General features: G+C 61.1%; 84 protein-coding genes. 54 read left to right on the top strand and 30 right to left on the bottom strand.

Annotated features, from left to right (window positions below; genetic code table 11):
• Nucleotides 1-75: 75 nt before the first annotated feature.
• Entirely contained in the window at nt 76-1,788 is a 1,713-nt protein-coding gene (locus IAE77_RS15605; protein ID WP_294228124.1) for a DUF4407 domain-containing protein, read from the bottom strand.
• Nucleotides 1,789-1,869: 81 nt separating this feature from the next.
• Here IAE77_RS15605 and IAE77_RS15600 point away from each other — a divergent pair, with 81 nt between their 5' ends.
• Nucleotides 1,870-2,532, top strand: a complete 663-nt coding sequence (locus IAE77_RS15600) for a hypothetical protein (protein WP_294228122.1) — start codon at nt 1,870-1,872, stop codon at nt 2,530-2,532.
• Here the strand turns inward: IAE77_RS15600 and IAE77_RS15595 are convergent.
• Complete coding sequence (locus IAE77_RS15595) at nt 2,529-3,476, bottom strand: class I SAM-dependent methyltransferase (RefSeq protein WP_294228120.1); 948 nt, start codon at nt 3,474-3,476, stop codon at nt 2,529-2,531. The genes IAE77_RS15600 and IAE77_RS15595 overlap by 4 nt on opposite strands.
• A 196-nt stretch (nt 3,477-3,672) precedes the next feature.
• Here IAE77_RS15595 and IAE77_RS15590 point away from each other — a divergent pair, with 196 nt between their 5' ends.
• The 7 genes from IAE77_RS15590 (at nt 3,673) to IAE77_RS15560 (ending at nt 14,886) form a co-directional block, all read left to right on the top strand.
• Entirely contained in the window at nt 3,673-5,973 is a 2,301-nt protein-coding gene (locus IAE77_RS15590) for a PSD1 and planctomycete cytochrome C domain-containing protein (protein WP_294228118.1), read from the top strand.
• 67 nt (nt 5,974-6,040) lie between these two features.
• The gene (locus IAE77_RS15585) at nt 6,041-6,841 is read left to right on the top strand and encodes a GxxExxY protein (protein WP_294228116.1); all 801 of its coding nucleotides are present in this window, start codon (nt 6,041-6,043) and stop codon (nt 6,839-6,841) included.
• Nucleotides 6,842-6,913: 72 nt separating this feature from the next.
• A complete protein-coding gene (locus IAE77_RS15580; protein WP_294228113.1) occupies nt 6,914-8,398 on the top strand; it encodes a DUF1501 domain-containing protein in 1,485 nt (494 codons plus the stop codon).
• A gap of 38 nt (nt 8,399-8,436) precedes the next feature.
• Nucleotides 8,437-11,268: a PSD1 and planctomycete cytochrome C domain-containing protein gene (locus IAE77_RS15575; RefSeq protein ID WP_294228110.1), complete on the top strand. Its 2,832-nt coding sequence runs from the start codon at nt 8,437-8,439 to the stop codon at nt 11,266-11,268.
• 49 nt (nt 11,269-11,317) lie between these two features.
• Nucleotides 11,318-12,364, top strand: coding sequence for a tRNA pseudouridine(13) synthase TruD (locus IAE77_RS15570; protein WP_294228109.1), 1,047 nt, complete (start codon nt 11,318-11,320; stop codon nt 12,362-12,364).
• A 39-nt stretch (nt 12,365-12,403) separates the two neighbouring features.
• Nucleotides 12,404-13,855: a DUF1501 domain-containing protein gene (locus IAE77_RS15565; protein ID WP_294228107.1), complete on the top strand. Its 1,452-nt coding sequence runs from the start codon at nt 12,404-12,406 to the stop codon at nt 13,853-13,855.
• Nucleotides 13,856-13,866: 11 nt separating this feature from the next.
• Entirely contained in the window at nt 13,867-14,886 is a 1,020-nt protein-coding gene (locus IAE77_RS15560) for a hypothetical protein (protein WP_294228105.1), read from the top strand.
• A 24-nt stretch (nt 14,887-14,910) separates the two neighbouring features.
• Here the strand turns inward: IAE77_RS15560 and IAE77_RS15555 are convergent, their stop codons facing one another.
• Together IAE77_RS15555 and IAE77_RS15550 are read right to left on the bottom strand one after the other, a co-directional pair.
• Nucleotides 14,911-16,434 carry an alkaline phosphatase D family protein gene (locus tag IAE77_RS15555; RefSeq protein WP_294228103.1) on the bottom strand — a complete coding sequence of 508 codons (1,524 nt, stop codon included), beginning with the start codon at nt 16,432-16,434 and terminating at the stop codon, nt 14,911-14,913.
• Nucleotides 16,435-16,508: 74 nt separating this feature from the next.
• Nucleotides 16,509-17,366, bottom strand: coding sequence for a ribokinase (locus IAE77_RS15550; RefSeq protein ID WP_294228100.1), 858 nt, complete (start codon nt 17,364-17,366; stop codon nt 16,509-16,511).
• Nucleotides 17,367-17,412: 46 nt separating this feature from the next.
• Between IAE77_RS15550 and IAE77_RS15545 the strand changes: the two genes are divergently transcribed.
• Both IAE77_RS15545 and IAE77_RS15540 read left to right on the top strand, forming a co-directional pair.
• On the top strand, nt 17,413-17,607 hold the full coding sequence (locus IAE77_RS15545; protein WP_294228099.1) for a hypothetical protein: 195 nt from the start codon (nt 17,413-17,415) through the stop codon (nt 17,605-17,607).
• A gap of 3 nt (nt 17,608-17,610) precedes the next feature.
• On the top strand, nt 17,611-18,009 hold the full coding sequence (locus IAE77_RS15540; protein ID WP_294228097.1) for a hypothetical protein: 399 nt from the start codon (nt 17,611-17,613) through the stop codon (nt 18,007-18,009).
• A 4-nt stretch (nt 18,010-18,013) separates the two neighbouring features.
• Here IAE77_RS15540 and IAE77_RS15535 read toward each other — a convergent pair whose 3' ends face one another.
• From IAE77_RS15535 to IAE77_RS15525, 3 genes are all read right to left on the bottom strand, one after another.
• Nucleotides 18,014-18,988, bottom strand: a complete 975-nt coding sequence (locus IAE77_RS15535) for a nucleoside hydrolase (RefSeq protein ID WP_294228095.1) — start codon at nt 18,986-18,988, stop codon at nt 18,014-18,016.
• Nucleotides 18,989-19,080: 92 nt separating this feature from the next.
• Nucleotides 19,081-19,734, bottom strand: coding sequence for a response regulator transcription factor (locus tag IAE77_RS15530; protein WP_294228094.1), 654 nt, complete (start codon nt 19,732-19,734; stop codon nt 19,081-19,083).
• The gene (locus IAE77_RS15525) at nt 19,731-21,662 is read right to left on the bottom strand and encodes an ATP-binding protein (protein ID WP_294228091.1); all 1,932 of its coding nucleotides are present in this window, start codon (nt 21,660-21,662) and stop codon (nt 19,731-19,733) included. Before IAE77_RS15525 ends, IAE77_RS15530 begins: the two co-directional genes overlap by 4 nt.
• A gap of 147 nt (nt 21,663-21,809) precedes the next feature.
• Between IAE77_RS15525 and IAE77_RS15520 the strand changes: the two genes are divergently transcribed.
• Both IAE77_RS15520 and IAE77_RS15515 read left to right on the top strand, forming a co-directional pair.
• Entirely contained in the window at nt 21,810-28,499 is a 6,690-nt protein-coding gene (locus tag IAE77_RS15520; protein WP_294228089.1) for an autotransporter-associated beta strand repeat-containing protein, read from the top strand.
• A 41-nt stretch (nt 28,500-28,540) separates the two neighbouring features.
• Nucleotides 28,541-30,160 (top strand): sulfatase-like hydrolase/transferase, encoded by a 1,620-nt coding sequence (locus IAE77_RS15515; protein ID WP_294228088.1) that lies wholly within the window; start codon nt 28,541-28,543, stop codon nt 30,158-30,160.
• 85 nt (nt 30,161-30,245) lie between these two features.
• Here IAE77_RS15515 and IAE77_RS15510 read toward each other — a convergent pair whose 3' ends face one another.
• The 3 genes from IAE77_RS15510 to IAE77_RS15500 all read right to left on the bottom strand — a co-directional run bounded on the left by IAE77_RS15510 (nt 30,246) and on the right by IAE77_RS15500 (nt 33,500).
• The gene (locus IAE77_RS15510) at nt 30,246-31,241 is read right to left on the bottom strand and encodes a nucleoside hydrolase (protein ID WP_294228086.1); all 996 of its coding nucleotides are present in this window, start codon (nt 31,239-31,241) and stop codon (nt 30,246-30,248) included.
• Nucleotides 31,242-31,378: 137 nt separating this feature from the next.
• Nucleotides 31,379-32,302, bottom strand: a complete 924-nt coding sequence (locus IAE77_RS15505) for an ABC transporter permease (RefSeq protein WP_294228084.1) — start codon at nt 32,300-32,302, stop codon at nt 31,379-31,381.
• Between the two features lie 265 nt (nt 32,303-32,567).
• Nucleotides 32,568-33,500, bottom strand: a complete 933-nt coding sequence (locus IAE77_RS15500) for a sugar ABC transporter substrate-binding protein (RefSeq protein ID WP_294228082.1) — start codon at nt 33,498-33,500, stop codon at nt 32,568-32,570.
• Nucleotides 33,501-33,561: 61 nt separating this feature from the next.
• Here IAE77_RS15500 and IAE77_RS15495 point away from each other — a divergent pair, with 61 nt between their 5' ends.
• The 8 genes from IAE77_RS15495 to modA all read left to right on the top strand — a co-directional run bounded on the left by IAE77_RS15495 (nt 33,562) and on the right by modA (nt 44,172).
• The gene (locus IAE77_RS15495; RefSeq protein WP_294228080.1) at nt 33,562-34,824 is read left to right on the top strand and encodes a sulfatase; all 1,263 of its coding nucleotides are present in this window, start codon (nt 33,562-33,564) and stop codon (nt 34,822-34,824) included.
• Nucleotides 34,825-34,850: 26 nt separating this feature from the next.
• On the top strand, nt 34,851-35,750 hold the full coding sequence (locus tag IAE77_RS15490) for an alpha/beta hydrolase (protein ID WP_294228077.1): 900 nt from the start codon (nt 34,851-34,853) through the stop codon (nt 35,748-35,750).
• A 6-nt stretch (nt 35,751-35,756) separates the two neighbouring features.
• The gene (locus tag IAE77_RS15485; protein ID WP_294228075.1) at nt 35,757-36,122 is read left to right on the top strand and encodes an MGMT family protein; all 366 of its coding nucleotides are present in this window, start codon (nt 35,757-35,759) and stop codon (nt 36,120-36,122) included.
• Nucleotides 36,123-36,187: 65 nt separating this feature from the next.
• Nucleotides 36,188-36,718, top strand: coding sequence for a sigma-70 family RNA polymerase sigma factor (locus IAE77_RS15480; RefSeq protein WP_294228073.1), 531 nt, complete (start codon nt 36,188-36,190; stop codon nt 36,716-36,718).
• A gap of 79 nt (nt 36,719-36,797) precedes the next feature.
• Entirely contained in the window at nt 36,798-38,324 is a 1,527-nt protein-coding gene (locus tag IAE77_RS15475) for a LamG-like jellyroll fold domain-containing protein (RefSeq protein ID WP_294228070.1), read from the top strand.
• A gap of 70 nt (nt 38,325-38,394) precedes the next feature.
• Nucleotides 38,395-41,190: a PSD1 and planctomycete cytochrome C domain-containing protein gene (locus IAE77_RS15470; RefSeq protein WP_294228068.1), complete on the top strand. Its 2,796-nt coding sequence runs from the start codon at nt 38,395-38,397 to the stop codon at nt 41,188-41,190.
• A 3-nt stretch (nt 41,191-41,193) separates the two neighbouring features.
• Complete coding sequence (locus IAE77_RS15465) at nt 41,194-42,618, top strand: DUF1501 domain-containing protein (protein WP_294228066.1); 1,425 nt, start codon at nt 41,194-41,196, stop codon at nt 42,616-42,618.
• 33 nt (nt 42,619-42,651) lie between these two features.
• A complete protein-coding gene (gene modA, locus IAE77_RS15460; protein ID WP_294228064.1) occupies nt 42,652-44,172 on the top strand; it encodes a molybdate ABC transporter substrate-binding protein in 1,521 nt (506 codons plus the stop codon).
• Between the two features lie 19 nt (nt 44,173-44,191).
• On the opposite strand, the gene IAE77_RS15455 is transcribed toward modA, so the two are convergent.
• The 8 genes from IAE77_RS15455 to IAE77_RS15420 all read right to left on the bottom strand — a co-directional run bounded on the left by IAE77_RS15455 (nt 44,192) and on the right by IAE77_RS15420 (nt 54,614).
• Complete coding sequence (locus IAE77_RS15455) at nt 44,192-45,322, bottom strand: ribonuclease D (protein WP_294228060.1); 1,131 nt, start codon at nt 45,320-45,322, stop codon at nt 44,192-44,194.
• Complete coding sequence (gene rho / locus IAE77_RS15450; RefSeq protein ID WP_294228055.1) at nt 45,319-46,749, bottom strand: transcription termination factor Rho; 1,431 nt, start codon at nt 46,747-46,749, stop codon at nt 45,319-45,321. The genes IAE77_RS15455 and rho overlap by 4 nt, the downstream gene beginning before the upstream one ends.
• On the bottom strand, nt 46,746-47,348 hold the full coding sequence (gene coaE, locus IAE77_RS15445) for a dephospho-CoA kinase (RefSeq protein ID WP_294228049.1): 603 nt from the start codon (nt 47,346-47,348) through the stop codon (nt 46,746-46,748). The genes rho and coaE overlap by 4 nt, the downstream gene beginning before the upstream one ends.
• 99 nt (nt 47,349-47,447) lie before the next feature.
• Nucleotides 47,448-50,069 carry an Amuc_1098 family type IV pilus outer membrane protein gene (locus IAE77_RS15440; protein ID WP_294228028.1) on the bottom strand — a complete coding sequence of 874 codons (2,622 nt, stop codon included), beginning with the start codon at nt 50,067-50,069 and terminating at the stop codon, nt 47,448-47,450.
• Nucleotides 50,070-50,169: 100 nt separating this feature from the next.
• Nucleotides 50,170-51,171 carry an Amuc_1099 family pilus-like system protein gene (locus IAE77_RS15435; RefSeq protein WP_294228022.1) on the bottom strand — a complete coding sequence of 334 codons (1,002 nt, stop codon included), beginning with the start codon at nt 51,169-51,171 and terminating at the stop codon, nt 50,170-50,172.
• A 44-nt stretch (nt 51,172-51,215) separates the two neighbouring features.
• Nucleotides 51,216-52,187, bottom strand: coding sequence for an Amuc_1100 family pilus-like protein (locus IAE77_RS15430; RefSeq protein WP_294228014.1), 972 nt, complete (start codon nt 52,185-52,187; stop codon nt 51,216-51,218).
• Between the two features lie 6 nt (nt 52,188-52,193).
• Nucleotides 52,194-53,942, bottom strand: coding sequence for an Amuc_1101 family PilM-like pilus complex protein (locus tag IAE77_RS15425; RefSeq protein WP_294227997.1), 1,749 nt, complete (start codon nt 53,940-53,942; stop codon nt 52,194-52,196).
• 42 nt (nt 53,943-53,984) lie between these two features.
• Nucleotides 53,985-54,614, bottom strand: coding sequence for an Amuc_1102 family pilus-like protein (locus tag IAE77_RS15420; protein ID WP_294227994.1), 630 nt, complete (start codon nt 54,612-54,614; stop codon nt 53,985-53,987).
• A 354-nt stretch (nt 54,615-54,968) separates the two neighbouring features.
• On the opposite strand from IAE77_RS15420, the gene IAE77_RS15415 reads away from it, so the two are divergent.
• The 3 genes from IAE77_RS15415 (at nt 54,969) to IAE77_RS15405 (ending at nt 58,169) form a co-directional block, all read left to right on the top strand.
• Entirely contained in the window at nt 54,969-56,078 is a 1,110-nt protein-coding gene (locus IAE77_RS15415; protein WP_294227991.1) for a sugar ABC transporter substrate-binding protein, read from the top strand.
• A gap of 142 nt (nt 56,079-56,220) precedes the next feature.
• Nucleotides 56,221-56,958: a YdjY domain-containing protein gene (locus IAE77_RS15410; RefSeq protein WP_294227989.1), complete on the top strand. Its 738-nt coding sequence runs from the start codon at nt 56,221-56,223 to the stop codon at nt 56,956-56,958.
• A gap of 47 nt (nt 56,959-57,005) precedes the next feature.
• Nucleotides 57,006-58,169, top strand: coding sequence for a prenyltransferase/squalene oxidase repeat-containing protein (locus tag IAE77_RS15405; RefSeq protein WP_294227986.1), 1,164 nt, complete (start codon nt 57,006-57,008; stop codon nt 58,167-58,169).
• A 65-nt stretch (nt 58,170-58,234) separates the two neighbouring features.
• Here the strand turns inward: IAE77_RS15405 and IAE77_RS15400 are convergent, their stop codons facing one another.
• The 5 genes from IAE77_RS15400 to IAE77_RS15380 all read right to left on the bottom strand — a co-directional run bounded on the left by IAE77_RS15400 (nt 58,235) and on the right by IAE77_RS15380 (nt 63,253).
• Nucleotides 58,235-59,371 carry a 1-deoxy-D-xylulose-5-phosphate reductoisomerase gene (locus tag IAE77_RS15400; RefSeq protein WP_294227984.1) on the bottom strand — a complete coding sequence of 379 codons (1,137 nt, stop codon included), beginning with the start codon at nt 59,369-59,371 and terminating at the stop codon, nt 58,235-58,237.
• Between the two features lie 18 nt (nt 59,372-59,389).
• A complete protein-coding gene (locus IAE77_RS15395) occupies nt 59,390-60,292 on the bottom strand; it encodes a phosphatidate cytidylyltransferase (RefSeq protein WP_294227982.1) in 903 nt (300 codons plus the stop codon).
• A 115-nt stretch (nt 60,293-60,407) separates the two neighbouring features.
• Nucleotides 60,408-61,397 carry a phosphotransferase gene (locus IAE77_RS15390; protein ID WP_294227981.1) on the bottom strand — a complete coding sequence of 330 codons (990 nt, stop codon included), beginning with the start codon at nt 61,395-61,397 and terminating at the stop codon, nt 60,408-60,410.
• Between the two features lie 101 nt (nt 61,398-61,498).
• A complete protein-coding gene (locus IAE77_RS15385) occupies nt 61,499-62,419 on the bottom strand; it encodes a sugar phosphate nucleotidyltransferase (protein WP_294227979.1) in 921 nt (306 codons plus the stop codon).
• Between the two features lie 111 nt (nt 62,420-62,530).
• Nucleotides 62,531-63,253: a hypothetical protein gene (locus IAE77_RS15380; protein WP_294227977.1), complete on the bottom strand. Its 723-nt coding sequence runs from the start codon at nt 63,251-63,253 to the stop codon at nt 62,531-62,533.
• Between the two features lie 153 nt (nt 63,254-63,406).
• Between IAE77_RS15380 and IAE77_RS15375 the strand changes: the two genes are divergently transcribed.
• The 7 genes from IAE77_RS15375 to IAE77_RS15345 all read left to right on the top strand — a co-directional run bounded on the left by IAE77_RS15375 (nt 63,407) and on the right by IAE77_RS15345 (nt 69,119).
• Entirely contained in the window at nt 63,407-63,661 is a 255-nt protein-coding gene (locus tag IAE77_RS15375) for a hypothetical protein (RefSeq protein ID WP_294227975.1), read from the top strand.
• Between the two features lie 184 nt (nt 63,662-63,845).
• The gene (locus IAE77_RS15370; protein WP_294227974.1) at nt 63,846-64,010 is read left to right on the top strand and encodes a hypothetical protein; all 165 of its coding nucleotides are present in this window, start codon (nt 63,846-63,848) and stop codon (nt 64,008-64,010) included.
• A gap of 169 nt (nt 64,011-64,179) precedes the next feature.
• Nucleotides 64,180-64,620: an Rrf2 family transcriptional regulator gene (locus IAE77_RS15365; protein ID WP_294227972.1), complete on the top strand. Its 441-nt coding sequence runs from the start codon at nt 64,180-64,182 to the stop codon at nt 64,618-64,620.
• The gene (locus IAE77_RS15360) at nt 64,617-65,933 is read left to right on the top strand and encodes a hypothetical protein (protein ID WP_294227970.1); all 1,317 of its coding nucleotides are present in this window, start codon (nt 64,617-64,619) and stop codon (nt 65,931-65,933) included. The genes IAE77_RS15365 and IAE77_RS15360 overlap by 4 nt, the downstream gene beginning before the upstream one ends.
• Nucleotides 65,934-65,983: 50 nt before the next feature.
• A complete protein-coding gene (locus IAE77_RS15355) occupies nt 65,984-66,364 on the top strand; it encodes a hypothetical protein (RefSeq protein WP_294227968.1) in 381 nt (126 codons plus the stop codon).
• Between the two features lie 10 nt (nt 66,365-66,374).
• Nucleotides 66,375-67,091 (top strand): TrkA C-terminal domain-containing protein, encoded by a 717-nt coding sequence (locus tag IAE77_RS15350; protein WP_294227967.1) that lies wholly within the window; start codon nt 66,375-66,377, stop codon nt 67,089-67,091.
• A 105-nt stretch (nt 67,092-67,196) separates the two neighbouring features.
• Complete coding sequence (locus IAE77_RS15345; protein ID WP_294227966.1) at nt 67,197-69,119, top strand: universal stress protein; 1,923 nt, start codon at nt 67,197-67,199, stop codon at nt 69,117-69,119.
• A gap of 16 nt (nt 69,120-69,135) precedes the next feature.
• On the opposite strand, the gene IAE77_RS15340 is transcribed toward IAE77_RS15345, so the two are convergent.
• On the bottom strand, nt 69,136-70,563 hold the full coding sequence (locus IAE77_RS15340) for a DASS family sodium-coupled anion symporter (RefSeq protein WP_294227964.1): 1,428 nt from the start codon (nt 70,561-70,563) through the stop codon (nt 69,136-69,138).
• A gap of 223 nt (nt 70,564-70,786) precedes the next feature.
• On the opposite strand from IAE77_RS15340, the gene IAE77_RS15335 reads away from it, so the two are divergent.
• From IAE77_RS15335 to IAE77_RS15285, 11 genes are all read left to right on the top strand, one after another.
• A complete protein-coding gene (locus IAE77_RS15335; RefSeq protein WP_294227962.1) occupies nt 70,787-71,053 on the top strand; it encodes a DUF2934 domain-containing protein in 267 nt (88 codons plus the stop codon).
• A gap of 36 nt (nt 71,054-71,089) precedes the next feature.
• On the top strand, nt 71,090-72,010 hold the full coding sequence (locus IAE77_RS15330; RefSeq protein ID WP_294227960.1) for a universal stress protein: 921 nt from the start codon (nt 71,090-71,092) through the stop codon (nt 72,008-72,010).
• A 246-nt stretch (nt 72,011-72,256) separates the two neighbouring features.
• Nucleotides 72,257-73,423, top strand: coding sequence for a polyphosphate kinase 2 (gene ppk2, locus IAE77_RS15325; protein ID WP_294227958.1), 1,167 nt, complete (start codon nt 72,257-72,259; stop codon nt 73,421-73,423).
• A 174-nt stretch (nt 73,424-73,597) separates the two neighbouring features.
• Nucleotides 73,598-74,599, top strand: a complete 1,002-nt coding sequence (locus tag IAE77_RS15320) for a 2-hydroxyacid dehydrogenase (protein ID WP_294227956.1) — start codon at nt 73,598-73,600, stop codon at nt 74,597-74,599.
• A gap of 350 nt (nt 74,600-74,949) precedes the next feature.
• Entirely contained in the window at nt 74,950-75,183 is a 234-nt protein-coding gene (locus IAE77_RS15315) for a hypothetical protein (RefSeq protein WP_294227954.1), read from the top strand.
• A gap of 47 nt (nt 75,184-75,230) precedes the next feature.
• On the top strand, nt 75,231-75,548 hold the full coding sequence (locus tag IAE77_RS15310) for a hypothetical protein (RefSeq protein ID WP_294227952.1): 318 nt from the start codon (nt 75,231-75,233) through the stop codon (nt 75,546-75,548).
• Nucleotides 75,545-76,021 carry a hypothetical protein gene (locus IAE77_RS15305; protein WP_294227949.1) on the top strand — a complete coding sequence of 159 codons (477 nt, stop codon included), beginning with the start codon at nt 75,545-75,547 and terminating at the stop codon, nt 76,019-76,021. Before IAE77_RS15310 ends, IAE77_RS15305 begins: the two co-directional genes overlap by 4 nt.
• Nucleotides 76,018-76,587 carry an RNA polymerase sigma factor gene (locus IAE77_RS15300; protein WP_294227947.1) on the top strand — a complete coding sequence of 190 codons (570 nt, stop codon included), beginning with the start codon at nt 76,018-76,020 and terminating at the stop codon, nt 76,585-76,587. Before IAE77_RS15305 ends, IAE77_RS15300 begins: the two co-directional genes overlap by 4 nt.
• Nucleotides 76,588-76,833: 246 nt before the next feature.
• Nucleotides 76,834-77,748 (top strand): universal stress protein, encoded by a 915-nt coding sequence (locus IAE77_RS15295; RefSeq protein ID WP_294227945.1) that lies wholly within the window; start codon nt 76,834-76,836, stop codon nt 77,746-77,748.
• Between the two features lie 39 nt (nt 77,749-77,787).
• Nucleotides 77,788-80,520 carry a cation-transporting P-type ATPase gene (locus tag IAE77_RS15290; protein ID WP_294227943.1) on the top strand — a complete coding sequence of 911 codons (2,733 nt, stop codon included), beginning with the start codon at nt 77,788-77,790 and terminating at the stop codon, nt 80,518-80,520.
• 29 nt (nt 80,521-80,549) lie between these two features.
• Entirely contained in the window at nt 80,550-81,545 is a 996-nt protein-coding gene (locus IAE77_RS15285) for a 2-hydroxyacid dehydrogenase (RefSeq protein WP_294227941.1), read from the top strand.
• Between the two features lie 9 nt (nt 81,546-81,554).
• On the opposite strand, the gene IAE77_RS15280 is transcribed toward IAE77_RS15285, so the two are convergent.
• Nucleotides 81,555-82,673 (bottom strand): DEAD/DEAH box helicase, encoded by a 1,119-nt coding sequence (locus tag IAE77_RS15280; protein ID WP_294227939.1) that lies wholly within the window; start codon nt 82,671-82,673, stop codon nt 81,555-81,557.
• A gap of 84 nt (nt 82,674-82,757) precedes the next feature.
• On the opposite strand from IAE77_RS15280, the gene IAE77_RS15275 reads away from it, so the two are divergent.
• From IAE77_RS15275 to IAE77_RS15265, 3 genes are read left to right on the top strand one after another with little or no spacing between them, the layout of a single operon-like run.
• The gene (locus IAE77_RS15275; protein WP_294227937.1) at nt 82,758-84,848 is read left to right on the top strand and encodes an FAD-dependent oxidoreductase; all 2,091 of its coding nucleotides are present in this window, start codon (nt 82,758-82,760) and stop codon (nt 84,846-84,848) included.
• Between the two features lie 51 nt (nt 84,849-84,899).
• On the top strand, nt 84,900-86,195 hold the full coding sequence (locus tag IAE77_RS15270) for a hypothetical protein (RefSeq protein WP_294227936.1): 1,296 nt from the start codon (nt 84,900-84,902) through the stop codon (nt 86,193-86,195).
• A 49-nt stretch (nt 86,196-86,244) separates the two neighbouring features.
• A complete protein-coding gene (locus IAE77_RS15265; RefSeq protein ID WP_294227934.1) occupies nt 86,245-87,990 on the top strand; it encodes an N-6 DNA methylase in 1,746 nt (581 codons plus the stop codon).
• Here the strand turns inward: IAE77_RS15265 and IAE77_RS15260 are convergent.
• Nucleotides 87,890-88,795, bottom strand: coding sequence for an AccI family restriction endonuclease (locus tag IAE77_RS15260; protein WP_294227933.1), 906 nt, complete (start codon nt 88,793-88,795; stop codon nt 87,890-87,892). The two genes, IAE77_RS15265 and IAE77_RS15260, sit on opposite strands and share 101 nt — an antisense overlap.
• Nucleotides 88,792-89,013, bottom strand: coding sequence for a helix-turn-helix transcriptional regulator (locus IAE77_RS15255; RefSeq protein ID WP_294227931.1), 222 nt, complete (start codon nt 89,011-89,013; stop codon nt 88,792-88,794). Before IAE77_RS15255 ends, IAE77_RS15260 begins: the two co-directional genes overlap by 4 nt.
• Before the next feature lie 486 nt (nt 89,014-89,499).
• Here IAE77_RS15255 and IAE77_RS15250 point away from each other — a divergent pair, with 486 nt between their 5' ends.
• From IAE77_RS15250 to IAE77_RS15205, 10 genes are all read left to right on the top strand, one after another.
• Entirely contained in the window at nt 89,500-90,258 is a 759-nt protein-coding gene (locus tag IAE77_RS15250; RefSeq protein ID WP_294227929.1) for a sigma-70 family RNA polymerase sigma factor, read from the top strand.
• Nucleotides 90,259-90,302: 44 nt separating this feature from the next.
• Nucleotides 90,303-92,711: a serine/threonine-protein kinase gene (locus tag IAE77_RS15245; RefSeq protein ID WP_294227927.1), complete on the top strand. Its 2,409-nt coding sequence runs from the start codon at nt 90,303-90,305 to the stop codon at nt 92,709-92,711.
• A gap of 30 nt (nt 92,712-92,741) precedes the next feature.
• Entirely contained in the window at nt 92,742-93,434 is a 693-nt protein-coding gene (locus tag IAE77_RS15240; protein ID WP_294227925.1) for a hypothetical protein, read from the top strand.
• Between the two features lie 22 nt (nt 93,435-93,456).
• Nucleotides 93,457-94,326 (top strand): polysaccharide lyase, encoded by an 870-nt coding sequence (locus tag IAE77_RS15235; RefSeq protein ID WP_294227923.1) that lies wholly within the window; start codon nt 93,457-93,459, stop codon nt 94,324-94,326.
• A 21-nt stretch (nt 94,327-94,347) separates the two neighbouring features.
• Nucleotides 94,348-94,740 (top strand): VOC family protein, encoded by a 393-nt coding sequence (locus IAE77_RS15230; RefSeq protein ID WP_294227921.1) that lies wholly within the window; start codon nt 94,348-94,350, stop codon nt 94,738-94,740.
• Nucleotides 94,741-94,969: 229 nt separating this feature from the next.
• Nucleotides 94,970-95,983 carry a sialidase family protein gene (locus IAE77_RS15225; RefSeq protein ID WP_294227919.1) on the top strand — a complete coding sequence of 338 codons (1,014 nt, stop codon included), beginning with the start codon at nt 94,970-94,972 and terminating at the stop codon, nt 95,981-95,983.
• A gap of 17 nt (nt 95,984-96,000) precedes the next feature.
• Nucleotides 96,001-96,429, top strand: coding sequence for a hypothetical protein (locus IAE77_RS15220; RefSeq protein ID WP_294227917.1), 429 nt, complete (start codon nt 96,001-96,003; stop codon nt 96,427-96,429).
• Nucleotides 96,430-96,674: 245 nt separating this feature from the next.
• Nucleotides 96,675-98,141 carry a hypothetical protein gene (locus IAE77_RS15215; RefSeq protein ID WP_294227916.1) on the top strand — a complete coding sequence of 489 codons (1,467 nt, stop codon included), beginning with the start codon at nt 96,675-96,677 and terminating at the stop codon, nt 98,139-98,141.
• A 19-nt stretch (nt 98,142-98,160) separates the two neighbouring features.
• Nucleotides 98,161-101,121: a DUF4838 domain-containing protein gene (locus IAE77_RS15210; RefSeq protein ID WP_294227914.1), complete on the top strand. Its 2,961-nt coding sequence runs from the start codon at nt 98,161-98,163 to the stop codon at nt 101,119-101,121.
• 17 nt (nt 101,122-101,138) lie between these two features.
• A complete protein-coding gene (locus tag IAE77_RS15205; RefSeq protein ID WP_294227913.1) occupies nt 101,139-103,112 on the top strand; it encodes a DUF4838 domain-containing protein in 1,974 nt (657 codons plus the stop codon).
• A gap of 392 nt (nt 103,113-103,504) precedes the next feature.
• Here IAE77_RS15205 and IAE77_RS15200 read toward each other — a convergent pair whose 3' ends face one another.
• From IAE77_RS15200 to IAE77_RS15190, 3 genes are all read right to left on the bottom strand, one after another.
• Nucleotides 103,505-104,368 carry a DUF3037 domain-containing protein gene (locus IAE77_RS15200; protein WP_294227911.1) on the bottom strand — a complete coding sequence of 288 codons (864 nt, stop codon included), beginning with the start codon at nt 104,366-104,368 and terminating at the stop codon, nt 103,505-103,507.
• 152 nt (nt 104,369-104,520) lie between these two features.
• Nucleotides 104,521-105,123 carry a DUF4276 family protein gene (locus IAE77_RS15195; RefSeq protein WP_294227908.1) on the bottom strand — a complete coding sequence of 201 codons (603 nt, stop codon included), beginning with the start codon at nt 105,121-105,123 and terminating at the stop codon, nt 104,521-104,523.
• Complete coding sequence (locus IAE77_RS15190; protein WP_294227906.1) at nt 105,120-106,313, bottom strand: AAA family ATPase; 1,194 nt, start codon at nt 106,311-106,313, stop codon at nt 105,120-105,122. The genes IAE77_RS15195 and IAE77_RS15190 overlap by 4 nt, the downstream gene beginning before the upstream one ends.
• Nucleotides 106,314-106,905: the final 592 nt, after the last annotated feature.

Here is a 106,905-nt window from a genome sequence, read left to right as displayed (position 1 = left end):
TCGGGAGTCCATGGGGGTTGGAATGGCTGTCTGAGAGACTCCGCTACCCACCCAAAACAGCGAAGCGCCCCAACTTTACGCCCTCGCCGAGATCGGCGTGCGGCGGTCGTCGCGGAAGAAGTTCTCCATGCGCTGGCGCAGATCGCCGTAGAACTGCTGCGCCATCTCCTCCAGAAGGTCAGCCTTGTATTTGATGCCGCTGGTGGCCGCCAGTTCGCGTTCGACACGCATCTTCTCTTCAAAGGCACGCTCCAGCCCCATGAGATGCTCCAGGAACTCCTTCGCAGCACGGGATCGGTCCACACCTTCCACCAAGGCACGCTCCAGCGGCTTGTGCTGCGTCAGGTGCAGCATCTTGCTCTCGCCCAGCTCCTTCATGTAGCGGTTGAAGCCGGTCAGGAAGGCCTTGCGCTCACCGTCGAACTTCACTTCCTCGCGGTCCAGCAGCGTGTCATACGGCCCGGGCTTGGAGAAGAATTTCACCACCAGCGGAATCGTGTCCACCAGCATGAAGAGCATCGTGAGCACCAAGTAGGCGACGAGCGCGAAGGTGCCGCCCTGCTGGCCGTTCTCGAACAACTCGTGCAGCGCCAGCGTCTGCGTGAGGATGTCGCGACGGGGCTCCGCACGAATGCCCGCAATGCGTGTTTCCTCGTCCTTCACCAACTGGGCGATCTCGGTGTGAAGATTCTGCAACTGCAGCAGCAAGGCGTCGATCTGCGTCTTCAAAGTCTCGCGGATCGCGTTCTGCTGCCCCACAAAGGCATCCGCCTGCTCGGTCTGCACTTTCTGCTTCAGCGCCAGGATGCGATCCTGCTCGGCTTTGTTGCGCGCGGCGTCTTCGGCGGCCTTGGCGTCCAATGCGGCGTTCACACCATCCTCAGCCGCCTTGATCTCGGCCACGATGGCCACGCGATTCTTCGTCATGGTGTCCAACACACCGCTCAAACGGGCGGACTCGGCCCGACGCCACGTGAGCTGGTCCTCCTGGATGCTTTTCGCCCGTGGGCCCAGGCCGATGATCCCGCTGCGCTGTCCGTTCACCTCACGTTCGAATTCCGTCTGCCAGTGATTGAGTTCGGCGGCAATCTTCTGGTAATCGGCGCTCAGCTTGGCCATTTCCTTGTCGAGCGCCTCGAGTCGCGTTTTGCCAGGAGCCACAGCTTCACCGATTTTCGTCTCACGCTCGGCCTTGGCTTTCTTTTCATCGTCGGTCAGCGGCTTTTCGACCGGCTTGCCGTTTTCATCGAGGAACTTGGCGGTGAAGGTCGCGTTCCAATTCTCGCGCTGCTTCGCGATTTCCGCCTCCAGCGGCGCGATGCGTGCCTCCACGGCTGCTTTCTGCTGTTTCGCCGTCTCGCGTGCCCCCTCGATTTCAGTCTGGCGATGCTTTTCGATCACGGAAGTCACCGTGTCTTTGAAGAGCAGCAACGTGAGCGGATGCGAAATCGTGATCCCCATCAACGCCGCCACCACAATGCGCAGCCCGAACTGCGCCGCCTTGCGGAAGAAGCTCTGATACGCGCGATAGGTCGCCAGCAGGGCGCGGTCCACCGTCAGGATGATGAAGGACCACACCAGCGACACGGGCGCGATGATGAGCCAGTTGTCCGTGAGCGTGGAAAGCGCATACGCGCAGGCGATGATGGCAAAGGTGGACGGCACCAGCACCGTGGCACCGAAGGCCACATATTTTCGCCGTTCCCAGGCCGGGCAGGCGTCGAGGTTGTCTGAGGAGGCTGAGGACAGCCAGAAGAAGACCCGTTCGATACGGTCGAGGAGGTTCATGAGCGCGGAGGGTGGCTGGGCTGCGAGTGTGCGGGACGGCCGGAGATTGTCAAACTGTGCGGCCGGATTATTGAAGCCCCCATGACGCACCTGCTCGACGACGCCTTCATCTGTGACTCCGTGCCGGCGGAGTTCATGGACAGGCTGTGGGAGGCGGGCTGGAGGCATTTCGGGCGCTATTTCTTCCGCTACAACACCCAGCCGGACATGGAGGGCGGCACTCAAACCATAACGCCGCTGCGCATCGACCTTGCGTCCTGCACCTTCACCAAAAGCCAGGGCCGGATTCTCCGCAAAAATGCCGTCCTGCGCCATGAAATCGGCCCCGTCCGCCTCGACGACGCCGTCCGCGACATGTTCGAGCGACACAAGGAGCGCTTCACCGACAACGTCCCGGACGCGCTGGAAAACTTCCTCGGCCCCGACCCTGAACACGGCCCCTGCGAATGCCGTATGCTGCGGGTGTTTGAAGACCAGCGCCTTATCGCCACGAGCTTCTTCGACCTCGGCCAGCAGGCAGCGTCGAGCGTCTATGGCATGTTCGAGCCTGCCTGCTCCAAACGCAGCCTCGGCATCTACACGATGCTTCTGGAGATCGAATACTGCCGCGGGTCAGGCCTGCGCTGGCTTTACCCTGGCTATGCCACGCTGGAAAAGAGCGCCTACGACTACAAGAAGCAGTTCCGCGGACTCGAATGGCTCGACTTTGCCTGCGGACAATGGCGGAAGCACGATCCCGCTTAGCGCCGGATGTGCAGGAACAAATTCACTCCCTCCGGCTCCCACTGCACCTCGATCGAATCCGCTGCCGCGCCCGCCTGCAGGGCAAGCTCGCGCAGATGATCGCGTGTGCGGTGCTGCAGCACCCAGTCGCCGAGCAGTTCCATGTAATCACGACTGGGATTGAAGTCGGAGAAATTGCCCACCACCACCTCCCCGCCCAGGCGTGTCACGGCCATCAGGGCCTTCAGCAGGAAGACAAAGGAACGATCCGCCAGGTAATCGAACAGACCGGCCGACCACACGAGATCGTAGCCCTTTGCAGGCAGGAACCGCAGCACATTACGATGGTAAAACTCCACGCGATCCGCAAACGGCGCGCACATCTTCTTGGCGCACTCAATGGCGTGGATCTCCGCGTCCACGCAGTCGAAAAACACCTGTTGCTCCGGGTTGTCCAGCACCCACTCCCGCACATCACGCGCCGGCCCGCTGGCCACATTCAGCACCCGTAGCGCTGACTTCGGCCGTCCGGCCACGTGAGAATGCAGCAGGTGGTGAAAATACGCCTTCCGGTTCCTCACGGCATTCGGCGCTGCCTGCGCGTGAAAATACAGGTCCCACCGCTTCAGGTGCGGCTCGGGAGCTGTCCGCAGCGTGTAGATCGCGTCGATCATCTCGAAGTCGCCGCTGTAGCCGTACTTTTTCCCCAGCGCCCGGGCCTGCATGGTTCCTTCGAGGTGGCGGCTGGTCGTGTCGCTCGCATACGCCAGCACGTCTTCGCGAGAGATCACCCTGGCACGCACGGCATCACCGAGCTGGCGCAGAGTACGGTTCAGCAGCGCATACTCGGTCGGCATCGGCCCGCCAGCGGCGATCATCTCCTGCAGCAGCTCGTCCATCTGCACCAACGGTTCCGCCCCTCCGCGACGGTCGTAGAGTCGTTCTGGGAAAGCGATGGGCGGCATGCGTTTGCGAAGCGTGGGCTAGGAGAACCAAAAGGAACGTAACTCATTGATAATAAACACACATTAAGTGATCGGGAAGCAAAAAAATGGCTGCCTCCCGTTCCCCGCCGCCCCCGAAACTTTCCTGAAAAATGCCAACCGGAAGCCGGTGAATCCAGCCATTCGCCGCGTTCATCTCCGTTCCATGCCTCCCCACATGTCCCGTGCCCTCGTTTTGCTCCTCGCTGTCTCCGCCCGTGCGGAGCCGGTGGATTTTTCGCGTGATGTCCTCCCCATTCTGTCTGCGAACTGCTTCGCGTGCCACGGGCCGGATGAGAAGGAGCGGAAGGCGAAACTGCGGCTCGATGTCGAAGGCGACGCGAAACGCGCCCGCGATGGCGAAACGCCCGTGCTGGCCGGCAAACCGGAGCAGAGCAGCGTTTTCACGCGACTCGTCACCAAGGACGAGGACGAGCTAATGCCGCCGCCGGAGTCGCACAAGACGCTGAAGTCCGCTCAGATCGAATTGGTGCGTCGCTGGATCGCCGAGGGTGCGAAGTGGGGCCGTCACTGGTCTTTCGAGCCCGTGACGCGGCCGCAGGGCACAATCGACTCCCTCGTGAAGGAGAAGCTCACGGAGAAAAAACTCACGCTGCGGCCTCCCGCATCGTCCGCCACGCTCGCGCGGCGTTTGTCGCTCGATCTGACCGGTCTGCCTCCAACGGATTCATCTGACAAAGACTACGAAGCGCTCGTGGACTCGCTGCTCGCGTCGAAAGCCTTCGGAGAGCACTGGGCGCGCCTGTGGCTCGATCTCGCACGTTACGCGGACACGAAGGGCTACGAAAAAGATCTCGGCCGCACGATGTGGCCGTGGCGTGACTGGGTCGTGGATGGGTTGAACGCCGACATGCCGCTCGATCAGTTCACGCTGGAGCAGCTCGCCGGCGATTTGCTGCCGAATCCGACCGAGCAGCAGCTCATCGCCACCGCCTTCCATCGCAACACGATGTCGAACGACGAAGGCGGCACGGACAACGAGGAGTTCCGCGTCGCGGCGGTGAAGGACCGCGTCGATACGACGATCCAGGTGTGGATGGGCCTCACGATGGGTTGCGCGAAATGCCACAGCCACAAATACGATCCCATCAGCAACGAGGACTACTACCGCCTCTACTCCATCCTCAATCAGACACAGGACGCCGACCTGCCTGATGATTCGCCAAAGCTTTCCAAGCCGACGCCGGAGCAAACCAAGGCCGTCGAATCGGCCACCAAGAAGCTCAACGAGCTGCGGGAGCAGCTCGCGAAGGCCAGCGGCAAGGATTTGAAGGACAAGGACCTCGAACGCGAAGATCCCACCACCGACAAGCCGGAGATCGCCAAGCTTAAAGCCGAGGTCAAATCAGCCCGCAACGCCTTGAAGGCTGCCAACGAAGAAATCGTCGCCATTCCGATCTTCCGCGAGCTGCCCACCGCGAAGCAACGCGTCACCAAGATCCACAACCGCGGCAACTTCCTCGATCAAACCGCGCCCGTGACGCCCGCCGTGCTGCCCGCGTTCGGCAAACTGCCTGAAGGCGCGCCGTTGAACCGCATCGGCCTCGCGAAGTGGCTCGTGAACCGCGACAATCCGCTCACGCCGCGTGTGTGGGCGAATCGTGTGTGGGCGCGCCTGTTCGGCATCGGCCTTGTCGAGACGGAGGAGGATTTTGGCGCGCTCGGCACGCCGCCGAGCAATCCAAAGCTGCTCGACCTGCTGGCCGCCGAGTATCGCGATGGCGGCTGGTCGTTGAAGAAGCTGCTCAAGTTCATCGTGATGAGCGACACGTATCGCCAGGCCTCGGAAACGACGCCCGCACTGCGCGAAGCCGATCCGCGCAACGCGCTCGCCTCACGCGGCGCGCGCTATCGCCTCAGCGCCGAGGTCGTGCGCGATCAGGCGCTCGCCGTGTCCGGTTTGCTCTCGCGCAAGATGGGCGGGCCGCCCGTGATGCCCCCGCAGCCCGCAGGCCTGTGGCGCTCGACTTACAGCGGCAAGACGTGGATCGACGCCGAGGGCGAGGATCGTCACCGCCGCGGCCTTTACACGTATTTGAAGCGCACCACGCCGTATCCGTCGTTCATCACGTTCGATGGTGGCAGTGGCGAAGTCTGCCAGATCCGCCGCATCCGGACGAACACGCCGCTGCAGGCCCTCGTGACGCTGAACGATCCCGTTTATCTCGAAGCCGCCGCCGCGCTCGCCGCGAAGATGATCGCCTCCGGCAGCGAACCCGCCGCCGCAGGCCTGCGAATCGCGCTTTGTCGTCCCGCGAAGCCCGACGAGGCCAAACCGCTGATCACCTTGTTCGCCGATGCAAAAGCCGATTTCGCGAAGCATCCGCAGCAAGCCACCGATTTGATCGCCACCACGCGCTCCAAGCTGCCGCAAGGCATCGCAGCACCCGATTTCGCCGCTTGGATCGTCACCGCGAACGCGATCCTCAACCTCGACGAATTCCTCACCCGCAACTGAAGCTGACAAAAACAAGAGGACAGAAAAAGCTCATTTTTGTCCTCTTGTTTCTGTCAGCCGAAACCCAATGCCTGTCACCTGCCAACAATCGTTGACACCTCTGGACCGCGAGTCCTTTGGACGGTTGTCGTATGACGTGTATGCTCAGATCCTGGTGATCCGGAAGGAATTGGGACGATTCTTTGATGAGAAGCACTACAAGAGGGCGCTGTCTCTCAGACGAGACGATGTGGCCATCGAAGTGCCGGTCATTGTCAGCCACAAGACTTTTCAGAAGCCGTATTATCTGGATCTGCTGCTCGCTCATGGTGCCATTCTAGAATTCAAAGCAGCCGAGGCTCTTGTGGCGCGTCACAAAGCACAACTGATGCATTATCTGATGCTGGTTGACCTGCCCCACGGCATGCTGATCAATATACGGCCTGAACGTGTCTCTCGCGAGTTCGTCAACAACGCTCTCACTCGACAAGAAAGAATGCGGTTCGAAGTGATTAACAACATGTTGAAGCCCAAACCACCTGGAGCCGATGTATTTCAGCAGCACCTGTGCGACCTGCTCCATGACTGGGGCACCTGTCTCGACCTGGCACTCTACGAGGAAGCTCTGACCCACTTTTTCGGAGGCGATGACCAAGTCGTCCGGCCTGCGAGTGTCGTTTTTCAGGGTAGCGAACTCGGTTCTCAGAATCTGCGATTCGTGACAGGCAAGACGGCATTCAAGCTTACGGCATTTGAGAAGTCTGAAAGCCAACGCCTGTTCGCAAGTCACGCTCAGCGCCTCGTCAACCATGCTCAAGTCGAGGCCCTCCTTTGGGCCAACATCGCCCGCCATCAAATCACCTTTCGTTCCCTCGTTCCAGAAAAATGACAGAAACATGAGGACAGAAAAATGAACCTTGTTTTTGCCCTCCTTTTTTCTGTCAGCCAACCCGATCTCCCCATGACTCCCGACCTCCTTCACGCCCGCGCCGTCACGCGCCGGCATTTTTTCCAGACGAGCGGCCTCGGTTTCGGCGCGCTGGCGCTGAACTCGCTCATGGCGGACGATTTGAAGCGCCCCATGATCCCCGCGCGGGCGAAACGCGTGATCTACCTGCACATGGCGGGCTCGCCGTCGCAGTTGGAGATGTTTGATTACAAGCCGGAGCTGCAAAAGCTGCACCTCAAGGATGCGCCAGCCTCGTTTCTCGAAGGCAAACGCTTCGCTTTCATCAAAGGCGTGCCGAAGGTGCTCGCCGCGCAGTTCAAGTTCGCGCAGCAGGGTCAGAGCGGGCAGTGGATGAGCGAGCTGATGCCGCAACTGGCCAAGGTGATCGACAAGATCTCCGTGATCCGCACGGTGCACACGGACCAGTTCAACCACGCGCCGGCGCAGCTCTTTGTGCACACGGGATCGCCGCGTCTCGGCAGTCCGTCGATCGGATCGTGGGCCACCTATGGCCTCGGCAGCACGAACGAGGACCTGCCCGGCTTCGTCGTGCTGCTCTCCGGCGGCAAGACGCCTGATGCCGGCAAATCCCTCTGGGGCAGCGGGTTCCTGCCGAGCGTCTATCAAGGCGTGCAATGCCGCACGACGGGCGATCCCGTGTTGTATCTCAGTGACCCGAAGGGCATGGACCGCGTGATGCGTCGCCGCATGCTCGATGCCGTGGCGAAGATGAACGAAGCCGAGCATGCACGCAGCGGCGATGCCGAGACGCTCACGCGCATCGCGCAATACGAACTGGCCTACCGCATGCAGACTAGCGTGCCGGACGTGATGGACATCTCGAAGGAGCCGGAGCATGTGCTGAAGCTCTACGGCGCGAAGCCCGGCTACGTCTCGCCCGCGGAAACGAGCACCGATGACGTGCGCGTGCTCTACAAGGGCGACGATCCCACTTTCGCCAACAACTGCCTGCTCGCGCGCCGCCTCATCGAAAACGGCGTGCGCTTTGTGCAGCTCTACGATTGGGGCTGGGACCACCACGGCTCCTCGCCCGGCGAGAGCATCGACGAGACGCTGCCGATCAAGTGCCAGCAGATCGACCGCGCCATCAGCGGCCTCATTCTCGATCTGGAGCAGCGCGGATTGCTCGATGACACGCTCATCGTGTGGGGCGGCGAGTTCGGCCGCACGCCGATGATGCAGAACAACGTGCGCAGCGATTTGAAGAAGGGCTTCGTCGGCCGTGATCACCATCCCTATGCCTACACGATGTGGATGGCCGGCGGTGGCATCAAAGGCGGCGTCGCGCTCGGCCAGACGGACGAATTCGGCTACTACCCCGTCGAGAATCCGGTCGGCATCCGCGATCTCCAGGCGACGATCCTGCACCAGCTCGGCCTCGATCCGTATCGCTTCCACTTCAGCTACCAGGGACTCGACAACCGCCTCATCGGCCCGACGAACGAAGGCAAGGTGCTCAAAGCGCTGCTGGCGTGATGTTTGAATGTCGCATGAGCCGCCGTAAAACCCTGCCCATGAAATTCGCCGCCGTCCTGCTCACGATTACCAGCGCCTCCGCTGCGCCGGTCGATTTCGTGCGCGAGGTGCGGCCGATCCTCGAAAAGCACTGCTACGAATGCCACGGCGCGAAAAAACAGAAGTCCGGCCTGCGTCTCGACATCAAGTCCGAGGCCCTCAAAGGCGGCGACACCCACGCGCCGGACATCGTGGCGGGCAAATCAGCCGATAGCGCGCTGATCAACCTGATCACCACCACGGATGAAGACGAAGTGATGCCGCCGAAGGGCAGGCTTCCCGCCGCAAACATCGAGATACTCACCCGCTGGATCAACGAGGGCGCCGTGTGGCCGGATGGAGTCGATCTCGCGAAACTCGAAGACCGGCGTGACCACTGGGCCTTCAAGCCGCTCATGGTTTCAGGTTCCAAGTTTCAGGTTTCAAATTCATCCCCAAACACCTTTCCGGGTGCTCCTGGAACTTTAAACCTGAAACTTGAAACCAACCGCCTCGACAGCTTCATCGACGCCAAACTCGCCGAAAAAGGCCTGCACCGTTCCCCACCCGCCGATCCGGTCACCTGGCTGCGTCGCGTGACCTTTGACCTCACCGGCCTGCCGCCGACGCCGGAGGAAGTGGCGGCCTTCTTGAACGACAAAGACCACGAAGCCGTCGTGGGGCGCCTTCTGAATAGTCCCCGCTACGGCGAGCACTGGGCGCAGCACTGGCTGGATGTCGTGCGCTTTGCGGACACGCATGGCTTTGAGGTGAATACCGAGCGCCCCAACGCGTGGCCGTATCGCGATTACGTCATCCGCGCGTTCAATAACGACACGCCGTATGATCGCTTCATCAAAGAGCAGATCGTCGGCGATGCGATGGGTGAGGACGCGGCCACCGGCTTCCTCGTCACCGCGTCCGTTTTGCTACCGGGACAGATCGGCAAAGATGAGCCCTCGAAGCGGCTCGCGCGGCAGGATTCCATCGACGAGATGGTCGTGAACATCGGCCAGACCTTCCTCGGCCTCAGCATCGGCTGCGCACGCTGCCACGATCACAAGTTCGACCCGATCAGCGCGAAGGATTACTACGCAATGCAGGCCTTCGTAGCCGGCGTGGAGTATGGCGAGCGCGATCTACGCACGCCGGAGGCTCTCGCGGCACGCGAGCGGCTGAAGGAGGTCAAAGCAAAACTCGCCGAGCTCGATAAGCAGCTCTCGCGTTTCGTTCCGCTGGCCAAATCCGGCGTGAAACGCCCGATGGTGGTCCCTCGCGAAAATCGCGACCGTTTCATGCCGGTGAAGGCCAAACGTGTGCGCTTCACCATTCGCGACACGAACAACCTCGAGCCCTGCATTGATGAATTCGAGGTCTTCACCACCACAGGCGAAAACATCGCGCTAAATGCCTCGCTGACCGTTTCCGGCGAAAAAGTCAGCGCGGACCGCCATGAGCAGCGCTTCGTGAATGACGGCCATTACGGCAACTCGCGCAGTTGGATGTCGAACGAGGTCGGCAAAGGCTGGGTGATGGTCGAATTCGCCCAGGAGCAGGAGATTGATCGTGTGCTGTGGAGTCGTGACCGGCAGGGGAAGTTCAAGGACCGGCTCGCCACGAGCTATGTGATCGAGGTTGCAGATGCCTCAGGCACTTGGAAGACGGTGGCGGACTCCGATGACCGGCAGCGATTTGACACGCGGGACCGCACGCAGCCTGCTTTCTCGACCCAAGGCCTCCAAAAAGAAGAAGTCGGCGAAGCCAAGCGCCTGCTCGATCAAAAGCGGCCGCTCGATGAGGAACTCCAACGCCTCGATGCCTCGCAAAAAGTCTTCGCCGGCACCTTCCGCACGCCAGACGACATCCACGTGCTCAATCGCGGCGATCCCGAGCAGCCGAAGGAGTCCGTCGCGCCTGCGGTGCTCAGCGCCTTGGGGGATTTGAAGCTCGCGACGGAAACGCCCGAGCAGCAGCGGCGTCTCGCGCTCGCGAAGTGGATCGCCAGCCCGCAGAATCCACTCACCGCCCGCGTGATGGTCAATCGCCTCTGGCAGGGCCACTTCGGCACCGGCTTGGTCGAAACACCGAGCGATTTCGGCCGCATGGGCATCAAGCCCACGCATCCTGAGCTTCTCGACTGGCTCGCCGCCGAGTTCATCCGCAGTGGCTGGAGTGTGAAGCACATGCACCGGCTGATCGTGACGTCGGAGACGTATCGTCAACGGAGTGGTGGAGTGATGGAGTATGGGGTTCATGCCAATCCAACACTCCAAAACTCCAACACTCCAAACCCCAACGAGATCGACTCCGAATCCCGCCTCCTCTGGCGCTTCCCCTCCCGCCGTCTCGACGCGGAGGTCATTCGCGACTCGATGCTGGCCGTCAGCGGCTTGCTGGACCTCAAGATGCACGGTCGCGGATTCAACCTCTTCGACAAACGCGGCGGACTGACCGGCTTTGAACCCGTGGAGACGCTCACGCCGGAAAACACGCGCCGCATGATCTACGCGCACAAAGTCCGTCGCGAGCCCGAGGCCGTGTTTGGAGCCTTCGATTGTCCCGATGCCGGACAAAGCACCGCCGTTCGTCGCAGCAGCACCACACCGATCCAGGCGCTCAACCTCTTCAACAGCCGCTTCACCCTCGACACCGCGTCCGCCTTTGCCACACGAGTCCAAAAAGAGGCCGGAGCGGACATCGCCGCGCAAATCACCCGCGCTTACCACCTCGCGCTCAATCGCCCACCGAGCAGCAAAGAGCTTCGCGAGGCCACGCCTGAAGTCCGCGAGCATGGCCTCGCCGTGCTCTGCCGCGCGTTGTTCAACTCGAACGAGTTTCTCTTCCTGCCGTAGCGTCGAGTTCATTGGCTTGATGAATCAATCGGAGATAGGAAGAGCCTTCATGAACAGGGATTCACTCGCACCACCCTTCCGCCACGGAGGTCCGCTTGGCCGCGCACATTTCAAAGTGCAGCCGGAAGACTTCGTCGTGGAGGAATTGCTCGGCTTTGAGCCTTCAGGCGAGGGCGAGCACTGCCTCGTGTGGGTGGAAAAGCGCGACCTCGACAGCAACACCGCTGGTGCACGCCTCGCGGATGCACTCGGGCTGCGTCGGAGGCTCGTCAGTCATTGCGGGCTGAAGGATCGCCATGCCGTGACGCGGCAGTGGTTCAGCCTGCACATGCCCGGACAAGCTTCACCGGAGCCCGCCGCGCTCGAATCCGAAGGCCTCCGCGTGCTGCGCATCACGCGAAACACGCGCAAACTTCGGTGCGGCATTCATTTTGGCAATCGCTTCACCATCCGGCTGCGCGAGCCATCGTTTGATTTCGCCTCCGCGCTGCAGCGCTGGCAGCAAATCGTTTCCGAAGGCGTGCCGAATCTCTTTGGCGAGCAGCGCTTCGGCCATGAAGGCCGCAATGTCGAAAAAGCGCTCGCCATGTTTCGCGGCGAGTTCACGCCGGGTGATCGTCTGCTCCGAGGTCTGCTGCTTTCCAGTGTGCGCAGCCATCTTTTCAATGCGGTGATCGCGGAGCGAATGGAGCGCGGCATCTGGGATCAGCCGCTTGCAGGTGAAGTGTATGGCTTTCCCGACAACGGCACGCTCCTGCTCATCAACAACCAACGCGGCGATGAAGCTCAACGCTTCGCCGAAGGCAATGTGGAGCTCACCGCCCCGCTGTGGGGCAGTGGCGAGCTGCACAGCGCCGATGCCGTGCGTGCGCTGGAAATGGAGGTCGCGTCACGCTTCCCCGAGCTCACCGCTGGTCTCGAAGCGGCCGGTTTACGCCAGGAACGCCGCGTGATGCGGCTGCGACCGATCCATCCCGCACTCATCGCACTGCCAGCTGGGGATTTGCAGCTCGCCTTTGATCTTCCACGCGGCACCTATGCCACCACCGTGCTGCGCGAACTCGCGGAGCTCGAAGAAACGCGAGAAACTCCGTAACATGTGCTCGCGCCGGGGAGATTAACTCGTGCCGACTCGATGACACCCACCCACGAACATCTCTCCCTCGCAGGACGCCAGCTTTTGGACCGGCGGCGCTTCCTTGCGAGCAGCGCCACGGCGCTCGGGTCCATCGCGTTCTCGAGCCTTCTCGCTGACGAAGGCGTGCTGATCGATCCCGGCCGTCCGTATGCACCACGGCAGCCGCATTTCCCCGCGAAGGCGAAAAACATCGTCGTCATCTTTTGCGCGGGCGCGGTGAGCCAGCTCGAAACCTGGGACTACAAGCCGGAACTCATCAAGTGGGACGACAAGCCGCTGCCCGGCGGCCCAGCAGTCACCTTTCAAGGCCCCGCCGGTAATCTCGCACGTCCTCAATACACCTTCCGACCACGCGGACAGACCGGCAAATGGGTGAGCGACATGATCCCGCATCTCGCGGAGCTCACGGATGACATCGCCTTCGTGCATTCGCTCACTAGCAAATCCAACACGCATGGCCCGGCGGAGAATTTTCTCTCCACCGGCTTCACGCTCGATGGCTTTCCCTCGCTCGGCTCGTGGACGACGTATGCGCTCGGCAGCGAGAACCAGGATCTGCCGAGCTACGTCGCGATCCCCGATCCACGCGGCGTGCCGCAGAACGGCGCGAACAACTGGGGTCCCGGCTTTCTGCCTGCCGCCTTCCAAGGCACCACGATGAGCAGCAAAAGCCCCGTGCGGCATCTCTCCGCCCCCGGCGTGTCCGCACAGGCTGATCAGGCCGCCCGTTCTCTCCTGCAAAAGATGAACGCACGGCATCTCGAAGCGAATCCCGGTGATCAAAAGCTCGCCGCACGCATCGCCAGCTACGAACTCGCCGCTCGCATGCAGCTCAGCGTGCCGGAGATCAACGATCTCAGCACCGAGCCTGCGCACATCCTGAAAATGTATGGCGCGGATGACACGCAAAACGCCGACAAAGCCGCCTTCGCAAAGAATTGCATCCTCGCCCGCCGCCTTATCGAACGTGGCGTGCGCTTTGTGCAGCTCTTCAACGGTGCCTATGCCAGCGGCGGCAAACTCAACTGGGACGGCCACAGCGATCTCAAAGCGCAGTATGACGTGCATGCGAGTATCCTCGACCGACCCGCCGCCGCGCTGATCCGCGATTTGAAACAACGCGGACTGCTTCAAGACACACTCGTCGTGTGGTGCACCGAGTTTGGCCGCATGCCCTTCTTCCAAAAAGGTGCGAAAGGCCGCGATCACAATCCGGATGGCTTCACCTGCTGGATGACCGGCGCAGGTGTGAAGCCCGGCGTCAGCCACGGCGAGTGCGATGACCTCGGTCAAAAGGCCGTGAAGGACGTGCATCCGCTCTACCACTTCAACGCCACCATTCTCCACCTGCTCGGCCTCGACTTTGAGCGCCTCACCTTCGAGCACAACGGCATCCAGCGCCGCCTCACGAATGTGGAGGGCAAGGTGATCCCTGAAGTGCTGGCGTGAGTCATCGCGGCATGAAAATTCTGCGTTCCCTCTGTCTCTTTGCTGCGTTGCCGCTCACGCTGGCACCAGCGCACGATCTTCCAAAACTGGAGCGCTCCTTTTGGCTCAACGCCTCGCTCGCCGTGCCAAAACTCGGCTACTGGGGCACGAACTTCCCGCCTCCAGCGTCTCCCACGACAGCGGAAATCACGAACGCCGCGCGGACTCTCATCCAACAGGCGAATCCGAACCGCCTTTACCTCATTCATCATCACGAGCTGCCCTTCGCGAAGACCGCCCGCATCTTCCGTGACTGGCGCACAGCATGCCCTGCCACTGTCGAGATCATTCCTGCGCTCGTGCTTCGTCTTTACGACAAGCCAGCCGAACCGGTGTTTTCGGCGCCAGAGCTCGATGCGTTGATCACCTTCTTCAAAACCGAGGTCCATCCAACCAAGATCGCCGTGTATGATGTGCTGCCAAAGCGCGACCAAGGCCAGGCACTCGCCACGCTGGCGAAAAACTACCCGCAAGGCCTGCTGCGCATCGGTTTGCAGCCTGACGAGCCGTTGGAGGCGCCATACGTTGGCGCGGTGGAGGACACGTGGAGCGGCTTTTGCCACGGACTCACGAATGAAGACTGGCAGGAGCACGGTTTCGGCCGCGAGACGCTGCGAAAATGGGTTTCGCTGCGCAACGAGCAGGCCCAACGCATCGCCTACGACCTCATCGTCGTCGCCTGGGACTACGCGAACACGAAACGCGGCGAATACCCGGGCTACGACGACGCGCACAAGAACCTCCCGCTGCCCGCGGAGCGCAACCGGCTCGCCGCTCGCGAAATCCTCGCGCTGGCGAAGCCTGGGACCTTCGCAGGCTTCAGTGCCGATCTGCTCATCATCGAGCTGAACTCCGAAACGGCTGTCCACGATGGCGAGGAGTCGTTCTACACCACCTTGAAAGCTGGAAAGCCGTACGACGGCTTCTATGCAAATCCCTGGAGAGAGCTCTGTGACATCTTCCAAGCACTCAGCGCTGGCAGAACGCCATGACACAGCCCAGAGGGCACCGTGTCGTCACACTGCAGGCGGCAGCTCGACGCTGTGCAGCCTGGTGCCGTCGATGTTGTGAAGGCTGACCGTCATCACGCTGCTCGAACCGTCGATTTTGACCGCGCCGAAAAACTGCAGGCCCTCTTTTGGCGAACGATTGGGCTTCATGCCTTTCGGAATGCCGGTGAACTTCACCTCCGGGCCAAACGTGTTGTCCATCTCGCCCGGACCAAAGGTCCCCGCATTGAGCGGACCCGCGACGAACTCCCAGAACGGATCAAAGTCAGTGAACTGCGCCCGTGCGGGATCGTAGTGATGCGCGGCGCAGTAGTGCACGTCCGCCGTCACCCAGACCACGTTCTTGATGCGGTTCTTTTTGATGAAACTGAGCAGGCCGGCCAGCTCCAGCTCGCGGCCCAAGGCCGGACCATCGCCGTTGGCGAAGGCCTCATAATTCGCCCCGTCTTTGACCACGATGCCCACCGGCATGTCGCTGGCGATCACCTTCCACGTCGCTTTGGATGACAGCAGGCGCTGCTTCACCCAGTCCATCTGCGTCGCACCGAGGAAGGTGGTTTCATCGCTCTCACTCGTCTGTCGGTTTGGCGTGTTCACACCGCGATAACTGCGCTCGTCGAGCATGATCACATCCAGCAACGGCCCCCGCTGGAAGGAGCGGAAGATTCGCTCGGGATCAGCGGCATCAAACCGCAGCGGCAGGTAGTCGAGAAAGGCGCGTTTGGCCCGTGCTGCCAGCAGATCGACGCTTTTCACCGTGTAGCGTGCATCATCGAGCAACTGCTGGCCCGGGAACCAGTTGTTTCGCACCTCGTGATCGTCCCATTGCGCCAGCATCGGCACCTCGGCGTTGAACCGGCGCAGATTTTCATCCAGCAGGTTGTAGCGATACGCTCCGCGAAACTCATCGAGCGTCTCGGCCACCTTCGACTTCTCCTCGCTCGTGAGGTTCTTCCAGATCTGCCCATCATCCAGCGCGGCCTCCGCTGCGATGGGATTGTCCGCATAGATGGTATCCCCGGAATGGATGAAGAAATCAGGCTGAAGACGCCGCATCGATTCAAAAATCTTCATCCCGCCGAAGTCCGGATTAATCCCCCAGCCCTGCCCGCACACGTCACCGCCCCACACAAAGCTCACGTCACGACGTCCGTCTGGAACCGTGTTAAAACTGCCGGTCACCGGCTCGCTGAGCGCCTTCGAGTCTTCGAGCGACTGAAACTGCACGCTATAAAACACCCGCTGCCCGGCCGGCAGGCCGCTCAGATCAACCCGGGCGGTGAAATCACTCGTCTCCAACGCCGCAGGCCCCACGACACGACGTGCATCCTTGAACGACTCCGTCGTCGCATGCTCCACGATCATGCGGGCCGCCCGGTCCGCCCGGCTCCAGATGATCGCACCGTCAGCCGTCACATCGCCACTTTGCACGCCAAACGGCATCTTGGGCCGCAGCTTGTCGGAAGTCACTATCGCCGGAGCCGCGAAGGCAGTCCCACGGAGAAAACTCCCGGCTGCGGCCAATGGCATGGATCGGGACAGGAAAGAGCGGCGGTTCATCATCCCCCATTCTGCCCACCACTCCCCTGCCCCGCAACTTTCCATCACCGCACGAACGCGACAATCTCATCACGGGTCGGGATCGACGGCTGCGCGCCCGCTTTCAACGTCGCCAGCGCTCCAGCCGCGTTGGCGAAGGCAATGTCACCTGAAACGGCAAACGCACCCGCAAACGTGTCTCCCGCACCCACCGTATCCACCGGCGTGACCTTCGGTGGCGCAAATTCGGTCACACCTGTTGCCGTGAGGCTCAGCGTGCTATCCGCGCCTCGCGTGATGATGAGTTGTGAGCACCGTGCCTCCCTCAAATCGCGATTCGGCGTGATCATCGCCGCCTCTCCCTCATTCACGATCAGCACAACGACCTCGAAGCGATCTGCGAGAAATGCCTCGCTGAGTGGCGATGGGTTTAAAAGGACCTTCACACCCGCTTCACGCGCGATTTCCGCCGCACGACGCACCACCGGCAGCGGACACTCAAGCTGAAGCAGCAGCGCATCGGCTCCGCGGATGAGTTCAGCCTGCTTTTCGATGTCGGCGACCGTGATCGCGTGATTCGCGCCTGGATTCACGATGATCGAGTTTTCACCCGCATCATCCACCGCGATGAACGCGCTGCCTGTGGGTGTTTCGGAGCGCAAAACGCCCGAAGTCTCGATTCCCTCGGCTTTCAACGCCTCGATGTAGCGCGTGCCGAAATCATCCACGCCCACGCAACCGATCATCGCCACGCGTCCGCCTGCCCGTGCTGCCGCGACAGCCTGATTCGCTCCTTTGCCGCCAAAGCACGTCAGCATGCCGCTCGAAGTCAGCGTTTCACCCGGCGCAGGGATGCGCGGCACACGAAGCGTGTGATCCACGTTCAATGAACCGACGACGACGATGGAAGGGGCGGAGGCCATGGAAACGATGATTGCCCGAAATCGCCCGCGCGGCTAGAATATCCTCATGAAAGCAACTATTGATCCTCAATTGCTAAACGATCCCGTCTTTCTGCGTGTCATGCAGGATGCGCTGTCCATCCAGGATCGGTTCGCCGCCGAGCCTGTGTATGCCAAGACGGGCACCGGCTATCTCAAAAGCGCAGGGGTCGATGAACTCAAGGAAATCAAGAAGGCTGCAAAGCCCAATGAGGAGGACTGAATCATGTCGATGAAGCGTGCTTGGCTGCAAAAGTACGACTGGCGCTTCGTCACCGGCCAAAACGCGGTCTTGTGCCTGCAAAAGAACGCGCTGCACAAACCGACCTCTGACGGACACGATACCACGAAGGCACTTTGGGAGTCCCGACACGCCATCGAGATGACTTTGGCCGAATCAGCCGATCTTTGCCGCCGATGCCATCGACTGGCACCATTCTGCTTTTACAACGGAAATACCTTTGCAGCCATCATGCGAGACGTGGTGACCGTTTTCGCCACGGAAAGCGACCTTGGTGAACAAAAGGCATTCATCATCCGCAGCCTCGCCGGTCACATCGTCGCTGGTGTGGCCACGGAGGAGGAGGTGAAGGCATTCCAGGCCTTCTCGGACTCGCTTGAGTGATCGGCTACTTCTTCGCCGGTGGAGGTTCGATGCTGAGTTGCACGATGGCTTCACGCACTCGTGAAGCCTGCTCGGGGCTCATGATGAGGAAGCGATGCTTGCCTTCGCCCTTCTTCACGGGGCGGAAGAGCGTCGCGGAGTCGTCATCGACCTTGATGTTGCCGGGCGGCGACAGATCGAAGTAACCGCGATCCGGGTAGATCGCATACAGCACCGCCGTGGGGTCCCAGGTCGGTCGATCGTGCGGCGGCGGGTTGTAGAGGTAGTAGGCCTCTTTGAGCGGATGCTGCGGCATGTAGTTGAGATCCTGCTCGATCACGGCATGCGGAAACGCGGCCGCCACGCCGATCTCAAAGCCGCTCCACACCATCGGCGTCGGCCATTCCTTCGCGAGCTTTTGCGCGGCGGGCACATCGAGCTTCACATTGTATTCGAGGTGCCGCGTGTCGAAGTTCACCGTCTGAAACGCGCCCGCCATGATGCTGAGCACCTTCACCTTCTTCGCGATGAGCGCCTTCGCCTCCGCGTCGTCCATGAGACGCGCCAGATTCGTGAAAAAGCCCACCTGCGCGATCACCACGCTGCCATCCGGCTGCTTCGCGAGGATGTCTTTGATCAAACCGCCCGCCTCTGGTGCATCGGCGCCGCTTTTGAGATCGTGCGGATACTTGTCGGCGAGCAAATTGAACTTTCCCGCCTCCTTCGCCGCGCCATTGCGCACCACGCCGATGGGCGTGTCCGGGTAACCGTAGAGCGTGTTCACCGCATCCACGAACGCCGCCGCCTGCGGATGATCCTTCGTCACCGTGACCGCGAGCAGCTCGCACGCGCCGCGCTTTTGCAGATTGTGAATCATGCACAGCGCCATCAGGTCATCGACATCGTTGCCCATGTCGGTGTCGAAGATGAGCCGCACCGGCTCCGCGCGTGCAATGACGAATGAAGAGTGAAGAATGAGGAAGAAGAGCAGGTGCTTCATGAGTCTGAAGAGGTGAAAAGATGCTTAAACGGCATCGTGCTTGTGATAACGACTTTTCCTCCCGCAATCACGCACAATTGAAGCTGGAGAGCTCACACGAGCTTCTCCCGCATGGCACGGGCGACGGCGGCGGCGCGACTGCGGACGCCGAGTTTGCTGTAGAGATTGCGGGTGTGGGTGTCGGCGGTGTGGATGCTGATGGCGAGACGGACGGCGATTTCTTTGGCGGTGAGGCCTTCTACCATGCAGCGGAGGAGTTCCAGCTCGCGGGGGCTGAGGGCGATGGCGGATGTCACGGGCTTGGTGAGGCGGGCGAGGAGCTTCACGACGCTGGAGGCGACGTGCGGTGACATGGGCGAGCCGCCGTGGAAGGTTTCAATGATGGCATCGGCGATCTCGTCGGGCGTGGAGGTCTTGAGAAGGTAGCCGCAGGCTCCAGCGCTGATGGCCTGGCTGATTTTGGCCTCGTCTTCAAAGACGGTAAGGATGACGACGCGGCAGTCTGGCGCATGCTGGTGGATGTCTCCGAGGATTTCGAGTCCGCTGCGACCTGGGAGGCCGACATCGAGCAGCAGCACCTGGGGTTTTTCAGCGGTCTCGGCGAGGGCGGCGAGCATGCTTTCGGCATTGGCAAACGATCGCGAAGGAGCGAGGCCGCGCTTCGGCGTGCAAAGGCGCTCGAGGCTGCGGCGGAAGGCGTCGTGATCTTCGACAAACCAGACGTGGATAGGATCGGTGTCGCTCATTCGGGCAGGGTGAGGGTGATGCGGGTTCCTTGGCCGGGCTGGCTTTGGATGTGGAGTTCGCCATGCAGCGTGGCGGCGCGTTCACGCAGATTGGAAAGGCCGTGACCGGTCGATGGGCCTGCTGGATCGAAGCCGATGCCGTCATCGCTGATCTCGATGGTCATTCGGTCGCGAGTTCGCCGGGTGTGGAGGCGGACACGGGTGGCGCGGGAGTGCGCGGCGATGTTGTGGAGCACTTCTTTGATGAAGAGATACAGCTCACGCCGGGTCTCGAGGCTGGGGCTGTCGGCATCGAGCTGGATGTCCAAGTCGATGCCACGCAGCAGGCGTCGGGCGAGCCCCTGCACGACGGCGCTCCACTCCTCGGACTCGCGATCACTGCGGCGGCTGATGAGGCGGACCATGTCGCGCATGGAGTCGGCGCTCTCGCGGGCGATGGTCTGGACCTCGACGAGGTCGGCACGCATGCTCTCCGGCGTGGCATCATCCTGCGATGCGTAGGCGGAGATGAGGGCGATGCTGCCGAGATTGGAGCCGATTTCGTCATGCAAATCTCGGGCGAGGCGCTCGCGGAGGCGCTCGGCATCCCGGCGGCGCACGCGGCGATGGTGAATGAGTCCCCAGATGAACCCGCCGATCAGCAAGGTGCCAGTGGCGATGCTGCCTTGCACCAGTTGGTCCTGGCTGTTGGCTCGCAGGGCGGCGAATCGGGCGCTGAGGTCGGCAAGCTCACGCTGGAGGGATTGACGATGCTGAAGCTGGGTGAGCCATTGTGGCAATGGCAGCAGCGTTCCGATGTTGGCATTGCCATCCGTGAGTGCGTCAACGCTGTAAGCAGGATCATCGAGCTGGTCGCTGGCGAAGGCCCTGGCCTTCAGAGCGACGTTCTCACCTCCGGCAAAGGCCATGATCTCCGACAGCGCCAGCAGGAAGTCACCTGAGCGCTGCCAAAGTGAATAGGTCGTCAGACGAATGGCCCGCACAGGCTGCTTCCGCAGGGGGAAGCTCACCAGGTTCATGCCTGGGGTGGTAAAGCTGCTGTCCTTGAAGTCGGCAATGACCTTCGCCTCACTGAAGTCCTCGCTGGCAGAGACTTCCAGACGAAAGCGCTCCGGGAACCCGTAGGTGCCCCAGGTTGCCAGCTCCCGGCGAGGCATGGGCACCAGTGTGATCTCATCCAACTCCACCGTTTGTGGTAAAATGATGCCGACCTGCTTCTGATCCCGTCCTGAGGCGGCCAGCGCACTGTGAAAGCCTTTGATGCGTGGAACTCCTGGTGCCAACGGCAAATCCAGTGGCGTAATGTGATCTGTAAGGTTCTCGACGCTCCAGGCCGGCGGCTGGATGCGGCTTCGCGGTGCCACGACCTCAGCTCCGAGAGCCACGTTCCTTGTGCCTGAGAAGACCATCAACTCAGACAGCACGAACACTCGCAGCTCACTTCTCTGCCAAGGCTTGGTGGCCGTGACACGGATTCGCTGTGCTTGGATGGGCTTGATCTGCACCAACACCGGAAAGCCATCAGGATTGGGAACATCGGCCGCAGATTCATGAATGATCTGGGACTGGCCCGCAGCGTCCGTGACCTCCATCCGATAGCGCAAAGGGAAACCAAAGGAAGTGCCATGGCCATCGTCCTTGAGCGCAGGCACCGGGATGAGCGCGATCGCATCCACCAAAGGCTTCTCCGGCAGCACCACCTCGACCCACAGGGCCTCGTCATCATCCACCCGGCTGCTTTGGAAGCCTCTGCGGCTGGACGTGTGCGCCATGCGTGCCTCAGGCAATGTTTTCAGCTCCGCCTCGATGGCTGCCATGCGCTGGCGCATTTGTTCAAGCTCTGCCCGTGACCAAAATGCCAGATGCTCGGCCCACGGAGCCGTGGACTGGGCGAGCAGGCTGGCTGCGAGCAGGGTGACGATTTTCACAAGCGGATGAGTCGGAGGACGTTCGGGCTGATGGACCGATGAGTATCTTGACCTCCAGGCTAGCATCTCCCGATGATCCTGCCCACCTCCCGTATTTTCGTGAGGGGTCAAATGGAGCTGTTTGCCTCACGATGAGTGTTTAGAACCATGATAAAGCATTTTACTCCACTCATCGCAGCGCTGGCTGCATGCCTGCTTGTCGGGTTGCTGGTCTGGCCTTCTGAAGCGCCGATTCGGTCACAGACGGATGTCGTGAAAAAAGTGGCGGTTTCGCCGAAGCCGCCAACGGCTGCATCGGTGCGGGAGCACGCAACTGCTCAGCCCCGTTTGGCCTGGGCGGCTTCTGGGAGGCTGAAGAGGCCGTTGACGGGGCTGGATGATTTGCGGTTGCCGGAGCGGGTGGACCGGTTTTGGCAGAAGCCGGTGGCAGAAACGGCTTTTGAGGAGTTTCGCCGCTGGACGGAGCATTTTGCCGCCACGGGCGCGGATGTGGAAAAGGGCGTGGAATTGGCTTTGCAGCGTCGGAGCGAGATGCTGGACCTCATCGACAAGAATCCACGCCGGGCACTGGAGCTGGCGGTGCCGGAATCGGTGCGGCAGAGGTTACCAGCAAGTGTTGTGGCCTTGCTGGAGCAGCGAATCGAGTCGCGGGGCGATCTGCTGGTGCAGGCGACGACTTCGAGCGATGGCGGCTGCCAAATCTCGCGCACGGCGACTTTGCGGGATGGGCGGGTGTTTGAGGCGCACACGTTTGGTCGTCGTGGGGCGATGCCGACTCGGGACAACATCGCGATCCATGGTGTGGCGTTGGATGGGAAACTAGCACTCGCGGATTTGCCGGGGCGTGTGTTGGAGCCGGTGGAGGTGGCGGAATGGATCGCTAATGGCGGCAAGATCGAGGGCGGCCCTGATTTGATCGGCGATACGAATCAAAGCAGCGTGGGTGATGAAGTGGTGATCGCTTGGGATGACCAGCGCATGACTCGTTACCGGAACGAACGCCAAGCGGTGGCGGCGATGATTGATGCGGAGAGCGGTGAGCAGTCCGCCGCTCCGGCGAGTGATGGCACGGACTTCGATGGGGTGGTGATGGCGAGTCCGTGGACGGAGGGACCGAAGACGCTGCTGCTCATCCGCGTGGATTTTCCGGACTTCCAAGGTCAGGTGGTGAGCGATGCCACGCTGGAGCAGCTCATCGCGGACATGAACACGCACTACGCGGCCATGTCCTCGGGCAAGACGTCCTTTGCGCTGCTGGGACAAGGCTCGGCGATCACACCGACGGTGCGGATGCCGAATAACTCATCGGCTTATGCGAGCCACACGAAGTTCAGCCGCGTGCTGACGGATGCTCGTGCGGCAGCGGCAGCGGCGGGCTACAATTACCTGAACTACACGCATGAAGTCGTCGTCATGGGGGCGACTCCGGTCGTGCCGGCCACCTCGGGCATGGCGAATGTGGGTGCCCGCGGTGCATGGGTGTATAACACGCAGTGGAACCTCAAAACCACCGGCCACGAGCTGGGGCATAACTTTGGCCTTCCACACTCCGGCGCCTGGGACACGGACGATGGCAGCGTGATCGGCCCGGGGGAGGTTTGGGATTATGGCAATGTATTCGACATGATGGGCGTGGGCAGCGCATCGGCTTCTCTTCGTCACTTCGGCGCGATGCCGAAACAGTTCCTCGACTGGATTCCGATGACCGATGTGATCAAAATCACCACGGATAGCAGCACGACCTCGCGAATCCGTGCGATGGACAAGGTGCAGGCGGATGGCAACAAGCGTGCGCTCGCGGTGGATCGTGCAGGCAGCACGGACGACTACTGGGTGGAGTATCGGCAGCTCTTTGGCACGAGTTTTGGCCTGCGCGATGGCGTCCTGGTGAACTGGGCGGACATCAATGGCGGCTATCAGCAGCCGCTGCTGCTCGACATGGCTCCAGACACCTTTCAGAAGGACGATGCGGTGCTGCCGATGGGCAAGACCTTCTCCGATACGGCGGCGGGCATTCATATCACGCCAGTGGCGCGAGGCACGGATGGGGATGGTGTGGACTGGATGGATGTGACGGTGAACCGCGGCACCTTTGTCGGCAATGCGAAGCCGACTGTGACGCTCGGCTCCTCGAACGCGAATCCGGCCGTGAACGCGAGCGTGACCTTCACCGCGACCGCGAGTGATCCGAATGGCGACACGCTGGCCTATTTCTGGGACTGGGGTGATGGCACGACCACGGCCAACAACAGCTCCACCGCCAGCAAGAGCTGGAGCACCGCCGGACTCAAAACGGTGCGCTGCATCGTCTCGGACATGAAGGGCCTCACGACGACCGCGCCGCTCCTCGTGCAGGTGGGCACCAGCAGCACTTTTTTCATCCAGGGCGTGGTGAGCACGACTCTCGGGGTGCCGATGCAGGGTGTCGTCGTGCGTGCATCACCCACGCAGAGCGCCACGACGGATGGCGATGGCTACTACGCGATCACGAGCCTCGCAGCGGGCAGCTACACGCTCACGGCGACAAAGACGGGCGCGAGCTTAGTGACGAGCGGCTTTGCGAATCCGGTGACGGTCGGTCCAAGCCAGCAGGGCAAAAATTTCCTCGCACCGCCCGGAGCGCCTGTCTTCACCGCTGCGATGAAACCGGGCCTCACGGATCAAGGATCAAGCACGGGCGCGATTCCGCTGCCGCTGGCGGATGCGGACACCGCGCTGACCTCGCTAACCTTGATCGGTGTCTCGTCCAACCAGGTCATCATTCCGGATGCGAGCATCACTTTCGGCACGTCTGGCACGGTGCGCACCATCACCGCATCAGCGGGCAGCACGGTGAGCGGCGCGGTGGACATCACCATCACAGCCACCGATCCGGAGGGGAACTCCGGCAGCTATGTGTGGCCCGTCACGGTGAATGCGAAACCCGTGCTCGCGGTGACGACGCCCACCACAGCAGAGAACACGCCCGTGGACATCGATTTGCGTGCCTTCGTCACAGATGACATCACGCCGGATGAGCAGCTCTTCTTTGAGGTGGATCGGGTGCGCAACGGCAAGATGACACTGCTTCCGGACGGCTACACCGCCCGCTTCACACCGAATCCGAACTTCAACGGCACGACCAACTATCGTCTCGTCGTTCGCGATCAGTCGCTCGGGTCAAACTTCCGCTTCCTCTACGACTTCGAGCCGCCGGACACGCACGGAGACGCCTTGAGCACGGACCAGTCGAACTTCAACCGCACCGGCACGCTGCAATCCATCAATGGCGGCACCTACGCCTACGATGCCAGCGTGCCACCCGTGCTCTCGCCGCAATCGGCCAACGCTCTCGTGCTGGCCCAGAGCGGAGCGGGCGGTGCGCGGCTGCGGCGCACGCTGACCACCTCGGATCACAATCTCAACGACGCCGACTGGACCTTCTCCGCCTGGGTGAAGCGTGGCGGCACGGACACCGAGGATTTTGTCTTCCATCTCGGTGATGGCGATGGTCATGGCACCGAGAACGAGCTGGAGCTGTTCTTTGCTTCGGGCGGCGATGTGCTGAAGCTCCAAAAGTGGGGCGCTGGCGGCTTGGAGAAAGAAATCGTGGCCTCCGACATCCCATCCGGCCAGTGGCAGCACATCACGCTCAGCTATGATCGCACCGCGACGAACACCGGCACCTTTTACCTCTACGTCGGCCAGTTCCTGCGCGGCAGTGTGACGGCGGTGACGATGAACGTGAACCAAGCCACTGCTTTGGTCGCTGGAGGCCACGCCAGCACCACAGCCAACGTGGACCGCTGGTTCGATGGCATGATGGACGAGGTGTTGTTCCAGAGCGGGCTCTCCACCCGCACGGAAATCTACAATCGCTCGCGCATGGGAGCACGGCACTACCACGGCCTGAGCGTGATCGGCAACAATCTAACCCTCACCGTCACGGGCACGAATCAAGCGCCGTCCATCGCCGCTGTCCCGGATCGTTATATGCCGGTGAATGCCTCGTCCTCGCCGGTTTCGGTGCGTTTGTCCGATGCGGAGACGGAGGCGCGGAGTCTCACGCTCACGGCGGTTTCTTCCAATCAGGCCATCATCCCGAACGCGAACATCACCGTCGGCGCAGCTCCGGCGGCGTGGACGAACACCGACATCGGCACCGTCACCACCACAGGCAGTCTCACGGAGAGCCGCGGCACCTACATCGTCAATGGCGCGGGCGCAGCAGGCATCGGCCCGGCTGCGGGCGATGCCTTCCGCTGGGTGCGGCAGAGCTTCACCGGCGATGGCGAGATCATCGCGCGTGTCGTGTCTGTGGATCACACCGCCTCCAATGCCGAAGCGGGCCTCATGATGCGCGAGTCCACTGCTGCGACCGCACGTTTCGTGAGTGTGCGTGTCACCGGCAGTGATGGCGTGAGCTTTGTGCAGCGCGCCACTGCCGCCACGGATGCCGTGGTCACGGCCACCTTGCCGCTCGCGAGCGCACCTTGCTGGCTGCGACTCGTGCGCAGCGGCAGCGGCTATTCGGCTTACTTTGCCACCGACAATGACGGAGTCGCTGGTGCGTGGCAGGCCGTCGGCACGGAGCAAACCGTCGCCTTCACCGGCACCACGCACGATATCGGCATGGCGGTGTCGAGTCGCGTGGACACCACGCTCTGCGCGGGCGTTTTCGACAACCTCGGCGGCACGGTTTTGCGCGGTGGCGAGCGCACGGTCTCGCTCACGCCCGCCGCAGGCCAGTCCGGCAGCAGCGTCATCACCCTCACTGCCAGCGATGGCTCGCTGACGGGCAACACGAGCTTCACCGTGATCGTCGATGGCGCGGCACCGACCACCACTGTCTGGAACGCCACGGCTGCTGGCACGCTGAACTGGAGCAGCGGATCGAATTGGACCGGCGGTGTGCCACCACCGAGCAGTCGCTTTTCCACCATCGCGTTCTTCACGGGTCAGACACTGGCCGCAGGCACGGTCACGTCGAATAACGACACCGTAGGCGGTCACGCGCTGAACGTGCTCACCCTCGGCGGCACAGGCCCCACCAGCGGCAGCACCACGATGACACTCGCTGGCAATGCCTTGATCCTCCGCCGCGAGTCGCTGCTTGATCCCGTGGTCAATCTCAGCGCTACCAACGGCACGGGTTTCATCTGGAACGTCAGCGCCCCCGTGACGATGGAGGACAGCACCATCTTCCAGGGTGCAGGCACCGCCACGTTCAGCTTCAGCGGCATCATCAGCGGAGCTGGGAACCTCATCAAAACAGGCACGAGCAAACTCATCCTCAGCGGCGCAAACGACTACACGGGCATCACCACCATCAGCGGCGGCATCTTGCAGATCGGTGATGACGGAGCCACCGGCTCCTTGCCTGCTGGCGCGGTGGAGAATAATGCCACGCTGCGCTTTGACCGCACTGGCACGCTGCTCGTGCCCAATGCCATCAGCGGCAGCGGCGGCGTCACCATTGATTGCCCCATCAACAACGGCACCGTCGTGCTCAGTGGCTACAACAGCTTCACCGGTGCTGTGACAGTGAACTCAGGTGCTCTGCGCATCACGAACAGCGGTGCGCTCGGCTCCACCTTCTCCACGAAGAACATTATCCTCACCAACGCCGCTGCGGGTAATCCGCAGCTCAGGCTCGATGGCAGCAGCGGAGCGGTTGATGTGCCCGCAGGCTTCATTTTCAAGATCGGCAATGCCGCCGGAGCCATCTTCAATGAGGCAGGCGACAACATCCTGCGTGGCAACATCGTGCTCACGAGCGGAGGAAACGCCGAAGGCCGTGTGTCCACCATCGCAGGCAGTCTTCGTCTCGCGGGAACCATCACCAATGACACGGCCGCTGCGCGAACCTTCGTCATTGGGGGCGCAACTGGCACCGGCCAGGTCGAAGGCCCCATCAGCGATGGCACGCTGACAGGTGGCACGGTCGCTTTGCGCAAGATCGAAAACGGCACCTGGACACTCACGGGCCCCAACACCTTCACCGGGGCCACCACGCTGAACGCAGGCACTTTGCGCATCAATGCCCCCGGCTCCTTGCACAGCAGCAGCGCTGTCACCGTGAACGCCGCCACACTCGCTGGCGATGGCATTATCGGCGGTTCCGTCACCGTCAATGCCTCCGGCCGCATCGCTCCCGGCTCCACCACGGGTTCCGCAGGCACGCTGGCCATCGGTGGTGGGCTCAACGTCACCAATATGACCACCGGCAGCGGCAAGCTCGTCTTCGAACTCGGCGCTCCCGCCGCCAGCGACAAGATCACCGTCGGCGGCACCTTCACCTTCGGCAGCGGCACCCTCGGCTTCGACGATTTCGCCTTCACCGGCCTCAGCGGACTCACCGCAGGCACTTACAAGCTCATCACCGCCACCGGCATCAGCGGCACCTTGGACGGCACCAAGCTCACCGGCACTCTCGGCGGCTTCAACGCCGCCCTGACCATCACCGGCACCGACCTCGAGATCATCCTCACACATCCCTTCACTACCTGGCAGAGCCTCAACGGCACCAGCGGCAGCATCACCGCCGACCACGACAACGACGGCGTCCCTGACGGCATCGAATACTTCCTCGGCGGCACCAGCAACACCACTGGCCAGACCGTCTTGCCCGGCATCACCAACACCAGCGGCACGCTCAGCATCACCTGGACCAAATCCGGCACCTACCTCGGCGTGTATGGCACCGATTTCGTCATCGAAACCTCCACCTCCCTCACCGGCGCGTGGACCACCGAGTCACTCGGAGGAAACGTGGCGATCACCGGCAACAACGTCACCTACACCTTCCCGAGCGGAGGCAATCGAAGGTTCGTCCGGCTCAAAGTCATCTCGCAGTGACAGAGCGTCAGACTGAATCTGCGATAACATCCACCCAAGCCATGATGAAACTTTGCGCCCTGCTTTCCACTTTGTCGCTCGCTGCATTCGCCGCCGTTCACGCTGCGGATGCCTCCAAGCCGAACATCATCTTCATCTATGCCGATGACCTCGGCTGGGGAGATGTCTCGTGTCACCATGCGGAGCCTTGGGTGAAGACGCCGAACATTGATCGCATGGCCAGCGAGGGCATCGACTTCGCGCAGTTCAACGTGCTCAGTCCCGTGTGCTCGCCAAGCCGCGTGGCCACGATGACAGGACGCTTCCCCTCACGCTATGGCATCAACAACGTCTTCAACTCGCAGACCCTCGGCCCGAAGCAGTCGGGTACGATGCCAGATTGGCTCGATCCCAGGGCACCGATGCTGCCCCGCTTCCTGAAAGCCGCCGGCTACCACACTGCCCACTTTGGAAAGTGGCACATGGGGGCTGATCCACGGCTCGCTCCCGATGCGCCGGAGATGGCCGCCTACGGGATCGACGAATCCAAGGTCTATCACGGACCGGGGCCTGGCATTGATCAGCACAAGATCGGCATTGAGGCGGCGGAGGCCATCGAGCGGATGAAAAACAAGCAGCCCTTCTTCATGAATGTGTGGCTCCACGAGTCACACACACGGCATTTTCCCACGCAGGAGTCGATGGAGCAGTTCAAGGATTTGGACCCACGCCAGCAGGTCTATGCAGCGGTCTTGCGTGAAGCCGACCTGAATGTCGGTCGTGTGCTGGATGCCTTGAAGATCACCGGCATCGATCAGAACACCATCGTGCTCTTCTCCAGCGACAACGGCCCTGCGGGAGCGCCAGTGGCCGCTGGAGACCGCACGCCGGGGCCGGATGATGGCGATATGAAAAAGGGCTTCGATGTCTTCCACAGCGTCGGCTCAGCGGGCGGATTGCGTGGTCGCAAGGGCACCCTCTACGAGGGCGGCGTGCGCACTCCGTTCATCGTGCGCTGGCCCGGCCACATCCCTGCGGGGATAAAGAACGATACGACGGCCTTTTCTGCCGTCGATCTCCTGCCAACGCTCTGCGCCGCCGCAGGTTTGAAGCTCCCTGCCGACTACCAGGGCGACGGCGAGAACCTGCTCGCGTCCTTCCATGGCAAGCCCATCCGCCGCTCGAAGCCGCTTTTTTGGAAACACTATGTCGTCGCCAAGCGCGGCGACGCCTGGCCTGCCTGGGCCATGCGTGATGGAGACTGGAAACTCCTGATGGACGAGTCAGGCCAGCGTCTTGAACTCTACGACCTCGCCAAAGATCGCGCTGAGACGAGCAATCTCAGCCAGGACAACGCCGAAACCGTGGCCCGTATGAAAGCGCAATTGCTCGACTGGATCGCTACACTGCCCAAGTCGCCCGATCCCGCCTGCGTGAGCCAAGACCACGCGACCGCCGAACCCAAAACGACCAAGCCAACCACCACCCAGCGCACCACGCCCGAGCAGCGTGCCCAGGCCTTTGCCCGCTGGGACGCGAATCACGATGAGCAGCTCACGCTCGATGAATACAAAGCCGGACTCAAAGGCCAGGATGACCTCGAAGCCCGTTTCAAGCGCTTCGACCACAATGGCGACGGCAAACTGACTGGAGAGGAGTTCACGAAGCCAACTGCGAAGTAGCCACACGGCCTGATCGTGAGAATCATCCTCACGCTGCATGCCGCTGACAGCTCACCGGCGAACATCCGCCACCAGTTTCACCTTCTCACTTCGCCGGCGGAGGTTGGATGGTGAGATGGACGATGGCTTCCAGGGCACGACTTTGCTGCACGGAGTTCATCGTGAGAAAACGATCACGCTGGCTGCCTTGGCCGTTTTTGACGGGAATGAAGCGCGTGAAGCCATCATCGAGCACTTTCACGCGTCCGGGCTCGGAGAGGCCGAAGAAGCCGCGCTCGGGATACACGGCCCACAGCACGCTGCTCTCGTCCCAGCACGGCCGGTCGTGCTCCGGGCCGCTGTGGAGCAGATAGGCCTCTTTGACGAGATGATGCGGCAGGTAGTCGAGATCACGCTGGATGACCACACGCGGAAACGGCAGCGCTTCGCCGATCTCGAAGCCGCTCCACACGATGGGCACCTCGTCGGGCCACTGATCGGCCACCGTCTGCATGTAGCCGATGCCGTTGATGACGTTCGCTTCGAGGTGGTAGTTCGTGCGGTTACAAAACGCGAACGCACCGGCCATGATCGACAGCGCTTTGACCTTCTGCTTCACCAAATCGACCCCACCGGGCGATTTGAGCAGGTTCGCCATGTTCGACGCGATGCCGACGCTGATGATCGTCACGCTATGATTCGGCTGCGCCATCAAAAGCTCGCGAATCAGCTCCACGGCGTCCTTCGCGTCCTCGTTTCGCTTCAAATCGTGCGGGTAATCCGTCGAATCAGCCAGCTTGAGGTATTTGCTCTCGCGATGCTGCGCCTTCGCATCCCGCGTCACGCCCACCGGCAGATCCGGGCGACCATGAAACGTGTTCTGCGCATCCACAAAGCTCGCCGTCAGCGGGTTGTTCTTCGACACCGTCACGCCCAGAAACTCACACGCCCCACGATCCGCCAGCGTGTGACACATCGCCAGCGCCAGCACGTCATCGACATCGCCGGTGATGTCCGTGTCGAAGAGGATGCGCGAACGTTCAGCCGCAATGGCGAATGACGAATGCAGAATGACGAATGAAATTAGAAGCAGGTGTTTCATGGATTGGGATCAGGCAGGTGCGGCAGCGTCTTGGAGTGCTCCAGCCCTCTGGAGCTTTGCGGAGGCGGGGAGACGTGCGAAAGCGCCGGAGGGACGGCGCACTCCAAAACGCTGTCGCGAAAGTGGAAAAGCCATCTTCATTTTCTCCTCCAGGTGTCCGCGAGAACGGCGGCGATGATGACCGCGCCGGTCACAACGCGCTTCATTGGTTCCGTGGCGCCGATTTGAACAAGCCCAGCTTCGAGCGTGGCGATGATGAGCACGCCCATGAAGCTTTTCACCACGCTGCCGCGTCCGCCCATCAAGCTTGTGCCGCCCACGACCACCGCTGCGATGGCGCTCAATTCGAAGCCGACACCGGCATTCGGATCAGCACTGCCGAGGCGCGAACAATTGAAAACAGCAGCGAGACCGGTCAGCGCGCCGAGCAACGCATGCGCGAGGATGCGCGGGCGATCGACGGGGACACCGGAGACGAGCGCGGCTTCGCGATTGGCACCAATGGCGAGCCAGTGACGGCCCATCGGCATCTGCGAAAGCATCACCTGCCCTGCCACGACGATGAGCACGCTGATGACGAAGGCCGGTGAAATGACGAGGCTGCCGAACGGTGCGCCGAGCGGTTCAATGGCCGCGCCGATGTATTTCGTCTGCGAATCGGTCGCGAGAAAGGCCAGGCCACGCGCCATTTCCAGCATGCCGAGCGAGACGATGAACGACGGCAGCCGCAGTTTCACGCTCACCGCGCCTGTCGTGCCGCCAATCGCACCACCGACGAGAATGCTGCCGAGCAGAGCGAGCGGGAGCGCCCAATGCCAGTCGGCCATCATCACACCGACGACCGCGCCGCACAATCCGAGCACGGAACCGACCGAAAGATCGATGCCGCCCGTCACCATCACCAACGTCATGCCCGTGGCGACGAGCGCGAGCGCCGGGATACGGTTCGCGATGTTCCCGAGCGACGCAAAACTCCAAAACGTATCCCGCAGCAGCCCGAAGAGCAGGATCATCGCCGCAAGCACGGTGAGGAGGATGAGAAAGTCGGCAAAGCGGCGCATTGAGATTATGTCCCTATTTATCCGCCACGAACCAACCGCTAATTGAGAGAGAGGCCATGGCCACCACAGCCGTGAAGACGACCCCGTAAATGCTCTCTGAAGATGTCAATTTGCCAGGACTCGAATCGGGCAGGTAAGAAGAAAGCAGCACACAAGCGATTGCGATCACTACATAGATCCAGAAGGCGTAGAATAGGCCACGCAGTAGGTGTTCGCGATAGCCTCGACGGATTCGTTGAAGGAATGCACGCATGAGTCACAAAGATCATTTCGCCACCACTTCCACCGGCGTCTGCTGATCCGCTGGCGTGGACTTGTCCTTCAAAACCTTCAGCGCGGCTTCGATGCCGAAGACGGCGAGCTGGTCGCCGTGCTGGTCGGCGGTGGCGAGGACGCGACCGTCGGCGAGGAGAGGTTTGAGCGCGGCGATGTTGTCGAAGCCGACGATCTGGATCTGACCGGCCCTGCCAGCAGCCTGCACGGCGGCGGCAGCACCGAGGGCCATGTTGTCGTTGGCGCAGAGGAGGGCTTTCACGTTGGGATTCGCGGCAAGGATGCCTGCGGCGACGGTGTTGGCCTTTTCCATCTCCCACTGGCCGCTCTGGCTGCTCACGATCTTCATTCCGGCGGCGTTCATCGCATCTTCAAAGCCCGCCTTGCGCTGCTGGCCATTGAAGGCGGTGGTCACGCCTTCGATGATGGCGACTTCATCGCCTGTGGTGAGTTTTTTTGCCAGCACCTCGCCTACCGCCTTCGCTCCGGCGCGGTTGTCGGGTCCGACGAAAGGAATGGTGAGGCCGGCCTGCTTCAGCGTGTCGGCGTCGAGCTTGTTGTCGATGTTGATGACGAGCACGCCGGCGTCCTTCGCCCGTTTCAGCACGGTGACGAGCGCCTTCGAGTCCGCCGGTGCGATGACGATGGCCTGCACCCCCTGCGCGACCATCTGCTCCACCAGTCCCACCTGCTCGGCGAGATCGGTCTCGTTCTTGATGCCGTTCACGACGAGGTCGTAGTCGGCGGCATGCGCGGCCTGATGCTTCTTCGCGCCCTCGGCCATGGTCTGGAAAAACTCATTCGCCAGCGACTTCATCACCAGCGCGACCTTCGGCTTGCCGGATGAGGGTGAGGTCGGAGGTGTGGACGGCTTGCACGAAACAAGGATCAGGGAGGCGGTCAGGAGGGAGAAAAAGAGCTTCATGGCTGGCACTGGCGATGAAACCAACGGGAGAAGCCTGCTGCAACCTTCGTTTTCGCACCCGATGAAGCCCATTCTTGCCTGCCTCATGATGATTCTTGGTCTGTCCGCCCATGCCGCCGGGCCGAATGTCATCCTCATTAACTGTGACGACCTCGGCTATGGCGATCTCGGCTGCTACGGCGCAAAGGACATCCGCACCCCGCATCTCGACCGCATGGCGGCGGAGGGCACGCGGTTCACCGACTTCAGCGTCACCTCCGCGCTCTGCACGCCCTCGCGGGCCGCACTCATGACCGGGAAGTATCCGGGCCGTGTCGGACTCGCCACCGGCGTGTTGCGTCCCGACGCGAAAAACGGTCTCGCAGGCTCCGAAACAACCCTCGCGGAGGTTTTCAAGGCTGCGGGCCACGCCACTGGCTGCATTGGCAAATGGCATCTCGGCTTCGTGAAAGGCATGCGGCCGATGGATCAGGGCTTCGACAGCTACTACGGCGTCCTCCACAACCTCGACCACTGGGAAACGGTCGTCTTTGAAAAGGAAGGCGGCATGCCCGTGCTGCGTGGCGATGCGGTGGAGAGACGCCCCGCCGTGCCCGCCGAGATGACCGCGCTCTACACCGCCGAGGCGCTGAAATTCATCGAGCAGCATCGCCAGCGGCCCTTCTTCCTCTACCTCGCCCATGCGATGCCGCACCTGCCCTTCGATGCTTCGCCAAAGTTCAAAGGCAAATCCGCACGCGGTCTCTACGGCGACGTCGTTGAAGAACTCGACGACAGCACCGGCCAGATCCTCGACAAACTCCGCGCCCTCGGCCTCGCCGGGAAGACGCTCGTCATCTTCACCAGCGACAACGGCCCCGAGCGCAAAACACCCGGCAGCGCCGCACCGCTCAGTGGCAGCAAGCACACCGTGCATGAAGGCGGCCTGCGCGTGCCCTGCCTCGCCTGGTGGCCCGAAAAAGTGCCTGCGAATCGTGTTTGCGATGAAATGCTCACCATCCTCGACCACCTCCCCACCTTCGCCCGTCTCTGCGAAACACCAACTCCCGCGAATCTTGACGGCATTGACCAACTTGACCTCTTTCTCAACGCCAACGCCCGATCCCGCCGCACCACCCTCTACTCCCTCTACGGCTACAAGGAGCGCCGCCTGGAATCCTTCCGCGAAGGCCGCTGGAAGCTCCACCTCACGCCGAAGACGATGCTCTTCGACCTCCAAACCGACCTCGCCGAGCAGCACGACGTTTCAGCGCAGCATCCCAAAACAGTGGAAAGCCTCACGCGAATGGCCGAATCCATGCGCTCATCCACGACTCCTCGCTGACATCTCCTATTCTTCGCCAACCAACCATGCGCTCCCTCATCATCCTCCCGTTCCTCGCTACCGCGGCGCTTGCTCAACAGCCCAAACCCGCGCCCACCAAGCTCGCACCTGAAGTGACCGCGTCACTCGAAGCGCATCCCGGCCTCGTTTATGCCCGCTACGGCCAGCGTGAGATGCAGCTTGATCTCTGGAAGCCGAAAACGGCCTCGCAGCCACTGCCAGCCATCATCTGCATTCACGGCGGTGGTTGGTATAAGGGCGAGCGCTCCAACATGGCGACCCTCGCTCAAGCCCTGGCCGCGAGAGGCTTCGTCGTAGCGACGATCAGCTATCGCCTGAGCGGGGAAGCGAAATTCCCCGCCGCTATTCGGGACTGCAAAGCCGCTGTGCGCTTCCTGCGAGCGAACGCGGCCCAGTTTGTCATCGACGCGAAGGCCATCGGCGTCACCGGGCTCTCCGCAGGCGGTCACCTCGCCGCGCTGCTCACCACCAGCGGCGGCGTGAAGGAACTCGAAGGCGAAGGCGGCCACGCCGATCAATCCAGCGCCGTGCAGGCCGGCATCGCCATGGGCGCGCAGAGCGATCTCGAAAGCGCCCGCATCGGCGAGCTCAGCAGCAAGCCCGACGATCCCTTCTACCGCACCTTCCTCGGCGATTCACAGGCCAAGGTCCCGCAAACCTACGCCCTCGCCTCCCCGCGTCATCACCTCGACAAAGGCGACCCTCCCCTGCTCTTCATGGCCGGCGAACTCGACGACCCCAGCACCCACGCCGACGAAACCCGCGACGACCTTGCCAAGCTCGGGATCCCCTCCGGTCTCACGCTCATCCCGCAGGCTCCCCACGCCTTCCTGGGCCAGCAAAAGGCCTTCGACACCTGCGTGAGCACCTGCGCGGAGTTTTTCACGAAGCACCTGAAGCCTTGAGCGCGCATGCCGCATTCGCCCACATTCGCACGCATCCGCGCCGAGGTCCTCCGGCTCGTCGCCTTGATCCCGGAGGGCAAGTTCACCACTTACGGCAGCATTGCGGTGCACATGAACGTGGTCGCGCGTCACGTCGCCACCGTGCTGAGCAGGCTGACGGAGGAGGAATCGAAAACGATCCCATGGCACCGCGTCGTCAGCGCTGATGCACGCATCAGCCCGAACATGGACGCGAAGCTCGCCGCGAAGCAAAAACGCCTCCTGAAGGCCGAAGGGCTGAGAATCGACCGCGCAGGCTACATCCAGGGCGCGGATGACCACTTCCATGTCGTTGGCGTCCGGCGGAACATCCGCTGGAGCGAGCTCAAGTGAGCCCGTTACCGGCTTCCAGGTTTTTTTTGGCACTGTTTCCGACGACGCCGTGAATAAACTGTGGAATGCCAGAGTCGCCTCCATCCACCGAAAGCCTCATTCTGCTGCTCACGCGGCATCAGGAGGCGTTGTTCCGCTACATCTTCAGCCTCGTGCCGGTGGAGGCGGATGCACGCGACATTTTGCAGGAGACGAGCGTGGCGCTGTTCCGGAAGTTTGACCAGTATGACACCACGCGGCCTTTCCTGCCGTGGGCGTATCGCTTCGCGTATCTTCAGGTGCAGAAGCATCGCGAGAAGTCGGCGCGCTCGCCGCTGCTTTTCAGCGAGGATGTGATCGACCTCATCGCCCATGAGCGCACGCACATTGAACCGCAGCTCGATGAACGCCTGCGCCTGCTCGACGGCTGCCTCGCCAAACTCACGCCGAAGGACAAGGAACTCGTCACCAGCCGCTACGCCTTGCGCCAGAATGCGGAGGAGATGATGCAGCGCTTCGACATGAGCCGCCGCACGCTGTTTCGGAACCTGGAGATGCTCCGCCAGCGCCTGCACGAATGCGTCACACGCCAGCTTCAAACGGAGGGCCTCGCATGAACCCACACACACCGAGTTCTGGCGAACGCGCCTACAGCAGGCGCAATCGCCAGATTGCGGCAAGCGCATCGCAAGCACCATGAATCTCGAAACCCTCATCCACACCCAGCTAGACGGCGAAATCACGCCCGAGCAGCACGCGCAGCTCGAAAACCGCCTGCGCGAGGACTGGCAGGCGCGTCGGCTTTACCTCGAACTTGCCGACCAACACGCGCGACTGCTCCAGCAGCCGCAGATCGCCACGGGCAGGCTGCCGGGTCAGGCATCTGGGATCCAGGCGTCACGACGTTGGCAGAGATTGATCGTTCCGCTCGCTGCGGCGGCGATTGTCGTGGCGGCTTTCATCTCCTGGCCGCGTGAAACAGCCGTCGTCGAAGCCACGTCGAACGGCGTGGCGATCCTGAGCCAGACTCTGGACGCCGAGTTCGCGAACAAGACGCATCGCAGCGGGGAGACCCTCGCTCCAGGCACACTGAAACTCGCCAAGGGCCTGGCGCAGATCGAATTCTTCAGTGGCGCGACCGCCTTGATCGAAGGCGCGGCCGAGTTGGAAGTCATCTCCGCCTGGGAGGCACGTTGCATCCGCGGCCGTGTGCGTGTGCATGTGCCGCCAGCGGCAAAGGGCTTCCTCATGCATGCGCCGGGCATGAAGCTCGAAGACCTCGGCACCGAGTTTGCGCTGAACGTGAAGGACGGCGCCAGCGCGGTGCATGTGTTCGAGGGCGAGGTGATCGCGCACACGGACAAGCCGCCAGCGAGCCTGAGGCAGGGCATGACGCTCGGCAGCACGCAGACGGATTTTTTGCCCGCGGGCGAATTGCAGAGCCTCGTGAAGCAACGCTCCGCGCAGCGATTTGACGACTGGCAAAAGTGGTCGCTCGAAACGCGCAAAGACCCGCGCCTCATCGCCTACTACACCTTCAAGCACTGGCCGGACGACCGCTGGGACCGCCTGGTGAACAACTTCACCGAGCCGCGTCGTCCGAATCGAGCTGGCGGGGCCGTCGGTGCCCGTTGGACGCAAGGACGCTGGCCGGAGAAAGAGGCGCTGGAGTTCAAACGCCCGGGTGACCGCGTGCGCCTGAGCCTCGACGGCAGCTACACTGCGCTAACGCTCGCCTGCTGGGTGAAGGTGGACAGCGTGGACAAAAAGTACAACTCGCTGCTGCTCACCGACGGCTACGACAATGGCGAGCCACACTGGCAGATCTACGAGGACGGCAGCCTGATGTTCTCGATCATGTATCGCCCCGCCGACGCATCGAAGGGCGCAAAACACAACCAGATGTATTTCAGCAAGCCTGTGTTCACCGCCGACAGCCTCGGCCGCTGGCATCACCTTGCCGTCACCTACCACAACCAAAGCGGTCGCGTGATCCAATACTTCGACGGCAGCGAGGTCAGTCGCGAAATCTCCATGCTGCATCAGGCCGGTCGTCCCATCACCTTCGGCCCCTGCGAGATCGGAAACTGGGGACTGCCCACCGAAGGCCACCAGTTTCCCATCCGAAATCTCAACGGGGCGATCGATGAGTTCGCGATCTACAGCGCTGCCCTCGACGCAGAGGATGTGAAGGCCCTGTTCGAGGCGGGAAAGGTCGAGTGAACCTTTTTTGGCACTGAATGATCGCATCACGGGAAAAGCAAAGAACCCTCGTCTGCATCGTTCCCCTCCCATGATTGGCAAAGCCACCCTCGTCGCCTTTTTGACCACGTCTGCGCTCCACGCTCAGGATGCGGAGCAGCTCTTTGTCCGCCGCGTGTCGCCGTTGTTTCAGGAGAAATGCCTCGCCTGCCATGGGAACGACGAAAAGAAGATCAAGGCGGACTACGACATGCGCACGCTCGAGAGCGCCATCAAGGGTGGCGAGAGCGGCGTGAAGGCCCTTGTGCCCGGCAAGCCGGACGAAAGCCCGCTTTATCTCGCCTCGACGCGACAGCATGAAGACTGGGAGCCGATGCCGCCGAAGGAGGCGGATCAACTCAAGTCCGAGCAGCTCGCGTGGATCAAGGAATGGATCGCTGGCGGTGCACCGTGGCCCGATGAGGCGAAAAGAAACGCCATCGCAAAGGCGAGCGCCGACAAGTGGAGTGCGGAAGACGGCATCACGGTGAAGGTGAAAGGTGCTTTGACGCCTGAGTGGGCCAATCGGCGCTACAAGCCGGATTCGTTGTGGGAATACCAGCCGGTGAAGAAGCCCGTAATCCGCATGACGAAGGATGAACATCCGGTGGATGCGCTGCTCGAGGTGAAGGAGCCTGCGCCGGAGGCGGATGCTCGGACGCTAATCCGCCGAGCTACTTTTGATCTCACGGGGCTGCCGCCGACTCCGGAGGAGGTGGCGGCGTTTGAGTCTGACTGGTCAGACGTGTCAGACCGGTCCGACGCGTGGCTGCGTTTGATCAACCGGCTCCTCGAATCCCCCCACTACGGCGAACGCATGGCCCGCCACTGGCTGGATGTCGTGCGCTACGCGGACAGCAGCGGTTTCGCGAACGACTACGAGCGCGGCAATGCCTGGCGCTACCGCGACTACGTCGTGCGGAGCTTCAATGCGGACAAACCCTTCGATCAGTTCATCGTCGAGCAGATCGCAGGAGATGAGATGCAGCCGAATGATCCTGAAAAGCTCATCGCGACGGGCTTTCTGCGCATGGGGCCGTGGGAGCTGACAGGCATGGAAGTCGCCAAGGTCGCGCGGCAGCGGTTTCTCGATGATGTGACGAATTCGGTCGGTGAGACGTTCCTGGCGCACTCGCTGCAATGCGCGCGTTGCCACGATCACAAGTTCGATCCGGTGCCCACGCATGATTACTACTCGATCCAGGCCTGTTTCGCGACCACACAGCTCACCGAGCGTGAAGCACCGTTTTTGAAGTCGGAGAACACGAGCGGCTTTGAGGAGAAAAAGTATCTCGAAGCCCGTCGCGCCGAGCATCTGGCCGTTTTGAAGTCGCTCGACGAAAAACTGCTCCAAAATGCGGCGAAGTGGTTCACCGAGAAAAAGATCGACCCGGCGAAATGGAATACCGCGGTGGCGCAGGCGAAGCAAGGCGGCGGCAAGAATGCCAAAAAGGGCTTCTCGGATGTGTTTGGTGCCGCGCGGCAGATCCTCACCAAGCAGGGCGTGCCGGAAGATCAGTATCCGCCGAAGCTCGTCGGTTTTGAACCGCAGGACTTCGGCAACGAGCGTGTGGCCCGCAAAGGCCTCGAACGTCTGAAGTGGGAGATGGAGCGCTACGAGCCCTTTGCTTTCAGCGTCTATAATGGCGTCACCGTGCCGATGGTGAACGTTTACCAGCCTCTCCGCATGCCCGGCGACCGCATGAAGAACGGCGAACTCGAACAAACCGCCATCCTCGGAGGCGGTGATCCGTTTTCACCGACGACAAAAGTGAAGCCCGGCGTGCTTTCCATCCTCGGCAGCATCGAGTTCCCCGAAGCGGTCGAAGGCCGACGCACCGCGCTCGCGAATTGGATCGCGAGCAAGGACAACCCGCTCACGACGCGCACCTTTGTGAACCGCCTGTGGCTCTGGCATTTCGGTCAGGCCATCGCGGGCAATCCGAACAATTTTGGCAGCACCGGCAAGAAGCCCACGCATCCCGAACTGCTCGATTTTCTCGCCGCGACGCTGGTGGAGAAGGGTTGGAGCGTGAAGGAGATGCACCGGCTGATCATGACGAGTGCTGCGTATCGTAGAACGAGCTTCCAAGCTCGTTCATCTGACGAACTTGGAAGTTCGTCCTACGCCACTTTCAAGCCGCGCCGCCTCATGGCCGAGGAGCTGCGGGATGCGATGCTGAGCATCACGGGCGAGCTGAATCCGACGCTCGGTGGCATTCCGAACCGGCCGGAGATCAACATCGAGGTGGCGATGCAGCCGCGCATGGTGATGGGGACGTTTGCGGCCGCGTGGGTGCCGAATCCGCTGCCGCAGCAGCGACATCGCCGCAGTTTGTATGCGCTGAAAATACGCGGGCTGCGCGATCCTTTCATGGAGGTCTTCAACGAGCCCGCGCCGGACTTTTCCTGCGAAGCCCGCGAAGTCTCCACCGTCACGCCGCAGGTGTTCAGCCTCTTCAACGGCCAGGCGAGCTATGATCGGGCCTTGGCACTCGCGAATCGCGTTTTGAAGGAAAAAGCTGCCGATCCGATCTCGCGAGTGTTTGAGCTCACGTTTGGTCGCAAACCATCGACGGGCGAAAAAGCCGCCTGTGAGGCGCATTGGCGGCAAATGGAGGCCAAACAGGCGAAATTGACGTTTTTGAGGCCAAAGCCGCCGCTCGAAGTGCGCCGTGAAGCCGTGGAGGAGAACACCGGTGAGAAATTCAGCTTCCAGGAAAAGCTCCCCGGCTACGCCGACTTCGTTCCCGACCTTCAACCGGCTGATTGCGATGCGAAAACACGTGCCTTGGCCGATGTCTGCCTTGTGCTGCTGAACTCGAACGAATTCGCCTACCTTTACTGAGCCATGAAAACCTCCTTGTTCCCCTGCTCCGGTGGTCGTGCGCTGCATGCGCCCACGCGGCGTGAGTTTGTGTATGGACTCGGCACCTCGCTCGGCAGCGTGGCTTTGACCTCGTTGCTCGCCGCAGAACAAAAAGGGCCGCTGGCTCCCAAGCAGCCGATGGTTCCAGCGAAAGCGAAGAACTGCATCTTCCTCATGATGGAGGGCGGGCCGAGCCACATCGACTGCTTTGATCCGAAGCCGGCGCTCGAAAAGCTCCATCTGAAAGAGTTTGTGCGTGAGGGAAAGATGAAGTCGGCGATGGAGAGCGGGAAGCGCTACTATGTGAGGTCACCGTTCGCTTTCGCGCAGCATGGTCAAAGCGGAGCCTGGATGAGCGAGCCGTGGCAGCATCTGGCGAAAGTAGCCGATGAACTTTGCTTCTATCGCGGCTGTCAGGTCGATTCGGTGAATCATCCCACCGCGATGTATCAAATGAACTGCGGCAACCGCTTTGGCGGCGATCCTGCCATCGGTTCATGGGTGACCTATGGCCTCGGCTCGGTGAATCAGGATCTGCCGGGCTTCATCGTGCTGCCGGAGATCAGCTACCCGCAGGGTGGCAGCGCGAACTGGGGCAATGGCTACCTGCCCGCGCATTATCAAGGCACCGCGTTGCGCTCCAAAGGATCGCCCATCCTCGATTTGCAACCGCCGAAAGGCATCACACCGGAGCATCAGCGGGCCAACCTCGACCTGCTGGGCAAATTAAACGCCAAGCACGCCGAAGAGCATCCCGGGCATGACGAGCTGAAGGCCCGCATGAACAACTACGAACTCGCCTTCCGCATGCAGATGCAGGTGCCGGAGGTCATCGATCTCGAAAACGAGGATGCGAACACCAAAGAGCTCTACGGCATCGGCAAGGACGCCACGGACGCGTTTGGCCGCAAATGCCTGCTCGCCCGTAAACTCGTCGAAAAGGGCGTGCGCTTCGTGCAGCTCTACAACGGCACCTGGGACAGTCACGACTACATCGAGCGGGCGCACGGCAATCTCATCCGCGGCGTGGACCAGCCCATCGCCGCACTCATCACCGATTTGAAACAACGCGGCCTGCTCGATGACACGCTCATCGTGTGGTGCGGTGAATTTGGTCGCACACCGGACAATGGCGTGCGTGGTGGCACCGCCTACGGTCGCGATCACAATCCGAAGGCGATGACCATCTGGATGGCCGGCGGTGGCTGCAAAGCCGGTCACAGCATCGGTGCCACCGATGATCGCGGCATGGAAGCCATCGAAGAGGTGCATCACGTGCGCGATTTGCACGTCACGCTGCTGCGCCTGCTCGGTCTCGATGACAACAAGCTCACTTTTTACCACGGCGGCCGCTTCAAGCAGCTCTCGCAGATCGGGGGGCAGGCGATCGACAAGTTGATTGCGTGAAGGCTCCTGCGGGGAACGTTTTCACCGATCATCATGAAGAAAGTTCTCGCTCTCATCCTGCTGGGTGCCCTTGCCGGGGCCGCCTGGGTGGCATTGAAACCAAAACAGGCAGCCTCGACGCCACTGATGGTGTTTTGCGCAGCCGGATTGAAGAAGCCCGTCTCGGAAATCGCCGAGGCGTTTCAAAAAGAAACCGGAACCGAGGTGCGGCTGCAATTTGGGGGCACCGGAACGCTGTTGAGCCAGCTCCGCGTGGCCAAACAGGGTGACTTGTTCATCGCTGCTGATGACGGGGCGCTGGCGGATGCACGGAAGACCGGAACGACTCAAGAGGAGTTTCAACTGGTGAAGCAGAAGCCGGTGCTGGCAGTGGCAAAGGGCAATCCCAAGGGTCTCACAAGTCTGGCCTCTTTGAAACAGAACGGCATCAAGCTGGCGCTGCCAAATCCCGAGGCGGCCAGCATCGGACGTGTGACGCAGCGGTTGCTGGGAGCGGAATGGACGGCGCTGGCGGAGAAAGCGGCCGTGATGAAGCCCACTGTCACTGAAATCGCGGCGGACTTGTCCCTGGGAGCGGTGGATGCGGCTATTGTCTGGGACTCGACGGTGCCGCAGTTCAAGGACCTTGAAGCGGTGATGATGCCTGAACTGGCGAAGCATGCGGAGTTCGCCACCGCCGCAGTGCTGGGAACCAGCAAACAGCCTCCGCTGGCGATGCAGTTCGCCCGCTACATGACCGCCCCGGAGAAAGGGTCCGCCGTCTTCACCCAGCATGGATTCACTGCTGTCCCGGGTGACAAATGGGCACTGCGCCCTGACTTGATCCTCTACAGTGGCAGTGTTAACCGCCGGGCGATCGAGGACGTGCTGAAGGAGTTCGCCGGGCGTGAAGGCATCACCGTCACCACCACCTACAACGGATGCGGCATTCTGTGTGCAGCCATGAAAACGATGGGGGACAGCAGCAATCCGAAGTTCCCGGATGTGTACTATGCCTGCGACGTGTGTTTTGTGCCGCCCGTGGCGAAGGAGTTCCCCGAAGCGGTGATCCTCACCGAGGCGGAAATTGTGATCGCAACGCCGAAAGACAATCCCCATGGCATTCGCACGCTGGCAGACCTGGCAAAACCCGGCCTGCGTGTGGGCTTGTGCAATGCAGAGCAGTCCACGCTGGGCTTCCTGACACACTCCATTCTCAAGTCGATGAACCTGCTGGAGAGCGTGACCCGAAACGCCTCCTCGCAGGTGCCGACGGGCGATTTTCTGGTGAACCAGATGCGGACGGGCTCACTGGATGCGGTGGTCGTGTATCGAATCAATCTTCAAGCGAAGCCGGATGAGTTTGCGGTGATTCCATTGCCCGCCGACAAGGCGAAGGCGCTACAGCCTTTCGCTGTGCGCCAGGACTCACCTTACCAGCAGATGGGCCGCCGCCTGCTGACGTTTTTGCGTGGACACCGCGAGAGCTTTGAAGAAGCGGGGTTTGTGTGGAAGGGCGATGCCACGGCGATCAAGAGCAGCGACATTGTGCTGCCTGACTGGCTGAAACAGTGACGGCAGGCACGAACCACCATCAGCCTAGCTGCACCACCTGCTGAAGCCCGGCCGACAACAATTCCTGCTGCCAGTTCATCAGGTGAAGCTCGGGATTGCCATGAATGACCAGTTCCTCGATCGTGCCACGGGAGCCAAGCAACGAAGGCTCGATTTCGAGCTTCTGCGCGACGGTCTCGCGATAAGCGCAGAGCTTGTCGATCTGATCACGCTGCGCGTCGCTCAGCCGGCCCTTGGTCTTTTTGGGGCGTGCGGGCCATGATGCAGGATCGGACGAGGTCACGGCGACAACGATGTCGTGAAATTCCTTTTTCCAACGCGGACGCCAGCCGTTCGGTGGATTCAACGGATGGCCGGCCTCAAACTGCTCCGCGTAGGCGGTCATCTGCTTGTTGGACATGATCTTGAAGCAGGGCAGATCGCGTTCTTTGGCAATTCCTTCGCGCCACTCCCAAAGTCCCTTCAGAAGAGCAAGGCCGCGTGGATGGAGGCGACCACAGCCCTGCACCCGCCAAGGATCTTCACGCGCCGCAGTGTCCCGTGCAGCGACATCTTCCTGCAGTGCCGAACAGCTCTGATGGAACCAGGATTCCCGGCCTTTTTCACGAAGTTCGGCGACAAACTTGTCTGCGATGGGAAGCAGATAGCGCACGTCATCGACGGCATAGGAAAGCATGTTCGGAGGCAGAGGCCGACGGCTCCAGTCTGCTTTCTGCGAAGCTTTGCACAGCTCCAGGTCGAAAACATTCTTCACGAGCGCCGCCAGACCGAACTGACGCGCACCCAGCAGACGGGCGGCGATCTGGGTGTCACGAACCACCTTCGGACTCCAGCCATACGTGCGACGCAGCATCGTGAGGTCATAATCAGCGCCGTGGAACCACAATTCATGGCTGTCGAGCAGATCGAGCAGCGCAGAAACATCTGTGATGGCGAGTGGATCGACAAGCGCATAGCGACCAGCACAGTTCACCTGAAGCAGGCAGAGCTTTTCGTGATAGTGATGAAGGCTGTCGGCCTCGGTGTCCAGGCAGCATCGCTGGTCAGGACTTGCCGCGAGCCAACGACGCATCTGGTCGAGCCAGCTTTCAAGATGCGCGGGTGTGTCGATAAACTCGTAATCCGCGGTGATGGGAGCATCCGCTGTCATTTCAGCCCGGTCAGAAGGATTTCGGCGTTGTTGCTGGTGCGATTGATATTTCGGATCAGCGCCTCAAGGGCTTCGACAGCAGGGATCGCCGCAAGCTGCTTCCGCACCTGACTGATGCGACGGAACTCATCCGGATGGTAGAGCAGGTCATCTCGGCGGGTCCCCGACTTGAGCACATGAAGCGCCGGGAAAATGCGACGCTCGGAGATTTCACGATCCAGCGTGGCCTCCATGTTGCCCGTTCCTTTGAACTCCTCGAAGATGACCTCGTCCATGCGACTTTCCGTCTCGATGAGTGCCGTGGCGATGATGGTGAGACTGCCGCCTTCCTCGACATTGCGGGCGGCTCCGAAGAATTTTTTCGGCTTCTGCAGAGCCTTGGTTCCGACACCTCCGGACATGACAGCTCCCTTGCCCCCCTGCATGGCGTTATAGCCACGTGCAAGGCGGGTGATGCTGTCCAACAGGATGACAACGTCTTTTTTCAACTCAACCAAGCGACAGGCACGTTCACGCACGATCTCCGCGACCTGACTGTGCCGCTTGGGGCTTTCATCAAAGGTGGAGCTGTAGATCTCGCACCCCTGGACGGTTTCCTCAAAATCGGTGACCTCCTCGGGACGCTCGTCCAGCAACAGCACGATGAGGGTAATCTCCTTGTGATTCTGCGAGATGGATTTGGCGATGTCTTTGAGGATCACAGTTTTGCCCGAACGTGGTGGGGCGCAGATGAGGCCGCGCTGGCCTTTGCCGAGGGGGGCCACGATGTCGAGGATCCGGGAACTGAGAGCGCAGGGCTTCGGTGTCTCCAAAATGATCCGTTTGTTTGGGAAGGTCGCCGTCAGTTTGTCGAACTCAGTTGGCGGCTCCCACTCTTCGATCGGAATCCCCTCGACCTCACTGATACGATCAATGGCGATGTACTTGTCCTTGTCTTTCGGCGCTTTGGCGTAACCGGCAATTCGCTGACTCGGACGCAGGTTGAACTTCCGTACCAGGAAGAGGGGCACAAACACGTCCTCCGGAAGTGGGGCGAAACTGTATTTTGGATACCGGATCAGCCCGAAATTGTCGGTGCCAATTTCCAGTACTCCCTCGACCTTCAGGCGAGTGCGGTGCTCAGCCAGCCAGGAACATAGGTCGTAGATCAGTTGGTGCTTGCTACGGCTGGCGTTGAGCCGGAAGCCAACCGTATCCGCCAGTTTCTGAAGATCGGCGAGGGAGGCTTCCTGGAGATCGTTGATCGAGACTTCCTGCGGAAAAGGCGGCTGGGCACCTTCGGATTTTGCGTTTTCATCCGCCACAGACGTGTTTTGAGCCGCGACCTCGGCAGTCGGCTGGACTGCCTCAACAGGTTGCGGTTTTACCGACGCCGAAGCAGACGCAACGTCGGACGCTGCTGGAGATTCAATGTTTTCTTCGTTCATGCTTGCAAGAGAGGACTTGCCAGCGTCAGCACCTGGGCTTCAAGAGAGGCCAGACTGCCGTCATTCCAAATGACCGCGTCTGCTCTTTCAACCTTGGCTTCGATGGGCCATTGGGCCGCCAGGAACTGGTGAACGGTCTGTTCGTCGAGACCCCGGTTTTCCATCATCCGCCGGACTTGCACCGACCGGCTGGAAGCCACCACGATGACGAAGTCTGCTGAAACTGTGGCGCCAATCTCATAGTGCAGAGGAACTTCCGCAAGGAAAAGATTCCTCCCTTCCGCCGCAGCAACAGATCGGGCTGATTCCAAGGCTTCCAGCACCGGAGGGTGTAGAACGCTCTCCAGCCGGGCACGGAGCAGCGGATCAGGCAACACTACTTCCCTCAACCATTCGCGATTCACCCCGCCACCATTGGAATTGAGCACTCCCTTCCCAAACACCAACGCCAGTTCCTTCTCGACCAATGGTTTCTTCAGCAGTTCAGCCACAATGACGTCTGCCGAAAATGAGACCAGGCCAAGGCTGAGAGTCGCCAGTTTGTTGATGACTTGGCTTTTCCCACAGCCAATACCACCGGTGATCACCCAGGATTTCATGATGCCACGAAGAATACTTGTAACGGAACAAGAAAATCGGGCAGAGGTCACACCTCTGCCCGATAATTGGTAGGACACATCGACCAAATTCAATATCAGCTATTCGCCGGGAGAAACCGCCGGCAGAAGAGGATTGGTCTGGCCGGACCCTGCTCCGGAAACGGAACCATCAGGAGGAGTGCTAGGCTTCACACGCTGGCCCGAGGGATCAATCAAGTGGGCTGTCACAAAGATCATCAGGTTTCGCTTATAATGCTGCTCCGCTTCCGTCTTGAATAGACGGCCCACAAAAGGGAGGTCACCAAGAATCGGGATTTTGTCTTCCACATCCTGCACGTCTTCCCGGATGAGGCCACCAAGTGCTACAGTTTGGCCATCCCAAATGGACACTCCTGTCGTCACCTTGCGGACCGAGAAAATCGGCTGATTGATGATGTTTGCCGTGATCAACCTTTCTGGCTGTGAGAGCGGCACATAAACCTGTGTATCAGCGCCAGCGTCATCAGCAGGGTCAAGGTTCAATATAACAGGCAGGTAAGATGAGCTTGACGGTGAATTGATGGGTGATCCGTAATTGATAAAGCCATCAAACTCGACAACTTCGGGTGAGAGTGACAGTTCGATGGTATTACCATCGGCACCAACCGTCGGCTCTGCTTCCAAGCGAACACCAGTCTGACGCATTTCGAAGGCAGTTGGCGTGGTCGGGGTGGCAATCATCGTGCTTCCCCCACCAAGCAGAGAACCGTTTGAGTTACCTTGAGGCAGTTGAGGCGGCTCGAATTCAGTAGGGTAGATAAATTCTCGGGTTACTTCCATGGTTGCGCGTGTCCCGCTTTTTGTCGTGACACTCGGAGCGCTCATCAAATCAACACCCTTTTTCTGACTCAATCCCCTTATCACCGTCTGGAATTGAGGGTCGCTGAAAATGCCAGCAGCAGAGAAAATTCCAGGGGCAACAGATGGCGTGCCAGTCGTCGAGCCCGTTGAGATGAGATTGTCGATGCTATTGTTGCTGAGTGCAAAGTTGCCTGAACGAAGCCCAGAGGTGACAGGTCCACCCGCATAAGGGAACGGTCGATTAACACCTGCAGGAAGTGGGCCAGAGAAAGCTGCGTTAACGGGAATTTCCGGAAAAACATCAACGCCATTGATTGTGTAACCTGGAACGACTTGGTTAGTCTGAAATGGGTAATTCGCAGAGCTAAATGGGTTCCCGTTTCCTTGGGTCCCTCCTCCAAGGAAAAGATTGTTACCGTTCATGCCTACGGACCCAAGAAGCCAGTCAAAACCAAGTTCCTCGGTGTTCTTCTGGGTAACTTCTACAAACTTCGAGGTGATCACTACCATCTTCGGCGCATTTTTGGTGATGGTTTCAACAAACGCCTCTACCAGATCCAAGTTGGGTTGCGTGTTGCGCACAACCAGTTGCGATGTGGCGGGATTGAAACTGGCGGAGGACCCGTCCGGGAAAGTAATTCCCTGGGCTTCAAGGATCTGTTTTGCAGTTTTGCGGGCAATCAATCCGCCAGCAGGGGCAGCGGCCGCACCCGCGGCAAAGGGATCGGCAGGCGCAGCCGGGGCTGCCGCACCAGCACCGTCACCACCTCCAATGCTCAGGAAGTCCGGTGGCACGCGATAGGTGCGGGTGTATTGCTGGCTTGCATCTTCGGAGAGCGGCACAACAAGGACAGCGTGAGCTTCGACCTTATACTTCATTTGGGCCAATTCCGTCACATAACGCAAGGCTTCAGCCATTGGCACATCCTTCAGATCAAGACTGATGGAGGCGTTGCTAGGAGCATCTCCTGTGCGCAGGATGATGTTCACACCTTTGACTCCTGAGGCATCTGTAAAGGTGTCCAAGTCACGGCTCTTGACGCGAAGGTATTCAACCGCTTCTTCGATCGTAGCTCCCTGGAATTGCACTGTCGGGAAAATGATCTTGTTCATCTTCTCGGTCAGGTAGGCACCCGGACTCCGGCCAATGCCATAATCGAAGGCCACAGCGGAACCCTGGATCGGCACCTTGTCTTCCCAGGCTTCATCCACCTGAGCGAGCATCTTGGCACGCATCTGATCACGGGCTGACTTGAAATACTCCATGCGCTTCCGTTCGGCATTTTCCATGCCCCGACGAGCCGCGCTGTTGTAGGGATCGGTGCGAAGGACATCCTGATACTGCGCGATGGCGGTGTCATAGTTGCCAATCTCAACAGAGCTATTGGCGATGAGGAGGCCTTTTTCAACTTTAGCAACATTTTCGACGTGCTTCGGTGTAAGAGCAGGAGGCCAGCGATCAGGATCAGCGAGCTGCTTTTGGAAAACCACTGCTTCCTTATGTCCAGGGATAAGAACCAAAGCACCATCCAGCAACTGGCGCGCCTCGTCATAGTTTCCGACCTTGGCCTTCTCACGGGCAACGACAACACTGCAATCAGCATATTTGAGCTGTGCCAGATCGAGCCAATCACGGGTCAATGGAGCGTTTGGAAGAGCATCAATGGCTGCCTTGTAAGCACCCAAGGCGCCTTCATAATCGCCTTCACTGAACAGCTTGTCGCCACGGTCCATGGCGGTGCGCGCGTCTTCGATGCGGGCGTAACGGCGTGCAATTTCACGATTGGCCATTCCAGAGACGCTTTCAGCACTGACTTGCGGTGCAACCGCAGTCAAAGCGAGGAAGGACAAGTTGAACACCAGGCGGGAGTGATGGGTCATAAGGCGGACTAACAGCGGTTTTATGGTGAAAGATGATTACTAGCAGAGCGGGGGGAACTTTGGCGAGATTTTTTTTCGGCTGGCGGAAAAAAGGGCGAGGTCAGCGTTGTTTGATTTCGATCGTTTCCTCGGTCGGTTTGCCGTCATTGCCGAGAGGCGAAATAACAGCTTTGTCTTCGTCGAGCTTGCGAATGTAATAAGACTGGCCGACCCCGGGAAGCTGAAACACTTTGCCCTCCTTCACACCGGGAATGACCTGGCGCTTTTTCCAGCGGAATTCGAGTTCAGCCTCGTATTCCGCCAAGTTCACGTCCTTGCCCTGAACGAGTTCGAACTCCTTGTTGGTGGAAAGGTCGAGCACTTTGAGGATATAGACGTCCATCGGTCCGAGCGTCGGATGCTGGATGGTGTCCTTCCGCGCTGAGAGAAGCTTGAATCTCACAACACCCTTTTCGAAACCAAACTGCTCATTCAATGGCACAAATTTACTGCTCTTTGGCTCAGGTTTCAGGCGCTGAATTTGAAAGGTCGTGCCATCACCGCTACCCACCAGTTTCAGGATGTAGTCGTGGCTGATGCGTTGATGCAAAAACAGCTTGTTTGTGAGGGGTGGCATCTTGGCCGGGTCACGGGCATCCGTCTTGGCGTTAAACTCCTCAAGATTGGAAAACCCATCATCGTCAGCATCGAGGTCGCCTACATTCGGCGAGAAAATGTATGGGAGCTGTGCTTCGGGCGGATTTTTGGCCGGGTCCCCGGTGAGAAAAATGTTTGTCATCGGAGGCCGGAACTGCGGCTCAGGGAGCAGCAGATCGAAGAGTTGCCCGTCTTTCATCACCAACAGCACCGATTTATTCAGAGGCACAGCTTTGCCATTCCTCACAGGGGACACCCATGAATACTTCTTTTTCAAGGTTTCCGTGGCTTCGACCACAGCCTGGGTGTTGGGCGGGTTGAGGTCATTGCGCGAAGAGGATTGGGCCAGCGCCAAGCTGTCCTCAAACCCCTGCGATTCCACCACAAGCCAAGCCGATACTCCAATAGCGACGAGGGAGGCGATGGTAAGGATGATTTTTTCGTAGTTTCCCTGGCTGTTCTGCATGGTGCTTTAGGGATGCGGATTTTGAAAGTGTTTCAGATCGAGAATCAACGGCCTCTGGCGCCTTCGAGGAACTTCACCAAGTCGATTTCCATTCTTACCTTGAGGCGCTCCTTGCCAATGACAGGCACCGAATCCACCGGAGCTGGAGGCGGAGGCTTGATTTCATCACCGGCAGGCTTCGCGTCAGCTTGAGCAGCACCAGGATCAGCAGTAAGAGCGGCAGCATCAGCCGGAACCTGGACTTCTGAACGCAGAGGACCTTCCTGACGTTCGTTTTCAATCCGCAGCAGACGCAGGCTCATGAAAAACGGCATCTCAGAAGGATTGGCAAGGCGGCTGACCAACAACTGCAGCGGCCCTTGATCCAAGGTGAGAATCACCGAAATCTGCTTCTTCTCCAATATGCCCGGAGCGACCGGCTGTTGTTGGGGCTGGCGCACCGATTGGTTTCCCTGTTTTGTCGGCGTGGGCAGGCCTTCGACTGGCAGTGTGGACCTTTCAAAAAGATCCACCGACTGCACGCCGCATTGCATGAACAACTTCACCAGTTCGTCGGTGGCATCCAGGAAACTCGACAACTCGGCGGCAGCTTCCGCAGATTTAGGCAGGCCGGCCGTGTACTCGTCGAACCCGAAGGCGAACTCGGCCGGCAGCGCCATCTTGACCAGACCGGCGGCCTTGCGGGCGTCTGCGATCTTGTTCTTCAGCTTGGCCTGGAATTCGATGTCCTTGATGGGTTGCACAGGCGGCTGAAGGATCAGGAGCGCTGTGCCGAGGCGGTTCACGACGCCCGCATACTCTTCAACCACTGCCTGCTTGGCTTTGACGTTTGCCTCGGTGGGAGCAAGGCGCGCACCTTTGAGCCCGGCCACCTGAGTGCCCATGGCAAGGTATGAATCCTTGGCCTCGGAATAGGTGCTCCAGGCATCAAACAGCAAATAGCCAAGGGCCAGCGAGCCTGCGATGATAACGCCCAGGATGGCGGCAAGAGATTTGTTTTCGCGGATCCAGTCCATGATTTGTTACTTGAATTGCAGAGGCTTGCTGAGGGGCATTTTGATTTCGAAATGATAGGCGTAGCGGTCTTCTTCGACACCGCTGTCCACCTTCACATACTCATCCCGTTTGGTCTCAAAGTCTGGCACGGCAAAATCGGCCATTTTTGCAACCTTGGCGGCGAAGTCATAGACCACTTTCTGCTCGCCTTCCGCGTTGCCGCGGTACAAACCCTGGATTTTCAGGGAGTAAACAGGCGCAGCCGGACGTGCACCCGATTTGGAGGTGTCGTCCTTGGAACGCTCTTCGTTGCCCCCTCCCCAAAGCGGTGCCGTCAGGGGCTTTCCATCCTTGAGCGGCTCGATGGTGGTGAGCCAGATAAGGTCGTTGTCGAAACGCTGGTTGAGCTCATTGAGCAGGCGCGCCCACCACGAACGGTCTGTGACCGCCTGCTCGAGCTGTCCGCTACGAACGCGCAGTTCCTCCTGTCTCTGGTCCAGTTGACGGATATCCGTGGCCAATTTGGTCAAACGGCCGCTTTCAGCCTGCAGAGACGAGGAACGATTCTGAATGGCAGCATCGGCGCTCTTAAACCAGAAAATGGCAGCCCCCAATGCGCCCATGATGCAAAGTCCGGCGAGAATCAAGGCGGGGGCGCGGCGGGCAGCATCCCTTGCGGATGCTAACGCATCGGGGACCAGTTCAATCTCACAGGGGCAAGACCCCATGCCCCTCAAGGCAAGGCCAGAGAGTTCACCAAGGGAGGGGGCGTCCACCTGGGCCGCCTCAGCGTTCACCGAGCGATCCAACTGAACACCGCGCAAGCCATTGAACACCTCGACCGGCAATTTAAGCTTTTCCGTGAAGAATTCAGCGATGTATCCGGCAGCCGAGCCGCCACCAGCGACGAACATGCGCTTCGGGGCACTGCCACCCTGCTGGCTGCGATAGAAAGTGATCGTTCGCATGATCTCGGCATGCAGCCTCGTCATGGAATTGCGCATCACCTTCGACATCGCGTTCACGCCTTCATCCGGATGATCCTCGACGGCACCTCCGAGCGCCACGAAGCCCTGCAGGCATTTCTGGCGCTCAGCTTCGGTGAATTGAACGCCAAACTCCTTGCCGATGGCGTTGGTGACGGCCGCACCGCCCACCAGCAGGTTACGGGTGAAAAACTTGTCGCCATCAACAAACACCAAGTTCGTGGATCTCGCGCCCAGATCGACGACCAGCGCTGGTTCATCGACATCCGGGTAGCTGTAACGGAACGCGTTGTAGAGGGCCAGCGGGCCCACATCCATTCCAACGACACTCACCCCTGAAGACGCCACCTCCTCGTGCATCTCATTCAGAGGCTCACACTTCATGGCCGCCAGCACGACTTCCACTTCGCCCAGGTCCGACTTGGTGACGACCTCGTAGTCCCACGAAACTTCATCCAGCTGCCATGGAACATTCTGGCGTGCTTCAAATTCAACGATCTGCGCGAGCTTGTCTCCTTGCACCGGCGGCAGCTTGACGAACCGGCTGAAAACAGGATGCCCCGGGACGGCGCACCAGGTTTTCTTGCCCCGGATTTTAAGCCGGTTGACCAGCTCTCCGAGCGCAACCTTGAGCTGTGGCAGGCGGCTCACATCCACCGAGGGATCGCCGTCCATTTCCACAAAGGCATAACGCTTCAAGATGAGATCGCCTCCCGGTGTCCTGCCAAAGACCGCCCCGCCGACACGCTGGGAACCGAGGTTGATGACTGCGATGCTGGAGTCTGCCATGCTGCAAAAGGTGTGAGTTCGCGAAAAATTGAGTCGTGATGCTTACTTTGGCTGCACTGCCACATCGTAATCACCCCACAGGGATGCAAACGGAGTCTTCGCCTTGGGCAGAATCGTGCCCGAAAGGAACGCGAAGCTGTCCTGCTTCTCCCACCAGGGATCCTTGCCAATGCTGGCAGCATGCGCACGACGATCGCCGTCGATGATGACCTCAGCTCCCCAGCCTTGCACGTCGGAGACGGCCGTGACGTTGTTTTTCTGGAAGATCATTTTCATCGTTGCCGGACTGACATAGGCCAGCGCATGGCAGTCGCCATCGGCAGGGATGTTAATCAGATCCAGAGTTCCTTGGAGCACCTCCCGCTTGCCATCCTTGGTCGTGTGCTGGAGTGGCAGATAAATGTTCATCTGCATTGCCGGGAAAGTGCCGTCTTTTCCACCCGATTCTGGCGGAAGCTTGATGTTGAACTCCACATCCACCTCGATCCAGGTCTTCGGACGCCAGCGCTTCTCATTCACATTCCCAGCATTGAACTGCGGTGTCGGCTGCTCCTTCACATCGACTTTTTTGATGTCCACGATGATACGGGCCTTGCCGTCACCCGCAGGGGCCTGGGCATGCAGGATCACGGCGGTGAAAAGAAAGGCGAGGCTGGATGCGATGAATTTCATGAGAGCGGCTGGTGATCTTCTTTTTTGTTGTTTTATCAACAAAACACCCCGGGCATCAAGCAGTGATTCGCAGAAAGTCGCGAAAATACTCCGCTGTGCGGGAATTGTCCTCTTCGAACCATGGTTGAGCAGCCGCCCCGTGCGCGTTGTTTGTCAGCGAGACGTCAGGCTGCCTCATGGTCTTGATGACAACGGCGGTCTGTTTCGTGTGGCTCATCATTGAAAGGGGCGGGAGGCAGGGAGCGCGGACTCTGGGACAATCCCTCCAGACTGCAAGCAAAAGCCCGGCCGGATTCGTGATCAGAGGAAGCTTGTGCAATCAGCCCTTCCGGTTCTAAGATCAATCTCCACACCATGGCTTCGCTCCTCCGTCCCCTCGCTTTTCTCTCCTGCGCGCTTGTTCTGACCTCCTGCGGCCGTGATGGAGACGTCGAGGCCCAGGTCGCCGACCTGGAGAAAAAAAACCAGCAGACGGCCGAAAAGGCCGCCACCGCTCCCTCCCAGCCTTCGCAAGGTGGCAGCAGCGCCCCATCGATCCCCAATGACGAACGGGCGGAAATCGTTCTTCTGCTCCCGGACACCCAGATCGCCTTTCAGCAATTCCAACGCGACGGCCTCGCCATGCTCGTGGGTCGGCAGACTGGATACAAGGTTTCGACGCAGGACGCTGGTGGCGACGCGGCACGTCAGGCGGAGCAGTTCCGTCAGGCAATCGCCAAAAAACCGGCCGCCATCGTCATCAGTCCGCTGGATCCGCCCGCTCTGGCAGCGCTCATCGTTGAGGCAAACACGGCGGGGATCATCGTCATCGGTCTCGACAAACGCATGGCCAGGGACGGCTGCGCCAGCGTTGTTTACACCGACTTCCGCCTCATTGGCCGACTGGCAGCACAGTCCGTTTTGGAGGCACTCCAGCGCAAGGCCGCCGAGGAGGCCCGCACCGACGTCACCGGTCGCGTCGTCCAGCTTCGCGGAGCCGAAACCAGCTTCGTCAGCAAAGAAATCTCCGAAGGTTTCATCGAAGGCCTGCATGCCCAGCCGGGCGTGATCGTGGTGCATGACGCCCCTGCCGGCTGGACCACCGAAAACGCCACGCAGCGCATCGCGGAGGCCTTCCGTTTGCAGCAATCCTTCGACGTCATCTATGCGCACAATGACGCCATGGCGCTCGGTGCCGCGAAAGGAGCCGAAGCCGCCGGACAGCGGGAAAACATCTTCATCATCGGCACCGACGGTCTTGCCGGCCAGAAACGCGGCCTTGACCTCGTCCGGCAAAGCGACATCGACGCCACCGTCGTCCAGCCCGCGCTCGTTGATCTGGCCCTGAAGATCATTGTGAAGATGCGTGCGGACAAGGCCTTCAAGCCGCAGGCGGTTTATGAAATCCAGCCCGTCGTCGCCACACCAAAGAACGTCGAACAGTCCCTCCGCACGGGCACCTACAAGCTCCCGCAGCTACGCTGAGGCTCCATCGGGCCAGGCTGGCGTGCGATAAGCACAGAAATCGCCCGTTTCAGCCATGCGACGGACAAAAACCATCCACCCGCCTCCCCTTCCCAAGGAAGGTCGTTGCTGCTTCGTATCTCACCCCTAACCTGTCATTCCCATGCGCCTCACGCTCATCCTAGCTCTTGGCTGCCTCGCATCCCTGTCCGCCCAGGAGGCCGCACCGTCCAAACCGGACGCCAAGACCCAGTTGGAAGAAGCCCGGAAGCTTCTCAAGGAGGTGTCGCCCGGCGTTTACGACCTCAATGGCATCCAGATCAAGGCCGCCACCCGCGAACTGCGCATTCCTTGCAGCATCCTCCACCAAAAACTGCCCATCGAATACGCCCTCGTCCACGAAACCGGGGAAAAAGTCCACGAAACCATCCTCGAAACCAAGGTCCGGCCCATTCAGGTCCAGCTCGCCCTCCTTCTGGCCAATTATCAGCCCGCCACCCAGGGCCTGCTCGACAAACTCGAACCCAAGGACGAACGCCCCTACAAAGACCCGGACACCGCCCCCGCCACCCCGGGTGCCAACCGCCTCGCCATTCACGTCGAGTGGAAAGACGGCGACAAAACCAAGCGCGTGCCGCTTTCCGATTTCATCCAGAACATCGACACCAGGCAGTCTCCACCCGACCTCGACACCTGGATCTTCAATGGATCCATCATCGACCACGACGGCTTCAACGCCGAAATGACCGGCTCCATCATCTCCACCTACGTTGATCGCCAGGCCATCATCAATTCCGCCGCCAAAGGCAACCATCGCGACGAGCTCTGGATCAGCATGCCCGCCAACATTCCCGCCGAGGAGACCAAGGTCACCCTCATCATCACCCCCGCCGCCAAATAGCTCGTTTTTGAAATCCTGAACCTGAAACCTGGAACCTCTCCACCGTCATGAAACTCCCCGCCCTACTTCTCACGATCACCCTCGGCACCGCCTCGCTCTTCGGGCAGGCCGCCACGCAGGCCGCCCGTCACGAATCCCTCAAACAAGAACTCCGTCTCGGCGTCGAGCGCGGCCTGAACTTCCTCCGCTCGAAGCAAAACGGCGAAACCGGCCAGTGGGGCGATTCCGAACCCGTCGCCATCACCGCCCTCGGCATCATCAGCTTCATGCTCGATCCCAATCGCAAGGCGGGCGATCCCGTGCCGGCCGAAGTCGAGAAAGCCACCAAGTTCCTCCTCAGCAACGCCAAGCCCGACGGCGGCATCTACGTCAAGGCCCGGGGCAACTACAACACCGCGCTCGCCCTCACCGCCCTGCTTCTCAATCCGAAGCCTGAAAACGAGGAAGTCATGCTCAAGGCACGCCGCTACCTCGTCACCCGTCAGCTCGACCTCGATGAGAAAGGCAAGCAGGACAACCCGCTCGACGGCGGCATCGGCTACGGCGACGACAAAGGCATGCACGCCGACATGTCGAACATGGTCTTCGCCCTTGAAGCCATCCACTACTCCGAGGCCCTCCTCGCTGACAAAGGCGATGCCGCCAAAAACGAGCCCAAGCTCAACTACGCCGCCGCCATCGACTTCATTCAGCGCTGCCAGAACCGCCCCGAGTCGAATAAGTCCTCCTGGGTGAGCAAGGATCCCGACGACGCTGGCGGCTTCATCTACAACCCCGTCGAAACCCGGGGTGCCAAAGTCGAAAACCCGGACGGCAGCATCGCCCTCCGCAGCTACGGCAGCATCAGCTACGCCGGCCTGCTCAGCTTCATCTACGCCGGGCTCGAAAAAGACGATCCACGTGTCAAAGCCGTCATCGAGTGGCTGCAGAACCACTACACCGTCGAGGAAAACCCCGGTCTCGGCGCCTCCGGCCTCTACTACTACTTCCACACCATGAGCAAGGCCCTCAGCACGGCCGACATCGACTTCATCAAGACCAAGGACGGCAAGGTGATCGACTGGCGTGCTGATCTCACCGGAAAGCTCCTCAGCCTGCAAAAAGGCGACGGTTCCTGGGCGAATGCCGAAGGCCGCTGGATGGAAAGCGATCCCGTCCTCGTCACCAGCTACATCCTCATGGCGCTCGGCCGTATTCATCAGACGCTGTGACCCTGCCTCACGGACGTCCACCGCCGGAGAATGCGTGAGGTGCCGACACCTCGGTACTCGCAGATTTACTTCGAGGCCTCACGCCTCGCCCAGGCGTCTGCGTCGATCAGCGTGTCCAGATCCGGGTGCGGCACGACTTGATGCGCGGTCATGACGCGCTCGACGGTCTGCCAGATGCCGGGAAACTTGATTTTGCCGCTCAAAAAGGCGTCCACGGCGACTTCGTTGGCCGCATTCAGCACCGCAGGCAACGTACCGCCGGTGGTTCCGGCATGGCGGGCGAGGTTGAGCGCCGGGAAATCAGCCACACGCGGCGCTTCGAAATGCAACGCGCCCACTTTCGCGAAATCGAGCGGCTTGAGGTGGTTCGGAACGCGTTCCGGCCAGGTGACGGCATACTGAATGGGGAAACACATGTCGCTATGACTGAGCTGGGCGATGACGCTATTGTCGGCAAACTCCACCATGCTGTGCACGATGCTTTGCGGGTGCACGACGACCTCGATCTTCTCCATCGGCACGTCGAAAAGCCACTTCGCCTCGATCATTTCGAGGCCTTTGTTGAACAGCGTGGCGCTGTCGATCGTGATCTTGCGGCCCATGCTCCAGGTGGGGTGCTTCAGCGCCTGGGCGACAGTGACGTCAGCCAGTTGTTCCGCCGGCAAGGTGCGGAACGGGCCGCCACTGGCCGTGAGCAGGATGCGCTGCACCTCGCTGTGGCGGTGACCTTCCAGGCACTGGAAGATGGCGTTGTGCTCGCTGTCCACGGGCAGGAGGTTCACGCCTTTGCGCTTCGCCGCCTCGGTGACGGCTTCGCCGGCCATGACGAGGATTTCCTTGCTGGCGACGGCCAGATGCATGCCACGCTCGATCGCGGCCAGCGCCGGAGCGAGGCCAGCGGTGCCGACAATGGCCACCAGCACCATGTCCGCGTCGGATTCATCGACCAGATCGACCAATCCCTGCGCTCCCGAGTGCAAAACGACATCCGCAGGCAGCAGCGCACGCGCTTTGGCGGCTGCGGCGGCATCCGTCAGCGCCACCTGCTTCACGCCGGTCTCACGCACCTGGTCCACGAGTGATTCCACGCTGCTGTTCGCCGCCAGGCCGACGATTTGCATCCGCTCCGGGATGTCACGGGCCACTTTGAGGGCACTGGTGCCGATGGAGCCGGTGGAGCCGAGGAGGAGAACTTTGCGCATCACAGGCTTGTGTTTGGCTTAGCGGGCGATGGCGGACAAGTAGAAATAAAACACCGGTGCGGTGAACAACAGGCTGTCGGTGAGATCCAAAATGCCGCCGATGCCAGGCAGCTTGTGGCCGCTGTCCTTGATGGCCACGCAGCGCTTCAGCACCGATTCGGCCAGGTCACCCGTCACAGCAGTCGCACAAAGCACCGGGGCCAGGATCATGCCGTGCAGCCAACTGAGCGGCGGCGAGATCTTCTCCGGCAGCGCAAGCAGCAGGATCGCTGCCGCCAGGAACGAGCCGACAAACGAACCGGCAAACCCCTCCCATGACTTCGCGGGGCTGATGTGCGGGATCATTTTGTGCTTTCCGAAGATCACTCCGAAGACGTAGGCGCCCATGTCGCTGAACTTGGTCACCATGATGAGGAAGAGCAGCAGAAAGCAGCCCTTCATCGGCTCCGCAGGCTCCAGGTAGATCACCTTCACCATGAAACCGAAGAAGATCACGGTGTACACCACGCCAAAGACCGTGTTGAAGATGCGCTGGAGCGTCAGCACTCCCTCCAACTGCTGGCGGTAGCAGAGCAGGAAGCTGCCGTGGACGCTGGCGGTGAGGGCGACGAGATCCAGCCACATCAAATCGGCCGATCTGCCGGCATGCAGCCACCAGGCCACTGCGATCCAGTAGCCCACGCAAATCAGGAGGCCCAGCACGTTGAAGGACCGTGCATGGGGATCAGCCCGCAGCAGGCGGTAGTATTCCACCGCTCCAGCAATGCCGAAGAGGCCCGTGATCACCATCACCAGCCATTCCTTCTGTGAATTGAAGGCAAAGACCAGCACCGCCCACAGCAGCAGCGTGCTGAACAGACGCGACGCGAAAACACGACGCTTGCTGGGCGCGGTGGGCTTGGCGGCGGCGGATTCGGACATGCGGCGGGTTGGAAACGCGCCCATTTAGAGCGCAGTCGGGTTGATAGGGCAATGCGATTTCGCGTCTGGCATGCCTTCCGGCCTGACAGGGGCAGTCACCGAGGCCTCCGTGCGCTCAAAACCCGCCTTCAAAGAAGGCGCGCAGATCCTTCAATCCCCGTCCCTGCTGGCAGACTTCGGAAAGATTCGAGACGGCGGCCGGGATGTGCTGCTGGTAGTGCGGTTTGCCGAGGTTCCGGCTCAGGTTGGCGTAGGCCCCGAGCGCCTGCATCAGGCGCTGCGCGGCACACAGGTGGAACACATCCCGGAGCTCGTCCAGATCGAGGCCGCGATGCGCCGCGTAGTAACGCAGCAGCTCGCCGCGTTCGGTGGGCGCCAGGGTCACGTAGGGATCGTAAAGCAGCGAGGCGAGGTCGTATTCAGCCCGGCCGAGACGCAGCCCTTGGTAATCGACCAGCCAGGCGTCCTCGCCACGGATGAGGACATTCTGGCTTTGAAAATCACGATGCACCAGGCAACGCGGCAACCTGGCGAGGCGGCGACGGAGCTGTTTCAGTGCCTCGTGAGCGGCTTGATACTCCTCGCGGCCGAATTCGCGGCCCAGGTGGCCACCGACGAAGTGATCCAGGAAGTAATTCTGCTCCCATTCGTAAAGCGCCTCGTCGAAGGCCGGCTCCAGTTCATTAAGATCGGCGGGACTCAGGCCGGTTTCGCCCACACCATGGAATTTCGCCGCCTCACGCAAGGTGGCCTCGTACAGCGGCCGGCGCAGTTCCCAGGACTTCTGGTCATACGACTGCAAATCAACACGACCGAGGTCCTGCAGCCACACGCAGAGCCGCTGCTCATCGAATGCCATCACGTGCGGCACGTGCGCGCCGATCTTTTCCAGCCGGCGGGTGGCGGGCACGAACTTCGGATTGTCGCGACGTGCGAGGGTGTAAACCATCAGCACCATCGATTCACGGCCGTCCTGCCAGTTGAGGCGGTAAAAATGCCGGTCAGAGGCGCCTTTGAGGATCACTTCGACCTCGCACCCGACAGCGTCCAGCTCTGGAAACTGTTCGCGAGTGAGAATGAGCAGGGCCTCGTGTTCGGGGGGCATTTTCGTCAGTTCAAAGTTTCAGGTTCCAAGTTCGAAGCCGGAAAGTCTCATGGAGGTCACGTTCCGGCTCAACTTGAAACCTGAAACTTGAAACCCTCCAACTAGAAGTCGGCGTCCTCCACGATCCCGGCTGCCGTGACGGCGCTGCGGACGATGCAGCGCTTCAGGTGAGCGCCGCGGACGACGCGGCCGCCGGGCCAGACGATGCAGTCTTCCAGTTGCACCCCGGATTCGATGACGGCGTCGGCTCCGATGACGTTGGTGCCGCGCAGAACGGCTCCGTCTTCGATCCGGGCCGCAGGATCAATTGCGGGGCCATACATGCCGTTGAGCGCGGCATGCGCGGCCAGGTAGGCCGTGCGGCTGCCAAGATCCCACCAACTGCCCTCGTCGATCACCACGCCACCAATCTTCGCCCCCTGACGGATCATGTTCAGGAAGATGGGAATGACAGACTCCACCTTGCCGGGTGTGATCCAGTCGTGAATCGCCGGATCGCAGGCGTAGATGCCGGTGAAGAGGTATTTCCCCTCGTCTCCGGTGCCCAGCTTGTTGCGGATGTCAGTGATCATGCCGCGCCGTGGGTCAAAAGCGATGTGCAAGGCCGGTCCGTGGCTGCGCAGGACGAGGGTGACGAGGTTGCCGTTTTCCCGGTGCTCGGTGAGCAGCGGCTTCAGGGGCAGGTCGGTCAGGATGTCGCCATTATAGACGAGGAAGGGCTCGTCCCGCAGCAGGTCGCGCACATTGGCGATACCACCGGCCGTTTCCAGCCGCACGGGGCTTTCATTGCGGAACTGGAGGGGCACACCGCGATAGCTTTGATGGGGGAAAGCTTTTTCATAGGCCTCCGGGATGTGGTGCGTGTTCACCACGAGGCTGGAAACGCCCGCAGCCAGCAGATGATCGAAGGCATAAGTGATCAGCGGCCGGTGAAACACGGGCACGAGGGGTTTCGGAAGCTGTTCCGTCAGCGGCCGGAGCCGTTCGCCAATGCCTGCGCCCAATACAAATGCCTGATTCACGTGGCGGCCTTTACGCGCAGCCAATCACGGCGCAAACGGAAGTTCTGGACGCGCGGATTGTAGCGCGGAATTCCGATTCCGCGTCGCCCGGCTCGGAATCATAATTCCGAGTTACACCGGGCGCTTTCTCCGCAGCCACGTCACCAAAGCCACGATCAGGGCCACGGACACGACGACCGGCAGCACGTAGGAGTCTCCACCAGAGCCACAGAAGGCACACGGCGCCTCCACAGCCGCAGCGGCGCCTTCATCCGCCACGATCGGCGGCGGGGCGGCCGTGCGCGGCTTGTAGCTCTGCAAATCGAGCACGTAGCTGTTTTCACCCGGAAACAGGATCTGGTAACGCTCGATCTTCTTTCCCAGGGCCGTGTTGTGATAAAGCACACTCAGCGTGCCAGTCTCCAGCGCCTTGATCGAGTAGCCGGTCGTTCCGGCAGGAATCTTCCCCCGCCAGGTGCCGGTCAGCATCACCGGGTCCTCGGGTGTCTTCAGCTCCGCATTCTCCGCACCCGTGAACTCCCAGATGTAGTCCGGTTTCACCTCCACCGCCGGGTCCAGCACGATCTCGACCACCTTCTGGATGTAATCCCGTGCCTGGGCCTTCAGCTTGTCCTTCCGCTCGGCTGGCGTGACCGCCAGATCGGCATTCGTCAGGTAGGGGGCCACGTTTGGATCGTCCTCAAAACAGCGCGGATCGATCTCCACCTGCAGCGTCCAGTCGCCATTTTCCTCAAAATTCGCCCGCACCGGCACATCAGGCAGCGGGTGGGCACGACAGGTGGCCGCCAGCAGCCAGAACAGGCCGCAGCCGAGGAGAAGCGCGTGGGATTTCATGCGGGCGAGCGTGGCACAGGGCCGGCGCCTGTGACGAGCCTTTTCACCCGACCCCACAAAAATTTTGATTGCCAGCCCGGCACCGGTTCGTTTTGAATGTGCGCAAATCCGTCCCGGGGCATTCCCTGCCGGAAAAGCCAACACCCACCCAACATGAAATCCATCCTCACCACCCTCGCCGTCATCGGCCTCTCCGCCTCCGCTTTCGCCGGCTGCGGCAAAACTGAAACCACCAGCGGCAAGCTCAAGTCCGTTGACGGTGACTCCAAGTCCATCGTCATCGAAGCCGACGGCAAAGACGTCAAGCTCACCCTCACCGCTGCCGTCAAAGACGCTGACAAGCTCGTCGGCAAGAAGGTGACCGCCGTCAGCTCCCACAAGAAAGTGGAATCCCTCAAGGAAGGCTGATCCATTCTGAGTTGAGTCCCTCAACTCCCGAGGCCCGGAGGCGTCCCCTCCGGGCTTTTTCATGCCCACGGGTCTTCTTTGCCTGAATTTGTTCACTTTTGCTAAAGATGCGCGTATGACTGGCCCTCACACCGGTGCGGCACACAGCCGCCCCGGTCACCTCCCAACTGACACCACACCACAAATGAAAGCACTCCTCACCCTCACCCTCGCCGTCGCCGCCTTCGCCCTCAGCAGCTGCACCTCCGACGGCCGTTGCATCTTCGCCGGCAAGAAGAAGGAAGCCTGCCCCACGGGCTCCTGCTGCGCCAAGAAGGCCGCCACCGATTGCAAGACCTGCAAGCATTGATGCCTGCGAGCTCGCAGAATTGAAGCACCACGGAACCCGGAGCACGCGCCTCCGGGTTTTTTGTGCCCGGATTGCGCCGATCCTGCCGCCTGCTGTGCCGTGCTTGGCGTGACAAGACTAAACATGCACTCGGCATGCAAGTTTAATCCCCTGCCCTCGTAAAACCGCCATGCGACTCAGTCTCTTCACCGACTACTCCCTGCGCGTGCTCATGTTTGCCGTGCTGAAGGGAGGCTCCTTTTCCCTCAGTGAGGTCGCCGAGGCGTACAGCATCTCCCGCCACCATCTGGTGAAAGTGGTGAATTATCTGGCCCGCCTCGGTTACCTGGAAACCCGCCGCGGTCGTGGCGGCGGCATCGAACTGGCGATGAAGCCAGAGGACATCCGCATCGGCATGGTCGTGCGCCGCACGGAGGGCATGCCGCCGCTCGTCGAATGCTTCGACAAGGAGCACAATACCTGCGCCATCAATGGCTCCTGCCGCCTCAAAGGCGTCCTCGCCCAGGCCGTAAACGCCTTCTACGAAGTGCTGGACCGCCAGACCCTGCGTGACCTCGTCTCCGGCACGGACGCCACACGCATGAACCGCATTTTGCTCCCACAGTCATGAAAAACCTTCTCCGCATCAGCCTGATCACCTTTTCGCTGTCCGGCACTGCTCTGATGGCAGAGGACGAATACGAGGCAGCGCCGATCCGCTACTCCGAGACAGAGCCGAACGACGCAGCCCGGCATCTGGAACGCCTCATGGCCGCCGGCAAGGTGAAGATCGACCGCAGCAACGCCTGGACCGTGCTGCACGGCGTCATGAAGGAGTTTGGCGTCCTGCCCGAGTCGCAGACCATGGTTTTCTCGAAGACGAGCAAGCAGAACGACCTCATTGGCCCGCAGACGCCGCGTGTCGTTTACTTCGGCGACAACGCCTACCTTGGCTACAGCGTCGGCGGTGCCATCGAGGTCTCCACCGTCGATCCGAAACTCGGCCCCATCTTCTACCTGCTCGATCCGCGTGAGGAACCGTCCAAGCCGCTCCACTTCCAACGCGATCAGAGCTGCCTGAGCTGCCATGGCGGCCCTTTTACCCCGGAGGTGCCCGGTGTGATCGTGCGTTCCGTCTATCCCGGCCCGGAAGGCCATCCCATCATGAGCCAGGGCAGCACCGTCGTCGATACCACCACTCCGTTCAGCGACCGCTGGGGCGGCTGGTATGTCACCGGCAAACACGGCAGCGCTCTCCACCGCGGTAACGTCACCGCCACCGAGAAGAACGACCAGACGGTCGATATCGACTTCAAGAAAGGCGCGAACGTCTCCAACCTCGCCAAGTTCTTCGACATCACGCCCTACAAGCGCAAGACGAGCGACATCGTCGCCCTCATGGTGCTGGAGCACCAGACCAGCGTGCAGAACATCCTCACCAAGGCGAATCACACCTCCATGCGGGCCATGCACATGCAGACCAGCCTCCAGCGCGAGCTTGGTGAAAAAGTCCTCTCCGAGCCCACCGGCACCGCACGCCGGATCATCGATCACTGTGCCGAGGACGTGCTCGACGCGATCTTTTTCAAAGACGAGGCCGAACTGCCCGAGGGTGGCATCGAGGGCGATCCCGCCTTCCAGACCGCCTTCACCAAACGTGCGCCGCAAAGCACCGACGGCCGCAGTTTGAAGGACTTCCAGCTCCTCAACCGCCTCTTCAAGCACCGCTGCAGCTACATGGTTTACTCCCTCACCTTCCAGCACCTCACCGCCCCGCTGAAAAAGACCGTGCTCGAACGCCTCTGGGCGGTGCTCGACGGCAAGGACACCTCTGGCAGCTACAGCTATCTTGGAGAAAGCGAACGCGCCCACATCCGCCGCATCCTGGCCGAGACGCTGCCCGGAGCCCCGGCGGAATGGAAGAAGGCCATCGCGAGCAAGTGACCCCGGAGCACCAGGGTTGCAATGCAGCGCATCATCTCCAAGCTGCCTGCATGAAACAGCTCCTCGCCCTCCTTCTCTGCGCCTTCTGCCTTTCCGCCTGCGGCGAAAAACAGCCTGCGGAGGTCGATTTCGCCGACAAGGACATCGAACTGCTCAACGAGGGCAAGGAAGCGAACTTCAAGGGCAAGCCTTACACCGGCCTCGTGCGCAACAAGCACTCCAACGGCAAGACCGCTGGCGAATATCCCTATCAAGACGGCAAGATGCACGGCGTGATGAAGGAATGGTGGGAAAACGGCCAGCAATCCGCCGAAACCAACTTCGACCGCGGCCAGCGGCACGGCCTCAACCGCTACTGGGACATGAAGGGCAAGCAGACCAAGGAGCAGATGTACGACCACGACACATCGGTGAGTGAAAAACACCTCTGATTTTTCCAACATGGCCTCCATCATTACCTTGTTTATCATCGCCGTGATTTCGCTGATCGCGGTGCGGGTGGGTGCCACGGCGCTGATGATGACGGGGCTGAGCTGGGACACGGCGAGCTTTCAATCTTACTCCGCGTTCTTCGGTGTGGGCTTCACCACGAAGGAGGCGGAGATGGTGGTGAACCATCCCGTGCGCCGTCGAATCATCCGCGATCTCATTCTGGCTGGAAACGTGGGCCTCACCTCCGCGCTGGCGGCGCTGGTGGTGTCGATGATGCAGACGGAGAAAAGCAGCCACATGCTGATGATGGTGCTCGGTGTCTCCGTGGCGGTGGTGGTGCTGCTGTCGTTGTCGCGGGTGGGCTGGCTTCAGCGGCTTTTGGACCGCGTGATCCATCGCGCCCTGGAGCATGCGGGCATGGTGAGGGCGCTCGATTACGAGCTGCTGCTGCGCATCCAGCATGGCTATGTCGTCTCGGAGATCGAGGTGCTGCCAGGCACTTACCTTGCCGGACGCACGCTGCGCGATTCTCGCCCGTGGGACCGCGGCGTTGTCATCCTCTCTATCAAGCGCGATGGTGAAACGAGCCCAGGCATCCCCAGCCGCGATGATTTGATCAACGCAGGAGATTTGCTCACGGCCTACGGAAAAGAGTCGGATCTGCTGTCCATGACGGAGCCGATGACAAACCCCGTCAACACGCAGCAAAGCGTGGCGGCTGCCTGAAAATCTCGCCTCAAGGGGCAGTTGCATTTGCGAGCCGGCATGGAGGGCGGCAAGATCGAAATGATGTCTGACTCCGCCTTACCACGATCATTCTCCGTTCCGGCCGTGGCACCCCGCCATCTGCTAGTGGCGGTGGATTTCACGCGGGAAGTGGGTGCGGTGCTGCGCACCTCGGTGGCGCTCGCAGCACGCATTAGCGCACGAATGACGCTGCTGCATGTGCTGGAGCCGGTGACGGACGATCCGGAGATCGCCTTGCATTGGGGAGATTTTCCCAAGGAACGCCGTGAGCATGCACGGCAGCGGCTGGAGACCGTGGCTCGCGAGATCGGTGCCGACGGAGCAGAGCTGGTGCTGGTGGAGGGACGGCCTTTCGAGGAAATCATCCGCACGGCGCAGGAACGTGGCTGCGATCTGGTGGTGATGGGACGCACCGGCGAGGAGCGCGGCTTTATCCATGAGGCGCTGGGCAGCACGGTGGAAAAGGTGGCACGTCATGCGGGCTGCCCGGTCTTCATCGTCGGCGAGGAGCAGAAGCCTGGGCCGCAGGAGCCGCGCAGCATCCTCATCAGCACGGATTTCTCCCAGGACTCATGCGCCGCCTTTCCGTGGGCGGAGCTGATTGCTCGGAGCTACAGCTCGAAGCTGCTGCTGGCGAACGTGCAGGAGCCGATGGGACTGCCCGGCACGGTGGAATACCGCCGCTTTGGTGAGCAGATCGACGCTTTGCGCGAAGAGGCGGACGAGCGGCTCGAAACCTTCCGCCAGGAGCATCTGCCGGTCGATCTGACAGTCGAAACACGGGTGATCGAGGGCACACCGGACCATGCTCTGTGCCGCCTCGCTCGGCGCGAGCAGGTGGACTTGATCGTGATCTCCACTCATGGCGCACAAGGCTGGCGCAGAGCCTGGCTGGGCGGCACGGCGGAGGGCGTGCTGCGCGGGGTGCCGTGCTCCGTGCTCGTCGTGCCTCCTGCGCAGCGGATGGAAGCACCGGAAGATGATGCCGATGCGGCGAGACTCGCTCCACGGCAGTCTGCGCAGGAGAAAAAAGCGGGCATCGATCTCAGCGCACCGGTTTCCAGCCTGATGCGGGCGGATTTTCCAGCGTTGGCGCAGCATGCGACGATTGGCGAGGCGCTCGCGCACATCCGCCAGGTCGGCGTGGGCGAGAGGCTGGTGTATTTCTACGTCACAGGGCCGGAAGGCCGTCTGATGGGCGTGATCCCCACGCGGCGGCTGCTCACCGCGCCGCTGGAGGACAAGGTGGACGCACACATGATCCAGAACGTGACCGTGCTGCGGCCGGAGGAGTCGCTGCTGGAGGCCTCGGAGGTGTTTGCGAAGCGGAAATTCCTCGCGCTGCCGGTGATTGACGAAAGCGGGCGTCTCATCGGCGTGGTGGATGTGGGCCTGCTTTCTGACAAAATCTTCGACCTCGCGGAGCGGGAGCAGCTTGAGGATCTCTTTGAGACGATCGGGTTCAACGTGGCACAGGTGAAGGAGGCGTCGCCAGTGAAAGCCTTCCGCTTCCGTTTTCCGTGGCTGCTGGCCACCATCACCAGCGGCACGCTGTGCGCGGTGCTCACGAGCACCTTTGAGCTGACGCTGGCGAAGAGCATCGTGCTGGCATTTTTCATGACCCTGATCCTCGGCCTCGGTGAAAGCGTGAGCATTCAATCCATGACCGTGGCCATCCAGGCGCTGCGCAGCACGAAACCGACGCTGCGCTGGTATCTCGGCGCACTACGGCGTGAGGCGCTCACCGCGCTGCTGCTCGGCGTGGGCTGCGGGCTGATCGTGGCGCTCATCGTGTGGCTGTGGCGTGGCGAGGCCGTGGTGGCGGCCAGCATTGGCACGAGCATCGCCCTGACGTTGCTCACGGCCTGTGTCACCGGTCTCAGCGTGCCCGCACTGCTGCACGCGATGCGTCTTGACCCAAAAATCGCCGCCGGGCCGATCACCCTGGCGCTGACAGACATCTTCACGCTGCTGTTTTACTTCGGGCTGGCGTGGTGGCTGTTGTGAAATGAAGAAAAGGCACTCAGCCAACAACAAGCCTGCACCAAAAAACAGCCAGCGGCGGCCCGAGAAGGAACATCAGCAGACCGGTGGGAAGGTAGTCGGTCGTGCGCAGGCGTCCGCTTGAGTACACGAGCGCATTCGGCGGTGTGGAGATGGGCAGCGCCATCGCCACGGAGCAGCCGAGCGCCACGGGGATGACCAGCGCGGCGGCATCCTGCCCCGTGCTGCCAGCGATCACCAGCGTCACGGGCAGCAGGATGTTTGCGGCGGCGGTATTGCTCATGAGATTGGATACCAGTGCTGCCATCCAGGCCAGCACGAGGCCCGCAGCCCATGATGGCATGCCCAGCGCCCCAACACCTGATGCAAGCCATTTTGCCAGACCGGAGGTCTCAATGCCTACTCCGAGCGAAAGACCGCCCGCCAGCAGGATGAGCACATCCCAATCGATGCTCTTGATATCCTCCCGCCGCATGACGCCGATCATGGAAAGCACCACGATGGGCACAAAGGACACCACCGCCGTGGGGATGCCGTGCCATTCACCGGACATCCACAGCGCCACGGTGAGAAGAAAAATGACCGCTGTGGCGATGCGCTGCCAGCGCTTCACCAGTTCGGCTGCGGTTTCCGCCTCTGGCAGCTTCACGGGCAGCGCCGCCGTGCTGCCAGCCATTTGCCGCGAAAGCATCATCCAGCCCAAAGCGGCCAAAACACCGGCGGGTGGCAGCGCCAGCAGCATCCAGTGCAGAAAGTCCACCGGCTGCTCCGCCTCCAGCAAACCGGCGGCGATGGCGTTTGGTGGTGTGCCGATCAGCGTGGCCATGCCGCCCAAGTTTGCCGCCACGGCAAGACCCAGCAGCAGAGAGCGAGGGACGGGCGAACTGGCAGGCAGGCCATCCAGCGCCGGGCGCAGCATCACCAGCAGCAGCGCGGTGGTGGCTGTGTTCGACATGAACATGCTCAGACCAAAGGCCAGGCCCATCATCGCCGGCATCAGCACCTGCACCCGGCCGCCGGACCAGCGTATCACCCGCTGTGCGAGGTGCCTGTCCATCCCGGTGCGTGTGGCTGCCACCGCCAGCACGAGACCGCCGAAGAACAGCCACATCGGCGGGCTGGACCATGGGCGCACAAACATCTCCCAGCCCTTCAAATCATCCGCCGCCAGCAGCGGGCCGCCTGGGCGGCCCAGCGTCACGATTTGCAGCCCGATGATCAGCAGCGCCACCGCAAAGGCCGGCACCGCCTCGGTGATCCACAGCCCGGCACCCAGCAGCACGATCAGCATTGACCAGCGCCCGGCCTCGCTGAGTCCCTCATGCAAAGGCAGAAAGGCGCAGGCCCACGCCGCAGCGGCGCAGAGGGTGAATTTCACCACGGCTGTCCCGGAGCTGAACTCCAGCCCCTTTAAAATGCGCCGCACTTCCGCCCGTGTGTCGATCATGCTTTTTTAACGGTGCAAACGCAGCACGAAGCAAGCCACGATCTGGCTGGTGAAGCCCGTCGTGTTCTCTCACTCATGGCAGGCCGCGTTCCAAAGCAGCTTCCGTGCGGTTCTTGCTCATCACACGCCGCTTCATGCGCTTGTTGAGTCGAAAGAGAGCCTCCGGTGTATCTCCCTTGGATGAGGCCATGTCCTCGTCCTTCAACCTCGTCTGCCCGACACCATGAAAAAAGCTCCCCAAACCAGCTCTGCGGCCAAAACGGCCACCAAGACAGTGGCGGTGTCTGCCGCCAAACCGAAGAAGAAATCCACCAGCACCACCAAACCGGTGCGCAAACGCACGAAAGCCGATGCCGCTGCATCTCCACCGGAGATCACCGAGGTGGAGATCGCCACCTGCGCCTACTTTATCTATGTGAGCGAGGGCTGCCCTGCCGGACGTCAGATGGACCACTGGCTGGAGGCGGAGGCTCGATTGAAAAACGGGTGACGAACATGTCCCAAAACATCCCGACGCATCACGCCCATGAACACCAACCCTGATCTTCCCATGAACTCGCACCCGACCTCCCGATTCACGCACATCCTGGCACCGGTGGATTTTTCCAAACCATGCCTGCAAGGCCTTTCCGCCGCTGTCAGCCTCGCCCGACGCAGCGGCGCAAAGCTCACCCTTCTGCATGTGGTCAAACACCTGCCGCAGGGCTCGCATGTGGTGCTGGATGCCGCCGGCCTGCGGCAGGACTGGCTGCGGGAAGCCCGCGAAAAGCTCGCGGAGTTTGTGACGGCCCATGTGCCGGAGGATGTGCCGGCGGAGCGTGTGGTGAAAGAGGGCAAGGCCTTCGATGTCATCGTGCGGGAGGCTGGAAAGCGGGGCTGTGATCTCATCGTGACGGCCACGCACGGCTACACCGGGCTGGCGCATGTGCTCATCGGCAGCACGGCGGAGCGCATCGTGCAGCACGCGGCCTGTCCCGTGCTGGTGGTGCGTGGACGCGGTGAAAACCATGACTTCGGGCTGGCTCCGCGCTGGATTCTGCTGCCCACCGATTTCTCGGAGAACTCCCGCAAGGCATTCCCGCTGGCCTCGGCCCTGGCCGCTGATTTTGGTGCGAAACTCATCCTCGCCCATGTGAAGCCCGGCATCCCGATGACGGGCGAGATCCCGCTGAACTTCACGCAGCAGCAGCTTGATGCCCTTCATGCGCAGGCGGAGACACGGCTGCGGAAATTCCGCACCGAGCACTTCAGCGAGGAACTGAACACCACCACGCTCGTTCTGGAGGGCGAGCCCCATCAGTGTCTCGTGAAAGCGATCACCTCCGACGAGCCCGGCCTCATCGTCATGTCCACCCATGGTCATACCGGCTGGGAGCACGCCCTGCTCGGCAGCACCGCAGAGCGGGTGGTGCGCCATGCCTCGTGCTCCGTGCTTGTCGTGCGCTGAGGCTTCCATTCGTGATGCAGACACTCCTGTCTGCACGAGTGTCACCAGACACACGAGCCGGCTGCGGACAGACAAAGAGTGTCTGGCGCACACTCTCTGCGGCGGCGGCGAGCCAGGCTTGCGGCCAACATAGGCGCAGAGTCTCCCAAACCGCTCCCGGCGGAAGGGTGGCGTGCATGGCAGATTGCGGTTTGCCATTTAAAACGGCGGCATCCCAGCCCGACACCCAGTCCAGCTCCATCTTTTATGCCTGCAAAACGAGCCTCCAACCGACTGAGAACCAAAAAGTCCGCCGCCAAACGCACAACGCATCCGCGTGCCGCCGCTGCGGGTGACACCGCGCCGAGTCTGACCTCCAAAGGCCTGCGTCGTCATGTCACGGGCCAGCGCAGCTCGGAAACCAGCACCGTGAAGGCCCTGGTGCTCGCGGACTTGCTGAAGGCTCATGCGCAAGGCGTGCCACCGGGAGATCAGATCGAGCAATTGCGCACGCTCATCAGCGGAGCCTCGCCAGACGAGATGAAGTCCCTGCGTCGTCTGCTGTTTCAAAAGGACACGGAAGCCGCCAGCCGCGAGCAGGCGGATACCGCACTCGCCCCAGGCTGGCGTGGCGGGAGCTATCCTTATCTGAATCTGCTCTCACGCCGCAGCTACGAGCAGCAGAAATACCGCCTCCAGGTGGAACTGCTCAAACTCCAGGCCTGGGTGAAGGAGGCCGGACAGCGCGTGGTCATTCTGTTCGAGGGCCGTGACGCCGCAGGCAAAGGCGGTGCCATCAAGCGCTTCATGGAGCACCTCAATCCGCGTGGTGCCCGTGTCGTCGCCCTGGAGAAGCCGAGCGAGCGTGAGCGCGGCCAGTGGTATTTCCAGCGCTACATCGAGCACCTGCCCGCCCGCGGGGAGATCGTGCTGCTTGACCGCAGTTGGTATAATCGTGCCGGTGTCGAGCGCGTCATGGGCTTCTGCACGGATGCGGAGTATGACGAGTTCATGCGCCAGGTGCCGGAGTTTGAGCGCCACCTCGTCCGCAGCGGCATCATCCTCTTCAAATTCTGGTTCTCCGTCAGCCAGGCGGAGCAGAAACGCCGCTTCAAAGAGCGCAACGCTCATCCTTTGAAGCAGTGGAAGCTCAGCCCGGTGGACAAGGCATCTCTCGACAAATGGAATGACTACACCCGTGCCAAGGAAGCGATGTTTCTGCACTGCGACACCTCCGATGCGCCGTGGACGGTGATCAAGTCCGACTGCAAAAAGCGCGCTCGCCTCAATGCCATGCGCTATGTGCTGCACCGCCTGCCCTACAGTAACAAAAAGCCCTCGGAAATCGGCGCTGTCGATCCGCTCATCGTCGGCCGACCCTCGCTCGTCTCCAGCCTCAGCGAGGATGACCTCGCGGTGCCAATCGAGTCGTGAGGCGAGCACGGATTGGAGTGGTGGATTTTCAAGACTCCATCACTCCAACACTCCAAGGCTTTGAGCCTGAAAGCGCCGATGGAGACACTTTGCACCCGCCTGTGACCTCCAGGATGCGTCATGGCCGAGCTTGCGGCGGTGATCCTAGCCTAACATTCTCACCTCACCCCCACCATGACCACCCTCGCTTTTTACGACACGAAACCCTATGACCGTGATTATATGCTCGCCGCCGCAGGTGCGGAGCAGATCACCTGGCGCTTTCATGAGTTCCGACTTACCGCGGAGACAGCGGCCACGGCGGCTGGTTGTGAGGCGGTGTGCGTCTTTGTGAATGACAAGCTGGACCGCGACTGCCTCCAGCAGCTCGCCAAATCCGGCGTGCGGCATGTGGCGCTGCGTTGTGCGGGCTTTAATCAGGTGGACCTCGCCGCAGCACGCGAGCTGGGCATCTCCGTGACCCGCGTGCCAGCCTACTCGCCCCATGCGGTGGCGGAGCACAGCGTGGCGCTGCTGCTCACGCTGAACCGCAAGATCCACCGTGCGCACAACCGCGTGCGCGAGTTCAATTTCTCGCTCGCCGGGCTCGTGGGCTTTGATCTGCATGGCAAGACCGCCGGTATCATCGGCACGGGCAAGATCGGCCGCTGCACGGCGCAGATTTTTCGCGGCTTCGGCTGCGAGGTGCTGGCCTATGATCCTTTTCCACAAAACGACTGGGCGCAGGGTCATGCCGTGCGTTACACCACCTTTGACGAAGTGCTCGAAAAGGCGGACATCCTCAGCCTGCACCTGCCGCTCACGCCCGAGACGCATCATCTGCTGAATGCCGGCACGCTCGCGCGGATGAAGCCTGGAGCCTATCTGCTAAACACCAGCCGCGGCAAGCTGGTGGACACCACCGCGCTGATCGGGTGCCTGAAAACCGGCCAGCTCGGCGGCGTGGCGCTGGATGTGTATGAAGAGGAGGAAGGCATCTTTTTCGAGGACCACTCCGAGCACGGCCTGCTGGAGGACGATGAACTCAGCCGCCTGCTGACCTTCCCCAACGTCCTCATCACCTCCCACCAGGCCTTTTTGACCAAAGAAGCGCTCGATGAGATCGCCCGTGTCACCGTGACGAATCTCCTTCATCATGCCGCCGGGCTGTCCCTTCTCGAAGGAACCGTGCTGTGAGGCTTTTCGTGCGGTTTTACCATCAGCCACGAGCCATTAAAGCCGTCGCAGCAGGTGAAGCGGGCGCAAAAGGGGGGGACAGATATTCTTTGCCTGGTTGCAGTTGGCTCTCGGCCCCGTGACGTGCGTGCAGACAGCAGTGTCTGCACCACGATCTGCGGACTTTTTGCGCCGGGTCAGAAGTCGGGCAAATGCATGAGGAGGCTGGACATCTCAATCGGGTGATCTTTCCATGATGGTGCGGGTTGAAATTTTTCTGAGGGATCGAAACTGCCACGGGGTAGCACCCGATGAGCGCGACAACCACTGCGCTCATCAAAACCAACCCAACCCGAAAAACACACCCAACCATGAAACACACCGTGCTTGCGATCCTCGCCGTGACCACCCTCGTCTCGTGCAACGCACCCTCCGTGCCCAGCCTCACGCAGACCTACAATGGCAAGCCCGTGCTCACCCGTGCCAGCCACCCGCAAGGCGGGTCGATGCATCCGGTCGATGGCGTTTACCTCGGACGGCGCTATTTCCATCCGCAAGGCGTGAAGACGGGACTCGCCTGGATTGACGTATATGGTCAGCGCTGATCCATGCGCCCGCCTCCTTCACCCCAAAACCTGAGCCTGCACCTGCCATGAAGCCTGATGATCCCGATCCGCTCGATGATCTGCTCGCCCAGTGGCAGGTGCCGCAGGCCGAAACACCGCCAGACTTCCGTCGCGAAGTCTGGCGGCGCATTTCCGCCACGGAGCCCGAGCCCGGCTGGATCGACAAACTCGCCTGGTGGCTCCTTCGCCCGAAACGCGAGGCCTTCATTGTTGCCGCCGCCATCGTGCTCGCCGTCGTTTGGGGTCTCACGCATCCGCCGCAGCCGGAGTTCACGCCTCATGACGCCTACGTCATGTCCGTGAGCCCCTTTGATCCGCATCACCTCGACGGTCGCCACCCATGACACCCGCCGGACGCATCGCTGCTTTTGTTTTTCTGACTGCCGCCGCCGCAGGAGCCGCTCTCTGGGCCACGCGGGAGAGCCTGCGCCCTCGTGAAAATCCACAGGAAGTAGGCCTCCGCTGGTTGAAGGACGAGTATCACCTCGACGATGCCACCTTTGAAAAGGTCAGCGCCCTCCACCGCGACTATTTCCGCCAGTGCGACAAGATGTGCCGCCAGATCAACGAGGCCGATCGTCCCCTGCTCTGGCGTGCGCGAAATCGCAACCGCCAGCCCGGCGAGCTGAATGCCCACCTCGCCCGCGATCAAATCGTCTGCGGCGACTGCGAAAAAGCCGCCACCGAGCACTTGAAGCAAGTCGCTGCCCTCATGCCTGGCCAGAGCGGCCAGCGCTTCCTCGACGACATCCTCCCTATCATGCAGCAGCAGCGCCGCGTGCATGATGAGAACCTCTCCTCCCATCTCCGCCGATGAGCAGTCCCGCTCGTGACGAGCTCGATGCCGAACTCATGCGCACCCTGGCCGAGGGGGATGATCTCGCGCTAAACCGGCTCATGGACGCGTGGAGCCAGCCGCTCATCAGCTACCTCATGCGCCTCACCGGCAGCCACGCCACCGCTTGCGATCTCGCCCAAGAAAGCTTCGTCCGTGTGCACCGGCATCGCCTGGAGTATCGCACCTCGCAAAAGTTCTCCACCTGGCTCTTTGCCATCGCCACGAACCTCGCACGCAACCATGCCCGCTGGCGTTCACGACATCCCGAGGCCCTCACCGAGCCCGAAAACCTCCGCGAGCTGCCCATCGCCAGCACCCACGCCTCACCAGACCAACAAGCCGCCGCCAACGAACGCCTCGCCGCCGTGCAAAAAGCCGTCAGCGAGCTCCCGCACGACATGCGTGAGGTCCTGATCCTCTCCACCTGGCACGGCCAGAGCCACACCGAGATCGCCCGCGTGCAAAACACCTCGGAAAAAGCCGTCGAACTCCGCCTCTACCGCGCTCGCAAACTGCTGCGGGAAATGCTCGGCGGGCAGTTATGACAGGGATTCAAAGAACTCAAAATACTCTGCGCGTTGCCGTCGGCGTCGCCTGTCCTGTCGTGCCGCTCAGCCGATTGCTGATTGTCCGGGATCATCCGGGAGAGGACAGCAGAGTGGGTGGTTCGGAATGTGCGCATTTTGTGCATCGTCCGCCTGCTCATGCGCTTGTGGAGTCGTTTCACGCTTCGCGGTGTAGCACTTGGGTCAGGACACTCTTTTTGCCCTTCCAGTCACTCACTCCACACCATGAAAACGAAACTCATCCTCGCTCCAGTGGACTTTTCCACGGGTTCCCGTGCCGCTTTGGAACATGCCGCCCGCCTCGCGGTGAAACTCGGTGCGAAACTGCATGTGCTGCATGTCATCGACTCCTATGCGCTCGCCATGCTGGCGGACAAACGAGGGGAGCCCTTCGACAGCGCGGCGAAGCATTCGATGGACCATGCCCGCAGGGCTTTGGACGAGTGGCTGGGCCATTCCACGCTGCCGGCGGGCTACGAGGTCACGCTGGTGATCGGTGCGCCTGTGCATGAGATCCTGGAGCATGTGAAATCCCTCGGCGCGGACCTGCTCGTGGCGGGTGTGGCAGGTGCGGGTGGTCATGCCGAGGGTGCTGGCTCTGTGGCGGGTAAACTGGCCCGCAAATCCTCTTCGGACGTGCTTCTCGTTCGCACGGGCCATCCGCAGGCTTTTGGGAAGATCGTGGCCGCGCTCGATTTTTCCGAGCACTCGGCCCGTGTGGCCTCGGCGGCCTTTGATCTGGCTGCGGCGGACAGCTCAGCGGCGGAGGTGGATCTGCTGCATGTGTGGGCTGATCCTGGCTCCATGCTGCCGGTGATGGGTCCGTTTGGCGAATCGGGCTTGAGTCTGGCGCAGACCTCCGTGCCGCCGCATGAGGAGCTGCTGCAAAGCGTGAACGCCAGCCTCAAAACCCATGCGCAGGCCGCACCCGGCACGCTGAAGGTGCTTCCGGTGGCGCTGGAGCATCGAAAGGCCGCCGAAGGCATCGCCGGGCATGCTCGTGCGGTGAATGCGGACCTGCTCGTGATCGGCTCGCTGGGCCGCACGAACCTCCGCTATCTTTTCCTCGGCTCCACGGCGGAAAAACTGCTCTCCCGCACCCCTTGCTCCATGCTGGTGGTGAAGCCAGCCGTGGCCTGAAAGTCGAATCTTGTTTGCCCCCGACATCCTTTTCTTCCGATGAAACAAACCTCCGCTCCTGATTCCGCCGCCCGCTGGCACCAGCTCGAAATGTCCGAGGTGGTGCAGATGCTGAAGTCCGACTGCCAGCATGGCCTCAGCAGCAGTGAGGTGGAGCGGCGGCAGAAGGAATATGGCCTCAATGTCGTCACCGCACGCGGCGGCACACCGGCGTGGAAGCGCTTCCTCCAGCAGTTCAACCAGCCGCTGGTGTATCTGCTGCTGGCCGCAGCGGGGGTGACGGCCTTTTTGCATGAGTGGGTGGACTCGGGCGTGATCTTTGGCGTGGTGCTGATCAATGCCATCATCGGCTTCATCCAGGAATCAAAGGCGGAAAAGGCCGTGGACGCGCTGAGCAAGATGGTCGTCACCGAGGCCACGGTGCGGCGGGATGGCCGCCGCCAGCGTGTGCCCTCCGCGCAGCTCGTGCCGGGTGATGTCGTCATGCTGCAAAGCGGCGACCGCGTGCCCGCGGACCTGCGTCTTTTCCAGGTAAACAGCCTGCAAGTGGATGAATCCCCGCTCACCGGCGAAAGCGTGCCCGTCCAGAAGCATGCTGATCCGCTGGCGCATGATGTGGTGCTGGCGGATCGCAAAAATCAGGCCTTCGCAGGCACCTCCGCCACCTACGGCACCGCCGAGGGCCTCGTGTGGGCCACGGGCGATAAAACGGAGACGGGCCGCATCGCGTGGCTCATCGCCGATGCGGTGGAGCTTTCCACCCCGCTCACGCAAAAGATCAGCACCTTTAGCAAGCTGCTGCTGTGGATCATCCTCGGCCTCTCAGCGGCAGCCTTCCTCTCCGGCGTGCTGCGTGGTGAGCCGGTGGTGGACATGTTCATGGCCGCCGTGGCGCTGGCCGTGGGCGCCATCCCGGAGGGACTGCCCGCCGCTGTGACCATCGTGCTCGCCATCGGCGTGTCACGCATGGCAAAGCGCCGCGCCATCATCCGCAAGCTGCCCGCTGTGGAGACGCTCGGCAGCACCACCGTCATCTGTTCCGACAAAACCGGCACGCTCACTGAGAATCAAATGACCGTGCAGCGTGTGCTGACCGGCGGCCGTGACTACGAGATCACCGGCGGCGGCTATGACCCGAGCGGCGAGATCCGGCTCGATGGGGAAAAGATCGACCCCGCGAAGCATCCGGCGCTGCTCGAGTGCCTGCGCTCCGGCGTGCTGTGCAATGATTCCCTCGTCGTAAAGGACGCGGAAGGCCGCCACGGCGTGCAGGGTGATCCCACCGAGGCCGCGATGCTCGTCGCCGGGGCCAAAGCGGGCCTCATTCACGAGGAAATGACCGGTCGATCACCCCGGCTCGGCATGATCCCCTTTGAATCCGAGCACATGTTCCGCGCCACGCTGCATGCGCTGGAGGGCAGGCGCACCATTTACAAAGTGGGGGCCGTGGAGCGCCTGCTCGACCGCTGCACGGACACGCTCGCCGCCGATGGCTCCCTCGTCCCGCTCGACAAGGACGCCGTCCGCGCCGCCGTGGAAAAACTCGCCGCACAGGGCATGCGCGTGCTCGGTTTCGCCCGTCGTCATGCCTCCCACACGGGCGATGACCTCGCGCATGAGCATGTGAAAGACGGCCTCACCTTCCTCGGCCTGCAAGGCATGATCGATCCGCCACGCCGGGAGGCCATCGCCGCCGTCGCGAACTGCCGCCGTGCTGGCATCCGCGTGAAGATGATCACCGGCGACCACGCCATTACCGCCCGCGCCATCGCTGAAAAGCTCGGCATCGCCGACAGCGACGGCGTGCAGGTCATGACCGGCCTCGATTTGGAGAAAGTCAGCGATGGCGAGCTGCCGGAGGTCGCACACCGCGTCGATGTCTTTGCCCGCGTCGCCCCGGAGCAAAAACTGCGCCTCGTCCGTGCCCTCCAGGCCCACGGGCACGTCGTCGCCATGACGGGCGATGGCGTGAACGACGCGCCCGCCTTGAAGCAGAGCGACATCGGCATCGCCATGGGCATCGTCGGCACGGATGTGGCAAAAGGCGCGGCAGATATGATCCTCACGGACGACAACTTTGCCACCATCCAGGCCGCCGTGGAGGAAGGACGCGGCGTCTTCGACAACCTGCGCAAGTTCATCGTCTGGACGCTGCCCACAAATGTCGGTGAAGGCTCCATCATCCTCGTCGCCATGCTCTTCGGCCTCGTGCTGCCCGTGGTGCCCGTGCAGCTCCTGTGGGTGAACATGGCCACCTCCATCTTCCTCGGCCTCATGCTCGTCTTTGAGCCCAAGGAGAAGGACCTCATGGACCGCCCGCCGCGTGATCCAAAGCTGCCGCTGCTCACCTTTCCGCTCATGATGCGCACCGGGCTGATCTCCCTCATCATGATCCTCGGCGGATACTGGCTCTACTTTTACGAGACCAGCGTCGGCGGAGAGTCCATCGCCGCCGCCCGCACCGCCGTGATCAATGTCATCGTCATGGTGGAGGTGGCCTACCTCATGAGCTGCCGCTCGCTGAACCACTCCCTGCTCTACGTCGGCCTCTTCAGCAACCCGCTGGCCCTCGTCGGAGCTGCCGCGATGATCGGTGCGCAGCTCCTTTTCACCTACGCACCCTTCATGCAGCACCTCTTCCACACCGCCCCGCTCGATGCCGGTGCCTGGCTGCGCATCGCCGGAGTCACCGCGCTGTCCTTCGCCGCAGTCGAGCTGGAAAAATGGATCCGCTTGGGCCGCCACAAAGGCATGGTAGTGCCGGTCGAATAACTGAAACCCAGTGCATAAAAACCGCCCTCATGAAAACCGTCTCTTTTTACGACACCAAGCCCTACGACCGCGACTACATCCTCGCCGCGACCGGCGCGGAGGGCATCCGCTGGCACTTCCACGATTTCCGCCTCACCGCGGAGACGGCCGCCACGGCGGCGGGGAGCGATGCCGTGTGCGTCTTTGTGAATGACAAGCTGGACCGCGACTGCCTCCAGCAGCTCGCCAAAGCCGGCGTGCGCCATGCCGCGCTGCGCTGCGCCGGTTTTAATCAAGTGGACCTCACCGCAGCCAAAGAGTTCGGCATCGCCGTGACGCGCGTGCCTGCCTATTCACCCCACGCCGTGGCCGATCACAGCGTGGCGCTGCTGCTAACGCTGAACCGCAAGATCCACCGGGCGCACAACCGCGTGCGGGAGTTCAATTTCTCGCTCGCCGGACTCGTCGGCTTTGATCTGCATGGCAAAACCGTTGGCATCATCGGCACCGGCAAGATCGGGCGCTGCACGGCGCAGATCTTTCGCGGCTTTGGCTGCCATGTCCTGGCCTACGACCCGTTTCCCAACCCGGAGTGGGCCGCCGCCAACCAGATCACGCACACCGCCTTCGACGAGGTGCTGGCGCGGGCGGACATCCTCAGCCTGCACCTGCCGCTGACGAAGGACACGCATCATCTGCTCAACGAGCGCACCCTGGCGCGCATGAAGCCCGGCGCGTATCTGCTGAACACCAGCCGTGGCAAGCTGATCGACACCGCGGCGCTCATCGAGACGCTGAAGGCCGGCCGTCTCGGTGGCGTGGCGCTGGATGTGTATGAGGAGGAGGAAGGCATCTTTTTCGAGGACCACTCCCACCGCGGCCTGCTGGAGGACGATGAACTCAGCCGCCTGCTGACCTTTCCGAACGTGCTGATCACCTCCCACCAGGCCTTTCTGACCCACGAGGCTCTCAGCGAGATCGCCCGTGTCACCGTCACCAATCTCAATGCGTCCGGCTCCTGGCTGGACGGCACGCTGCTGACGTGATCACCGGCATCACCGCCGCCACTCGCTGAATTTCACCCGCAGCTTGTTCTCCAGTTCGGTCAGCGCCGGCCGTTCGTTCGGCTCGATGAGAGCCAGCGACATGCCTTTGTTCCCCGCACGCGCCGTGCGGCCGCTGCGGTGGGTGTAATACTCGATCTGGTCCGGAAGCTGGTGATGGATCACAAACGTCAATCCAGCCACATCGATGCCTCGCGCCGCCACATCCGTCGCCACGACGAACTGCACGCGCTGCTTTTTGAACGCCCGCATCACCTTGTCGCGCTCCTTCTGCATCAGGTCGCCCTGGATCACTTCGACGGCGAGGCCGATCTCCTTCAGTTCCTGGCACAACGCGCTCGCGCCGTGCTTTGTGCGGCAGAAGATCAGCCCGCGCTCCCCCTTCCGGCGTTTGAGGAAGTTTGCGATGAAGGCGGTCTTCTCCGCCCGCTTGCAGATGGCAAAGCGGTGATCGATGTCGCGGTTCACGATCTGCTCCGTGTCGATCTGGATCGAATGCGCGTTCGCAGACATGCAGCCTTTGATCAGTTGCTGGATCGCGTCCGGAAACGTGGCGGAAAACAGCCACGTGCTGCGACGCATGGCCGCCAGCTTCAGGATTTCCGAGAGCTGCTTCTTGAAGCCCATGCTCAGCATCTCGTCCGCCTCATCCAGCACGAGATAGCGCACGAACTCGAGCGTCAGCGCATCCCGCTCGACCAGATCAAGCAAACGCCCCGGTGTGGCGACCAGGATGTGCGTCGGCCGCTGCAGCCGCTCGATCTGCTGGTCGATGTTGTCGCCGCCGCCGGCCACCTCGATGAAGATTTTGTCCGTGTATTTGGTGAATCGAAAGAGCTGCTTGCCGATCTGCTTTGCCAGCTCGCGTGTCGGAGCCAGGACGAGCCCCTGGATGTCGCGATGCTTCGTGTTCATCTTCATCAGCAAAGGCAGGCCAAACGCCGCCGTCTTTCCGGTGCCCGTCTGAGCCTGCGCGATCAAATCCCCGCCCTTCTCCACGAGAAACGGGATGACCTGCTTCTGCACCGGCGTCGGTGTCACGATTCCGAGATCCTCCAGGCCACGGGTTATGTCCTCTGGGATTCCGAGTTCTTTGAAGGGATGCGACATGCCGTGCCATTCATCACAAAGCGGCAAAACACCAGCAAGAAAGACGATGAAGGCCCCTTCCCGGCACGTTCATGCAGCCTGCCCATGAAACCGCTCATTTTCCTGCTCCTCACCTCCCTCGCCTCCGCGGAGACGCTGCACACCGATCTCCTCATCGTCGGCGGAACTGAGTCGGGATGGGCCGCGGCGATTCAGGCGGCGCGCATGGGCTGCAAGTCAATCACGGTCGTGCATGACGGGCCGTGGCTCGGCGGGCAATACACGGAGCAGGGACTGGTGTGCGTGGATGAGAGCAAGGGCACGGGCAAGGTTGGCTGGGGACCGGCGTGGCATCCGATGAAGCGCTCGTTTCATCGTTTCGGCCTGTTCAAGGAGCTGATGGACCGCATCGAGGCCTTCAACACGAAGAAATACGGCTCGCCGATGCCGGGGAAGCCGATGCACGGCCCCACGACGTTTCGTCCGGCCGAGGCGGAGGCGATTTTTCACGAGATGCTGCAGCCTTACGTCAGCAGCGGTCAGGTGACGCTGAAGCTGAATCACATTCCCGTCGCGGCAATGAAGTCGGACGGGAAGGTCACCGGCATGACGTTTCGTTCGGACAAAGGCGAGACGCTGGAGGTGAAAGCCGCGCTTACAATTGATGCGAGTGATTGGGGTGATGTGGTGCAACTCAGCGGCACCGAGTTCGAGGTCGGGCCTGATCCGAAGTCACGCTACGGCGAGCCTCATGCGCAGGCGGATGTTGCGGCGAATCCACCGAACGAGATGAATCCGCTCACGTGGACGCTCATTGTCGAGGAAAGCCAAAGTGACACGCCGATTCCCGCGCCACGGCATTACGATGAGCGCCGCTACCTGCGTGCCACATCGTTTGGCCGCAAAGAAGCGGCGAAGTTGAAATGGGAGCAGCCCGTGAAGACCGGCAACAACTCGCCATGGCCCGCCAAAGGCACAGAGAGCAAACGGCAAGGCACCATCCTCGGCATGCGCCGCATTGTCGAGGGCACGACGAGCCGCGATGGCATCACCAGCGCCCTCATTTGCTACTCGAACGGCCAGGACTACCCGCTGGAGCGCCTGCCGCGTCATGTGTGCGATGCCCTGGAGGCCACAGAGCGCGGTGCGTCGATGAAGAACCTCGTTTTGATGAGCCGCGAGCAGCGCCAGATCGTGTTCGAGGACTGCAAGGCGCACTCACTCGGCCTGCTGCATCATTTGCAGACGACGGTGCATGATCGTGCGCCCGATAAAGCGAACAGCCTGCGTCATTACCACCTCAGCGCGGAGTTTGGCACGCCGGATCGCCTGCCGATGAAGCCCTACATCCGCGAGAGCCTGCGGCTGAAAGCACTCTACATGATGCGCGAGCAGGACAGCCTCATGGGCGAGGCTGCCAAGGCCGCGAAGGAGACCTTTGCCACCGTCATGTATCCCGATGGCGTCTTAGCATGGCAGTTTCACTACGACTTCCACGACACCGGCCGCACCTATTTGAAAAGCGAGGGCGACTCCGGCCCATGGACGCACTACGGCAAGCCCGGTCGCGACATCCACCAACTCAGCGAGCGCAGCGTCTTCCCGCTCCGCAGTGTCATCCCGGTGAAGATGGACGGACTGATCGGTGCACAGGGCAACGTGGGCTTCAGCAGCATCGTGAGCAGCGCTGTGCGTCTGCACGATCATCGCGTGCACATCGGTCAGGCCGCTGGTGCGCTGGCAGTGCTGGCATTGAAGCATCAAAAGCAGCCGCGCGATCTCGCGTGGAGCCGTGCGCACCTCGAAGAAGTCCAGCACGCCCTCTGCGGCGGCACGGAGGGCACTCCGATGCTCCTCTGGCCCTGGCGTGACCTTCCTGCGGATCACGCCGCGTTTGTCGCGATCAATCGCCTGAGTGCTCGCGGCCTCATTCCCACCGCGAGAGACGAAGTGGACTTCCAACCCGATGCTCCGGCGGCTTCTGACTGGCAAAAGGATCTCTTGAGCCGTTGCGGCCTCGAAATGCCCGTGGACGAAAAACTCACGCGAGGCCAGTTCGCGGCCCAACTCTGGCAAAAGCTCGAAAAAGTGCCCGCCAAGCCCTGGGAACGCCAAAAGCTCGATGACGCCGATGCGGATGGCATTCCCGATTTGAATGATCCACAGCCGTTTGGTGCGTTGGAGCCGAGGCTTTAGCCGATCTGATCCTTTCCTCCCAAACCACGGCTAAAGCCTGCACTCCAACTCATGAAAACGGTCCTCTTCCTGTTCGTCGTCAGCGTGCTGCATGCGGCTGAGCCATCTTCATCCGATGCGGTGCTGCAAAGCACGGTGGATCGCGCCCGCATTCTCTCCCAGGTGCGATGGACGCCGGTCGCGGGCACGATGCCGAACCGGAAGGGCGGGTTCTTTGAAGTGGGGAAGGAGAACGTCGGTGTGCCTTACTCCAGCGTGCGGTCGGAGGGGCGCTACATCGGTTTTGACATCGGAGTGCGCACGTTTCTCGCGGCGGTGGAGAATCCGCAGAGCGTGCTCTACACGGAGAACCTCACAGGCAAGGTCTCGAACGCCGCCGCTTATTACGGCAGCGTTTGCTCCGCCTACACCAGTTACGCGCTGGGCTGCGGGATCTGGGAGGTGAGCCGCCGCTATGGTCCGCAAATCAGCGACGGCATCCGGTTGGTCGAGCCGCAGTCTGCGGACGCCGCGCAGGCGGGTGATGTGATCTACACGCCGCATGCCACTGCGACCTCCGGCTCGCATGTGGAGATGGTCACAGCGGTCACCAAGGATGCCGCTGGTCGCGTGATCTCCGTGCGCGTGGAGGAAAGCCGCCCGCCGACCACCGCCACGACGGAGCGCAGCGCCGCCGCCTTCAACTCGCATCTCGCCTCGCGCAACAAGCAGCTCTTTCGCATCACGGATCGCGAGGCTTGGCGCGGCGCGAATCGCTCCGAACCGTTGCTTTTCCCGAACTACGAGGCCGACGCTGTGAAGCCGACGATCAATCGCTCCCTGCTCCTCGATCTCGGCGACTGGGTGCCGTATCAGAAGGGAAAGCCCGTGAAGTTCAACGTCATGGATCGCGATCAGCTCGGTGTGAAGTCGCTCGTCATCCGTCGCGGCAACCAGGTGGTGGAGGAAATCGCACTCGAAGGTCCCGGCGTGCATGAGCGCACCTTGGACACCTGCGGCGATTACACCGCGCAGGTCATTCATCGCGATGGAAAGCCCAGTCAGGCATGTGAGTTCGCCGTGTGTGATCTCCAGCTCACGCTGCCGAAGGACAAAGTGTCGATGAAGGGCGGCTGGCAGGTCCATTTCAGCACGGAGAACATCAAACCCATCGTCATCTACCTTTGGAACGAGGCCGACAGCTATGGCCGCCATCCACTCTTCCTCACCGACGAGCAACGCCGCACCGGATCACTCACCATTCCCGCGAATCTGCTCCAAAAGCCCGGCAAGCTGCAAGTCTGGCTCATCGGCGAACACAAGCTCGGCCGCCTGAAACTGCGGAAGGACATCACGATGGTGCCGTGAGGCCAGCTCCAGGCCCTTGACTCGTAGTTTAACTCCGTGTAGCTAACCCATGATGAAGCTCCAAGAAGGCCAGACATTTCTCTCGCTGTATCTCGACCCAGGACGGGTCGAGTTTGCGGCCGGGTCGGCTTGTGAGGTGGCTTCGAGCGAATTGTGGCAGCGGGAGACGAAACGACTGGGCCAAGTGCCGACGCCTCCTGCCGTAGCCGCGCTCATGGCCCGGTGGGTGATGTCCTCCGAGCCGGAAATCGTGCTCGATCCGGCGGCGGGGTTGGGAAACTTGCTCCATGCTTGTGCTGACCTTCATGAAGGCGCCAAGATGGTGGGCGTGGAGCGGGATGAGGATACCTTTCAGCAGGCAAGACACACGGCACCGCACGGCACAAAGCTGATTCTTGCGGATTACCTGTTCGCCGATTCGGGGCAGTTCTCGGGCATCATTGCCAATCCGCCTTATGTGAAGTCACAGCGACTTGAATACTCGGAAGCCGAGTGGCGTTACTTTGATGAGCGATTCGGTGTGCCACTGGATCGGCTGACGAACCTATATGCGATTTTTCTGCTCAAGATTTGGGACGACTTGGCGTCCGGTGGTCGGGCAGCGGTGCTGCTGCCGGCGGAGTTCATGAACGCGAACTTCGGAGAGGAGATCAAAGAGCAATTGCTCAACGAAATGCGTCCTGCGGGTGTGGTTGTCTTTGCGCCGGAGTTGAACTTGTTTGCCGATGCGCTGACGACCAGCTCGATCATTTTTCTGGAGCGTGGTGGCGCTAAAGACCGCCCCATCAAAGCCATCAAGGCATCGTCGCTTGAAGCGGCGGTGGATTTCGTTGGCGAGCTGCTTGGAGAACCAGTGAAGGCATCCACTCATGCCATTCACGATCTGCGCACCTTCGATCCACACGAGAAGTGGCTGAACGCCCTGCTGAAGGACGGGCCCTCGAATCATGCACATCATTTGACTCAAAAGATTGGCGATTACTTTCAGTGTCGGCGAGGCATCGCGACGGGGGCCAACGACTTCTTCTGCCTTAACGAATCGCTTCTGCACGAGCATCGGCTGTCGCAAGAGCACATTGAGCCTTGCATTACAAAGGCGACCGATGCCGATGGTCTTGTTTTCACTGTTCACAAGCTGGCCCAATTGGCAAACTCTGATCGGAGATGCTTCCTGCTCAGTCCGCGGTCGAATGGGGCTGAACTCGACTCCTATCTTCGCGTGGGTCAAGAGCTTGGGATTCATGAGCGACATCTGCCAAGCCATCGTCCTGTTTGGTATCAGCCTGAGAACCGTGCTGTGGCAGATGTGTGGGTTGCTGTGTTCTCGCGTGAGACCGTAAAGTTCATCCTCAACACCTCGGGAGCGAAGAATCTAACTTGTTTCCACGGTCTGTATGCTCGCGACGGCCACATCGGTCTTGCGCCTTTGCTCGTCTTGTTTCTCAACAGCTCATGGGGCCGTATCGCCTTCTCTCAAGTGAACCGCTTCTATGGCGACGGTTTGAACAAGCTTGAACCAAAGGATGTGGAAGCCATGCCTTGCCCGACATTGCCTGCGCAAACGATGGAACAGGCAAAACAGCTCACCGCTCGTCTGATCGAGCTTGAGTCAGTGCCAGATGACGAACGTCGTCGAATCATGGACCAGATGGTTGCAGAGCTTCTAGGCTTGCCCGTAATCAATCCCGCCGTGGCTACACAGCAGGCAGAAGCACCCGCCGGGTCGCTTCAGCGTCGAGCGAGAAACCTCCGCCAGTCGGCACCACGAAAGCGTCGTGCCGCCCCAGTTCAGTGACACGGTGCTCGGCCTCAAAACGAGGCAGTTCCATAGCTGTGCCGATCTTGGCACCGCAAGTGATCGGGATCATGATCGTAGCCTTCTCCTGGCTCTTGGCGGGTGTTTCGATTGTGAAACCAGAGCCGCTGGAGATGATGGAAAAGATGTCGAGGAAGTTGATGGCGAAGATCGAATCGAAGAACACCTGACAGTAGCTTTGCACCACGCCATAACGCTCCAGCCAGCGATACACGATGATGAGGTCTTCCACCTTCACAGTGAAGCTCGGCGTCTCGCGTGCGGCCTTGTTGCCAGCCTCACGCTGCAGTTGACGAACTCGCATGTAGGTCAGCGCCTCGAATTTGCTGGAGCGCACTTCGATGGATGCGATCCCCTGATTCACGAAGGCGTCACTGTCAGCATGGCTCAGTTCTGAAATATCGTCTGGAGCGGCAACATTGCCTGCCAAGAGAAGCAAGTCGGGCCGCTTGCCGAAACGTCGTGTTTCCTCGATGCCTGCGAGATACCTCGCCTTAAAGTCAGGGTGGCCGGCTGCAATCCGGTCCGTGTTTCCATACTGCACGATCTTGAAGTCCGGGAACACACAACGAAGTGAGCGAGCCAAGCAGTGCTCCGCCCAATCTCCCATCGCTCGATTCGCCAGGAACTCCGAACGCGCATCAGTAGGCGCCGTGATTTTCTTTGCAGGTGGATTGCCTTCGCCGCCGAACCCCAGATGCCGCGCTTCAATTCCCTTACGCTCCAAAGTCGCGATGACTCCAGGCACGGTATCTCTCAATTTGGCAAGGTAAGCGGTATTCATTTGGGTTTCTTCGCCTCGAAGGTGAACAGATCACGAACCTCCACTTTCAGGGCATCTGCGAAGCCCTGAAGTCCAGCCACCGCGGGCGCATTCACACCGCGCTCGACCAGACTGATGAACTCAACTGAGCATCCAATCACCTCTGCCAGAGCCTCCTGGGTGAGTCCCTGCTTCTTCCGCAACGCGGCGATTCGTTGTCCGAGCTTCTTTTGTAACACGGAGTTTAGCTACCACTTGCCATTGACAATAACCACGGAGCCAAACTACGGGTCTGGTCGCAGACATTCGCCCAAAGCCACGATGACGCGCCGCAAGTTGCCATTATGTCTGCCAGTCACAGGACAAACATGCGCTCCCAACCTCTGCTCCTTCTCACCAGCCTTTGTCAGGCACTCGCGTCGCTAGATCTTGTCGCCCCGACACCGGTTACTCGTGCGCTGGTGGCCACGAGTAACATCGCACCGCCTATCGGCGCTGACTCTGCCATTCCAACGAACCAGTGCCATTGACGCATGTCCATGACGAGTTGCCTGCAGGCTGTCCCGCTCTCGAAGACGAACAGGCGAAGCTGGCGTTCGTCGTCTGCGAATGGGTTTTCGCCGATTTCATCTTCCGAACACGAACGTCATGCCCGGTTCCACCGTCTTCATTCGGGGAAAAAGTGGAGCACACTTCCGGGTGTCACCTTTCCCTTCCAAAACGTCATGGAACTGTGGCAGCATGATCCCGCGACGATGACAACGGCCTCTCCCCCAACTCTCCACGCAGCCCCGTTTCACACCACCCGGTGGACGCGCGTGTGTCTGGCCAAGGCGGACTCGGAGGACGGGCGCAGGGCACTGGCGGACCTTTGCGATGCTTATTATGAGCCCGTCGTCGCCTATCTTCGCAGTGTGTTCCGGGATGCGGATGCGGCGCGGGAGATGAGCCATGCGTTCTTTGCGGAGATGCTTGGCGGCGGCACCATCAAGACGGCGGAGCGTGAGCGTGGTCGCTTCCGGTCCTATCTGCTCGGTGCGGTCAAACACTTCGTCGCCCATCAGCGACAGGCCGCGGGGCGGATGAAGCGAGGCGGCGGAATGGCGCCGGTGTCGCTGGACGATGAGGAGGCTGCCGCGGTGCCCGATGCGCGGCAGCCTTCGCCAGATGTTGAGTTTGACCGGCAGTGGGCCATGACGGTGATCGCACGCGGCATGGACGCATTGAGGACAGAATGCGCGGGCGAAGGACGCGGGGCCTTCTTTGACGCCGTGAGCGGCATCTTGAACGGGCACGCCAGCCACGGCGACCAGGCCGCGCTGGCTGCCTCGTGTGGCATGAGTTTCGACGCCTTCCGCATGGCAGTGAGCCGCTTGAAAAAGCGCCTGCGGCAGCATGTGAAATCCGAAGTGGCGGGCACGCTGGAAGACCCGGCCGCCGTGCAAGAGGAGATGGAGACCCTGTTCACCGCGCTGGGGAGATAAAAAACTTTGTTCGGTTTTCGGCCGGGGCGCGTCAGTTTACTGCCATGAGCACTTCATCGGCTGTCAGAACCTGCCCACACTGCGGCTCCGCCCTGCCAGCCGATGTGCCGGAGAGCCACTGCCCGCGCTGCTTGATGGCTCAGATCATCGAGCCGACGCAGCCCGGCGATGCCGCTGCCGCTGCTTTGCCGCCGCTCACACCCGAAGGACTCGCCCCGCACTTCCCGCAGCTCGAAATCATCGAGTGCCTGGGTCGCGGTGGCATGGGCGTGGTTTACAAGGCACGGCAGAAGTCGCTGAACAGGCTCGTGGCGCTCAAACTGCTCGCGCCCGAGCGTGCGGACGATCCGCAGTTTGCCGTGCGGTTTGAAAAGGAGGCGCAGACGCTCGCCGCACTGAGCCACCCGAACATTGTCACGATCTACGATCACGGGCAGACTGGCGGCTTCTACTACCTCCTGATGGAGTTCGTGGACGGCGTGAACCTCCGCCAGCTTCTGCAAACCAAACGCCTCACGCCCAAGGAGGCGCTCAGCATCGTTCCGCCGGTGTGCGAGGCACTGCAATGCGCCCACGACCACGGCATCGTGCACCGTGACATCAAGCCCGAGAACCTGCTCATCGACAAAGCAGGCGTGGTGAAGATCGCCGACTTCGGCATCGCGAAAATCGTCCATCGTGAAACAGACACGCTTGTTTGTTCGCAGACAGAGCAGACAGGAGTGGCTGCCTCACTGCCTCAAGGCACCCCCGATTACGCCGCGCCGGAGCAGGCCAACGGCACAGCCGACCACCGTGCCGACATCTACAGCCTCGGCGTCGTGCTTTACGAGATGCTCACCGGCGAGCGGCCCAGGGAAAACATCACCCCGCCCTCGAAACGCGTGCAGGTGGACATCCGCATTGATGAGATCGTGCTGAAGGCGCTGGAGAAGACACCGGGGCTGCGCTTCGCCACAGCGGCAGAGTTTCGCACGCAGGTGGAGGCGGCGGCGGCGGAGAACGGGAAATCAGGAGCCGCCTCTCAAAGGGCAGAACGTGATCCGTTCCGAGCGAGCCATGCGCTTCCTCTCTGGCTGAGATCGGTTCTTGGCGCTGCATTCGTGATTCTGCTGCTGAACTTCGCCGCACCCCATGTCACCCGCCTGGGCAACAACACGCAATCGACCTTCACCATCGGCCTATCGAGTCCGTGGCTCATCGTCTATCCCCAGCACGTCGGGCCGGACCGCATCGTGCGTGCGCTGGCGTGGAATTTCCGCTCGCCCGCCTTTCTCTGCGGAATCTTTGCTGCCATGATCGCTGCAGTCCTGCTGCTGAGTCGGGTCAACGTGCGCCGCCGCTTGAACCTCGCGATCTCAGTCCAGCCATGGAGCCGCGGCAGATGCCTTTTGCTGCTCGCGGTCCTTTTGGTCGCCATGCTTGCCGTCACTGCGCTGTGGGCTGTGTTGCCGCTCATCACCCGGCTGCCGCCGGCCGCCGGCAAAGTCACTGCTTCCGAGATCGGACGAGTGGATATCACCACTGAGCAGGCGACTGTCCTGGCACATGGCTCCAAAGATGCGGGTCTCGTCTTCCTCTTCGGAAATGCGCCGGAACGCTGGACGCCGAAGGCACTCTATCTCGACGCCATGTTCGATGTCACGCTCACCTCGGGCGGTTTCGAGCCCGGTGTGCGCTGGAGCATCTCACCCAGACGTGGCATCCGCTGGACCTATCAACTGGATGGTCCGACTGGCCCGTTGTCTGGCAAACTGGCCTTTCATCCCGGCACGCCCACAGCCGGCTCCGATGGAGCGTATGTCATCGGCGAGTTCCGACCGGAGCAAGGCCAGCCTGTCCCTGTTGCCGTCCGGCTGGAGACATCAAACCCGTTCAAAACGATCGGCGGAGGCGAAAAGACGATCAATGCCTCCAATCGCAACCCTCCGCAGGAACCAGCGAGGACATTTGAGCAGTCCTACGCAGTCGATTTTGCCCTCACAGGCTCCCAAAATGACTCTGCCTGGCTGGATGGTTTCCGTGCCGTGATCGAACATGCCCTGCGGAAGGCGTTTCCTGGAACAACCCGCCTGCCGGAGTTCACACTGAATTCAGCATCGAAACTGCTGATCATCAAAGCGACCCTGGAGGAGCACATGATCATAGCCAGGATGATCGCGGCCATGAAAGGGTATGCCGGGGCATCTCCCGCCAGGAACGAAACCTCCGTCCGCAGTTACTCGCTGGACTTCACCAACAGCGGAAGCGCGGCCACGCTCAAATATGCCGATCTGCGCGATCTGCTGGAGCAAGTCAGGAAACTGGGCGGCGATTCGGACATCTCCCTGCATGTGGGAGAACGCGCGCTCATCGTCAAAGCCACTCCGGAGCAACTGAAGCAGGTCGATGAACTCGTCGAGTCCATGAGGAAAAATGCGAGATCCCAGCCCGGTGCCAAGCGCACTCCATGAAGCTTCCCAATCCACCATCCGTTCCACGTCATGAAGTCACACATGCTGCCAGCCTTGCTTCTTCTCAGCTTGATGGGCGTTCTTCGCGCCGAGGTTCTTCCCCGAAAAGGTGAGCCGCCACACCCGGCACTGCTGTTGAAGTCGCCAGCCGTTGAAGAGCCGGCACAGGTGCGTGCCTACGCACTCGGATTCTTCTCACACGGCCACAAAGCAGATGAGGGGAGAAGGCTCCAACGAACCGCGCTGGATCTGATTTCCCTGGCGCTGAAGTCCAATCATACTCCTGCGGCGCACGAGGACAGTTTGTTGATGCATGGCGACACCGGCGTGCTCGTCGCCCGCGCGACGGAGGCACAACACGCGATCATCGCCGACGTCATTCGTGTTCTGAGAGAAAGCATGCCCGTCCAGGAGGGCGAAGCCGCCTCGCCGGGCAGCAGCATCGTGCGCATCTACGCACTGGGCCGCATCTTCGGCATTTCCGATTCAGGCAGCGAACAGCACCAGGAAGAACGCGCCGCCAGAACGGAAGCTTTGATCAGCCAGATCCGCACCAGCATGGCAATGGCCAGACTCGATGCGACCATGCCGGAACTCAGCTTCCACGGCTCATCCAACAGCCTCATCGCCAAAGGCACCCCCGCACAAATGGACCTCATCAGTCAGGCCATCACCTCCTGGCGGGAAAACACGCCAGACCACCGGCCCGTCAAAGGCTTGTAACAACCGGACACCACGTTCTGCCATGAAAACCTCCCTCCTCCTCAGCGCACTTCTCCTGTCCGCAGCGCCGCTTCAAGGCCGCGAACCCGACGACGCATGGTTCACCTGTGACTTCGAGCAGCCGGACTGGCAAACGCGTTGGAACATGGGCAATCCCAACCTGCCTCGAAACCTCGCCATCGTGCCGCATCGCACCACGGGTCCGGTCAAACCGCACCACGGGCCAGACACACCGCCGCCGCTGAGCGGAGCGGGCAAACCTTCCACTGGCAATGCGCTCGCCATCACGCTGAAGCAAGGCACGCACTATGGCGCGGACTTCGGGTTCGACTTCGTCGCGCAGACCGGTTCTGAGCCGGACGAGGCAATCCTGTCCTACAAGCTGTGCTTCGCTCCCGACTTCAACACTGAGGCCGTTCAGGGCGGGAAACTGCCAGGCTTCGGCGGCATCTACAGCAGCGATGCCGGTGCGGCGGGCAGCCGTGTCAATGGCAGCGACTCGTGGTCCGCGCGCGGCGCTTATTGGAAACCGGACGCCAAAGGCGACATTCCCATCGGCTTCTATGTCTATCACGCCGACATGAAGAGTGACTTTGGCGACACCTGGTATTTCTCCAAAGCGCTCGAACGCGGCAAATGGCACGACATCCGCCTTCACATCAAACTCAACACGCCTGCCACCAAGCCCGGGGGCAAAGGCCGTGCCAACGGCGTCCTGCGCGGCTGGCTGAATGGTCGTCAGGTCTTCGAGAAGCGCGACATCCGCTTCCGCGATGTGGACACGCTCAAGATTCGCAACGCCTGGTTTCACTTCTACCACGGCGGCGCCCAGCCTGCCTCCGCTGACTACCGCTTGTGGATCGACGACGTGGTCATCTCACCCGCAAACTGAACGCCCTTTACATCCTCCCTTATGAGCACCTCCTCGCGCCAGATCGAATGCACCATCCCCATCCTGCCCGTCCGTGATCTCACACGCAGCGTGGCCTTCTACACGCAGTCTCTCGGCTTCAAGCTCGATTGGGGAGGGGAAGAAGGCTCCCGCATCTGTTCCGTTTCAAGGGATGGTTGCGCCATCATGCTCTCGCAGCGCGATACAATGGCCGAACCCGTGTGGGTGTGGATCGGCTGTGAAGACGAATCGCTCTTCGAGACGTGGAGATCGAATGGAGTGAAGGTCAGCCAGAAGCCGCGGAACTGCTCCTGGGCCTACGAGACGAAGTTTGAAGACCTCGACGGCAACGTCCTCTGGCTGGGAACAGAACCACGGCGGGATGAGCCATTCGAGGACCAAAAGCCATCATGAACCACGACCTCTCGTGAGCTCAGCCACCCGCTCTCTCTTCACAGCAGCGATGCTTCTGCATTCTGCCGCCTCTCTTTCCCATGCCGCCGATGTCCCGCCCGACACGCTCAGGTGGAGATAGATGTTGCATCCTTTGCGTTCACGGCAAAAAGCGCCCATCTGCGCCTCCCTTCACGTCATGATCAGCACTGCGAAACGCACACTCCTCGCCTCTCTTCTACTTTGCCCCATGTCAGTGCTTCGGGGCGAGGAGCCGCTCATCATCTCTGACCGGACCATCGTCTTCCAGCACACGAACACCGATCCCAAGGATCCGGCGAACACCGCAGGCTACAATTTCGGCCCGAGCATCGCCGCATTGCCGGATGGACGCGTGATGGCCGCGTGGTTTTCGTCTCCGTTCGAGGGAGCGGGCTCGCAGCGCATCATGCAGGCGTTCTCCTCGGATCAAGGCCGCACCTGGGGCGCGGCCACCATTTTGCAGGACTTCGACGGCAAGGCGGACTTTGACCCTGCCCTGTTCGTGGCCAGGAAAGACACTTTTCTGTTCTTTTCGTCCTTCGATCCCGGGATCGACATCTTTTTACGGCGTAGCGGCGACTCCGCGCGGACTTGGTCCGAACCCGTGAAGATCAATCAACCGAATCACACAACGCGCTCGAATGGCATCCGGCTTTCCAGCGGCGAACTGCTCGTTCCTCTGCATCGACGCGGCACGAAGGGCGGCGGCGTTCTGAAATCCCTCGACGGCGGCGGCACCTGGCGGCGCTTCGGCGCGGTGGCGAATCCCGCAGGCCAGGGCGGTGAGCCGACACTCGCGGAATCGAAGTCCGGCGGGATCCACATGCTGCTGCGCACCAAGGACGGCCAGCTCTGGCGCTCCATCAGCCACGACAAAGGCGAAACCTGGAGCGAGACAGCCAAGACCGGCCTCAGCTCCACCTCAAGCGCCTCGCACTTGCTGCGCACCCGGTCAGGCACGCTCGTGCTCACTTACAATCCCGGCCCCGATCCTTTGCGCTTCCCGTTGATCATCCGCACCTCGCGTGACGATGGCACCATGTGGAGCGATCCCACGCTCCTCGCCGACCGCCCCGCGAAAGTGGGCGGCTGGTCCATCTGCTATCCCACGCTCACGGAGCTTGCCAATGGCACCCTCATCGCGATCTGGGCACAAAAGAAGGACTCACCCGGCGAAAGCTACAGCGACATTCACACGGCCCGGATCACCTTGCCCAAATGATGGAAGGCGCAGCCCCCATGACCACCGCACGCCCCAATCGTCCTCGATTGCAGCGCTGGATGCTGCGCCTCATGATCGCCATCCTGCTCACCGGGCTGCCCGGGGCCTTGCTTCCGGAGATCGCGTTTCAAAAATTCGCCTGGCTCATGGGTTATGGGAAGCAGCCCATCACACCGCTGGTCACCTATCTCTCCGGGAACGCCGGTTTTGCCTATGTGGCACTCGCCATCGTATTTTGGGCCATCTCGCAGGACCCAACGCGCTACCAGCCGCTCGTGCGCGTTTGCGGGTGGATCATGGTCATCGCCGGACCGGTGTATCTCTCGATTGATTTGCAGTGCCCGCTTCCTCTGTGGTGGACGCTCATGGACAGCCTGAGCTGCTTGATCATCGGCCTCACGCTCTTGTGGGCTTGTCCGCCGGTGCGAGCGACAGATCGCGATTAATGCCTGAATCGTGGCCCGTGCCTGCTGACGATGGCAGCACGACGGATGCGGACGACAATATGATCGTCAGCGGCTGGTTCCGTCCGCGACAACGTCTCCGCCACGCTCGGCGGTCGGCGCCATCTCCGCCTGAAAGTCATCCGGCCCTCATTCACGGTATAGGACGTCATGGCGTCCAGTCGCAGCCACGAAACCCACCATGCTGAGCCGCAAGTTGCTGATTCGACTGTCGTTAGAACCGCATCATGCGCACCCAACCTCTGCTCCTTCTCACCAGCCTTTGTCTGGCACTCATCCCACTCGACATTGTCGCCGCAGCACCAGTTTTCCGTGCGGGAGCGGCCACGAGCAACATCACGCCAACCATTGCTGCCGAGCCTGTGGGTCGCACCAGCCGGCCGCCAGCGACGCATGTGCATGACGATCTGCACGCCCGCTGCCTCGTGCTGGACGACGGACAGGCAAAGCTGGCGCTCGTGGTGTGCGATTTGCGGCACATTTCGGCCGAAGTGGCTGCTGCTGCCAAAGTGATCATCGAGAAGACTACCGGCATCCCGCCGCAGTGCGTGGTGATCTCGGCGACTCACTCGCACACTACGGGCGGCGCGAGGTTGGAGGAGCGCGAGGGCGAGCCGTATTACGATTACAGCGCGTTTCTCACCCGGCGCATCGCCGATGGCGTTTTGCGGGCTCACAATCAGCTCGAGCCGGCGCAGATCGGCTGGGGCGTCGCGGAGGAGCCGACGCAGGTCTTCAATCGTCGATGGTTCGTGATGCCCGAGCGCGGTCCGATCTACGGTGCGCATGACAACGTCGAAAAGGTGGACACGAACCCCGGTTACAAAGGTCTGCTTCGCCCCGCTGGCCCTGTGGATCCGCAGATCACGTTTATCTCCGTGCGATCGACTTCTGGCAAGCCGATCTCGTTGATGGCCTCTTATGGTCTGCACTATGTCGGTGGCGTGACGGAGAACACGATCTCGGCGGACTACTTCGCGATTTTCGCCGACCGCGTGGGCGAGCTGCTCGGTGCGGACCGGCATCAAGATCCGCCGTTCGTGGGCATCATGGCCAATGGCACCAGCGGCGACGTGAACAATCTGGAGCGCTATTCCGATGACGAACTGGTCAAACGAGGCCCACAGCCGAAGAAGAAGTATCAACCCTTCGAAAAAGCCCGCGAGGTGGCCGATTTGTGTGCCAGCAAAGTGATGGAGGCTCACAAAACACTGAAATGGCACGATCATGTGAAGCTTTCGTCCGTGCAGCGCACGCTCACCTTCGAGCGGCGCTATCCGACAAAGGACGAAGTCGCGTGGGCGGAGTCCGTGAAGGCGAGACGCATCAAACCGATGAGCACCAGCCGGTATAGCACCTACAGCACCGTGCTCGCCTATGCCTCACCGGACATGCCGCCGAACGTCGATGTCATCGTGCAGACACACCGCATCGGAGACATGGCCGTCGCAGCGATGCCGTTCGAGGTCTTCGCGGAAATCGGACTGGAATTGAAGCAACGCAGCCCGATTCAGCCGCTGATGAACATTTCCATCGCCAACGGTTCCCACGGCTACCTGCCCACACCCGAGCAGCACAAGCTCGGCGGCTACGAAACCTGGATCGGCGTCAACAAGGTGCAGCTCGACGCCTCGGTGAAGATGGTGAACGCCCTGGTCGAGATGCTCGGCGAATTGGCGGGAAAAAAGCCCTGATCCTAAAGCCCAACCCATCATGAATCGCACTCTCACATTCATCGCCGTTCTATTGGGAGTCATCGTTCCTGCACGAGCAGGTGACCCGCTCATCGTCGAAAACGGCCAGTCACGGGCCGAGATCGTCATCGCGGAGAAGCCATTGCGTTCGGTGCGGCTCGCGGCGGATGATTTGCAGACATTTGTGCAGAAGATAAGCGGAGCACGGCTGCCGATTGTAACGGAGCCGAGCGGGAAGGCGGTGAAGCTGTTTGTGGGGCGCAGTGCGCACACGGAGAAGCTCGGCGTCACGGCGGACGGATTGAACTTTGGCGCGTATCGTCTGGCGTCCGGGCCGGACTGGATGGCATTCATCGGCGAGGACTCGGAGTTCACGCCGATCGAGCCGTGGGCGAAGTCGCGGAAGGAGATCACTTCGGAGAAGTTCCGTGCGGCGTGGGACAAGGTCACGGGCAACACGCTCGGGCATCCGCAGGCGCGGCTGGCGAATCATGTGTTCACGCTCCCGGCGGACATCGGTGCGCCGGATGCGACGAAGGCGGCGTTGAAAGGACAGACGGCGGAGCATTGGGATTACGATGAGCGCGGCTCACTGAACGCGGTGTGCGGCTTTCTGATGCGGCTGGGGGTGCGCTGGTATCTGCCGGGCAAATTGGGGGAGGTGGTGCCGCAGATGAAGTCGATCTCGCTGCCGAAGATCGACGAGACAGTGCGACCTGATTTTGAAATGCGGCGTTTCTCAGCGCGCGGCGGCGTCGATTCAACGGAAACGACGCGCTGGATGATGCGGCTCGGCGTGCGCGATCCGTATGAAGCACTGATGGTTCACGGCCTGTCCTACATGTGCATGCGTGACGAGTTGTATGCGCAGCACCCGGAGTTCTTCGCGCTCTATGGCGGAAAGCGGGATTACGAGCCCGGCAGCACGAAGAACAAGCTCTGCCTCTCCAACGAGGCGCTTTTCCAGACCACGGTAGATTATGTGCGCCGCGTCTTTGACCACTATCACTACAATGTGGCGTCAGTGATGCCACCGGATGGTTTCACGTCCATCTGCCAGTGCCCGCTTTGCCAAGGCAAGGACCAGCCGGAACGCGGTTCGCGTGGGTCGCTGTCGAATCATGTGTGGGATTTCGTCAACCGTGTGGCAAAGGAGGTGGGCAAGACGCATCCGGACAAGTTTGTGACCTGCAGCGCCTACGGGGCGAACTACGATCCGCCGACCAACATCGACAAGCTGGAGCCGAACGTGCTGGTGTCACTCGTGGGCGGACGCAGACCGAAATCAGGCGTCGCCGCGCAGGCGGAGTTGCGGGCATTTCGCGAGGCGTGGCAGGCGAAGACGAATCGTCCCATCGCCATGTTTGAGAACTATCCCTTCACGAACGAGGGCTACTATCTGCCCACCTTCATGGCTCGCACGATCGTGGGAAGCATCAATGAAACGAAGGGCCATTCCATCGGCGAGGATGTGTGGCTGTCCTTTGGCGAACGCTTCCAGACCAAGGCGCTCGGTTTCAATCATCACCAAGTCTATTTCACCGCACGCTCGTATTGGGGCGGCCAGCTCGATGCCGGAACGATGCTGGAGGAATACTGCCGCCTCTTCTACGGCCCCGCAGCGAAGGAGATGCAGGCCTTCTTTGACTACTGCGAGCCGAACTGGCAGGACATGAGCAAAGACAAAGCGAAGGCCGATGAGGCACTCGCGTTGTTCGACAAGGCGAAGGCCACAGTCGAGCCGGCATCGCTGCATGGGCGGCGCATCGCACTCATTGACGACTTTCTGAATGCCTTGCGCCGCAAGACCGAGCAGCTCGCGCAGAAACGCGGCCCGGTTCCGCAGTTGCGCTTCAGCAAGAAGCCCGCGGTCGTGAAAGTGGATGGCAAACTCGATGACGCCTTCTGGCAGGAGAATGCGCGCACGGGCTCGCTCCGCTTCCGCGAGACGCAGACGGGGCGTCTGCCGGCCTTTGGCACCACGGTGACGGCAGGCTGGCGTGGCGAGGATTTGTATCTCGCCATTCGCTGCGACGAGCGTTCTGGCGACAAGCCGACCATCGGCACCACGAAGCCCGATGACACCGCCATCTGGCAGGGCGACTGCATCGAGGTGCTGATCAGCACCGATGCGCACAGCTACTACCAGCTCGTGGTGAATCCCGCCGGTGCGCTGCTCGACTACGATCGCGGCGTGGAGGAGAAGGGCTGGGCCGCGTGGACTTCGCAGGCCGAGGTGGCCACCTCTGTCGCCAATGATCATTGGATCGTCGAGATGCGCATCCCGGCCTCGCGCGAGGACAATGATCCGCTGCATCAGGTCATCGGCCGCCAACCCATCCCGAGCCTGCCGTGGCACATCAACATCTGCCGCCAGCGCGTGCGGGCGAATGGCAGCGAGCTGTCCGCGATCTCGCCCACTGGCACAGCGACATTCCAGGAGCCCGCGAAGTTCGCACACTTCTTCGAGGGACGGCACAACGACTTCGACTTTGATCGCGACTTCACCGACTTCCTCATCGCGTCCGAGGCCGCGCAGAAGCTCGCAGACGACAAAAAGAACGCCGAAGCCATCGCCGCCTTCGTCGCGCTCGCGGATGGCAAGGTCACTGACCTGCAAAAATCCTTCGCCCTCGCTCAAGCCGCCGCCATCGCCCGCGGGAAGCTGAAGGACACCGCGCAGGCCGATGCGCTCACCGCCCGCATCCCCGTCGAGGCGATCCAGAAGACCGCGATGATGCAAAACCTCCTCGCGCAGCGAAAACACGCATTGCTCATCGAGCAATTCGCCAGTGAAGACCTCACGCGCTGGCCGTTCTGGGCCGCAGGCGAGGCTTATGCCACACGCGGCCGTGCTTATGCCGAAACGGGTGATAAGGCGAAGTCAGAAGCCGATTTCACCGCCGCGCTCAGCTTCAATCTCGACAAGACCACCCGCGACCAGATCACCAAAGCCCGCGAAGGAAAACGCCAACGCTGAACGGCCACTGCTTATTTATGAAACCGATCCTGCTTCTCCTCTGCGTCCTCAGCGGTTCAATTCGTGCCGCTGACCTCGTCCTCGCGTCCAAAGACACGATACCGCTGCCGATCATCCTCGCCAAGGATGCCGCGCTGCACACGCGGGCTGCGGCTACGGACTTGGCGGAGCATTTGGAGGTCATCGGCGGGAAGCGGCCGGCGATCATCGAGGGAGCGCCGGAGCCTTTGCCGAAGCAGGCGATCTGGGTGGGCTATCAGCCGGCTCTCGATGGCCTTTTTCCCGGCACGGACTTCACCTTCACGCATCCCGAGGAAATCATCCTCGCGGCGAATGAAAACCACGTCGCCATCACCGGGCGGGATCGCTGGGACCCGAAGCACCCGGAGTTCACAGACGGCCCCAAGACCATCAAAGGCAAACAACTGGAGTATGGCACGGCCAACGCGGTGTTCACCTTCTTGCAGGAGCGCATCGGCGTGCGTTGGCTGTATCCGGGCAAGCTGGGCACGGATTATCCGGGCGCGGAGAGTCTGCGCATCGCCCCATTCACCTACCGGTATCATCCGCAGTTCCGTGCACGGGCCGGTGTGTTTGCTCAGTTGGGCCTTGGCAGCCGGAAGGAAACCGACGGCCAGATTTGGGTGAAGCACCAGCGGCTCCTGCTCGACTCGCTGTATCTGGAGGGCGGCCATCCTTTGAAGGATTGGTGGGAGAAATATCATCAAACCAAGCCCGAAATCTTCGCCCTCCAGCCCGACGGCACACGCGGCACCTTTCCCGCCGATCCCGAGAGCAAAAAGCTCTGCGAGGGCGAGCCCGCCCTGTGGCAGACTTGGCTAGATGAAATGCAGCAGCGCTTCACCGACTACCCGCACTGGCAGACGCTCCCCACCATGGCGAATGACGGCTACTTCAGCGGCCACTGCACCGATCCCCGCTCACGCGCCTGGGACCCTGATCCCGCCGAGAGCAAAGTCTTGATCAATATGAGTTGGGCCAATGGTCACACGGAACAGTGGCCTCCGCTTTCGGATCGTTACGCGAACTTTGCCAACAAGCTCTCCGAGCTGGCAAAGGCACGCTTTCCCGACCGCGACTACTTCGTGGTGATGAATGCCTATGGCGATGTCGGCAATCCCGCCCCGCTGAAGACGACGCTCCGCGATGACGTGCTAGTAATGGCCGTGCACAACTTTCACATGCGGCACCCCGCCGAGCGCGAGCCGAAGATGCAGCAGTTCGACGAATGGGCGAAACGGGCCAAACAAATCGTCTGGCGGCCGAATCTCGGCAATCAAGCCGGACTCGCCTGGGGATTCCCCGACGTGCCGCTGCAGCAGACGATGCAGGACTTCCGCTTCGTCGCCGACCGCGGCACCATCGGTCTGTTCTTCGACATGTATTATGAGAACTGGGCAAACCTCTCCCCCTACTACTATCTCGTCGGCCAGCTCGCCTGGAATCCGCAGGCGGATGGAAATGCCATCCTGGAGGATTTTTACCAGCGCAGCTACGGACCCGCCGCACCCGCCATGAAGCGCTACTGGACGCTACTGGAGAAAACCCGCCAGCACTTCGTGGACAGCATCGAGTCCCGTTTTCGCGTCACCCACATTCACGAGCACTACACTGATGAAGTGCTCGCCCAGGCCGAGTCCATGTTCGTCGAAGCCGAAAAACTCGCCGCAGCCGATGCCAAGCACGCCGCCCGCGTTCACTTCACCCGCTGCGGCTTCATCTACGCCCGAGCACTTGTGGAGCAGCGCAGCCTCATGGCACGCTGGGAGGCCGGAAAGTCTAAAGACAAGGAGCTAGAGCAGCGCATCCGCACCCAATGGGCCGAACTCCGCCAAACCGTCTCCACCTTCCCCGAATGGGCCGTTTTCTTCAAACGCATGGACAGCACCGAGCGAGCCGCTGGCCTGCACCCGGACGCCCCGATCAGCAAGAAGATGCTCAGAGACGCTGCGGGCCTGGATAAGAATTGATGAGGCCATCACGCTCTCCCCATCGTCATCGTAGAGGCAAACGTCAGTTTGCCCTCCGCGTGCCGTCTCGTTCCCGGAACAGGGGAAGTTAGACAACTTACGCTACGCGCCAGCGCTCCCATCGTAGAGGCAAACGTCAGTTTGCCGCCCTTCCGCCGCATCGCCCCGCCGGTGATTCCCCCGGGCGCGAGGAAGAAAAGCCAAAGAAGGGACGCCTGAACAGGCTGGACTCCGGCCCGCATGCCACGTCTCCGGTTTGTCAGAGGGGTTGAAGCTTGAACCCGTTTCGCGTGGAAAGGGCGGTGCTTGACCTCATCCACCCCGGCCATATGACGCATGATCAGCGTTTCGAGGCCTTTTTCGCTGGTGTCGCTCGGCATCAGATGAGCGGCTCAGGTTGATGTTTTCACTTCCTCATCGTGGGCGGCGATCTGCCCGGCCATGTCCTCGGCAAAGCTCGCTGCCTCGTGCTCCCGCACGATTTCATGCGGGACGGGCGTCTTGTGCAGCACGTTCAGGGCTTGCTCAAAGGCACGCTGGCTGGATTCATGATGAGGCTCGCCCACCAGATAGTAGAGGCGGAATTTCTCCTGCGCTGACTGGATGTTCGTCATGCGTCCCAGCCACGAATACGCTTTGTCCTTGATGCTCTGCGGTTGCATCAGGTCAAAGGACACCGTCTCCAGGCAATGCCATTGATGGTTCTTCCAGGCATGGGAAAAGGCCACCTCATCGTCCGCCACCGCGATGGTCTTCGGGTGCAGGCGTGACAGCACTTTCTTCTCCTCAAAGCCTTTCTTGAAGGTCCGCCAGACCACCTCGTCACTCCGGCTTTCCACCTTCGTTTTCTCGCTGTAGCACTCCACCATTCGTTGATAGATGGTTTCGAGCGTCGCGGACAAGTCGGCAGACAGGCCGCTGCCCATGGGCGACCATTGAAAGGCGCTGTCATCGGCGGCGATCACCCTATGCGCCAGTTCGAGCGCGGAGTCGGGCATTTCGCACAGATCCATTTCCTCACGGACGCGGGTCGAGATCTCATCGAAACGCGCTTGCAGGTGCTTCACTACCCGGCGGAAGTGATCCCCGTCCATGCCGGGGAACATTTTGGACAGACGTCCATGCGTCGGGCGCAGGATGGCATCCACAAAACGGGCGCTTGGAGACACCAGCACCACCCCGATGTTCGCAAACTCGCCCGTGCCGATGTCATGCACGTAGCGCAGCACGGTATAGGTGTAGGGTTGCTTGTTCATAGGAGGGGTTGGAGTTGCAGCTTCATACGATCAAAGTGGGGGATACAATTCAGCAGATACTCGGCGATTTTCTCTGCGGTCACGGTCTCGCCATTCCATCCGTTGCGCACTATCTTCCAGTGCCTGAGAGACAGGGCGGGACATGCAGGCTTTCACAGCTTGCCTTTCAGGATACCCTCCAGCCTTTTGAAGCTCCGTAAATGCTGCCTCAACACCGCAGGACTGAGCTTCCCCAGGATTTCGAAGGAGCGGTTTCCTTTCTTGAAAGCATTCGGGCAGTCGCGGGTGGCGTGTTCCAGTTTGGCCAGGACATCATGGCGTTCGCGTTGCTCTAGATCGTTTAGGGGCGGCAGGGCATTTTCATGGAGCTTGTGTTTGAAATGGCTCTTCAGAGCCTCACGGTCCGCGACAATCCAAGTTTCCATGCATGTCGTCATGAAAAGCACCTGATCATCCTCCGCACCTTTGGGGCGGTCCCAGTTGTCACGTCCTTTGAGATGATCCCATGGCTTGTTCAGGTCCTCGACGCGGTCTTCGCTGTCCACCAAAAGGGCGACAAACGTGGCGCGCCCCTGCTTGAGAGCCGTTCGGAAGTCTTTGAAGGCTCGGTCCCGCCCACCGCAGGGGTGAAGGCTGGGCTTTCTTTTGGGACAGATCGGGTCCAGCAAGGCATGGAAAGCCTTCCGGCAGCGGACATCCATTTCCTTGGAGTCCTCGCCCAGCTTGCTGCCTTCGATGAAGATGGCCGCACTCACCAGCGTGTCCCTCCCAGGTGTCCTTTCGTCCACAGTTGGCCCAGACGGTAGTCCTTCAGCCAGTCGGCCAAATCCGGGGCGGAGAGACGCTTCATTTCGGTCCTTCCCTCATGCTTCTCGCATACCACCACGCATTCCGGCGTCTCCGTCATCGCATCTACCAGAATGTCAGAGTGTGTAGTAACGATGATCTGGGTCCGCTCAGAGGCGGCTTTCAGAAGATCCGCCAGCCCTGGTAAAATGTCGGGATGCAGGCCAAGCTCAGGCTCCTCAATGCAGATAAGTGGTGGCGGCTCGGGATCGCAAAGGATCGCCAGCAGGCAAAGGTAGCGCAGCGTGCCGTCGGAGAGACGAGTGGCAGGGATCACGAAGTCCCCTTCGGTAAAGAAGACCTGCACGGTGCCGCCCTCAATGAAAACATCGAAATCGGTGATCCCATCATAAAGATCCTTCAAACCCGCGAGGATGGCTCTCTTCGCCACAGGAAACCTCGTTTTCAACCGGTTGAGGAAGAGACCCAAGTTGGAGAAATCTTCCTCCAAAATGTCATTTCTCATGTCCGCTTTTTGAGGTTCGCGGAAGACTGCACTCCGACCAAAGGCCCACTCGCGGTAAATCCGGACCTTTTCGTAGTTTATCGCCAGCCATGCCAGTTCGGGATAGCTCTCGGGGTCGCGTCTTTGGGCTAAAATCGAGCGATCTGGTTCGATGGTTTCACGAGCCAGCCCTCGCGGGCCAGTGGCATCCTTGCGATTGATGACCGGATCACCGTTCTGGTAGCGATAAAAGAAATAAGGTTTGGCTTCCCCTTGCTTGGAATGCTCATTTTCGATTCGTTCATCCTCCAGATCGAAGGATTGCATGTCCACCTCGAATGCCATCGCATGGCGCAAGTGCATTTCCCCCCAGGGCAATTTAGTCACCACCCACTCGACCGAAGCAGGTTGCTTTGGATTTCCCTTCCAAATCCATTCAGCCACACCTCCACCACGCCGGGTTACATCTCTCCATTCCTTCGGGGCTGCCCGCATGAGGCTGATGGCTTCGATCAGATTCGATTTCCCGCTGCCATTCGGCCCGATGAATAGGTTCAGCGATTGGAGATCAATGCCCACATTCTCCGGGCCGAAGGAGAGAAAGTTCTTCGGTGCCAGATGGCGGATCAGGATCGGGTTGGAATTGTCAGGCATGGCTCAAGATTCTTCGGATTCACTTTCCTTCAGGATTTCTGCTTCGTCGAGTGCCTCCTCAGCGACGGGTTCGGTAGGGGGCTCGGGCAGTTTGGCGGCGGCTTCGCGCACGTCTAGCTTGCCCGTTTGTGGGGGCGAATGTTTTCGGTTCAGGTCGTAGGAGCGGTTCTCTTTCGTTCAGGTGCAGCGGTGACATTGACGCATATCTCCGGCGCTGTCTCCACTTTTACCATCCTAAAGGAGCGCACAGTGCTCTCGGCAGCCCCGCACGCCTCCCGTTTGGTCCTGCCGACGCGTCGGCGGGGCTGGACGCCGCCCGTTTGCCGCTGCCTTTTCGGCTTTTTGGCCTCGGGAGGCATGTGCTATGCCTGCGGCACCACGGACAAGGCCCACCCGGAAACGACGGTGCGCAGGGTCCGCCTTTTGCTCAAGCCGTGGTGGATGCTGTGAACACGCTCGATCCCGGTCAACCTGCGACGGTGGGCGTGATCTTCGACGGATCAAACGTGCGCTTCACCTTCCGCATCCCACGCGGCAACGATGGCAGCAATGGAAGCGACGGCTCCCAAGGCCCACCCGGCGAAATCAGCCA

It is taken from the genome of Prosthecobacter sp. (genome assembly GCF_014879935.1).
GTDB lineage: Bacteria > Verrucomicrobiota > Verrucomicrobiia > Verrucomicrobiales > Verrucomicrobiaceae > Prosthecobacter.
This window is presented reverse-complemented; position numbering and strand designations above follow the sequence as displayed.

Bases quoted from the DNA above. Each gene is read 5' to 3' on its own strand.
- IAE77_RS15605 (WP_294228124.1), bottom strand. From the start codon at position 1,788: ATGAACCTCCTCGACCGTATCGAACGGGTCTTCTTCTGGCTGTCCTCA.
- IAE77_RS15600 (WP_294228122.1), top strand. From the start codon at position 1,870: ATGACGCACCTGCTCGACGACGCCTTCATCTGTGACTCCGTGCCGGCG.
- IAE77_RS15595 (WP_294228120.1), bottom strand. From the start codon at position 3,476: ATGCCGCCCATCGCTTTCCCAGAACGACTCTACGACCGTCGCGGAGGG.
- IAE77_RS15590 (WP_294228118.1), top strand. From the start codon at position 3,673: ATGTCCCGTGCCCTCGTTTTGCTCCTCGCTGTCTCCGCCCGTGCGGAG.
- IAE77_RS15585 (WP_294228116.1), top strand. From the start codon at position 6,041: ATGCCTGTCACCTGCCAACAATCGTTGACACCTCTGGACCGCGAGTCC.
- IAE77_RS15580 (WP_294228113.1), top strand. From the start codon at position 6,914: ATGACTCCCGACCTCCTTCACGCCCGCGCCGTCACGCGCCGGCATTTT.
- IAE77_RS15575 (WP_294228110.1), top strand. From the start codon at position 8,437: ATGAAATTCGCCGCCGTCCTGCTCACGATTACCAGCGCCTCCGCTGCG.
- IAE77_RS15570 (WP_294228109.1), top strand. From the start codon at position 11,318: ATGAACAGGGATTCACTCGCACCACCCTTCCGCCACGGAGGTCCGCTT.
- IAE77_RS15565 (WP_294228107.1), top strand. From the start codon at position 12,404: ATGACACCCACCCACGAACATCTCTCCCTCGCAGGACGCCAGCTTTTG.
- IAE77_RS15560 (WP_294228105.1), top strand. From the start codon at position 13,867: ATGAAAATTCTGCGTTCCCTCTGTCTCTTTGCTGCGTTGCCGCTCACG.
- IAE77_RS15555 (WP_294228103.1), bottom strand. From the start codon at position 16,434: ATGCCATTGGCCGCAGCCGGGAGTTTTCTCCGTGGGACTGCCTTCGCG.
- IAE77_RS15550 (WP_294228100.1), bottom strand. From the start codon at position 17,366: ATGGCCTCCGCCCCTTCCATCGTCGTCGTCGGTTCATTGAACGTGGAT.
- IAE77_RS15545 (WP_294228099.1), top strand. From the start codon at position 17,413: ATGAAAGCAACTATTGATCCTCAATTGCTAAACGATCCCGTCTTTCTG.
- IAE77_RS15540 (WP_294228097.1), top strand. From the start codon at position 17,611: ATGTCGATGAAGCGTGCTTGGCTGCAAAAGTACGACTGGCGCTTCGTC.
- IAE77_RS15535 (WP_294228095.1), bottom strand. From the start codon at position 18,988: ATGAAGCACCTGCTCTTCTTCCTCATTCTTCACTCTTCATTCGTCATT.
- IAE77_RS15530 (WP_294228094.1), bottom strand. From the start codon at position 19,734: ATGAGCGACACCGATCCTATCCACGTCTGGTTTGTCGAAGATCACGAC.
- IAE77_RS15520 (WP_294228089.1), top strand. From the start codon at position 21,810: ATGATAAAGCATTTTACTCCACTCATCGCAGCGCTGGCTGCATGCCTG.
- IAE77_RS15515 (WP_294228088.1), top strand. From the start codon at position 28,541: ATGATGAAACTTTGCGCCCTGCTTTCCACTTTGTCGCTCGCTGCATTC.
- IAE77_RS15510 (WP_294228086.1), bottom strand. From the start codon at position 31,241: ATGAAACACCTGCTTCTAATTTCATTCGTCATTCTGCATTCGTCATTC.
- IAE77_RS15505 (WP_294228084.1), bottom strand. From the start codon at position 32,302: ATGCGCCGCTTTGCCGACTTTCTCATCCTCCTCACCGTGCTTGCGGCG.
- IAE77_RS15500 (WP_294228082.1), bottom strand. From the start codon at position 33,500: ATGAAGCTCTTTTTCTCCCTCCTGACCGCCTCCCTGATCCTTGTTTCG.
- IAE77_RS15495 (WP_294228080.1), top strand. From the start codon at position 33,562: ATGAAGCCCATTCTTGCCTGCCTCATGATGATTCTTGGTCTGTCCGCC.
- IAE77_RS15490 (WP_294228077.1), top strand. From the start codon at position 34,851: ATGCGCTCCCTCATCATCCTCCCGTTCCTCGCTACCGCGGCGCTTGCT.
- IAE77_RS15485 (WP_294228075.1), top strand. From the start codon at position 35,757: ATGCCGCATTCGCCCACATTCGCACGCATCCGCGCCGAGGTCCTCCGG.
- IAE77_RS15480 (WP_294228073.1), top strand. From the start codon at position 36,188: ATGCCAGAGTCGCCTCCATCCACCGAAAGCCTCATTCTGCTGCTCACG.
- IAE77_RS15475 (WP_294228070.1), top strand. From the start codon at position 36,798: ATGAATCTCGAAACCCTCATCCACACCCAGCTAGACGGCGAAATCACG.
- IAE77_RS15470 (WP_294228068.1), top strand. From the start codon at position 38,395: ATGATTGGCAAAGCCACCCTCGTCGCCTTTTTGACCACGTCTGCGCTC.
- IAE77_RS15465 (WP_294228066.1), top strand. From the start codon at position 41,194: ATGAAAACCTCCTTGTTCCCCTGCTCCGGTGGTCGTGCGCTGCATGCG.
- modA (WP_294228064.1), top strand. From the start codon at position 42,652: ATGAAGAAAGTTCTCGCTCTCATCCTGCTGGGTGCCCTTGCCGGGGCC.
- IAE77_RS15455 (WP_294228060.1), bottom strand. From the start codon at position 45,322: ATGACAGCGGATGCTCCCATCACCGCGGATTACGAGTTTATCGACACA.
- rho (WP_294228055.1), bottom strand. From the start codon at position 46,749: ATGAACGAAGAAAACATTGAATCTCCAGCAGCGTCCGACGTTGCGTCT.
- coaE (WP_294228049.1), bottom strand. From the start codon at position 47,348: ATGAAATCCTGGGTGATCACCGGTGGTATTGGCTGTGGGAAAAGCCAA.
- IAE77_RS15440 (WP_294228028.1), bottom strand. From the start codon at position 50,069: ATGACCCATCACTCCCGCCTGGTGTTCAACTTGTCCTTCCTCGCTTTG.
- IAE77_RS15435 (WP_294228022.1), bottom strand. From the start codon at position 51,171: ATGCAGAACAGCCAGGGAAACTACGAAAAAATCATCCTTACCATCGCC.
- IAE77_RS15430 (WP_294228014.1), bottom strand. From the start codon at position 52,187: ATGGACTGGATCCGCGAAAACAAATCTCTTGCCGCCATCCTGGGCGTT.
- IAE77_RS15425 (WP_294227997.1), bottom strand. From the start codon at position 53,942: ATGGCAGACTCCAGCATCGCAGTCATCAACCTCGGTTCCCAGCGTGTC.
- IAE77_RS15420 (WP_294227994.1), bottom strand. From the start codon at position 54,614: ATGAAATTCATCGCATCCAGCCTCGCCTTTCTTTTCACCGCCGTGATC.
- IAE77_RS15415 (WP_294227991.1), top strand. From the start codon at position 54,969: ATGGCTTCGCTCCTCCGTCCCCTCGCTTTTCTCTCCTGCGCGCTTGTT.
- IAE77_RS15410 (WP_294227989.1), top strand. From the start codon at position 56,221: ATGCGCCTCACGCTCATCCTAGCTCTTGGCTGCCTCGCATCCCTGTCC.
- IAE77_RS15405 (WP_294227986.1), top strand. From the start codon at position 57,006: ATGAAACTCCCCGCCCTACTTCTCACGATCACCCTCGGCACCGCCTCG.
- IAE77_RS15400 (WP_294227984.1), bottom strand. From the start codon at position 59,371: ATGCGCAAAGTTCTCCTCCTCGGCTCCACCGGCTCCATCGGCACCAGT.
- IAE77_RS15395 (WP_294227982.1), bottom strand. From the start codon at position 60,292: ATGTCCGAATCCGCCGCCGCCAAGCCCACCGCGCCCAGCAAGCGTCGT.
- IAE77_RS15390 (WP_294227981.1), bottom strand. From the start codon at position 61,397: ATGCCCCCCGAACACGAGGCCCTGCTCATTCTCACTCGCGAACAGTTT.
- IAE77_RS15380 (WP_294227977.1), bottom strand. From the start codon at position 63,253: ATGAAATCCCACGCGCTTCTCCTCGGCTGCGGCCTGTTCTGGCTGCTG.
- IAE77_RS15375 (WP_294227975.1), top strand. From the start codon at position 63,407: ATGAAATCCATCCTCACCACCCTCGCCGTCATCGGCCTCTCCGCCTCC.
- IAE77_RS15370 (WP_294227974.1), top strand. From the start codon at position 63,846: ATGAAAGCACTCCTCACCCTCACCCTCGCCGTCGCCGCCTTCGCCCTC.
- IAE77_RS15365 (WP_294227972.1), top strand. From the start codon at position 64,180: ATGCGACTCAGTCTCTTCACCGACTACTCCCTGCGCGTGCTCATGTTT.
- IAE77_RS15360 (WP_294227970.1), top strand. From the start codon at position 64,617: ATGAAAAACCTTCTCCGCATCAGCCTGATCACCTTTTCGCTGTCCGGC.
- IAE77_RS15355 (WP_294227968.1), top strand. From the start codon at position 65,984: ATGAAACAGCTCCTCGCCCTCCTTCTCTGCGCCTTCTGCCTTTCCGCC.
- IAE77_RS15350 (WP_294227967.1), top strand. From the start codon at position 66,375: ATGGCCTCCATCATTACCTTGTTTATCATCGCCGTGATTTCGCTGATC.
- IAE77_RS15340 (WP_294227964.1), bottom strand. From the start codon at position 70,563: ATGATCGACACACGGGCGGAAGTGCGGCGCATTTTAAAGGGGCTGGAG.
- IAE77_RS15335 (WP_294227962.1), top strand. From the start codon at position 70,787: ATGAAAAAAGCTCCCCAAACCAGCTCTGCGGCCAAAACGGCCACCAAG.
- IAE77_RS15330 (WP_294227960.1), top strand. From the start codon at position 71,090: ATGAACACCAACCCTGATCTTCCCATGAACTCGCACCCGACCTCCCGA.
- ppk2 (WP_294227958.1), top strand. From the start codon at position 72,257: ATGCCTGCAAAACGAGCCTCCAACCGACTGAGAACCAAAAAGTCCGCC.
- IAE77_RS15320 (WP_294227956.1), top strand. From the start codon at position 73,598: ATGACCACCCTCGCTTTTTACGACACGAAACCCTATGACCGTGATTAT.
- IAE77_RS15315 (WP_294227954.1), top strand. From the start codon at position 74,950: ATGAAACACACCGTGCTTGCGATCCTCGCCGTGACCACCCTCGTCTCG.
- IAE77_RS15310 (WP_294227952.1), top strand. From the start codon at position 75,231: ATGAAGCCTGATGATCCCGATCCGCTCGATGATCTGCTCGCCCAGTGG.
- IAE77_RS15305 (WP_294227949.1), top strand. From the start codon at position 75,545: ATGACACCCGCCGGACGCATCGCTGCTTTTGTTTTTCTGACTGCCGCC.
- IAE77_RS15300 (WP_294227947.1), top strand. From the start codon at position 76,018: ATGAGCAGTCCCGCTCGTGACGAGCTCGATGCCGAACTCATGCGCACC.
- IAE77_RS15295 (WP_294227945.1), top strand. From the start codon at position 76,834: ATGAAAACGAAACTCATCCTCGCTCCAGTGGACTTTTCCACGGGTTCC.
- IAE77_RS15290 (WP_294227943.1), top strand. From the start codon at position 77,788: ATGAAACAAACCTCCGCTCCTGATTCCGCCGCCCGCTGGCACCAGCTC.
- IAE77_RS15285 (WP_294227941.1), top strand. From the start codon at position 80,550: ATGAAAACCGTCTCTTTTTACGACACCAAGCCCTACGACCGCGACTAC.
- IAE77_RS15280 (WP_294227939.1), bottom strand. From the start codon at position 82,673: ATGTCGCATCCCTTCAAAGAACTCGGAATCCCAGAGGACATAACCCGT.
- IAE77_RS15275 (WP_294227937.1), top strand. From the start codon at position 82,758: ATGAAACCGCTCATTTTCCTGCTCCTCACCTCCCTCGCCTCCGCGGAG.
- IAE77_RS15270 (WP_294227936.1), top strand. From the start codon at position 84,900: ATGAAAACGGTCCTCTTCCTGTTCGTCGTCAGCGTGCTGCATGCGGCT.
- IAE77_RS15265 (WP_294227934.1), top strand. From the start codon at position 86,245: ATGATGAAGCTCCAAGAAGGCCAGACATTTCTCTCGCTGTATCTCGAC.
- IAE77_RS15260 (WP_294227933.1), bottom strand. From the start codon at position 88,795: ATGAATACCGCTTACCTTGCCAAATTGAGAGATACCGTGCCTGGAGTC.
- IAE77_RS15250 (WP_294227929.1), top strand. From the start codon at position 89,500: ATGGAACTGTGGCAGCATGATCCCGCGACGATGACAACGGCCTCTCCC.
- IAE77_RS15245 (WP_294227927.1), top strand. From the start codon at position 90,303: ATGAGCACTTCATCGGCTGTCAGAACCTGCCCACACTGCGGCTCCGCC.
- IAE77_RS15240 (WP_294227925.1), top strand. From the start codon at position 92,742: ATGAAGTCACACATGCTGCCAGCCTTGCTTCTTCTCAGCTTGATGGGC.
- IAE77_RS15235 (WP_294227923.1), top strand. From the start codon at position 93,457: ATGAAAACCTCCCTCCTCCTCAGCGCACTTCTCCTGTCCGCAGCGCCG.
- IAE77_RS15230 (WP_294227921.1), top strand. From the start codon at position 94,348: ATGAGCACCTCCTCGCGCCAGATCGAATGCACCATCCCCATCCTGCCC.
- IAE77_RS15225 (WP_294227919.1), top strand. From the start codon at position 94,970: ATGTCAGTGCTTCGGGGCGAGGAGCCGCTCATCATCTCTGACCGGACC.
- IAE77_RS15220 (WP_294227917.1), top strand. From the start codon at position 96,001: ATGACCACCGCACGCCCCAATCGTCCTCGATTGCAGCGCTGGATGCTG.
- IAE77_RS15215 (WP_294227916.1), top strand. From the start codon at position 96,675: ATGCGCACCCAACCTCTGCTCCTTCTCACCAGCCTTTGTCTGGCACTC.
- IAE77_RS15210 (WP_294227914.1), top strand. From the start codon at position 98,161: ATGAATCGCACTCTCACATTCATCGCCGTTCTATTGGGAGTCATCGTT.
- IAE77_RS15205 (WP_294227913.1), top strand. From the start codon at position 101,139: ATGAAACCGATCCTGCTTCTCCTCTGCGTCCTCAGCGGTTCAATTCGT.
- IAE77_RS15200 (WP_294227911.1), bottom strand. From the start codon at position 104,368: ATGAACAAGCAACCCTACACCTATACCGTGCTGCGCTACGTGCATGAC.
- IAE77_RS15190 (WP_294227906.1), bottom strand. From the start codon at position 106,313: ATGCCTGACAATTCCAACCCGATCCTGATCCGCCATCTGGCACCGAAG.